Consider the following 112,809-nt stretch of genomic DNA (forward strand, 5'->3'; position numbering starts at 1 on the left):
GTAGGCGACGTGCGGCTCGACGGTGATGGCCCAGAGCCCGAGGCCGACGGCGTTCAGGGCCATGCCCGCGGTGACGACGGGTGCGCCGCCGATGCGGTCGGACAGTGCCCCGGCCAGCGGTCCGGCGATCATGGGCATGGCGGTCCAGGGCAGCATCCGTACGCCCGCTTGCATCGGTGAGTAGCCGCCGACGGTCTGCAGGTACTGGCTGAGCAGGAAGATCGACCCGAACATGCCCAGCAACATCAGCATGCTGGCGGCGTTGATGGCGCTGAAGGAACGGTGGCGGAACAGTCGCATCGGCAGCATCGGGTGCTCGGCGCGCAGTTCGTAGAGGACGAAGCCGACGAGCAGGGCGGTGCCGGCGAAGAAGCCGGTGAGTACCGGGGAGCTGGTCCAGCCGTCGGCGTTGCCGCGCACGAGGGCGTAGACGATGCCGAACAGACCGCCGCTGGCAAGGGCCGTGCCGACGAGGTCGAGGGTCGGGTTCGGGCCGTGACTCTCGTCCAGCCGCAGCAGGGCGAGCGGGATCAGGGCCAGGCCGAGGGGGACGTTCACCCAGAAGATCCACTGCCAGGAGAGGTTCTCGGTGAGTGTCCCGCCGATGAGGGGCCCGGTGGCGACGGCGATGCCGCTGGCCGCGCCCCAGACACCCAGGGCCGCGCCGCGTCCTGCTCACGTAGTCGCGGACGCTGCTGTAGCCGTCCGGGTAGCCCTGTTCGCTGATCTCCTCCCACAGTTTCCAGGCATTGGTGCAGCCCTCCTGCCAGCGCTGGTCGAGGCAGGGCTTGAAGGCATCGAGCTTGGTCGCACGGCTCTGCCACTGGCCGGTGAACAACTCCTCCGGAGTGGTGGCGGGAGAAGCGCAGGATGGTGTTGAGGCCCATGCCGAGCTGCCGGGCCACGGACCGCTTGCTGTGCCCGGAAGCCAGGAGTGCGTGGATGGTCGCGTGCTGGGCGCGGGTGCGTTCGGCGAGCCGGTGGCCCGTCGGCCAGGGCGATAACGCAGCTGGCTCCGCTTCCTCCTGCGGTGCCGGAATGGGGCGCAGGCAGCCACGGTGCCGGTAGACGCACCTCTCGGCAGCTTCGCCCAGGTTGTGCCAGAGGTGCCACCGGTCGGCGACCTGGAGTGCCTGCGGTGCCCCGCGGGTGGCGCCTTCAGCGAAAAAAGGAACACGATCGCGGCAGACGACCTCGATGCCGGGATGCTTGGCGAGCCGCGCCGCCGACGTGTCCGCCTCCCGGTCAGGCAGGAGGTCCACCGGGCGACGTGTCTCGACGTCGACGAGCACAGTTCCGTAGATCCGGCCCTTGCGGTGGGCGTATTCATCCACGCCGACCACGCGGGGTGTCGCAACCAGAGGATCCGGTAGCGAGGTGATCAGCCTCAGCAAGGTGTTCCGGCTGACTGGTGCCCCGAAGGCGTCCGTCATCCGCGCGCCGGCACGGCCCGCAAGCGCGAGACCGACCGAAACCAGAGTCGATCGCAGCCGCTCGGTCCGCCGGCCGAACCGGCGGGTAAGCCCAGGAACTTGCCCGGCAGAGGTCTTCCGCAGGCAGGACGCCTCCGCACAGACGAACCGACGCACCCGCAACGACACCACGACGAATTGCCGACCGCCGGCAGATCACGGGGGAACCGCAGGTAGGAGCCGTGTACTCGGCTCGACCAGCACCCGCATCCCGGGCAGGCCGCCCGGCCGGCAGTGGTCCGGGCCTCCACCCGGACGTCGGTGTCGGTCACCTCGACCAATTCCACGGACACGCCGTCCACTGAGGAAAACAGCAGGTCATCCAGCTGCGGTCGGACATCGTTCACGGCGCAGCACTGTCGACCACACCACGATCCGGCCGAGCGATTTTCGCGCCCTCCTCCGCCACCGCACGAAGATCGGCAGTTACGCTGCGTACGCGACCACAAGAAGTGGACCAGAGCGGATGAGCCCCGTCGCCGGTCGGCCGGGGCGGCTCTCATCGACCACTGCAACTCGAGAAATCATAGTTAACGGTTCTCTTTCTCATAGCCTTCCGTTCGATTTCTGCGATGCTGGAGTCGGAGCGAGTCCACTAGGACAGTTCGCGCTTGAGGATCTTCCCGGTGGCGGTCATGGGCAGGGTGTCGACGAACTCGACGATGCGCGGGTATTTGTAGCCGGCGAATTGCGTTTTTCCCCAGGCTGCCAGCTCGGCCTCAGTCGTACTGTCGTCGGCCTTCTTCACGACGACGGCCTTGATCTCTTCCCCGTGACTTGGGTGCGGAACTCCGATGACGGCGACCAGAGAGACTGCGGGGTGTGCCATGAGCACCTCCTCGAGCTCGCGCGGGTAGACGTTGAACCCGCCGCGAATGATCATGTCCTTGGACCGGTCGACGACGAAGTAGAAGCCGTCCGCGTCCTTGCGAGCCAGATCTCCGGTGCGGAACCATCCCTGGTTGTGGCCTCCGAGGTGGCCTCGGGGCGCTTGTAGTAGCCCTTCATGATGTTGTAGCCCTTGATCGCGATCTCCCCGACCGCGCCGGGGTCGTCCTCCACATCCGACCAGTCGTCGTTGATGAGCTTCATCTGGACCCCGGCGATGGGCCGGCCGATCGATCCGACTCGGGGCTCCTCGCCGTACGTGGCGAATGACGCGATGGCCACCGTCTCCGAGAGCCCGTAGCCCTCGAGGATCGTCACACCGAAGCGATTCTTGAACTCTTGGTGGATCTTCGCGGGAAGCGCGGAACCACCGGACACGGCGATGCGCAGGTTGGCGGCCAGCCGGGCGGCGTCGACGCTGTCGTCGAGTGCCTCGAGCAGGCCCCAGTACATGGTCGGGACGCCGCCGAAGAACGTCACGGCATGGTCGAGCATGAGCTCCAGCGCCTCATGGGCGGAGAACCTTGCCTGCAGGACGAGTGTGCCGCCGAACCCGACGGCGCCGTTCTGGATGACCATCTGGCCGAAGGCATGGAAGAGCGGAAGAACGCACAGGTAGACGTCGGGTGTTGCGGGGTCCGACTCGAAGAGCTGGGCACCGGCTCGGGCGATGTCGTACACGTTCCGGTGTCTGAGTTCTGCGCCCTTGGGCTGCCCGGTGGTACCGGATGTGTAGAGGATGACCGCGGTGTCGTCGTCGGCACGCTCGACCGTCTCGAACGTCTCTGGCCGCCCGGCGACAGCGGCGGCGAAGATCTGGTCCGGGGTGACGCCGTCCACAGACGCGCCGCTGCCGATGAGGAAGAAGTGCGCGGCCCGGTCGGCGGCCTGAAAGGCCGACCATGCCTCGCGCCCGATCGGGAGTTCTGGACTGCCTTCGAAGGCGAAGTACGCCGTCGCGTCCGAGTCGTTGAGGTGGTAGGCGATCTCCCGCGCCTTGAGGAGTACGTTCAACGGCACGACGACCGCGCCGGCCTTGAGGATCCCGAAGTAGATCGTCGTGAACTGCGGGATGTTCGCGCAGGACAGGGCAACCTTCTCGCCAGGGCGAATGCCGCGCTCGGTCAGCAGGTTCGCCACCCGGTTCGACGCCGCGTCGAGTTCCGCGTAGGAGATCCGATCGCCACCGAAGACGATCGCCGTGCGCGCCGGGTATTCCGACGCGGTGCGGGTCAGTAGACCGGACACGTTCCGGGTCGAACTCGTCATCAATGGCTCCTGGTCTGTGCGTAGTCGGGGCACCGCGTCGTTGCTGACATCAGGTGGTGAGAAAGTCCTCGCCCTCACGCCCGTCGAGGCGTCCGAGGATGCTCTGGACGGTGCGATCCCGCGCCAGGCCGGAGTCCAGGGCGGGTGCGATGGTGCCGCGGACCCTCGAGACCACTGTCCATCTGCGCGGACGGAAGACCCGCACATCGCGGCGGCACAGGCCCTCGACGATGGCTTGCGCCGCTTGCCCGGGGCTGATGCGCTTGCGCAGGAACCTCGGTTGGGTGTCGAGCAGCGCCTGGGCTGCTGGATCCTCGTCGACGCTCTGCCGGATCATGTCCGTGTTGATCATCGCGAAGTACGCGGTCGTGACGCTGACGCCATGGGCGGCGAGCTCGACCCTCAGTCCACGGCCAAGCTGCTCGACCGCTGCCTTGCTCATCGCGTACGGGATCGTGCCGGCCCCGTTGACGAAGGCGAACACCGACGAGATCAGGACGAGCCGGCCACGGTTCTCGATGAGGCCCGGAAGGGCGGCACGGACCGTGTTGAGCACACCCCCGACGTTCACGTCGAAGAGTCGGTCGACCACCGGAGGCGATGACGCCCGGAGGGTCACGCCCCGCGCAACCACACCTGCGTTCGCGATCACGATGTCCAGGCGGCCGGCGTCCCTGACGACGGTCTCGACCGCTCGGGTCATGTCGCCGAGGTCGGTCACATCACCGACCAGGTAGGTGACCCGCTCGTCGATGGCCTCGCCTGCGGCCGGACGGTGCAGATCGAGCACGAAGACTCGGGCACCGGCGGCGGTCAGGGACCGCGCGGTCGCCGCGCCCAGGCCCCGGCCGCCGCCAGTGACGAGGGCGACCTTTCCGGCGATCGACCGGTCGGATCTGTCAGCCATTGAGGAACTCCAGCGCCTCGGGGACGAACTCCCGGTGGTACTGGAAGACGCCGCCGTGCCCGGAGTTCGGATAGATCTTCAGCCGGGCGTTCGGGATCCGGCGGGCCATGTCGGCCGAGTTGCTGCTGGCCACCATGAGGTCGTGATCACCGTTGGCGACGAAGACCGGCTGGGTGATCACCGAGAGGTCGTCGGGGGCGTGCAGTCCGGCCGCGCGGATGGCCTTCAACTGCGCGCGTCGAGCCTGCAGGGAGATTTTCTCGTCGCGATTCTGGGTGCGTTCCTTGAGTCGGGCGAGGTAGTCCTTCGCGGCCCGCTTGCCCTCGGCGTCGCGCGGGAAGAACAGGAATGTCCTGGCGTCTTTCAGGGTGAGCGCGGACTTGACGTACGCCTTGACCGCGACCTTGTTGATCTCCTTGATGCCGCCGCCTCCGCGGGGACCGGTCCCGGCCAGGATGATCCGGCGCACGAGCTCGGGTGCCTGCAGGGCCACCATCTGTGCGACTCCGCCGCCGAGCGAGAACCCGAAGATGTCGACCTTCTCGAGTCCCATCGCACGGATGAAGGCGACGGCGTCGCGGCCCATCTCCTCGACGTCGGGCGGCACGGATCCGCCGGACCCGCCGACCCCGCGGTTGTCGAACGTGATCACCCGGTGGCGGGCAGCGATGCCGTCGATGATCCTCGGGTCCCAGTCGTCAAGGACAGCCATCAGGTGGTGCAGGAACACCACCGGAACACCACCGGTCGGACCGAGCTCGCGGTAGGCGAACGGCACCCCGCCGACATCGATCGTGCGCGTGGGCACGTCGATCCACTTCATGCTCTTTGTCGTCTTCATCTTGCCTCCCCGGATGCGGCGCGAGGACCGCGGCTCCGTGCAGTTGTATTACGATCGTTCTTCTTACGGTTGTAATAGATACACGCCGGAACGGGGCGACGGCAAGGGCTCTGCACCCACTGAGCCCGGATCCACCGGCTTGATTCAGGAGCGATCGTTCCGGGGTCGTTCGGGTGTCTGGCGGTTGATCTGTGGTTTGGGCAGGCAGTGTCCGCTGGTCTGCCCAGCTCTTCCACGTGTCCACACGTCTCGGGCCCCTTCGGGCGGGTTGGGCAGAGCGCGTCAGGCGGTCGGTGGCGCGGGTGAGGTTGTGGGCCAGGGCGGCGAGGGTGAGCCAGGCGGCATTCGCCTGAAGTGCCCGGACGGCGCGTGTGCGTTCGTGCTGTTCTTGATGTCCGCGATCACTTGTTCCACCACGGCGTGCCGCCGGTGATCAGGCTCGGCGTCCCTCGAAGCGTTCCGTGTCCGCGATCCTTACCAACGCCCGGAAGGCCTCCGTCCGTTGCCCCCAGGTGTCCTTCTCCAGTGCCAGGTCGCCGCTGTCGCCAACGGCCAACGACAGTTGTGCGAAGGTGTTGTCGACGGAGAACTTGCGGTCGATGAGGACGTCGTACCAGGGCGCCCGTTCGGGATCGCGCGCTGCGGCGACCACAGCGTCGAACCCCGCCAGTTCCGCCCAGGTCGTCAGTGCGGCGCAGGCCAGGAACCGCTCGCGGGCCATGGCCGAGTCATCGTTCAAGAGGCCCGCCAAACCCAAATCCGGACGTGAAGCCGACGGGGAGCAGCGCGGGTGGGCTGTGGGGGGTTCTTCCTCGCCGCCCAGGGCACCCCGGCACCACCGTGGAACACGGCCCGACCGCCACTGTGTTCTCCACTCCCTCCGACCCCCGCACGACGGACTACGTGGGGGGCCGCTTCGGCTGACGGGTTCGGCGAACCGGAAGCCGAGCAACACATGTCGTGGCAGGACCTGGCCGAGAAGCGCTCCGAGCGCGCACGTCTCGTTCTCCTGGAACCCTTGAGACGGCCGCCTGCCGAGCACCTCGTTCGACGGCGTAGGAGCCGTAGCTCGGAACACTCCGGGTGACCGAGGTGTCACCCTCCTGGCCGGCGCCGTCTGGCCAGTCGTAGACCGCCTCAGCCGCATCCTTGCCGCCTGGGCCGGGCACACCAATGCGGCGTTCACCAAGTGGAGGTATGTGCCGTCGACGTCGAGGACATGAGGGCCGCAGCGACCGCGTGGGACACCTTCCACGGAGGCGACATACCGAGCGGTGGGGAGGAAGATGTGAGAAACGATCTCTCCTGCACTCCAGTAATAAGCCTATGAGCTGCATTGATGTGGAAGCTCGTAGGATCTGCCACGGACTCTACTGGCGATTCCTGCAGGCCGGCGTCGCGGGCCCGCTCGTGCGAAGCTACGAGAGCCACATCACGGCTGGGGGAGGTCGGCGAGTTCCGCCAGCACGTCCGCGTGGCACGGCTCCGGCGTGCACCAGCAGGCCAGGATCTTCCCGCGCAGCCCGGCCACCAGCTCCAGCAGCTCGGGCCGCTCCAGCAGGTACGCCCGGTACATCGCCATCACCTCGGCCCGGGTGCCGTCCCGCTTCTTCTTCGGGGTGTCGTAGGCGAAGGGGTTGTACAGGGGATGGCGGGGCAGGTCCCAGCCGCCCATCGTCCAGCGGCGGCCCACGTAGACGACGTCCGCGGGCGCGTGTTCCAGCCGGGGGCCGAACTCGTGGATCCGGCCCCTGACACTGATCACCCGGGTGGGCACGGGAGCGGCCTCACGCCTCGTACGGCAGCAGCTCCGGCCGCTTCGGCGCGCGGCCGTCGCCCGAGGAGCGGCCGGTGAGGCGGCGGCCTATCCACGGCAGCAGGTGCTGCCGGGTGAAGCGGGCGTCCGCGACCCGGCGCGCGACCCAGCCGGGCGGCGCCGTGGCCGGGATCGGCGTGCGCCACTCGGTGTCCTCGGCGTCGTAGCCGAGGGTCTGCCAGACCGCCTCGGCGACCCGGCGGTGCCCCTCGGCCGTCAGGTGCAGCCGGTCCACGTCCCACATCCGGGGGTCGGCCAGCGACGGCGCGCCGTACAGGTCGACGACCAGGGCACCGTGCCGTCCGGCCAGCCCGTCGACGATGTCGAACAGCTCCTCCATACGCGGCCGGAACCGCTCCAGGACCGGGCCCTGGCGGCCGGGGCTGCGCATCAGCACCAGCTGCTCGCAGGCCGGCGCCAGCCGCTCCACCGCCTCGGTGAGCAGGTCCCGCACCCGGACCATGTCGCACTTGGGGCGCAGCGTGTCGTTGAGGCCGCCGACCAGCGTGATCACGTCGGGCCGCATCGCGACCGCCCGGTCGACCTGCTCCTCGACGATCTGCCCGATCAGCTTGCCGCGCACCGCCAGGTTGGCGTACCGGAAACCGGGGGTGCGGGCGGCCATCCGGGCGGCGAGGACGTCCGCCCAGCCCCGGTAGGAGCCGTCGGGGCGCAGGTCCGACATGCCCTCGGTGAAGGAGTCGCCGATCGCGACCAGGCTGGAGTGTGCGGGAAGCACCGGGTTCTTCTGCATGGCGACAGAGATGGTATCCCGGGGCGCATACCCGGCGGTCGGTCACTTCCTCCGGTGGCGACTCCGCCTCCGTGCGGCCTACACGTGCTGGCCGAACAGCTGCCGCAGCACGTCCTCCATGGTCACCAGCCCGGCCATCCGGCCGTCGTCGCCGAGGACGCCCGCCAGGTGGGTGCGGCTGCCGCGCATCGCGGTGAGCACGTCGTCCAGCGGTGTGCTCTCCCGCACCCGCGCGATGGGCCGCATGTCCCGCAGCCGGAACGCCTCGTCGTGCGGCGAGGCGTCCAGCGCGTCCTTGACGTGCAGATAGCCGACGATCCGCCGCCCCTCGTCCACCACCGGGAACCGGGAGAAGCCCGACTCCGCGGACAGCCGCTCCAGCTCCTCCGGGGTGACGCCCACGCGCGCGTAGACGACGCGTTCCAGCGGCACCACCACGTCCCGCACCGGCCTGCGGCCGAGCTCCAGGGCGTCGTGCAGCCGCTCCTGGGCCCGGTCGTCGATCAGGCCGGCCTCACTGGCGTCCTTGACGATCTCGGCGAGCTCGGTGTCCGTGAAGGTCGCCGAGACCTCGTCCCTGGTCTCCACCCGGAGCAGCTTGAGCAGGCCGTTCGCGAACGCGTTGATCGTGAAGATCACCGGGCGCAGCGCCCGGGACAGGGTGACCAGGGGCGGACCGAGGAGCAGGGCGCTGCGCACCGGCTCGGCCAGCGCCACGTTCTTCGGCACCATCTCGCCCAGCAGCATGTGCAGGTAGGTCGCGAGGGACAGCGCGATCACGAAGGACACGGCATGGCCCGCGCTCGTGGGCACGCCGACCGCGTGGAACACCGGCTCCAGGAGATGCGCGATCGCGGGCTCCGCGACCACGCCCAGCACCAGCGTGCACAGCGTGATGCCGAGCTGGGCGGCGGCCAGCAGTGCGGACACGTGCTCCAGGCCCCACAGCACGCTCTTGGCCCGCCGGTCGCCCGCCTCCGCGTGCGGCTCGATCTGGGAGCGGCGCACGGAGATCAACGCGAACTCGGCGCCCACGAAGAAGGCGTTCACGACCAGCGTTGCGAAACCGATCAGCAGTTGTACGGCGGTCACCGGTGCCCCTCCTGCTCCGTCTCGTCGTCGAGCGGCGCGTGCAGCAGCACCCGGGCCGCCCGCCGCCCCGACGCGTCCACCACGTCGAGCCGCCACCCGGCGACCTCGACCCCGTCCCCGGTCTCCGGTATGCGGCCCAGCTCGGCCGCGACCAGCCCGGCCAGCGTCTCGTACGGCCCCTCGGGCGCCCGGAGTCCCACGCGTGCGAGCTGGTCCATGCGGGCCGAGCCGTCCGCCGAGTAGAGCGCGCGGCCCGACGCGTCGGCGCCGGCCGGGGCGAGGTCCGGCGTCTCGTGCGGGTCGTGTTCGTCGCGGACCTCGCCGACGACCTCCTCGACGATGTCCTCCAGGGTGGCGACCCCGGCCGTCCCGCCGTACTCGTCGATGACGACGGCCATGGTGCGCCGGCCGCCGAGGCGGTCCAGGAGGCGGTCGACGGTGAGGGACTCGGGGACCAGTAGCGGCTCGCGCATCATCTGGGCGACCCGGACCCGGGCCCGCTCCTCGGCGGGCATGGCCAGGACGTCCTTGATGTGGGCGGTGCCGACCACCGAGTCCAGGCTGTCCCGGTAGACCGGGAAGCGGGACAGGCCGGTCGCCCGGGTCGCGTTCGCCACGTCCTCGCAGGTCGCCCGGGCCTCCAGGGCGACGACCTGGACGCGCGGTGTCATCACGTTCTCGGCGGTGAGATCGGCCAGGTTGAGCGTGCGCACGAACAGCTCCGCGGTGTCCGGCTCCAGCGCGCCCTGCTTGGCGGAGTGCCGGGCCAGCGCGGCCAGCTCCTGGGGCCCGCGTGCGGAGGCCAGCTCCTCGGCGGGTTCGATGCCGAGGCGCCGTACCAGCCGGTTCGCGGTGTTGTTCAGATGGGTGATGAAGGGCCGGAAGGCCGCGCTGAACCAGCGCTGGGCGTTGCCCACCCGCTTGGCCACGGCCAGCGGCGAGGAGATCGCCCAGTTCTTGGGCACCAGCTCGCCGACGACCATCAGGAACACCGTGGACAGCGCGGTGCCGATCACCAGCGCCAGCGAGCTCGCCGCCGGCGCCCCGATGCCCACCGCCTCCAGCGGGCCGGCCAGCAGCTTGGCGACCGAGGGCTCGGCGAGCATGCCGACCACGAGGTTGGTGACCGTGATGCCGAGCTGGGCCCCCGAGAGCTGGAACGTCAGGTTCCGTGCGGCCTTGAGGGCGCCGGCCGCCCCACGCTCGCCGCGCTGCACGGCACGCTCCAGCTCACCGCGCTCGACCGTGGTCAGCGAGAACTCGGCCGCGACGAAGGCACCGCAGGCGACCGACAGCAGGATCGCCACCAGCAGGAGGAGCACTTCGGTCATCGGGTCACCTCCGTCCCAGGATCGGACAGGGCTGACGGGATCGCGCGGTGCCGGCGGCGGACGGGACTGGGAGGCTCGCCCATGGGTGGACGCTCACACACCTTTCCTGGAGTTACGGGACTGCGGACGACTCCCCCAATGGTAAAGGATCGGCAAAGCGTGTACGCGGTGCCCTCCGTCGATGGCCTCGCCCGCCGCCTTCCCTGCGCCAGGTACCCAGCGGCCCGTCGGGCATGGCGCCGCTCTTAGGCGTGCTGTTGCCGCCCGGGCCTAGCTAGAGGGGCTTCACCCAGCGTCGCCAGTGGTCCTCGCGGAGGTAGCCGCGTGCGGCCCACGTGTGGTGGGCCCGTTCGTTGGCTTCCAGGACCATGGCGTCGACGCGTCGCCCGCCCAGGGCGGCGAAGCGTTGTTCCGCGGCCCGCAGCAGGGCGGTGGCGATGCCTTGGCGACGGTGGTCGGGGTGGACGGCCAGCCGGTAGGCGGAGCATCGCCATCCGTCGAAGCCGGCTATGACGGTTCCCGCGAGGAGGTCGTCGCGCATGGCGAGGAGCAGGGCTTCCGGGTCTCGCGCGATGAGCCGGGCCACTCCGTCGTGGTCGTCGCTGATGCTCGTTCCTTCTGCGGCGGCACGCCAGAACCGCAGCACGGTGTCGATGTCCGAGAAGGTGGCGTGGCGGATGCGGAGATCGTTCATGGGGTGAGCCAAGCAGAGCGCACGTTCGTCCGGCGAACGGGTTTGCCGGGGTGTGGACCGCCGACGGCGGGGACGTTGTCAGCGGTCAGCAGCGGTCGGCCACCGCGGCGATGGCCGCGCTCGCCGGCACGCCAGGGACGGCCGCATCCCCCTCCCCGGCCCTGCCCTCGCGGGGCCCGCGCCGGCCTCCAGGCCGTCGTGCCGCTGAGCCCCGATCTGGGCGAGCGGCTCGCACCCGCGCTGCAACGGGTGCGGGCCGCGGCCGAGACGGTGCCCGGCACCCGGGTGCAGTTGGGCGGACCGGCGGCCACCCGGGCCGACCTGGCGGACGCCTTCTCCGGCATCGACGGGGTACTGCTCGCGGTCGCCCTGGCCGCCGTCCTGGTCATCCTGCTGCTGGTGTACCGCTCCTTGCTGCTGCCGCTCGTCGTCATCACCGGCGCGGTGTTCGCCCTCGGGCCGGCGTGTGCCGTCGTCCACGCCCTGGCCGACCACGGTCTGGTGCGGGTCGACGGGCAGGTGCAGGGCATCCTGTCCATCCTCGTCATCGGTGCCGCCACGGACTACGCGCTGCTGGTCACCGCCCGCTGCCGGGAGGAACTGGCCGCAGGGCGCGCCGCGGCCGGGGCGGCTCGGCGGGGGGCCGCCGGGGTGACTCGATGCAGACTCGATGCGAGTTGCTCGGGCTGGCGTGCCGGACGGACTGTGGCGGTGAGGCAGGGAGCCATTCCGCACAAGGAGCAACCGGATGACCGCATTCGCTGTGACCGAAGCCCCGCCCAGGCCCACGGCGGACCCGGACGACGATCTGGCCCTGCGTTTCGCGGCCGGGGACGAGAGCGGGCTGGAGGCGGTCTACCGTCGCTGGGCGCCCCTCGTCCTGTCCCTGGCGCGGCAGTCGCTGGGCGACGGCGCGGAGGCCGAGGACGTCACCCAGACGGTGTTCCTCGCCGCCTGGCGCGGCCGCCACGGCTACCGTCCGGGCCGTGGGCCGCTGCCCGCCTGGCTCGTGGGCATCGCCCGGCGCAAGATCGCCGATGCGCTGTCCGCCCGCTCCCGGCGCACGGACGTCGCCGCGGCGGCGGCGCGCGAGCCGGCCCGCTCGCCGGATCCGTCGTACACGCAGGACGCGGTCCTGAACCGGGTGGACGTCACCCGGGAGCTGCGCAGGCTTCCCGAGCCCCAGCGGCGGGTACTGTGCCTGGCGTTCTACGGTGATCTGACGCAGACGCAGATCGCCCACGTCACCGGCTGGCCGCTGGGTACGGTCAAGAGCCACGCCCGGCGCGGTCTGCTGCGCCTGGGCCGGAGCCTGGACGCCGGGGCCACGGAGCGAGCACGCTGACCGGACGGTTCGCGCGCCGGCCGGCCGGGTGGGTGTACCCCGCCCGGTGCGCCGGAACCAGGCCGGGGAGAGAGATGACCAGCGTGAACGCCACTGAGCAGCCTTCGTCCGAGCCGCCCGCCGTACCGGGCGGCGCCGGTCTGACCACCGGTGTGCTGGCCCGCCGTCTCGGCGTGTCGCCGATGACCCTGCGCTCGTGGGATCGCCGCTACGGCATCGGACCGACCGCGCGCACCGAGGGCGGGCACCGCCGCTGGACGGCGGCGGACGTGGCCACGATCGAGGAGATGTGCCGGCTGACGGCGACCGGTGTCCCGCCGGCCGACGCGGCCCGCGCCGCCCGTACGGCCGCCGCCGGCCCGGACCCCACGGAAGCCGCCGTTCCGACGTCCCCGCCGCCGAAGGCACGGTCGCGGGCGGCCGGCGCGCTGCCTCTCGGTGACGTCCGTCAGGAATGCCGCGGCCTGGCCCGCGCCGCCGTACGACTGGACGCCCCCGCGCTCGAGAAGCAGCTCACCGCCGCTGTCGAGCGCTACGGCGTCGTGGTCGCCTGGCAGGAGGTGATGGTTCCCACCCTGCACGCCGTAGGACGCCGCTGGGCGTCCTCCGAGGACCAGTACGTGGAAGTGGAGCACCTGCTCGCCTGGCACGTCTCCACCGTGCTGCGGCGCAGCGCGGCGCCCGCCGTCCCCGTGGTCCCGCCCGCGGCCGGCTGCGTCCTGCTGGCCTGCGTGCCCGGGGAACAGCACTCCCTGCCCCTGGAGGCGCTGCACGCGGCGCTCGGCCGCGAGGGTCTGCCGGTGCGCATGCTGGGAGCCGCGGTGCCCGTCGAGGCGCTGGACGCGGCGGTGCGCCGGCTCGGCCCGGTCGCGGTCGTGCTGTGGGCCCAGGAGAGCGCGCGGGCGGCTCCGGCCCTGGTCCGGCACATCGCCGGGCAGCGCTGGGGCATGAAGGGGACGCGGCGCGGTCCGGCGGTGCTGCTGGGCGGCCCCGGCTGGAGCCGGTCCCAGCCCGCCGGCCTGCTCAAGCCGGCCGGACTGGCACAGGCGGTGGAGGCGCTGCGCGCCTTGTGCACGGCAGGGTGAGCCCACGGACACGTCCCCGTCCCCTCACCGCGGGCTGCCGTGCCCTGCCGCGATCCCCGAGCCGTCGGGTGCCTGCCCGGTGACGGCGCCTCGACCGTGCGTCGCCGCTCCTGCGCAGCACCTCGCCGGGGTCGCCGAGCCGGTCCAGGCCCCGCACCGCGCGTCGCATGCGGGCGTTTCGGCACCGCGGTTCCGGTACCGGAAGTCCCGTACCCGGCGGTGCAGGGGCTGGGTGTGGCCTGCACGCGCGAGGGGTGGCGGACGTCCTCCGGGCCGGCCCTCAGGCGCGCCCCCGGGCCCGCTTGAAGCGGTCCAGGCCCTCCGCCAGGGACACCACCGGCTCGGGGTAGCCGGTGCTCGCGCGCTCCTGCGCCGGAAGCTTCCACGGCTCGTGCACGCAGGCCGCCTTCACCTCCGCCAGCTCCGGCACCCAGCGCCGCACGTACGCTCCGTCCGGGTCGTACCGCTTGCCCTGGGTGACGGGGTTGAGCACCCGGTTGGGCCGGGTGTCGGTGCCCGTACCGGCCATCCACTGCCAGTTGAGCTGGTTGTTCGCCATGTCGCCGTCGACCAGCAGGTCCAGGAAGTGCCGGGCGCCCACCCGCCAGTCGAGGTACAGCGTCTTGGTGAGGAAGCTCGCGGCCAGCAGCCGGCCCCGGTTGTGCATCCAGCCCTCGTGGCTCAGCTGGCGCATCGCCGCGTCCACGATCGGATAGCCGGTGCGTCCCTCCCGCCACGCCTGCGCGTCCGCCTCCGCGTCCCTCCCGCCGCGCCACCGGTCGCGGTGGGTGCGGTAGTCGCGTGCGGCGGCGTCGGGGCGTGCGGCGAGCACCTGGCGGTTGAAGTCGCGCCAGGCGACCTGCCGTACGAACGCCTCCGCGCCCGCGCCGCCGGCCCTGCGGGCCCGGTGCACCACCTCGACCGGTGACAGGGTGCCGAAGTGCAGGTGGGGGGAGAGCCGGGAGGTGGCGTCGCCCGCCAGGTCGTCGTGGCGTTCCTCGTAAGCGGTCACGCCGGAGCGCAGCCACGCGCTGAGCCTGCGCCGTCCCTCCGTCTCACCGCCCGCGCACAGCCCGGGCGACACCCCGTCCACGTCGCCGCGCTTCGGCAGCGGGGCGGATCCCACCTTCTCCGGCACGGCGACCGCGCCCGGCGCGTCCAGCGCGTCCCGCAGACCCTGCGCGGACCAGTGCCGGTAGTACGGCGTGAACACCGCGAAATGGTCGGACGAGGCAGGGGTCACCGCGCCCGGCGCCACGGCCGTACAGACCGTGTCGTGCACGTACAGGCGCCGCCCGTCGGCCTCCAGCGCCCGGCGCAGCCGTCGTTCGCGGGTGTGCGCGAACGCGCTCACGTCGCCCGCCATGTGCACCTCGTCGGCGTCCGCCTCGGCGGCCACCCGGCACACCTCCGTGACGGTGTCGCCCTCGCGCAGCACCAGCCGGCCGCCCCGCTCCCGCAGCCGGGCGTCCAGGTCCCGCAGGCAGTCGGAGAGGAACGCGAGCCGGTTCGGCGCGGCGAAGCCCGCTCCGTCCACGGCCGGGTCACGCACGAACAGCGGTACCACCTGGCCTCCGCCGTGCAGGGCCGCGCGCAGCGGAGGGTGGTCCGACAGGCGCAGATCGCAGGTGAACACGACGACCGAGGTCTGCATGGGGGCTCGCTTCCGCTTCCGGTGGGGGAACTCTCCGATGGCTTCGCCCCGTCGGCCGGTGCCGGATGCGGCGAGCCGCCGGAAGTCCCCCGTTCGGCTGCCGGCGCAGCCGCTGCGGTGGCCGGGTATCCGCATGTCTGCCCTCCTCCTTGCCAAGCCCGCCGCCCCGTCGCCGCTCAGCCCGGGAAGCGGCCCGTCGACCGCAGCTGCCAGCGGCGCTCGGCGTAGGCCAGGTCGTCCCGCCACAGCCGCCCGGCCGCGGCGCGCACCAGGGGACGCAGCAGCGGTGCGGCCCGGCGGGCGGCCGCGAAGCCCGGACGGTGCGAGGCGGCGAGCACCGCTTCGACGACGGCGGTGCGCGGCCGGCCCGTCCCGTCCGCGCCGAGCGGCGTGGCATGCGTCTCCACGACGGAGCCCGCGCCCTCGCCCTCGGTGATGTGCATGACGACCGTGCGGGGTTCGGGCGCGGTGAAGACGGCGCGCACCGGCACCACCAGCCGGCCCGCGACCTTGAAGGACACGTCGACGGTCAGCGCGTCCGGGCCGTCGCCCACCGCACCGGCCGGGCCGTCGGGTGTGTCCACCACGGTCAGGTCGACGAACGAGTAGGGGTGGTACCACGCCCCGTGCCACGGATCGAGCCGGTTGGCCACCACGTCCTCGGGCTCGCAGACACCCACTGTGGTGTACACGGCCGCCAGGGTGCGCGCGGGCTCGGGCCGCCGCGGCAGGACCGGTGCGTCCAGCGGCTCCTCGCCGCCCACCGCGTCCAGCCGCGTCCACACCAGTACCCCGTCGTCGTGCACCGGCAGCGGCGTCCAGCCCGCGTACGGACCGCCGTCCAGGGACAGCCCGTGCCAGTGGCAGACCAGCGTGCCGCAGCGCACCGGGCTGTCCCGTAGCGGTGCTCCCAGGTGCGGGCAGATCCCCGGTCCGCCGACGAGGCGCCCGTCGGGCCCCCGCCACACCACGACCTCCTGCCCCGCCACGGTCCGCGCCAGCGTGCCGTCGCCCCGCAGGGCGCGGGAGTCCCCGACGACGTACCAGTTCCCCGACGGGCGGGCCTGCGCCCGTTTCAGCGCCCCGGCGATCAGCCCGGGCCGCGCCTCGCGCCAGGTGGGCCGCTGACGCTCCCAGGACACGGCGTGCCGGCGCAGCGACAGCGGCAGGCGGCGGCGGTTCACGCGACCTCCTCGGCGGAGCGGACGCGCGCCGTCGGCGGGTGCACGGCCGCGGGCAGGGCACGGGCGGAAGGAGGCGGACGGTGTCCGGGAACCGTCCGCGCGCGCAGCCGGGCCGCCGCCACCCGGACCAGCCCGTCGGCCGCGACCACCGCCCTGCGCCGCCGCGGCACCACCGACCGCCGGTGCAGCACCGCGTAGCCGTCGCGGGCGACGGCGTCCAGGATGCCGCCGTACAGGACGGCCGCGATGCGGATGCAGGGCCGCGCCACCGGATCGAGCAGTTCGACACCGGGCATCGCCGCCCGGTACACGCCGCGGGTCAGCGCCTCGAACTCCCTGAGCGCGGCGGTGATCCGGCCGTCCGGACGGCCCGTCGCGCGGCTCCAGGCCAGCAGCTCCCGGTCCACGCCGTGACCGGCGAGCAGGTCGGCGGGCAGGTAGACGCGCCCGCGGTCCAGGTCCTCGCCGACGTCCCGCAGGAAGTTGCTCAGCTGGAAGGCGACACCGAGCGCCGCGGCGTACGGCGCGGCCTCCTCCCGCGGCACCACCGTGCCCAGTACGGGCAGCATTTCGAGCCCGATCACCGCGGCCGAGCCGTGCATGTACGCGCGCAGGTCGGCGTAGGTGGGATAGGCCGTCACGACCAGGTCGGAGCGCATCGCCACCATGAAGTCCCGGAAGTGGGCGTGGTCGATGGCGTAGCGGCGGGCGGTGTCGGCGAGCGCGCGCACCACCGGCCGTCCGCCGCCCTGCCGCAGCCCTTCCGCGAGTTCCCCCTGGAGCCGGGCCAGCGCCCGCACCCGCACCTCGGGTCCGGCGCCGGGGTCGAGGGAGTCGACGATGTCGTCGGCCCAGCGGGCGAAGCCGTACAGGGCGTGCACGGCGGGCCGCCGCTCGACGGGCAGCAGCCGGGTGGCGAGGAAGTAGGTCCTGCCGTGCCGGGCGTTGAGGGCGCGGCAGTGGCGGTAGGCCGCGCGCAGCGCCGCATCGCTGATCCCCGCCGCGTCCAGCTCTCGGTCGGTCATCGTGTCCTGCCTTCGGTCGCGGGGGCCGTCGGGTCGGCCGGAGGGCTTTCCGGCAGCGGAGGCTGCTGTACGGCGGCCGGGGAGCCGGCCGGGAGGTCCGGCGGCGAGGCCGGCGACTCCAGCGGTGCGGCGAGGCGGTCGCGAGGGGCCTCAGGCGCTGGGCGGACAGCCGCCGACCGCCGCCCGTCGGCCCGGAACACGGAGGGGGCCGGGGAGCCCGTGGGGGCCGGGGCGCCGGTCCGGCCGGTGGCGGCGGTCGCGGCGGGGCGCGCGCGGCTGCTTCGGCGGCCGGGTACGCCCGTGACCCGGGCCGCGGCCAGCTTCCCCGACAGCAGTACGGTCGGCACCCCCACGCCGGGCGTGGTCCCGCAGCCGGCCAGGACCGCGTTCTCGGTGCCGCGCACCAGGTTGCGCGGCCGGAACGGCCCGGTCTGCGCGAAGGTGTGGGCGGCCGAGAAGGGGGTCCCGGCGGCGTGCCCCTGGGCGTGCCAGTCGGCCGGGGTGATCAGGCACTCCTCCTCGATGGCGGCTTCGATGCCGTCCAGTCCGCGCCGCTCCAGCTCCCGCAACAGCGTGTCCCGGTAGCGCGGGCCGAGGTCGGACCAGGCCGCCGCGTCCGGGCCGATGTCGGTGTTGGGGCACGGGGCGAGGACGTAGTGCAGGTGGTGGCCTGGCGGCGCGAGGCCGGGATCGGTGGTGGTGGGGCGGGTGACGAGCAGCGACGGATCGCTCATCGGCCGTCCGGTGCGGGTGAGTTCGTCGAACGTGGTGCGCCACGCCGCGCCGAACGAGATCGTGTGGTGGGCGAGGTGGGGCCAGGTGCGGTCCGTGCCGGCGTGCAGCACGACCGCGGAGGGGGAGTGGCGCAGTCCGAGCGGTCTGCGCGGCCGGCGGCCGAGCAGCCGGTAGGTGACCGGCAGGTCCGGGGTGAGGACGACCGCGTCGCACGGGATGCGGCCGGTGTCGCTGACGACGGCCGTGATGCGCTCGCCCGTCCGCTCCAGGAGGGTCACCCGCTCCCCGAACCGCAGATCCGCGCCTGCCGCGGCCGCCGCCATCGCCCGCGGCAGGGCGTGCATGCCGCCCCGGGGGAAGTACACGCCGGCGACGGTGTCCATGTAGGCGATGACCGCGTAGGCGGCCAGCGCCCGCTCCGGAGGCACGCCCGCGTACAGGGCCTGGAAGGAGAACACCCGGCGCAGCCGCTCGTCGGTCAGGAAACGGCCGATCCGGGCGTCCAGGCGGCCGAAGCCGCCCAGCGCCGCCAGCCGGGCGAGGTCGCCGTTGAGCAGGCCGAGCGGTGAGTCGAAGTTGGCGTCGATGAACCGGCGCATCTGGGCCCGGTACAGGTGCTGAAGCCAGTCGCGCAGCCGGCGGTAGCCCGCCGCCTCCGCCGCTCCGGCGAACCGTTCCACCTCCGCGGCCATCGCGTCCGCTCCGGTGTGCACGTCGAGGCTGCTGCCGTCCGCGAAGCAGGCCCGGTAGGCCGGGTGCAGGGGGATCAGCTCGACCCGCTCGTACAGACTGTCGCCGACGGCGGCGAACGCCTCGTCGGCCAGCTCCGGCATGGTCAGCACGGTGGGTCCGGTGTCGATCCGGTAGCCGCCCAGGTCGAGGCGTCCGGCCCGGCCGCCGGGCAGCTCCTCGCGCTCGACGACGGTGACCCGGCGTCCGGCACCCAGCAGGTGCAACGCCGCCGACAGCCCGGCGAGTCCGGCACCGACGACCACCACGTGGTCCGTGCGCCCGGGCAGGACGCGGGTCACCGGCCACTCCCCGCACCGCCACGAGAACCGGACGCGCACGGACCGTGCGCCGACCGCAGACCCACGACGGCATCCCCACCCGACTGAGCCCGGCCCGGCCCGACCGCATCCGCCCGTCCCTCAGCACGTCCAGCTCCATCCGGCCGCGCCTCAGCCTGTCCGGCTCCATTCGCCCGCGCCTCAGCCTGTCCGGCTCCATTCGCCCGCGCCTCAGCCTGTCCGGCTCCATCCGGCTGCGCCTCAGCCTGTCTGGCTCCATTCGCCCGCGCCTCAGCCTGTCCGGCTCCATCCGGCTGCGCCTCAGCCTGTCCGGCTCCATCCGGCCGCGCCTCAACCTGTCTGGCTCCATGCGCCCGCGCCTGGCCCGGCCTGACTTCACCCCGCTGCTGACTTGGTCTGGCACCTTCTGGCCGTGTCTGGTCCGGCGTGGTTCCTCCTGGGCGTGCGCCACCCGGTCCGGTGCCTTCCGGCCGTGTCTGGTCCGGCCCGGCTCCTCCCGTCCGCGCTCCATCCGGCCCCGCTCCACCCGCCCGTGCCCCCGCCGCCGCGACGAGCAGACCGCGCAGCGGCTCGGCGCCTTCCGGGTCGAGCAGGGTGCTGTCGAAGTGCCGCAGCCCCTGCGCGGTGAGCCGGTCGATCTTGCTTTCCACGGTGGCGCGCGCCCCTGTGGCGACCAGCACGTCCCGTACCTGGTCCAGACCTCGCCCGGTGAGTCCCGCGTCACCGAGCCATCGGTCCAGGACGTCCTGTGCGGTGCCGTCGCCGGCCGCCTCGGCCCGCGCGCGGGCGACCGCGACCAGATAGGTGGGTTTGCCCTCCCGGATGTCGCCGCCGCAGTCCTTGCCGGTCTCCAGCGGGTCGCCGAAGACGTCGTCCAGGTCGTCGCGCAGCTGGAACGCCATGCCCACGCAGCGTCCGGCGTCGCACAGCCGACGCAGCGTCAGATCGTCCGCGCCCGCCGCGGTGGCCCCCAGGGCGAGGGGCCGCTCCACCGAGTACAGGGCGCTCTTCAGACGGGCGGCGCGCAGCGCGCGGGGCAGGGACCGCGCCGCGGTGATCTGGCCCTGCACGTCCAGGTACTGGCCCGCCACCATCTCCGTGCGCATGTCGCTCCACAGCCGCCGCACCACCACCCCGGTCCAGGGCGCCAGCGGCGTCTCCGCCACCAGGTCGTCGGCCCAGGCCAGCGCCAGGTCCCCGGCGAGGACCGCCGCCGACTGCCCGAACCGCCCGGCCCGCTCGGGCCCCACCAGGCCGGCGTACCTGTCGGTCAGGTCCGTGTGCAGCGCGGGACGGCCCCGCCGCAGCGCGGCCCGGTCCATCACGTCGTCGTGGACGAGCGCGCACGTCTGGAGCAGTTCCACGGCGGCGGCGAGGTGCAGGGCCGCCGCCGCGGCCGCCGGGTCCCGGCCGGCGCAGGCCCGCGAGGCCCACCACACCAACTGCGCGCGCGTGCGCTTGCCACCCTGCAGAGTGAAGCGCGCCACTCGTTCGGCCAGTTCCGCGGCGAACAGGGAATCCGCCAGCCGGGCGCGGCGCAGGCGCTCCGCCAGCACATGGTCGAGCATCCGGCCGACAGCGCCGGTCACGTCGGCGTCGATTCCGCGCACCTCGGCGGACCCGGCGGGAAGCGGTCCGCTCGCCACCGGGCAGGCCTCGGCCCCTTCCCTCCCGTCGGCCACCGGCCTGCGCGGAAGTGACGCCACGGGCGCGGCCGCGATCGGCCGCGGCGGCGCGCCCGCAGGGTGGTCCTTCGCGTGCGTGGGACGCATCCCGGTTCCCTCCGTCGTGTCTGTGTCCGTCGTTCCCGTCACCCGTCTGCTTCGGCGCGGGCGGCGCGGACGGATGCGCGCACGTGCCACGCGATCGTGGCGGCCACCGGGGCCGCCCCCTCCACCGTGCCGTCTCCGGCGTTCGGCCGCTCGCCGTCGGGGAGGTGCCTGCATCCGCCGGGGTACACAATCCGGAAGACCAGGCCGGGGCATCCGGAAGGGCGCCGTGTCCCCCCGCCCGTTCGGAGCGCAGCACCGCCGCAGGACCCGCCGCCGCGACACGCGCGGGCCGGGCCGGAGCGCCGAGGAAGCCGAGGAAGGGAGAGGCCGTGCCGGAGACGGACGTGGCCGTCGTGGGTGCGGGCGCCGCCGGGCTGTCGCTGGCCCACCGGCTCGCCGGGAGCGTGCCGGGCCTGCGGACACCGTCCGTGGTGCTGGTCGACGCGCCGCCCGGACCGCTGCGGCCGCCGCCGCGGACCTGGTGCTACTGGGCGGCGGGACCCGGACGGTTCGACGCCGCGGTGCGGGCCGAGTGGCAGCGGCTGCGGGTGCGCCCGCGCACCGGCGCCCCGGTCGAAGGGGGGATCGCCCCGCTGCGGTACCGGATGATCCGCTCCGGCGACTTCGAGCGCTTCGTCTCCCGGGAGCTGGCCCGCAGCCGGAACGTCCGGTGCCTGGAAGCGACCGTCGAAGCGGTGGAGGACGTGCCCGGCGGCGCGCACCTCCACCTGAGGGACGCCGACGGCCGGGCGCGGCTGCTCACTGCCCGCTGGGTCCTCGACTCCCGCCCCCCGGGCAGCCTGCCGGCCGCGCGCACCACGTTGCTGCAGCACTTCCACGGCTGGTTCGTGCGCACCGCCCGGCCCGTCTTCGACCCGGCCGTCGTGGAGCTGATGGACTTCCGTACCCCGCAGCCCGACCACGGCCTGTCCTTCGGCTACGTCCTGCCGACCGGGCCGTGCGAGGCACTGGTGGAGTACACCGAATTCTCCCGGCACGTCCTCACGCCGGAGCGCTACGAGGCGGCCGTACGGCACTACGCCGACGAGGTGCTGCTACTCGGGGAACGGCAGGTCCTGGCCACCGAGACCGGCGTCATCCCGATGACCGACGCGCCGATCCCGCGGCAGAGCGGAGCCTCGGTCTTCCGCATCGGCGCGGCCGGCGGAGCCACCCGCCCCGCCACCGGCTACACCTTCGCCGGACTGCAGCGCCAGACGAGTGCCGTCGCCGAGGCCCTGCGCCGCGGGCGCCGCCCGGTGCCGCCCGCCGCCCACTCGGCGCGCTCCCGCGCCATGGACGCCGTCCTGCTGCGCGCCCTGGACAGCGGCCGGGCCGACGGCCCGGAACTGTTCGGCCGGCTGTTCGCCCGCGTGCCCATGGCACGGCTGCTGCGCTTCCTCGACGGAGGCACCCGCCTGCACGAGGACCTGTGCATCGGCCTGCACGCGCCCGTCGGCCCGATGCTGCGCTCCGCCCTGGAGCTGCCCCGCCTGCCCCGCCGCCCCTTCGACCCACCCGCGCCGCCGCATCCGCCGCCCGCCTGACCGCATCCGCCGGCACAGCCCGCCTCCCCCCGCCGCTTCCCGCGCCGGACCCGCCCGCCCCGCACCTCCCCCCGACGGAGACCGTATGACGCTCCCGCACCTCCCGCCGACGGAGACCGCATGACGCTGTTGCGCGACGAACACCTCGCCGCCGCCTTCGACCACGCCTCCCGCAGCTACGACACGCTCGTGGCCGTCAACCCCGGCTACCACGCCCACCTGCGCCGCTCGGTGCGCCGGCTCGGCCTGCCCGGACGGGGGCAGGGGCTGCGCCTGCTCGACCTCGGGTGCGGAACCGGCGCCTCCACCGCCGCGCTGCGCTCGGTCCTGCCCGCCGCCGACGTCACGGCCGTGGACGCCTCGGCCGTGACGTCGGCGGCGGGCCGCGGCCAAACCGTGGGCGGACGGGGTGACCTTCGTACACGCCCCCGCCGAGCGGCTGTCGGAGGCCGGGGTGCGCGGCCCCTTCGACGCGGTGTTCGCGGCCTATCTCCTGCGCAACGTCACCGATCCGGACGCCGTCCTCGCCGCCGTCCACGGGCTGCTGCGGCCGGGCGGGCGGCTCGCCGTGCACGAGTACACCCTCCGCGGGCGGCGCGCCGACCGAGCGGTGTGGACACTGGTGTGCCGGGGTGTCGTGCAGCCCGTGGCGACCCTGCTGGGGGACGGACCGCTGTACCGGCACCTGTGGCGCAGCGTGGTGGAGTTCGACACCGCCGGGCGCTTCGCGCGGCGGCTCGGCGCGGCCGGCTTCGACCAGGTGCGCGCCCTGCCGTTGCCGGGCTGGCAGACCGGCGTCACCCACACCTTCGTCGCGCGCCGGGCGCCCGGCCACCGGGAGGACGCATGAGGACCGCACACCAGGGCGCCGCGCGCCGGGGACGCGACCGCCGGGCCCGGATCCTGCGGGCCCGGCCCGGCGCCTCCCGGGTGCAGGGCAGCCCGCCGTCGGTGGCGGTGGTCGGCGCGGGCATCGCCGGCCTGGCCGCCGCCACCGCGCTCGCCGAGCGCGGGGTGGCCGTCATCGTGTACGAGAAGCTGCCGTACCTCGGCGGGCGGGTCGGAGGCTGGCCGACCGAGCTGCGCGACGGCACCACGGTGACCATGAGCCGCGGCTTCCACGCGTTCTTCCGCCAGTACTACAACCTGCGCGGACTGCTGCGCCGGACCGACCCCGGCCTGGAGTGCTTCACCGGCCTTCCGGACTACCCGCTGCTGCACGCCGGCGGCCTGCGCGACAGTTTCCGGCACGTCCCGCGCACCCCGCCGCTCAGCGCGCTCGGCTTCGCGGCGCTCAGCCCTTCCTTCCGGCTCGCGGACCTGCGCGCCATGGACGCGCGCGCGGCCCTGCCCCTGCTCGACGTGCGTGTGCCGGACGTGTACGACCAGCTGGACGGCACCAGCGCCCACGACTTCCTGGACGTCGTGGGCTTCCCCGCAGACGCCCGGCACCTGGCCTTCGAGGTGTTCTCCCGGAGCTTCTTCGCCGATCCGCGTGAGCTGTCGGCCGCCGAGATGGCGCTGATGTTCCACATCTACTTCCTCGGCTCCGCCGAGGGGCTGCTGTTCGACGTGCCCCGCGCCCCCTTTCCGGCCGCCCTGTGGGACCCGCTCGCCGGCTATCTGGCCCGGCACCGCGCGCAGGTGCGCACCGGCACGGCCGTCGAGCACATCGAACCCACCCCGGACGGCGGTTTCGTGGTCGCCTCCGAACGGGACGAGCGCCGCCACGACGGGGTCGTCCTCGCCCTGGACGGCGCGGGGTTGCGCTCGCTGGTCGAGCGCTGCCGGCACCTCGGCGACGCGCCATGGCGCGAGCGGATCGGACGGCTGCGTACCGCCCCGTCCTTCCTGGTGAGCCGCGTGTGGCTGGACCGGCCCGTCGCACCCGACCGGCCCGGCTTCCTCGGCACCAGCGGCTTCGGCACCCTCGACAACATCAGCGTGCTGGAACGCTACGAGGACGAGGCGGCACGCTGGAGCGCGCGCACCGGAGGTTCCGTCGTCGAACTGCACGCCTACGCCGTACCGTCCGGCGCCGCCCGGGACGTCGAACAGAAGCGCCTCCTCGGCCAACTGCACCGTGTCCACCCGGAGACCGCCAGGGCCACGGTGGTCGACGTCCGCCACGAGTGGCGCGAGGACTGCCCCCTGTTCCCGGTGGGCGGCTACGGCGACCGCCCCACCGTCCGCACCCCGCACCCCCGACTGGCCGTGGCCGGCGACCTGGTCCGCACCGGCCTGCCCGTGGCGCTCATGGAACGGGCGGCTACGAGCGGCTTCCTCGCGGCCAACGCCCTGCTGGAGCAGTGGGGGGTGCGGGGCCAGACGCTGTGGACGGTGCCCGACCGCGGGCGGAGCGCGCTTCTCAGGGCCCTGGCCACACGGGAGCGGAGGCCCGCCGGCGGCGGACGGCCGCACTGAACGGCCCCGTGGGACCGGGCCGGACCCGTCGGTCCGGCTCAGAGCGAATCGGCCCCGGCGGGCGGCAGCGGCTCCACCGCGTGTCGTACCCGAGTTCCGCGGCGTGCCGGCGTGCCGGCGCGCCGCGCGCCACCAGCCGGTCGGCACCGGAGCGGAACGGACGGCGGCTCACTCGTGTCTCACTCGTGCGCGATGGCGGCCAGCACATTCATCCGCGATGCGCGCAGCGCCGGCAGCAGCGCGGCCACGACCCCGACGACCGCCGAGCCGATCACCACCGCGACGATCGTGCCCCACGGGATGGCCAGCGCCTTCATGCCCTGCAGCGCCAGCACCTGCTGTGTGCACACGCCCCACACGAGCCCGAGCGCGAGGCCCAGCACCGCGCCGAACACCGCGATCACCACCGACTCCAGCCGGATCATCCGGCGCAACTGCCGCCGGGCCAGTCCGATCGCGCGCAGCAGCCCGATCTCCCGGGTGCGTTCCACGACCGACAGGGCGAGGGTGTTGACCACGCCGAGCACCGCGATGACGATCGCCAGCCCGAGCAGCGCGTACACCAGGTAGAGCAGGACCGCGATCTGGTCGTGGACCAGCTTCTTGTAGTCGGCCTGGTCACGCACCTGTACCTGCGGATACGGCGTCAGCGTCCGCTCCAGCCGGGAGCGCAGTTGATCGGCGCTGGTGCCCGGGGCCCGGTTGACGTACAACGCCGAGTCCTGGCCGCCGGGGACGTACTTCTCCACGGTGGCGATGCCGAAGAACAACCCGCCCTGGGTGCCGAATCCGCCACTGCTGCCCTGGTTGGTGAGGGCGCCCACCTTCAGCTCGGCGGTCCTGCCGCCCTGGAACTCGACCGGCAGCACGGTGCCGAGGCGGACCTTGTGGTCCTCCGCGAAGTTGACGTCCATCCCGAGGCTGCCGTCGGCCAGCGCGGCCGCGGTGTCGCCGCCCCGGTAGACGACGTGGGCGACCTCGTCGACCTGCGGGTCGTACCCCGCGGCGGTCGTGGTGACCCGCTTGCCGTCCGGCAGCCGTACCGCCACCGGCGCGAACCGCTGTCGTACGACCAGCCCCACGCCCTCGGTGCCGCGGACCTTGTCGGTGATCTCCTGGGTGAACGGCAGGAAGTTGCCGTTCTGGACGACGAAGTCGGCGCCGAGCGTCCTGTCGATCTGCTGGTCGAAGGACTTGGACATGGAGGCGCTGGCCACCGACATCCCGCCGACCAGGGCGAGCCCGACCATGAGCGCGGCGGCGGTGGCGCCGGTACGGCGCGGGTTGCGCAGGGCGTTGCGCTGGCTCATCCGGCCGACCGAGCCGAACAGGGCGGGGAAGGCCGCGCCGAGGACCCGGATGACGGGCCGGACGAGCAGCGGGCCCGCGATGACGGTCGCGATCAGGGTCAGGATCACCCCGAGGCCCAGCAGCGAGGCCGCCGACGCCGTTCTGGCCGCGGTCGCGCACCCCACCAGGGCCGCGACCCCGAGCGCCCCGACGGCCGAGCCGATGATCGCCCGCACCCTGAGCGGCTTGCCCACACCGGCGATGTCGGCGTCCGCGAGCGCCGCGATCGGCGACACGGCGGCCGCGCGCCGGGCGGGCAGGTACGCGGCGACGAACGTGACGCCGACACCCACGAGGTACGCCGCGACCGGCGTTCCCCAGCCGATGACCATCTCGGCGGCCTTGAGGTGCATGCCGAAGGCGCTCATCAGCCCGATCAGCCCGAACGCCAGCCCGATCCCGGCGCCCAGGCCCAGCGTGGAGCCGACCAGCCCGAGCAGCACCGCCTCGGTGAGCACGGACCGCCGTATCTGCCGCCGGTCGGCACCCAACGCGCGCAGCAGGCCCAGTTCGCGGGTGCGCTGGGCGACGAGCATGGAGAAGGTGTTGACGATCAGGAAGATGCCGACCAGGGTCGCGATGCCCGCGAACCCCAGCATCACGTACTTGATGACGTCGAGGAAGCCGCCGAGGTCGGCGGCAGAGGACTTCGCCTGCTCGTCGGCGGTCTTCAGGTCGTACCTGCCGGTCCCGATCACCGCGCCGATCCGGCTCTTGACCCGGGCGTCCGGCACCCCCCGTGCCGCGTCCACCGAGATGCTGGTGGCCCGGCCGGGGGCGCCCAGCAGTTCCCTGGCGGCGACCGAAGGATCGAGGAAGACCAGGGCCGCGCCCGGGTTGGTGGTGGTGAAGGTGGCGATGCCGACGACCTCGACCTCGAAGGTGCCGGGCTGGGCCTGAACGGTGAGCGTGTCGCCGATGCGCACGTGCTTCCCGGCGGCGGTGTCCGCGTCGAGGAGGGCCTGGCCGGCGCCCCGCGGGGCGTGTCCCGAGGTCAGCTTCAGGGGGCTGCGGCGGGTGAGGTACCAGTCCGTGGCGATGGTCGGGGCGCCGGTGGTCGGGCCGACCGACTTGTTGTGGCTGTCGACCACCACGACGTTCTGGACGGACACGTCCGCATGGGTCGCCGCGACCCCGTCGACCTTGGCGATCTCGCCCGCCAGCGCGGCCGGCACGGTCTGGACGGCACCGGTCGGCACAGGCGACTTCAGGTCCGCCTTCGGTTCGACGGTCACATCGGCGGAGGTGGAGGCGAACAGCCGGTCGAACGTGCGGGTGACGGTGTCGGAGAAGATCAGGCTGCCCGCGACGAACGCCACGGACAGGACGATGGCCAGCGCGGACAGCAGCAGCCGTCCCTTGTGCGCGAGGAAGCTGCGCAGGGTCGCCTTGAGCACCGGGTCAGTCCTCCCCGGGCCCGGAGGACCCGCGTCCCACGTCGAACCTCTTCATCCGTTCGAGCACGGCGTCCGCCGTCGGCCCCTCCATCCGGTCCACGATCCGGCCGTCCGCGAGGAAGAGCACCAGGTCGGAGTGGGCGGCGGCGCCCGGGTCGTGGGTGACCATGACGACCGTCTGTCCGAGCTGGTCCACCGCCTGCCGCAGAAAGCCCAGCACCTCGAGACCCGCCCGGGAGTCCAGGTTCCCGGTCGGCTCGTCGGCGAAGATCAGTTCCGGTCGGGAGGCCAGCGCCCGCGCGCAGGCCACGCGCTGCTGCTGGCCGCCGGAGAGCTGGGCGGGCCGGTGCCTGAGCCGGTCCCGCAGCCCGAGCGTGTCGATCACCTCGTCCAGCCACTTCCCGTCGGGCTTCCTGCCCGCGATGTCCATGGGCAGAGTGATGTTCTCGGCCGCGCTGAGCGTCGGGATCAGGTTGAACGACTGGAACATGAACCCGATCCGGTCCCGGCGCAGCCGGGTCAGCTCGCGCTCCCTGAGGCCCGTTATCTCGGTGCCGCCGAGCCAGACCTGACCGGCCGACACCGTGTCCAGCCCCGCCAGGCAGTGCATCAGCGTGGACTTGCCGGAGCCCGACGGCCCCATGACCGCGGTGAAGCGGCCGCGCGCGATGTCCACGTCCACCGAGTCCAGTGCGAGCACCGCCGTCTCGCCCGCGCCGTACGCCTTGGTCAGTCCGCGGGCCCGGGCCGCGACCCCGTCGGCGGCGGGCGCCTCCGTAGCTGCTGTGGACAAGACTGCCTCCCCGTTTCGCACGACGGTCGTCCGACTTCTCTGTCCGGCCTCTTTGTCCGGGTCGAGCGTAGTGTGACCCGTCCCACAGCCGGTATCACTTTTCGATTCCGATGCGCGCTGGCATTGCTAGCGAATCCGCGCTAGCTTCGAAACATGGCGAAGACCCAGCTGAACGTGCGAGTGGACGAGGGTACCGCCAAGGCGGCCCGCGAACGCGCTCTCGCGCGCGGTGTGAGCGTCAACCGCTACATAGAGGAACTGGTCATGCAGGACACGGGTGAGGCCGGCCGTACGTTCGTCGAGGCCGCCGCCGATTTCATGAAGCAGTACGAGTCCGTCTTCGCCGAGGAGTTCGGCGAGCCGCAGGCTACCGACACGTCTGACAAGACCGAAGGCCGTCACTGATCCCTTGAGCGACCTGACGATCGACCTCGCCTGGCTCCTCATGCTCGCCGAACAGAAGACCCCCGGTGACCCGCAGGTCACCGACTGGGGCGCGCTGATCGCCGCCGTCGCCAGGCACCGGGCCGAGATATTCGACGTCCCCGTCTACGACACCCCGCAGGCCCGCGCCGCCGCCCTGCTCCAGCTGCTGATCCACGTCCCGGCCCTGGAGCGCTCGAACGCCCTGTTCGCGTCCTCGGTCGCCTACGCCTACCTGGTCGCCAGCGGCCTCAAGGTCGTCACCTCGCCCGAGCAGGTCCGCGACCTGGCCCGGCTGGTGAAGAACGGCGAGGCGAGCGTCGCCGACATCGCCCAGGAGCTGCGCCGCTGGAGCCTGTGAGCTCTCCCGCGGAGCCTGGGATCAGTCCTCCCGGGGTTTGCGGGCGACGCCCAGCGCGCAGTACGAGGACGGCAGCCGCGGGCCGCTCTCCGGCAGGAACACCCGGCGGTAGGGGCCGAGTTCGAACCCGGCCGCGCGCAGTTCGGCGACCGGCTCCCGGGACAGATGGCAGCCGCCGCTCAGCAGCGGCCACACCGTCCGGTCCAGCGCCCGCTGGGTGAGCCGCATCGCCGGGCCACCCCCCGCGCCGTGCTCGAAGAACCGCAGCTCACCGCCCGGCCGCAGCACCCGCCGTACCTCCGCGAGCGCCCGCCGCACATCCCGGACACTGCACAGCACCAGCGAGAACACCGCCGCGTCGAAGGCCTCGCTCTTCACCGGCAGCGCCTCCGCCACGCCCGGCACCACGTCCACCGGGACGTCGGCGCGCACGGCGGCCTCCGCCGCCAACTGCCGCAGGGTGCGCTCCGGTTCGATCGCCACGACCTCAGCGACCGAACCGGGGTACCGGGCGAAGTTGAGCCCGTTGCCCGCGCCGACCTCGATCACCCGCCCGGACAGTCCGAAGAGCAGCCGCTCCCGGATCGCGGCCACGCCGAGACCGGTCTCGGCGGTGACGCTGCAGCGGGCGTAGAAACGCGCGAACAGCGGGTGGTGGACGGGATCCCGCACCGGTGTCCCGGCGCCGGCGGACATCAGCCGCATGACGGACCTCCCGACGGAAGCAGGTCTACGGTGATTGTCCCCCGTCGCGGCCCGTCGCACCCCCGCTGCCGCGGACGGCTCAGCCGATGAAGTCGCGCACCTGCTCGTAGACGCCGTGGTCGTTGTTCATGTCGGTGTGCGAGATGCAGCCGACGTCGACGTTGGTCGCCCCGCTCAGCTCCGCCGAGGTGTCCGGGTCGATCGCCGCGTCGCAGTCCGACCAGTACGCCGCGTACGAGACGCTGCCGGGCGTCTCGTCACCGGAGTTCAGGGCGGTCAGGAACGAGCTGCCCGTCGTCATCTCCTTGCAGGAGGTGTACAGCCACCCGCACAGCGAGGCGACGCTGGTTCCGTGGTTCACCCCGGCGACCGACACGAAGTGGTCCACGTACGAGGTACCGCCGAGGTTCTTCAGGTAGTAGCGGCTGTTGAGCGCACCCATGGAGTGCACCACCAGGTCGACCTTCGAGGCACCGGTCTTGGAGAGGACGGACTGGATGTACGTCGACAGCGTCGAAGCCGTGGTGACGTTCGACTTCGTCCAGTCGTACGAGATCGCGTACAGCTCGGAGGACGAGTAGCCGTCCGCCTCGAAGTCCGCGATCCAGTCGTTCCAGCTGCTGGAGTCGCTGCTGAGACCGTGCACGAACACGATCGGGTCGTGGCTCGCCGCCTGCGCGGTGCCGGTGGTCAGGGGGAGGGACAGAAGGAGCGAACCGGCTATCGCCGACAGAGCGGTTGCGATGCGACGCTTGGCGCGTTGCATGATGCCTCCTGAAACGGGTGGGGTTGTTCAGGAGTGTCAGGACGGGTCTACGCGCGCCGCATCGGTGAAGTCGCCAGTCTTTACGAATCAACTAACTCGCCAGTAACGTCTTTGGTGTGGTGATACCGGTGAACCCCCCACACCTTGACCGCACTTCGCCACCGCAGCCGACCGACGCGGGGCCATGCCCGGCTTCGGCGCTCCCCGAGGGCGTCCGCGTCCGGGTGACACGAGTCGTATACGAGGACCAGCGCGCCGTGGCCGAACTCGTGCCGCGCCTCACCGAACGGCAGGCCGCCGGCGCCGACCCGCTGCCGGTCGAACCGGCCGAACTGGCACCGGGGTTGCTCCACACCCTGCGCCGGGAGATCCGCGCCCTGCCCGACGAGACCCGGCTGCTGTTGCTGCTCGCCGCCGCCGACCAGTACCCGGTCGCCACCCACGCCTTCCTGCGCGCGGTCACCGCCGGCCGCCTCGACACCCGCCCGCTGGAGACCGCGGAGGCGGCCGGGGTCGCCCATGCCGGTGTCGGCGGGGTGTTCTTCCGTGATCCCTGGACCCGGATCGCCGCCTACGAGACCGGCTCACCGGCCGACCGTCGCGCGGCCCACCTGCTGCTCGCCCGGGTGCTCGGCGGCAAGGGCGAGACGACCCGCCGCTCCTGGCACCGGGGCGCCGCCGCCCTCGGCCCGAGCGCCCGGCTCGCGGCGGAACTGCGCACGGCCGCCGACCGGGCCCGCTCCGAAGGGCGGCCCGCCCTGGCCCGTGCCCTCGCCGAACGCGCCGCCGACCTCTGCCCCGACCCGACCGAGGAGGCCCGGCTGCTCGCGCTGGCCGCCGCCGACGCCTGGCGTTGCGGAGAGCCCGACCGGGCGAGACGGCTCGCCGCCCGCACGGACGACTCCGCCCTCAACGGCCTGCTCGCCCTCAGGGCCGGCAACGCCGCCGAGGCCTTCGACGCCCTGCTCACCGCCGCCGTCCGGCAGGAACGTTCCGCCGATGCCGTGGAACTCCTCGCCCTCGCCACCGAGGCCGCCGTCTACACCGGCGACCTCAGACGCTGCCGCGAGGCACATGTCCTCGCCCAGTGGCTGGGCCTGCCGCCATCCGGCGTCCTCGCCGCCCTCGCCTGCGCCGTCGAAGGCCGCTACGCCGACGCCCGCGCCCTGCTCAAGGGCACCGCCGGCCGCTGCGGGCCGGGCGACGACCCCGGCCTGCTGATCCACTCCGGCATCGCCGCCCTGATGCTCGGCGACCACACCCGCACCGTCACCGCCACCCTCCGGGCCGCCGCCTCCGCCCGGGCCCGCGGCATCCCGGGAACGGCCGCCCAGGCCATGGAGTTCCGTGCCTACGCCGACTTCTGGACCGGCCGCCCCCGGGCCGCCGAGGCCGCCGCCCAGGAGGCCCTGCGCCAGGCCCAGGCCACCGGGCACGACAACGGGGCCTGCCACCTCCAGGCCGCGCTCGCGATGTTCGCCGCCGTCACCGGTGACGAGGCGGCCTGCCGGGAGCGTGCGGCGGCCGCCCGCGCGCACGCCCTGGCCCAGGGACTGGGCCTGCCCGCGGCCCTCGCCCAGTGGGCGCTCGCCTTCCTCGACCTGGCGGGCGGCCGCTTCCCGGCGGCGGCCGCCAGGCTGCGCGCCCTCGCCGCTTTCGGGCCCGGGCACGGCCACCGGGCCATCCGGCACCTGGCCACCCCGCACTACGTCGAGGCCGCCGTCCGCACCGGCGACACCCGGGTCGCCCGCGCCGCGCACGTCGACTACGACCGCTGGGCCACCGCCGTCCGCAGCCCCGACGACCTCGCGCTCAGCGCCCGCTGCCGGGCCCTGCTCGCGCCCGGCGCCGAGGCGGTCCAGCACTACCGGGCAGCACTGGACCTGCACGCCCGGGGCACCCGGGACTTCGAACGCGCCCGCACCGAGCTGCTGTTCGGCGGTGCGCTGCGCCGGCTGCGGCAGCGCACCGAGGCCCGGGACCGGCTGCACAGCGCCCTGGAGGCCTTCGAGTCCTTCGGCGCCCCGCACTGCGCCGCCCAGGCCCGCGCCGAACTCCGCGCCCTGGGAACCCCGTTGACCGCGCACTCCGGGGCCGACCCGGCCGCGGTGCTCACGGCCCAGCAGCTGATGGTCGCCCGGATGGCCGCCGAGGGCGCCACCAACCGCGAGATAGCCGACCGGCTCAACCTCAGCCCCCGCACCATCGACCACCATCTGCGGGGCGTCTTCAGCCGGTTGGGCATCCGGTCGCGGATCGAACTGGTACGGCTGCTCGGCGAGTCGCCCTAGGAGTGCAGGGCGTCGGTCGGGTGCGGCGCCATCGTGTTTGGTCGCGCAGTTCCCCGCGCCCCTGAAAAGAAGGGGGTGGCGACGCGCCCCTTCAGGGGCGCGGGGAACTGCGCGACCAGCCCCCACGCAGCCGCACCCGACCGACGCCCTGCACTCCTAGGACGCCTCCCGCACCCGGAACGCCTCCGCGTCCCAGGTGCCGTCCAGCCGGGCCGAGAGCCAGTTCGGCGCCGCCGCACGGAAGTCGGCGGGCGCCAGCGCCCCGGCGCCGGCGGGCAGCGCGCCCAGCAGGGGTGCCCCGGCCACCTCCGGCAGGTCGGCCACATTGCACCGCGAGGCCAGATCGGGGGAGTCCGGCCAGCTGCCGATCACCACACCCAGCAACTGAAGCTCCCGCGCCCGTAGTTCACGGGCCGTCAGCTCGGTGGTGTTCAGCGTGCCCAGCCCGGCCGACGCCACCACCAGCACCGGCGCGTTCAGCAGCCGGGCCGCGTCCGCGAGCGTGCCGCCCGTCGCGTCGAACCGGACGAGCAGGCCGCCCGCGCCCTCGACCAGCACCAGTTCGTGGTCGGTGGCCAGCTTGGCCGCGGCCTCGGCCACGTCGTGTGGCCGCACCGGGGGCAGCCCCGCCCGGCGGGCCGCCGTGCCCGGCGCCAACGGCTCGGGGAACCTGGCCACTTCGGCCGCCGCCACGGCACCCGCGAGCCGCGCGACCTCGTCGGCGTCCCCGCGCTCGTCGGGTCGTACCCCGGTCTGCGCGGCCTTCAGGACCGCCACCGAGCGGCCGGCCGCCAGCGCCGCGGCGGCGACCGCGGCCGTGGTGACCGTCTTGCCGATCTCCGTGCCCGTCCCCGTGATCACCAGGATCGGCATGCTCATCCCTCCCGCGCGGCGGCGCACACCGCGCGCGCGATCCGTGCCACGTCCGCGTCACCCGTGACGTACGGCGGCATCGTGTACACCAGGTCGCGGAACGGCCGCAGCCAGACGCCCTCGCGCACGGCGGCGGCCGTGGCGGCCGCCATGTCGACGTCGTGGTCGAGTTGTACGACCCCGATGGCCCCGAGCACCCGGACGTCCTGGACCCCGGGGATCTCCCGGGCCGGTGCCAGGCCCTCCCGCAGTCCCGCCTCGATGCGCTTGACCTCCGCGAGCCAGTCCTGGCCGAGGAGCAGCCCGAGCGAGGCGCAGGCGACCGAGGCCGCGAGCGGGTTGCCCATGAACGTCGGCCCGTGGGCCAGCACAGGCACCTCGCCCCGCGAGATCCCCTCGGCTACCCCGGGCGTGCACAGCGTCGCCGCCATCGTCAGGTAACCGCCGGTCAGCGCCTTGCCGACGCACATCACGTCCGGGGTGACGGCCGCGTGGTCGGCGGCGAAGAGCGCGCCGGTGCGCCCGAAGCCGGTCGCGATCTCGTCGAACACCAGCAGCACGTCGTGCGCGTCGCAGGCCTCGCGCAGCACCCGTAGGTAGGCGGGGGAGTGGAAGCGCATCCCGCCGGCGCCCTGCACCACCGGCTCCACGATCACCGCGGCCAGCTCGTGCGCGTGCCGCTCGATCGCGGACCGCAGGTGCCCGGCGTACGCCTCGTCGTACTCCACGGGCGGCGCGTCGGCGAACACCTGTCGGGGCAGTACCCCGGACCAGAGCTCGTGCATGCCGCCCTCGGGGTCGCACACCGACATCGGCTGCCAGGTGTCGCCGTGGTAGCCGCCGCGCCAGGTCAGCAGGCGCCGCTTCGCCGGGCGGCCGAGGGAGCGCCAGTACTGCAGGCACATCTTCACCGCGACCTCGACCGACACCGACCCCGAGTCGGCGAGGAAGACGTGCTCCAGCCCGGCCGGCGAGATGTCGACCAGGAGCTTCGCCAGGCGGACGGCGGGCTCGTGGGTGAGCCCGCCGAACATCACATGGCTCATCCGGCCGAGCTGGTCGCGCGCCGCCTCGTTGAGCACCGGGTGGTTGTAGCCGTGGATCGCCGACCACCAGGACGACATGCCGTCGACCAACTCGCCCGAGCCGTCCGCGAGCCGCAGCCGGACCCCGCTCGCCGACTCCACGACGAGCGGTTCGGCCCGGCCGGGCATCGGACCGTACGGATGCCAGACGTGCCGACGGTCGAGCTCCAGCAGCTCGGGGACGGGCAGGACGGGGTCAGGCATTGGGCGCGAGGTCCGTTCCGGCACCCCGGCGGCGGACGGCGACCAGGTCGGTGCGCGGTTCGCTGGCCGGGACGGTCACAGCGTCGGCCGCCTCTTCGTGGGAGCCGCACACCGACCCGCAGCCGGCGCCCTCGCCCTGGTGCGACCCGCAGCCCGCGCCCTCGGCCGCGTGTGACCCGCAGCCGCCGCGGACCTCGGCCCGGTGCTGGGGCAGCGTCACCTCGTCCGCGCCCTCCACCACGAACCCGGCGTCCGCGATCATCTCCAGGTCGGCCTGGCCGGCCTGGCCCTCGGTGGTCAGGTAGTCGCCGAGGAAGATCGAGTTGGCAAGGTGCAGCGCGAGCGGCTGCATGGTGCGCAGGTGGACCTCGCGGCCGCCCGCGATCCGCACCTCCACGTCGGGGCAGACGAACCGCACCATCGCCAGGATGCGCAGGCAGCGCTGCGGGGTGAGGTTCCACTCCTTGGCCAGCGGGGTGCCCTCCACCGGGATCAGGAAGTTCACCGGAACGGAGTCCGGGTCCAGCTCGCGCAGCGAGAAGACGACGTCGACCAGGTCCTCGTCGCTCTCGCCCATGCCGGCGATCAGACCGGAGCAGGCCGACAGGCCCGCCGCGTGCGCCTTGTTGACCGTGTCCACCCGGTCGGCGTACGTGTGCGTGGTCGTGATGTCCCCGTACGTCCCCTCGGACGTGTTGAGGTTGTGGTTGTAGGCGTCCGCGCCCGCCTCGCGCAGCCGCTCCGCCTGGCCGTCGGAGAGCAGCCCGAGGCAGGCGCACACCTCGACGCCCTCGTTCTGCTCCTTGATGGCCTTGATGGTGCCCGCGACCCGGTCGACGTCCCGGTCGGTCGGACCGCGCCCGCTCGCCACCAGACAGACCCGCTTGGCGCCCCCGGCCAGGCCCGCGGCGGCCGCCTTCGAGGCCTCGTCGGGTTTCAGCCAGCTGTACTTGAGGATCCCGGTGGAGGAGCCCAGCCGCTGCGAGCAGTAGGAGCAGTCCTCCGGGCACAGGCCCGACTTGAGGTTGACCAGGTAGTTGAGTTTCACGCGCCGGCCGAACCAGTGGCGGCGCACCTTGCCGGCCGCGGCCACCACATCGAGCACGTCGTCGTCGGAGGTCGCCAGCACGGCGAGCGCTTCCTGGCGGGTCGGCAGCTCGCGCCGAAGCCCCTTGTCCACCAGCGTGTTCAGCAGGTCCATGAAAGCCGATCCTGTACTACGAGGCTGCTCCGGGCCAAGGAGAGTTTGCACAACCCTGTCAGTTCGACGTGTGGGGTATGTAACATGGCCACCCCGGTACGTAGGGTCCACAGAGAGCACGAAAGACCAGGTCAGAGGCCCCAAGTCCGCTTCCCGCCGCCGATTTGGTGAGAGTCATGGGTGAGACGAAAGGGCCAGTGGGTCAGTATGGCGGGTTCCTACAACACCCCCGAAGAGGCTGCTCCCTCAAGCGCCGCGCGTGACGTGGTGCGGGCTGTTCTGGAAGCTCTCGACATCCCCCACACGGCGACCGCAGGGGACCGCGAGGCGCACGACCGGATCTTGAGCGAACGGGCCACGCACGCGGCACTCGCGCTCCGCAGCACGCTGGACGGGTGCCCCCTCGAAATCGAATACCACCGTCAACAGGCTGGACGCGCCGCGGACCCCAGGCAAGAACAACAGGCGAACCTGGTTCAACGCCGCCGCCCGTGCCAACGCGCTCAACCTGCGCGCATACCGCGAACGGTGCAAGGCCGCGACCCTCGGTGAAGACCCGTCGACGCTCACTCTGTTCCCACGGGACGCGCTAAGCGGGGTGCGGTGACGATGTCGTGCCCGGCGCGGGACAACCCACGGCTCCGTTCAGGTGCAGCCGGTTAGGGCTGGTCACCCACGAGAGTGATGGCGCGCTTCTCGGGAACTCCCAGCATCAGCAGGCTCGTGATCGTCGCTGCTCGGGCGCCGAGGGCCCCGTCCGACTGGTCGCTGTCCGCGATGGTGAACACGACGCCGTAGGCGATCTGGCTCAGAGTGCCCGCGGGCAGATGCTGTGCGAACACGTTTCTGTCCTGGCCCCGTTTCACGAGGTCGGCGAGGAGCTCGTCGAATGGCCCGAGCAGGGCGTGGATCGCCTCGCCGTACTCGCCTCGGCGCAGCGCCAGCAGCACTCGGTACCGGTGCGCGACCGGCCAGAGCCGGGCGATGAATTCGACCCATGCCGCGTCCGCTGCTGCGTCGGAGGCGTTGACTTCGGTGAGCACGGCCGTCATCTCGGCGACGGCCCGTTCCGTGAGTGTCCGGACCAGGTCGAGGCGCGAGGGGAAATGGTCATAGACCGTGCGACGGACGACGCCGGCGGTGGAGGCGATCTCGCCCATTCCGGCGTCGGGGTTCTCTCCGAGCAGATCGAGGGCGACGTCGAGGATGCGTTCGCGTGTCTCGTGCATCGAGCGTACGCGGGAGGACTCGGTGGACACGACGCCAGTATTGCACACGAGTGTACAGTGAGATTCACTGTACACCCGTGTGCAGCGGAGAGCCGCGCTGTGCTTCGAAGCTCAGGAGGAGAGAAGAAGGCAATGACCGCACCGACGCCACCTACCTCGACCCTCGTCCGCCCGTTCACCGTCTCGATCCCGGAATCGGAGATCGACGACGTCAAGCAGCGACTGGCCAGAATTTGATGGCCGGATCCGGAAACGGTGGGCGACCGGCCCGAAGGTCACGCTTCCGGTCGCGGTGACCGTCTTCCCGAGGGACATCCCACGCGTGCCGCGCAGCTGGATCGAAGACACCTACAGCAATCTGATCCACTACGGCGAGGCCGACAAGGACGGGCACTTCGCCGCCTTGGAACAGCCCGAGATCCTTGTCAGCGAAATCCGCACCGGCCTGCGCACCCTTCGTTCCTGACGCCAACGCGCTCGAGCTCAGCGGGCAATAAACGAGTCTTCTAAGGTTTTGCCCGTCGGCCTGGCGGATCGTAGGCGGGGGCGGAACGCGGGCGCAGCAGAACCCGGCAGGCGGCCGGCACCGGACCTGCCCGATGATCTACGCCATGGTCATCCGCCGCCGACCGGCGCGGGTAATCGAATCGTCATTCACACCAGACCCGCGACCTGCGACTTCACGATGCACACCGCCCATTGAGACTTTCCCGGTGAGCGCCCGTCGCTCGCTGTGATCGCGATGCTTGCACTGCCGCCCATGCGGGTCCTCAAGTCCGGGCAGGCGTAAGGCCCCTGATAGGAACGATCTTGCGACGGATTGTTCTGACCGAGGGGCCTCACGTGTCGACCAGTGTCACATACACCGCGGTGCTCGATGTGAAGCGGTCCACCGCCGAGCACCTGGCCCGGTTGCTGCGCGATCACCGCATCGCGGCCGGAACCCGCAAGGGCAGGCGTGCGCTGGGCTGCTTCCGCCAGGCGGTGCTCATCCTGCGCTGGTTCATCGACGGCACCCGTCTTTCCCAACTCGCGTGCGACAACGGTCTGTCGGCCTCCACCGCATACCGCTACCTCCACGAGGGGCTGACCGTTCTGGCGGCCGAGGCACCGGACCTCGCCACCGCACTGGAGCGCGCGAAGGCGGCCGGGCTGACACATCTGAACCTCGACGGCACCGTCATCCGCACCGACCGCGTCGCCGCTCCCGGCCCCAACGGCGCAGACCTCTGGTGGTCTGGAAAACACAAGCACCATGGCGGGAACGTGCAGGTCATCGCCACTCCGGACGGCTGGCCGATCTGGGTCTCACCGGTCCGCCCGGGCCGGGAGCACGACACCACCTGTGCCCGCCACCACGGCCTGATCGACGCCCTCAACCGGATCGCCGCCGAACTGAACATGCCGACCCTCGTCGACCTCGGCTACGTGAACGCCGGTGACGGCTTCCGCCCCCCTCACAAGAAGCCCGCCGGTCGCGAACTGACCGAGGCCCAGCAGACCTACAACAAGGTCATCTGCGGCATCCACGGGGTCTGCGAGCGTGCCAACTCCCTGCTCAAGACCACCTTCAAGGCCCTGCGCCGAGTCAGCCTCGACCCCAGCCGCATCACGAAGATCGCCGCCGCAGCCCTCGTCCTCCTCCAGCTCGAGTACGACCGCACCATCTGATCAATCACAGAACGTCATGATCCGCTACTGGCAAAGGCTCACTCATACTCTTTGACTGGCATTACAACGAGGCGAGCCCAGCGTGAGAGGAGGCTCGACGCTCAGTTCGGGATGCAGATTCGCTCGGCGCGGCGGTTGTGTAGGTAGCGATCGGCCTCCTGTGGGGTCAACTCCCTTCCTACTGCTCGGCAGATGGCGTTCACCGCCTGGTCCGGGGTAGGAAGGGCGATGTCGAAGAGCCGCACCGTACTGTCGTCGGCCGCGACTGCCAGCGTCCGGCCTGCACTGGCGAAGGCCAGGTATGTGACGCCGCCCCCCGGGACGGTGAGGGTCTTGCGAATCTGCCCGGTCGGTGCGTCCCACAGACGCACGCCGCCGTCCGAGCCGCCGATGGCGAGAACACGGCCATCCGGACTGAAGGCAAGCGACGATGCACCGCCGGGAACTCTGAACGCGATCGGTGTCTCGTCCAAGGTGTTCTTCCAGATCCGGACCGTGCCGTCGTCGCTGCCGACCGCCAGGGCGAGCCCCTTGGGTGCGAAGGCGATCCACAAGACACGGCCCGGACTGCCCAGCACCGACTTGACTTTCCCCGACTGGAGGTCCCAGATCCGCACCTTACGGCGGTCCGCAGTAACCGCTGCCAGGTACTTACCGTTCGGGCTGAAGGTGACGGGGATGGTGTCGTCGACATCCGGGGCCTCCTCCTCGTCCTTCCCGGTGATGTTCCGGGACGTGCCCGTCCGGACATCCCAGAGGGTCGAGCCGTCGATGGCCAGGGTTGTGCCGTCGGGGCTGTAGACCAAGGTCCTGCCGTTACCGAGAGTCGAAGGGGTGTGGCGTCTCTTGCCGGTGGTCGCGTCCCACAGCCGTGCGCTGTCGCCGTCGCTGCCAACGGCGAGCGTCTGTCCGTCCGGGCTGAAGGCCAGCGCGGTGGCATCGTCCGGTTGGGTGAACTCGACGCGCAGCTTGCCCCGGCCTACGTCGAACAACCGGACGTTGCCCACGTCTGTGAGCGTCTGCGTCGAGACGGCGAGGGTCCGGCCGTCCGTGCTGACCACCATGTCCTGCAGGGACCCGTTGAGTCGGGGCAGTGTCGTCCGTGCCACGCCATCGTCCGGATACCACACGCGCAGAGTTCGGTCGGTGCTGCCGCTGATGAGCGTGTGGTGGCGTGGGTCGAAGGCCAAGGTCGTGACTTCGGAGGTGTGACCGACCAAGGTGGCGCGAGCGGTGCCCTTGTCGACGTCCCACAGACGCACCGTGTGGTCCTCGCCGGCAGTGGCCAGAGTGTGGCCGTCCGGGCTGAAGGCGACAGAGGTCACGCCGGAGGTGTGTCCGCTGAGCCTGGCCAGGGTCTTGCCGGTGTGTGCGTCTCGTATCCGCACAATGCCGAAGATGTCCCCCGTCGCTAGGCGGCTGCCGTCGGGGCTGAATGCCACCGAAAGGCCGTTCGCGTGCCCTGTGAGGTGGTCGCCGGGTGCTGTCTGGAAGCCAGTTCGCTCCTTACCCGTGTGGATGTCCCACAGCCGCACGAAGCCGTCGTCACCTAACTTTGCCAAGGTACGGCCGTCGGGGCTGAAGGCCACGGCATCCGGCTCCGTGTCGTTGGATGCACTGAAGGCAGCCAGCCGTCGGCCCGTGGTCGAACTCCGCAGCTCCACGTCACTGCCTCCTCCGCCGGAGATGGCAACCGTCCGTCCGTCCGGGCTAAGGGCCAGCTGCTGGGCCTGCGTACTCGCCGAGGCGGTGCGGGCCTTGCCCGTCGTGGCATCCCATAGCCGGAGCGCGTTGTCGTAGCCCTGGCCGGGCCCGGAAAGGGTTGCCACCGTCTGCCCGTTCTGGCTGTAGGCCATCGCGAGCAGCGGGTGTGGGGCCATGATTGTCACCCGGAGCTGCCCGGTGGCGCCGTCTCGGATCTGTATGGTCCCGCCCTTCTCCGCCTCGGCGAAGCCGCGCCCGTCCTTGGTGTAGGCGAGGGAAACGACACCGCTGTGGGTGGCGATCCGCCGTCTCAGCGGCAGGTTGGCAGCAGCGTAGAGGCTGGCGACGGCCTGGTCAGAGGTGCTGCTGCGGTAGGCGTGAACGGCGAGGAGTGCGGCGAGGTCGGGATCGGTCTGCAACAGTGCGCCGGACCACGCCGCGATTTCCCGGGACTGCGCCTGCCGCTGCGCGGTGACGGCCTGCTGCTGCAGCCACACGGCGCCCCCAGCCGTGATCAGGGCGATGACGAGCACGCCCGCCAGCAAGGCGTTCAGGCGTCTCAGGCCGCGGACGTTGGCCTGCTGGTGCTGGTAGCTTCGCTCGATGAACGCGGCGATTGCGCCGGGGAGTCCACGCTCGGCCGACCACTCTCGGCCCAGAGCCAGGTCCGTCCCGTGCAGCAGATCGTTGTTGCTCGGAGGCGCGGCACGCAGGAACCAGCGGGCCCATCGGGGCAGTTCACGTACTCGGCGCAGCTGGTCCTGGACATCGGGGTCCCGGGCCTCGAAGTCGCGCCGTTCCGCCCAGCGGGAGTGCTGCTCGCGCACGCGCCGGAGCCAGTCATGGAAGCTGCGGTCGCGGGCTACCCAGTCGCGTAGTTGCGCCCAGTCCTTGATGAGGGCGTCGTGGATCAGTTCGGCAACGGGTTCTCCCGGCTCGTCGGCGGCACCGACAAGGTGCTGGGTGCGAGTGATGACGATCCGGTGGCGGGTCAGCCTGGTCAGGACTTCGTCGAAGGCTTGCCCGGCGGCCGTGTCGGCAGCGCCACCAGCCAGGTCACGCAGAGTGCTCAACGGCATCTGCTGGCGGACGGCGGGGATGCGTCCTGATTCATCCGCGGGCCGTACGAGGGCGGTGAGAATCCGTTCGACGACCGGTCGATGCTCTGCGATCACATCGGCGACCGCAGTGTTACACCAGGTAGTCAGGGCGCCGGTGACCTCGCCGATCGCCTGGTAGGCGCGGTGCGTGAGGGCGCCGTTCTCGCGCCGTCGCCACAGCTGGCTGAGGGTCAGTTCCAGCAGTGGCAGCAGGACCGCTGGAGCCCGACCGGTCGTGGCGCCGACCGAGTCGGCCGCCAGCACATCAGTGACGATGCGTTCCGCCAGACCGTCCTCGAATCGGGCGCCCATCGCATGCGCGGGGCTGGTGATGATGGTTTGCAGGTCCTGCCTGCTCAGGGTCGCCGGGATGTTGACCAGACCGGGCGCGACGGCCTCCAGCAGAGCCGGGGCGGTTGCGGCCATGTGCGGGTAGAAGTCGTCCCGTATGACCAGAACCAGGCTGGCAGCGGTCGGCAATGCCGTCAGCCGCGTCAGCTCGTCGGTGACCGCCTCCACGGTTCCGGGTGATTGAGTGAAGAGCTCTTCGAACTGGTCCACGACCAAGAGAAGATGGTCCCGGCCAGCTTCCGCCTCAAGCCTGAGCTCGGCGGCTGATGGCAACCCGGCCTCGCCCGTACCGGGCAGTCCTGCACGTTCCAGCTCAGCCAGCAGGTCCTGCCCGGGCCGGGCGAGGACCGGGAGCCATCTGTCGCTGTCCGGCAGGCGCCCGTCAGCAAGAGCTGGTAACAAACCGGCTTGGACCACGGAGGACTTGCCCGCCCCGGAGGGGCCGGTCAACAGCACCGCCTTCCGGTGCCCGGCCAAGGCCACGAGCATCTTCTCCACGGCGTCGTCGCGGCCGTGGAACCACCGGGCCTGCTCGGCGGTGAACGCGTCCAGTCCAACGTAGGGGCAAATGTCGCGGAGGGCCAGGTCAGGCAGTGAGCCCGCAAGGGCGTCGGCCGGGGTGGCGTAGGCGATGCCCAACCCCTTGAGGTGATCGTCGGGCGCGGCGATGGCGGTCACCATACCGACCACGAGGCCTGTCAGCTCGTCGACGAGCGGCGCACCGCTGAAGCCCGTGGTCAGGTCGTTCGCGGCGGTCAGCTGGAGTAGTGCGTCGCCGTCGGAGGTCGCGGGCAGGAGGCCGCCTGCCTCGGCCCGGCCGAAGTGTCCGGTGGCCGGCGCCTGGGTGGGGAAGCCGAACGAGAGCACGCGGTGGCCCCTGCTGCTCGCCGCCGAGCCCAGCGGCAGCGGAGAGACGTCCGCAGGTGCCCGGTCGAGCCGCACCACGGCGATGTCCTGACCGTCGGGAGGACTCCACGTCTCGGCCGTGACACGGCCGTGGGCCTCAAGCCTTCCGGCGGCGGCGGGGAACGACAGCCGCACCCGGCCACCTGGCCCGCTGCCCGCGGCGACGACCACGTGCGCGCAGGTCAGGACAGTGTCCTCGGCTGCTAAGAAACCGGCCCCGACCACCCGCCCGTCATCGCCGAGAACCTGGGCGACGCTCGCCGAGAAACCATCGGGTCCTCCGCGGCCGACGCCTGAGTCAAGGGTATCCGTCGAAGTCACGGCGACGTCCTTCAGGAGGGCTGCGCGCCGGGCGCATCCTGCTGCCACAGCACCCGGACCTTCAGGTGGAAGCCCGCCTCGCTCTTGGTAATGACGGCACCGGCCTGCGCCGACAAGTCGACGCCGAACTCGACCTCGATCTCCCCCGGTCCCGCGTGTCTCAGCTGCTCCACAACGGCGCGCGCAGTCTCACGCACCGGGCCCAGAGCCGTCTGAAGGCTCGTCGGCAGGTCGCGGATGGCATCCCCAAGGCGCCCGGCCTGCAGCGGCCCCTCCACCGTGGTGGGCGCCGCCTCGACCAGAACCGTACCGCCACCGTCCAGCGGAATCCGCGCAAGGCTTCGCATCCGGCCATCCCCCGTATCCCTGTGTGCCCTGTGCACTCCGAAACCTGGGCCCGGAGCCAACGGACAGCCACGGTAGCGAAACGCCCGACGGCTCACCACAAGGAACTCAGCCACGGCCGGATCATGACCGGTGCGGCGCCACTGTCCGCTCCATTTCGACGTGCAGTTGCTCGGCCAGCCGGCGCGCGACCCGGTCGGCGACAGTGAGTTCCTTGGCCTGATCGACGCCCTCAGCCACCTCGCCGCCACCTTGGATGTCCCGACCCTGACCGACCTGGGTTACGAGAACGCCGGCCCTGGTTTCCGCCACCCGGTCAAAAGGCCCGGGGCGGCGAACTTGCCGAGCACCAGCAGGCGTTCAACAGGGTCATCCGGGGCGTGCACGGCATCGCCGAACGTGCCGCGGCCCTGCTCAAGGTCACCTTCAAGGCTTTGTCGCAGGGTCAGCCTCGACCCCGCAGCCATCACCCGGATCGCCCGCGCTGCTCTCGTCCTGCTCCAGCCCGAACACGGGTGTACCACCTGATGAAGATCACGATCCGTCACGAGAAGTTACCGAGAAGACCTCATTGTGCCTTGCCGCTGGGCGAGTGCGGTTTGCCCTTGCCGCTCGTGGACACGTGGCTGCCGCAGTTCCGGCAGCGCCGGATCCGCTGCCCGTGGGCGTCTGTGTCGGGTGCGCCGGCGTGGCGGGCGACGTGGCCGGCGACCTGGTGAGCTTCGCCGCTCACCTGCGGCAGCTCGCCCACACCGTCAACCACGCCGCTCCGTGGAGCGTGCGGCATGCGTCAAAGCCCCCTTTCAACCTCATGGCGACGACCCTCGACCCCGGAGCGGTCCTGGCGGGGCTGGGGGCCTCGGCGTGCCGGTGCTGCGTTCGCTGATGAGTTGACGCCGGCGCCTGCGCTGTCGCGCGCTGGCGTGCACAGCCACCCGCAGGAGGACCAAGAGCTGGAGGAGCTCAGCACCGAAGGCCTGCTGAACGGGCTCTCCACGAGTAGTAGTCAGTACCTGTGGGTCGCTTGCTTCGCGAAGCGCGGATCCTGTCCCCAGGGGGCTCGGATCCCAGGTACTTCAGGGGCGGTGGCGCTCGCGTTGCAGGGCGGTGCGTTGCTGCGCTTCCAGGATGCGTTGACCACGAGCCCGGAGTGCGGAGCCGTGTCCCCGCGGTTGCCACCATCGATGCACCCGGGCGGGCGTTCGATCCAGTGCGTTGGTGTACTCGGTGATGAGTTCACGATCTCCTGCAGCCTTGAAGGCTGCGAGCAGAAGGTGTTCGCCGGACAAGTAGGGATGCCGACGGCATCGAGCCTCGTGCTCAGCGTTGCTGAGCAAATCCTTGAGGGACGTGCTCGCGGGCAGCCTCTCGGCGACGGATCTGTATCCGAGTTTGTCCAAGACGTCGGGAAGTTGGGAGTTGTCGGACAGCACTGCTCGGAGACGACGTGTCGCGCCCAGGGTCACGGTGCCAGGGTAAACGAGCGCCCGTTGCCCCGCACGGAACGGTCTCCAGTGTTCGGTTGAGGTGGTTCATGCAGCGGGGCTCTCAAAACGTTCGACGAGCTGGCCGCGTTCAAAGCGGGCACCTGCCCGGACGAGGGTGACGAGATGGGGTGCGTTCACGGCCCGCCACCGCTGCTGGGCGGACTCCACGAGCTTGAAGACCATGGCCAGGGCGGCCGTGCGTGAGAAACTTCGCGCCGTAGAGCTGGGCGAGCGTCTTGATCGCCGCCTGCGCGTGCTGTTTGCCCTCGGCGTTGTAGATGCCCTGGATCGCTTTCTTCGCGCCCGGCTGCGCGGACTTCGGCATGGCGTCGAGCACATTTGCTGTCGCTGGCGAGATGAACCTTTGTACTCAGGCCGCCGCGGGAGCGTCCGAGCCCGTGATCGTCTGGTTCCGCGCGGTACGAAGCCCCCTTTTTCTCGCCCCAGCGGCATGCTGATGGGCCCGGCAGACAGTGGAGTCCACCGACACGGTCCAGCCGATGTCGTCACTCTCATCGGTCGCTGCCAGAACTGCGGCGAGGATCCGTTCCCAGGTGCTGTCGATGGCCCACCTGACCAATCGCTTGTGAACGGTCTGGAACGATCCGAGCTCGTCCGGCAGGTCGCGCCAAGGCGAGCAGGTTCGATACTTCCACGCGACGGCCTCCAGGGTGCGGCGGTGATCAGCCCATCGCCGCCCGCGGACTGGATCGGCCGGCATCAGCGGCTCGATCCGGACCGACATCGCATCAGTGATCACTAATCGGACAGACACATCCGATCAACTGACCAGCCCATATAAGAGTCACGCCCTAACAGTCGTCGGGCAACATCACCGGTGTGTGCGCGGGAGGGGTATGACGCCCGACCGCATTCCTGTCTGACAACTGCCGTTCAGAGCGCGCGGCGCAGGGCGTGTGCCAGGTCCGCGGCCGTGGTGACGGTGAGACGGGGCGTGTCGACGAGGGTGTTGTCGATGAGGTCGGCGAGCCGGGGCGGGAGCGTGGCCAGCCGGTCGCGCACGGCCACGGGCGGCTCGCGCAGGACGACGGCGACGGGGTCGACGCCCGCCGGGAAGTCCCGCGGCGGCGATCCGGTGAGCATCCAGTACAGGCATGCGGTCACCGCCCACAGGTCGACCTCGGGCCGGGCGTACTTGAAGTCGATCACCTGTCCGCGCGGCATGAAGGCCAGGCTGCCGCCCATCGCGCCGGTCAGGGTGTGCCCGGACAGGCCGGCGCTGTCGAACGCCTTGGCCAGGCCGAAGTCCGCGATCTTCACGGTCGCGTCGTCCCGGGCCCCGGTGAGCAGGAGGTTCTGCGGTTTGATGTCGCGGTGGACCAGGCCGCGTCTGACGGTGAGGGTCCCGTCGAGCAGTCGTACGGGCACCTCGGCCGTGTGCGCGTAGTGCAGTCCGCGCAGCACCTGGAGGGTCACCCCCACCGCCTGGCCGAGGTCCAGTCTGCCGCCGGCCCGGGCCACCAGGTCGGCCACGCTTCCCAGCCGGCAGAACTCGCTCGTGAAATAGAAGGTGTTGCCGTGTGCGCCGCCGCTGCGAAAAGCCACGACATTGGGGTGCCGCAGCGCCCGGGTGCAGGCGAACTCCCGCAGGAAGCCGTCGCGGGCCGCGGGGTCGACGGCGCCGTGGGCCAACAGAGTTTTCAGGGCCAGGAGTTCGCCCGTGCTCTCGTCCCGGACGAGGTGGACCACGCCCTGCCCGCCACGGCCGAGTTCCTGTAGCACCCGGTGGCCGCGGATGGGGGCGAGGGCCGGCTCGCCGGTCTCCGCGGCGTCGAGGAGTGTGTGCGTCGCCTCGACCGGGTCCCGCGCGGCACCCTCCGCGAGCTCCGCCGTACCGTTCTCGGGCTCTGCTGTCCCGACCCGGATGCGTAACACCGTGTCGCCGACGCGGAGTTCGTCGCCTTCGGCCAGATCCCGCACGGCCGGCCCCGGGGGCAGCCGTCGGCCGTTGACGTAGGTGCCGTTGCTGCTGCCCAGGTCCTGCACCCGCACCCGCGGAGGATCGACGTCGAGCAGGCAGTGGTGCCGGGACACCTTCCGGTCGTCGCCGGCAGGCCGGATGCGGCATTCGCCCGCCCGGCCGACCAGGCAGGTGGTGCGCCGAGTGAAGATGTACGGTCCGGCGGCGGATCCGTCGCCGGGGACCAGCGTTACCGAGTACGCCACGGCATCCGAGGCCTACGGCGCTTCGCGCGCGGTTGCGCTACGGCGCCGGGTTCCCAGGTGAATTCCCAGTCCAGTTCCCAGCCGCGCACAGTGGCGTCGTAGTCCCCGGACATCAGGGTGCGGCCGTCCTCGCTGAGGGCGAGGGCGTGCACGGTACCGCGGTGTCCGGTCAGTGTGCGCAGCAGTTCGCCGGTGTCCAGGTCCACCACGTCGATCCGCTGGGTGATGGTGCCGAGGACGGCGAACCGCCCGTCGGCGGTGAGCGCGAGCGCGGTGGGCAGGTGCTCGGTGGGGATCTTCCGCTGCACACGGCCGGTGGCGAGGTCGAACACGATGAGCGCCCCGGCGGTCGCCACGACCGCCCGGCCGCCGACGGGTGCGATCGCCAGCAGGCTGGCGTTGCTCGTGTCGGCCACCCCGTAGAGTCGTTTGCCTGTGAGGGTACGGACGGCCGTCACCCCGAAGGGGCCGTACTCCAGCAGCGTCCCGCCGTCCGGGGTGATCTCCAGGGCCGTCTGGGGCGGCACTCCGCTACGGGTCCACAGCCGCTCGCCCGACTCCAGGTCCCAACCGCAGACTTCGTCCCCGCGTATTGCGGAGGCCAGGTCCAGGCCGGCGTGTGTGTCCTCGCGTGACGCCGCGTACCGGCCGTCCGAGCTGAGCGCGACCGCGGCCACGGGGCCGCGGTGGGCCCGAAGGGCCTGCCAGGAGGCATGGAGGGTGCGCTGCTCCCCGTCGAACCCCAGGTCCCAGCTGCACAGAATCCCGGTGTCGTCGCCTGTGAGCAGCCGGTCCGCGGCTGACGCGTACACCAGGGTCTCGACGGTTCCGGCGTCGTCCGGACCTGTCAGGTCCCATGCCCTGTCGTCGACGAGGTCGAGCAGCGCCACCTGCCCGTTCCTGCCGTGGATGACGGTCGCCTGGTCGCCGCAGACCAGGGTGAGGGTGCGCGCCACCGGCAACGGCCAGTCGAGTTCCCGGTCGAGACGGCCGCTCGCCGCGTTCCACAGGTCGATCTCCCCCGTCCACCGGCCGGTGACGAGAAAATCTCCGTCCCTGCTGACGGCCAGGGCCGGCGGCTGGGTGAAGTGCCGGTGTCCGTCGAGATCGAACAGTTGATAGCCGCTGCGCAGTCCCGACCGGCGCCCATGCCGGCCCACCGCCGCCCAGGCCTCGCGCAGGTCGGGATGGCGTCCGAAGCCGGGTACGGCCTCCGCAGCCCGTAGTCGGGCGGCGCTCTCCTCGTACCGGCCCTCGTCGAAGAGGTGCAGCGCCTGCTCCATGGCGGTGTCGAACGCCCGCGTGCCGTCGGACAGTTCGTCGGCGCCCTTGGGCCGGGCGTAGAGCCAGGGGGCACGGTAGCCGGGTGCGGGCAGCGGCAGCACGCTGATCACCTTCTGCGAGCCCGCGACGGCGAACCTCCCGTCCGCGCTGATGGCGACGGTGTGGGAGTAACGGGTGTCCGCGTCGGCATTGCCGTGGACGCCCTGCGGCCCGTCCCCGCCCTCGGGCCCGTTGTCGTATGTGCGCAGGCACCGGCCCGTAGCCGGTTCGAGTACGCGCAGCGGCTGCGAACTTCCCACCACTGCCAGGGAGCCGCCCGGTGCGAGGGCGATGGCATGGTGAATGACGCGCAGGGAGTGTGGCGACCGTGCTACGACGCGGTCCCTTCGGGCGTCCCAGAGCACCATGTTCCCGCTGTCCCAGACCTGGAGTGCATAGCGTGCGTCGGCCGAGAGCGCACACCAGTTGACGTGCACGCCCCATGCTCCGTAGCCCTGTTCGTCCAGCGGCGGGGTCAGTGCCGCATGGCGTCGTCCGTCGGTGACGTTCCAGGCGCAGACCCGCTGGTCGCTGGGGCTGTGGGCCGGGGTGGACAGCGCGAAGGCACCGTCGGCGGTCATGGTCACCGCCGCAACCGGGGCGCTGTGGGCCGCCACGCGGTGCAGCGGCGCTCCGGTTCGAACGTCCCAGAACCGGAGCGTGCCGTCCGCATGGCCGGTGGCGCCCGTGGATCCGTCGCCGCTGAGGGCGACCGCCGTGGGGGCATCGGTGCCGCTGCCGTCGGCGCCGATTTCCGGCGGCAGAGGTATCGGGGTCCCATGGGTGAGGTCCCATGCTTCCAGCGGCGCCTGTTTGCGGAGGATCAGCCCGGTGCGGCCCGCGGCGCAGACGGCGGTGGCGACGACCTCGGCACCGGCCGCGGTCAGTTCGCGCAGACAGCGGCCCCTTTCCGTATCCCACACGCGGACGCCGCCGTCACTGTCACCGGACAGCACCAGAGCGCCGTCCGCGGTCACCGCCACGGCGGTGACGTAGGCGCCGTGGCCGGTCAGCCGCGCCGTGGTCGGCGCGGGCCGTTCCGCCAGTACGGCCAGTGCCTCGACGGTGTCGGCCGCCACGGGTGCTTCGTGCTCGTCGTGTTCCTCGGACGGGCGGCCCTCTCGGCGCGTGGTCCTGTGCAGTGACTCGGCGGCCCGCTTCCGGTCGTCCTGTTCCAGGTGGATGAATCCCCGCAACCGGTCGGCGAGTTGCGGGGCCCCGCCGAAGACACGCCCGCCCTCGATGTCCGAGAGCACCTCCAGGTCGGTTCTGCGACCCGAACGCCACAGGTGCAGGCCGTAGTTGTAGCGTGCGGCCAGATGGTGCGGATCGACGTCGGCCGCCTGCCGCCACAGGTCCTCGGCCGCTTCCGTACGCCCCAGGTCGAGCAGGGACAGCGCCTGGTTGGACAGTCCGTCGGCGAGCAGCGCGACGCCTCGCGGTGCACGGCGCGGAAACGGCGTGCCGGTCACGTCGGCGTACACCTCGGCCAGGACCTGGGCGGCTTCGTCGAGTTCGGCCGGCCGTGCCTCGGCGTTGGGCATGAAGCACTGGCGCAGCAGTCCCGCGACCGCCGGGGGTACGGCGGGCACGCGGGGGTCGGCCGGGCCGGCCTCCAGCAGTACTTCGAGGGCTTCCGCGGCGGCCTGGCCGTGCTGGGTCGGGCGGCGACCGGTGAACATCTCCAGCACGGTCAGCGCCCAGGACCACACATCGGTCGCGTGCGTCAGCCGGACCTCCCGGCCGGCGGCGGCGAGCGCCTGCTCCGGGGAGCAGTAGGCGGGGGTCATACCGCCGAAGGTGACGCCGGTGTCCGTGGCGTCGGCCGGGTCCGCGGGGCGCGCTCCGGCCAGCCCGAAGTCGGTGACTTTGGCGGTGCCGTCCGGTTCGAGCATGACATTGGCGGGCTTGACGTCCTGGTGGACGAGGCCGCTGTCGTGCGCGTGCTGCAGGCCCCACGCGGTCTGCACGGCGATGTCCAGCACCCGGCCGACCGCGGTGTGCGGGCCGCCCTCGTAGAGCCGGCCGCCGGCAACGGCCTCGGCCAGGCTGCCGCCGTCGACCCATTCGGCGAACACCCTCGGCCGGCCGTCGATCGTGCGTACATAGGCGCAGTTGACGGTGTGCGGGTGGAGGCCGAGTCCCACCCAGGTGCCCGCCTCGGCCTCGAACCGGCTTCTGCCTTCCGGCGAGGCGACCAGTTCCGGGCGGGGCGTCTTGACCGCAAGGTCCACGTTCCAGCCCTTGTGGCGTACTCGGTGGACCAGGCCCATGCCTCCGCTGTGAACGACGTCGAGCACCTCGTACAGATCGAGGACGATGTCGCCGGGCTGCCAGACCTCCGGTGTCATCGACGCGCCGTCAGTCGGCGAGGGCTACGTACAGGGGGCTGCCGAGCAGCAGCCGCATATCGGGCCTGGGGTCGAGTTCGGGGTAGGGGCTGGGGCCGGCCAGCAGACGCCGGGCGACGAACTCCACGGGCTGCCGGGGACCGCGCAGCAGCCGTCCGGCGGTGTGTACCCAGGCCAGGGACGGCTGTTCGGCCGGTATCTCGACGCCGTCGGCGGCGAACGCCGTGGCGAGACCGGTCAGGAGCGTCGGTACCGAGGACGGTGCGAACTCCTGGGCCTGCGGTGCGCTCGCGCCGATCACATGGCTGCCGGCGCCGCCGAGTCCGAGGACCGTCCGGTCGGTCCGGCCGCCGAAGTACACCAGTGGCCCGCCGTTCCCGCCGGGCAGGGACCCCCACTGCATGGGGAGGGTGCCACGGAAGTACGGTCCCGGTTCGTCCACCGATCCGGTCTGCCCGGACTCCTCCAGGTGGCGCAGGACCCGCTCCAGCTTGGCCGCACGGTCGGGCGCAGGGGCCTCGACGCTGCGCTTGATGCTGAACAGTTTGACGCTCAGGCCTGCTTCGGTGGTACTCCGGCGACCGAACGCGGGGTCGATCTGGGAGAGCAGCATGTCGACTTTGGCGTCGCTGATGTACAGGTAGTACCGCACCGTCACGGTTCGACGATATCGCGCCGCCACCTCACGAGTCCCATGGTGGGCCGAACTCGCGTCAGCCTTTGTCCGTACCGCTCAGTGCGTCTGTGATCATGCGGGTGGGCCGACGCCGCCGGCAGCTCACGAACGGAGTACGCCGCCAGCCTGAGCAAAAGCCGCCGCACCGACAGCGAGCCGAACAGACCTCGGCCCTCCGACTGACGCCGGCAGTGCGCCGGGCGGCGTGGGGCGCCCGGCACGGCGCGAACGGCGGAGCAGGGCACGCGCGGGGCTACTCGGTGAAGGCGCTCATTGCGCGGTCAAGCAGCACGGCCATGGGGACAGTTCGCAGACACCCAGCCCGCCGTAGCGGCATCCGCGCAGGCGAGGGCGGCAGCGACCAGGGCGGTCGGCCTGGGTTCCTCCGGCCGGTCGGGGCCGGCCCCCAGTCGCCGTGCGAGCTCCGGGACCAACATCTCCTGCCGGCCCAGCTGCTTCTCGAAGTGCCGGGCGCGCAGTGACGGCGTATCCACCACTCTGGAGATGCCCTGCTTTCCTGTGCTGATTCGTGTCCTGAGAACAACAGTCATCGCGGGTAGCAGGGCATCTCCAGGGTGGATCTAGGCTTAGTGGGCCATCACGGGCTCGCCCTCGGACGGCTCCAGAGCCCGGTTCGGGATCAGGAACGCGGCGATCACCGCGCCGGCCACGAAGAACCCGGAGCCCCACGCCAGGGTGGCCGTGTAGCCCTCGACCCCGGCCTGCGCCGCGGCCAGCGCGCTGGGCTTGTGCGAAGCCAGGTAGTCGGTCGCGGCCGACGAGGCAACGGTGGTCAGCAGCGCCGTACTGATCGAGCCGCCCACCTGCTGACCGGTGTTGATCAGCGCCGAGGCGACACCCGAGTCCTCGTGGTGCAGGCCTGAGGTCGCCCCCTGGAACGCGGTGGTCATCACCGCGCCGATGCCGAGACCCATCAGGATCATGCCGGGCATGATGTGGGCGGCGTAGGTGCTGTCCAACTCGATCTGGGTCAGCATGGCCATACCGACTGCGGCGACCAGGAAGCCGGCGGTGATCACGATCTTCGGGCCGACCCTGGGCAGCACCAGCACAGGCATGGTGGTCGACGAGGCGACGACGGCCGCGACCATCGGCAGGTACACCAGACCGGTCTTGATCGGCGAGTAGCCGAGGCTGGCCGCGAAGTAGTAGGTCAGGAACAGGAAGATCGAGAACATCCCCATGCCGATGACGAACACCGCCATGAACGAACCACCGCGGGTCCGGTCCAGCACGACGCGCAGCGGCAGCAGCGGATGCGCCACCCTGGTCTCCAGCCAGACGAACACCACGAGCAGCACCGCGCCGACGATCATGGAGCCGAGGGCGACCGGGTCGGTCCAGCTGGTGGACTCGACGTGCGCGAACCCGTAGACGACGGCGAACAGCGCGGCACTCACCACGAGGATGCCAGGAATGTCGAGTTTGGGCTTCTTGGTGATCGCGGGCTTGGCCAGCAGCAGCAAGGCACCGATCAGGGCGGGGACCGCGAAGACGACGTTCACGTACATCACCCAGCGCCACGACGCCCATTCGGTGAGCATGCCGCCGACCAGCAGCCCGACCGCGCCGCCCGCCCCGCCCAACGACGGACGCGGCCCCGAAACCTGCCAGGCCGATCACGAAGAGGGTACGTCGGCCCAACAGGTCACCCAGTCGGCCGCCGAGCAGCAGCAGGCTGCCGAACGCCAGCGCGTAACCCGTGATGACCCACTGCCGGCTGCCGTCGCTGAAGCCGAGATCCTGCTGCGCCTCGGGCAGCGCGATGTTCACGACGGTCGCGTCGAGCATGACCATGAGCTGTGCCATGCCTATGACGACCAGCACCCACCAGCGCACGGCATGTGAGCCGCGAAGGCCCGAGTCTTTCTTCCCGGAGGCGGGCGCCTCGCGGTCGATGCTGGTACTCATTTTCTTCCCTTGCTTGGTGGGCATGACTGAAAGCCGTCTGGAATCTGATTGGTTTCCTCGCCGGTGAAGGTGAGGGTGGTGGGTGGGGATTTCAGCCCTGGAGGGCCGCGTCGGTGTCCGCGATGGCCAGCTTCTTGTTGATGTCAATGCCGGCCAGTGCGCCGGCCGCTGCGGAGGCCCCGACCTGGGCGACCGGATCGGTGACGTTGCCGGCCACCCACACACCCGGCACCTCGGTGGTGCCGTCCGGGCCGGAGGCGAAAGTGCGGCCCACATTCGGCAGGTCCCGCACCGGCAGGCCCAGTCCGTCCAGGCCCTGTGTTCGGGCCTGCATCTGCGGGACGACCGCAAGGACGCGGCGGGCCACGACCTGGCCGTCGGCCAGGCGCACCCCGGCGAGGGCACCGTCGGTGTCGTTGACGACCTCGGTGACCGGGGTGTCGATGACGCGGATGCCGCGGGCGGCGAAGCGGGCGCGGCTGTCCTCGTCCAGGTCGGTGCCGTGGGTGAAGTAGGTCAGGTCCTCAGTCAGCTGCCGGAACAACAACGCGGGGCCGATGGAGGCCGGGCCGGTGGCGAGGATACCGATGGGCTCGTCGCGCACCTCCCAGCCGTGGCAGTACGGGCAGTGCACCACACTGTGCCCCCAGTGCTCGGCGAGCCCGGGCACCTCCGGCAGCACATCCGTGAGGCCGGTGGCCACCAGGATGCGGCGGGCGGTGATGCTGCGGCCGTCGGCCAGGGTGACGGTGAACCGAAGGTCCCCGTCCGCCGACGGGGCGGCGGACTCGGCCGAGACCACCTCTCCGAACACGACGCGTCCGCCGTACTGGCGCACCTGCTCCCGGCCCCGTCGAAGGATCTCGGGCGGCGGGGTGCCGTCCAGGGCGATGAGGCCGTGCACGGCCTCCGCGGGCGCGTTGCGCGGGGAGCCGCTGTCGATCACGACGACCGAGCGGCGGGAGCGAGCGAGGATCAGTGCACCGTTCAGCCCCGCGGCGCCCCCGCCGATCACCACCGCGTCGACGGTCCCCTCGGCCAGTGCGTCGCTCGCGTACGCAGGAGTGGTCACAGCCATGGCCTCCTGCTTTTCCTTGTCAGTCATGGTTCGGTCGGCCCTTCGAGTTCTGGGTGGTTGCAGATGGGCAGCTGTTCAGGAGGCCCAGGAAGTGGTCGGCGACCGTCGTGGGCTGTTGTGGAGAGTCCGGCCCCGGTTTGCTTGGGACGTTCGTGATGTAGAGATCCGGTACGGCGATGAAACCCGCCGCCGCCAGGATCGCGAGGATCAGACCGTGCCTTGCCGGCCCTTGAAGGCGTCGCAAGGCCGGGCGGCGTGGAGGAGTTCAAAGGCATGGGTTGCCGTCAATCGCGCCAGGCGTGCACGCAGCCTGTCCGTGGGCTCAGGACCGTTGTGTACTGGACTGTCAGAAACCTAGATGGTTCTGTACTGAGTTGTCAAGTGCGACAGGTCGGCCCTCGCTCACCGCGATGATGCCCGGAATGTCGAGTTTGGACTTCTAGGTGATCACGGGCTTTGCCAGCAGCAAGGCACCGATCAGGGCGGGGTCGCGAAGGCGGCGTTCACGTGCCGTCACTCACCGCCACGACGCCCATTCGGTGAGCGTGCCGCCGAGCAGCAGCCCAAACCGCTCGATGGATTCGGGTCCGTAGATGCCGGCGAAGTCTTCGCCGAGGCGAACAGCAGAAGACCGCAGTGCCACGCTCTGATCGAGACTCAGCGTGGACCAGGTAGGGGCCGGCTTGATGCGGCATCTCTCTGAGTTGGAAGGTTGCATGTCATGCCGAAGGAGGTGGATCCCGAGCTGAGGGCCCGAGTCGTCCGGCCGGTGCTGTAGCACCGTGCCGAGTACCCGACCGAAGACCGCGGCGGTGCTGACGGTGCCAATGTGGCGGTCCTACCCGAGCAGGCGGCGCCGGCGGCGATGCCCCTCATCGGAGGGGGGCGGTCCGGCAAGACCGCCGCTGATGGGCCACCAGCCCACTTCACTCCCGACGATGCCTCTGACCAGGTCGGACACGGTGCTGGAGTGGCAAGGGTCAGGTCGTGATCAGCTCCGGTGGTACCGGCAGTGTCATGAGGCGGAGCAGTTCAGCGACTTTGGTGTCGAGTTGTGCTCCGACCTCGGCGATGCGGGGATCGCCGAAGCTGGCGAATTTGCTCGACGGCTGGTCGATGCTGATCTGTACGGGGCCGGAGGCGGTCTCGTAGATCGCGGTGCGCAGTGGGGCGTACAGGATGGTGCCGGGGTCGTGTCGGAACATGGTTTCCGCGATGACGTTGTTGCCCATCATGTAGGTGACGGCGCGGTGTTGATGTCCCGACAGTCGCATCACCGGCATGGGGTCCAGCGTCCAGTAGATGGCAAACGAATGAGGTGTGTGTGCGGCGATGTAGGCCTGCAACGCCGCGAGGTCGCCTGTGCCGGCCACCTCGGCGAGTTCGGCGAAGTCGATGGCGGGTACCAGCGATTCGTAGCGCCGGCGGACGTTGTCGAAGGTGTCCTCGGTGTCGATGACAAGGAGGTTGACGAGGTGGGGGACGGCCTGAGTCATGGGGTTTCCTCATCTCTGGACGGGGATGGGCGGGGGGTGCCGGTCGTTTTGCTCAGGCGGCGTCGAGCAGGATGCGTGCCATGTCGTCGGGGCGCTCCAGTGCGGAGAAGTGGCCTGTGCGGGGCACGGTGATGCGGTGGACGTCGGTCAGCGCGTTGGCCACGCGGTCTCGCTCGGCGGGCCGGGACCAGTCGTTTTCGCTGTAGACGAGGGTGACGGGTGCCGACACGCGCGGGTAGCGCTCGCGGGCCCGGTCGAATCCCCTGAGGCTGCGGAAGATCCCTCGGGACACCTTGGCGTAGCCCTTGCGGCGGCCGCTTCTCAGTAGCTCGGTGATGAAGTCCTCGGGCAGCTTGGTCTTGTCGACGTAGCCGCCCTGCAGAATGGCCCGGAAGATGGGCCGCGGCTCGAGGGGGGCGAAGAGGGGGCCCAGCACGGGCATCCGCACGCTGGAGATGATGACGCGGGAGAGCCAGTTTCCCCGCTCCCCGCCCTGGGGGTAGTCGTAGCTGTTGAACGCCACGACCCGGCTGACGCGGTCCTTCAGGTCGATCGATGCCGACAGGGACAGGGCGCCCCCGAGCGATTCGCCCGACAGGGTGACGTCGTGGAGGTCCAGTCCGCGGACGAATTCGACGACCGCGGCCCGCAGTTGCGGCTCCTCGTACTGTGCGCCGGGGACGATGTCGGACCATCCCATCCCGGGCAGATCCAGCGCGTAGACCGTGTAGTGGTCCCACAGCAGCGGGATCACGCGCTGGAAGTAGTCGAGCTGGCCGCGCACGGTGTGCATCAGCACGAGGGCGGGGCCGGTGCCCACGGTGTAGTAGCGCAGCCGCGAGCCGTCGGCCCTGGTGAGGAACCGCACCTCGCCCCGGCCGTTGCTCCAGGTTCTCGCGTATGCCGCGTCGGGAGACTCGTTGCGTTCCATGCTTCTGTCCTTTCAGGCGAGGAGAATGCCGCAATACGGGCATTCTCCATATTTCGTTGGCCTGTGAAGTTGATCAGAGTTTGGACACTCGGTATGAAGAACCGCGCATTCTTGAACTAGGAGTCAAAACCAGGGTGCAAAGAGGTGCGGTCGCCCGAAGTGTCCTGTCTCAGAGGCCCGCGAGGGCCGTGTCGGTGATTCCGTGGAGCGTCGGCCGGTCGCACGGCTTGGCCATGACCCGCAGCCCGGCGCGGGTGTTCTGCAAGAGCAGCGCCTGCGCTCTGGAGTCGACGTCCTAGCCGACGTCACCGTCCCGCTGCCCCTGCCGGATGCGGGCGGCGAAGAACTCGATCATGCGAGACGGGTCAGCTCGTCGTCGCGGCCGATGAGTGAAGTGCCGAACAGGTTCTGCGGCACAGATGGATCCTGACATCCACCACTGACAGCCCTGGTCGGCCGAGCTCAGCGCAGCGTGTCCGCCAGTTCGCCGGCACGCGCCCCGCCGGTCCCGGCGTGGGCTGGTCGGCAGGGTGGGCGTCCGGGGGAGCCAGGGCCGGACCGGACTCGTACAGCTCGGACGTCTCGAAGTTCCAGAACCAGGTCTCGCCCGGCTCGTAACTGCGGATCACCGGGTGGCCGGTGTCCCGGAAGTGGGCGGTGGCGTGCTTGGCGGGTGAGTCGTCGCAGCAGCCGATGTGGCCGCACTGGGCGCAGCGCCGCAGATGGAACCACCAGCCGCCGTCGGCGTCGCATTCGACGCAGCCGGCCCCGCTGGGCGGGACGCTGGGGTCGATGCCGGTGTCCTTGGTCATGACGGCTCCTGGGCCGGGTCGGGGACGGTATCGGGCTCGGTGTCGGGGTCGGTGGCGGTGAGGGGGAGCAGCACCTGGAAGCGGGTGTCGCCGGGTACGGACTCGACTTTCAGGTCGCCGTGGTGCTTGTTGACGACGATCCGCCAGGAAATGTCGAGCCCCAGCCCCGTGCCCTCGCCCACCGGCTTGGTGGTGAAGAACGGGTCGAAGATCCGGCCGCGGATCTCGGCCGGTACTCCCGGGCCCGTGTCGCGGAACTCCACCAGCAGCCGGTCGTGCACCACAGCGGTGCGTACGGTCAACGTCCCTTCGCCGCCGGCGCTCTTGATGGCGAAGACGGCGTTGTCGATCAGGTTGGTCCACACCTGGTTCAGTTCGGCCGGGTAGGCCGGAATCCTCGGCACCGAACGGTCGTATTCCTGCACGACCTTGACCTGGGGACCGATCTTGCCCGACAGCATCAGCAGCGTGCTGTCGAGGAGTTCGTGGACATCGGCGACCTGGTAGGGCGCGCGGTCCAGCTGCGAGTACTGCTTGGCGGCGTCGACGAGGTGCGAGATGCGGGTGGTGGAGTCCTCGATCTCGGACATCAACAGCTCGGTCTCGACCGTGTAGGTGAGGCACTCGATGGCGCTCTGCAGGATTTCCTGCTCGTCGACGGCCGCCGCGATCTGCTCCAGCCACTCGACGTCGAGACCGCCTTGCACGAAGGTCGGCGCGATCTGCCAGCCGTTCTGGACGCCGTGGTCGTCGAGCCAGTCGGCGAGTTCGTCCTCCCGGTCGGACGCTTCGAGCGGGCGCAGTGCCGGCGCCTTGGAGACCCGCTCGGCCGTGCGCTCCTGGAGGTCGACCAGGGCCTTCAGGGCGTCGCCGTGGTAAGGGCCCGAGGCGATGGCGCTGAGTTTGTTGCGCATGTGCGCGGCCCGGTCCCTGAGCGACGAGGTGGCCCGTACGGCGGCCGCGGCCGGGTTGTTGAGCTCATGGGTGAGACCCGCGGACAACGAGCCCAGCGCCAGGAGCCGTTCGCGCTGCCCGACGGCCCGCTGAAAGGTCTGCGCACCGAGGAAGAGCCCCTCCAGGAGATGGACCGCCATCGGAAACCACTCGTGCATGAAGTTCGCGAACGAATCGGCGGGCAGCACGAAGAACCGCGTCGGCTCCGACACCCGCACCGAGTTCATGTACCGCTGCGGTTTCCCGTCCCCGACGTACGCCATCACGGCCCCCGCGTACACCCCTGGCTGGGACGTGCGGCTCACCTCGATGTCGTCGCTGCCCACCCGGCGTGACATGACGACCGTGCCATCGATCATCACGTAGAAGCAGGCCGCCGGGTCACCTTCGGTGAACACCGGCCCCGGATCGAACAGTTCGACCCGTCCCTCGCTGCACAGCCTGCCGATCTGCTCGGCGCTGAGCTTCTCGAACAGGAACAGCGAACTGATCTCCGCCGCGTTGCACGGCATCAACTGCCCGCTCATGACTGCTCCAGGTACCGGTGGACGAGCATCACGGCCATGGCTCCCTCTCCGACGGCGGACGCGACCCGCTTGGCGGACTCCGCGCGCGCGTCCCCGGCGACGAACACGCCGGGGATGTTGGTCTCCAGGTGGTACGGCGGCCGGTCCAGCTCCCAGTCCGCCGGTGGCCGCCCGTCGGCGGTCAGATCGGGCCCGGCGAGGATGAATCCGCGCTCGTCCCGCAACACGGTGCCCTCCAGCCAGTCGGTCAGCGGGGCCGCGCCGATGAACACGAACAGCCACTGCGCGTCGACGAGTTCGGTCTGACCGCTCGTCGTGTCGCGCAACGTCAGCTGTTCCAGGTGGCCGTCGCCGTGCGCGGCCCCGACGACCGTGTGGGCCCGCACCGAGATGTTCGGCGACTGGGCGATCTGCTGGATCAGATAGTGCGACATCGACGCGGTGAGGTCCGCTCCGCGCATCAGCAGCGTGACCGACTTGGCGCCCCTGGACAGGTACATCGCCGCCTGCCCGGCCGAGTTGGCGCCGCCGGCGATGTACACGTCGTGGCCCTGGCAGGCGGCGGCCTCGGTGAGCGCGGACCCGTAGAACACCCCGCGGCCCGACAACTCGTCGGCACCCGGCGCCTCCAGCTGCCGGTACGATACACCGGTCGCCAGGATCACGCTGTGCGCCGCGATCTGCGACCCGTCCGAGAAGCGCACGGTGCGGGCCGCCCCGTTGATCTCCAGACCCGACACCTCACGCGCGGTGAGGATCTCGGCCCCGAACTTCGCCGCCTGCCGCCGGGCCCGGTCGGTGAGCTGGGCGCCGGACACCCCGTCCGGGAAGCCCAGATAGTTCTCGATCCGCGAACTCTGCCCGGCCTGCCCGCCGGTCGCCGACCGCTCCACGAGCACCGTACGCAGCCCCTCCGAGGCCCCGTACACGGCCGCGCCCAGCCCGGCCGGCCCGCCGCCGATGACGACCAGGTCGTAGAAGTCGGCCGTGGGTGTCGTCGCCAGCCCCACGTGCGCGGCCAGCTCGGGCACCTCCGGCTCGACGAGCGCCGTACCGTCCGCCGTGATCACCACCGGCAGCCGCTGCCCGTCCTGGCCCGCGGCCGCGAGCAGCCGCTGCCCCTCGGGTTCCTCGGTGGAGTACCAGCGGTACGGCACCTGGTTGCGGGCCAGGAACTCCCGTACGTCCGAGGAGCGCGCCGACCACCGGTGACCGACGACCTTGGTGCTCGGCACCGGCCGGAAGTCACTGCACCGCCACGCCTCCAGCAGGTCGTCGAGCACCGGGTAGAGCTTCTCCTCCGGCGGGTCCCACGGCTTGAGGAGGTAGTGGTCGAGGTCGACGACGTTGATCGCGTCGATCGCCGCGTTCGAGTCCGCGTACGCGGTCAGCAGCACGCGCCGGGCACCCGGATACACGTCCAGGGCCTGTTCGAGGAACTCGATGCCGTTCATCTGCGGCATCCGGTAGTCGGCCAGGATCACCGCGACCAGATCACCGCGCAGCTTCAGCTCCCGCAGCGCCTCCAGCGCGGACTCGCCGGACTCCGCGCGCACGATCCGGTAGGACTTGCCGTAGCGCCGCCGCAGGTCACGGGCGACGGCCCGGGAGACCCCCGGGTCGTCGTCCACGGTCATGATGACGGTCCGCGGAGCGTCCGCTGCCTGTGCCATAGGTACCCCACCCCGAGTGATCGGATCACCGGTCGACGCCGGCTCGGTGCCGCGCCGCCCTTCAGTCATGTTCGATCGCCCTGCTTCGCTCCGGTCTGCCAACTCCGTCGCGAGCAGAGCACGCAGAACTCGTTGCCCTCTGGGTCCACCAGTGTGGTCCAGGACTGCTCTCCCCGGCCGATGTCCGCGTGCCGCGCCCACCGGCAGCCGGTCGGCCGCGCGCCGCCCATCCCGGTGGTCTCGCCGCGAGGGTCGAGTGATCCGCTACTCGGCCCACGCCGCGATCCGTTCCGCGATCGCCTCGGGGGCCTCGATGTGCAGGAAGTGACCGACGTCGGGGACGACCTCCATCGCGTGCGGGGCGGCGAACCGATGTCGGTCGTCGACCTTCGGGGGGAGGATGCAGTCGTCGTCGGCACCGTGGAGGTGCAGCAGGGGTACCTCGATCGGCTGAGACAGGCGGCGCGCCGCCCTGAGCATGCCGGGTCGCATCATCTCCCGGTAGTACTTGATGGGCGCGGGCATGCTCGCCCGCAGGTGCTCGTGCAGCTCCGCCTGGACAGCTGCATCGAGCGAGAGGCCGGGCGACCACTGGCGCCAGAGGCGGTCGATGAGGGCAAGATCGCGGGCGGTGGCCATCCAGCCGCTTCCCGGCAGTTGAAAGAGCCCCATGTACCAGCTCCGGCGTAGCTGAGCGGGGCGCGGCCGGCTTATGAACGTGAGTGGGTGAGGGATTGCGAGCGCGACTGCGCGTTCGATCCGTTCCGGCGCAGTGACGCAGGCGTCGTATGTGATCATGGCGCCCCAGTCGTGGCCGACCAACTCCACGGCTCGCCCGGGAGACCAGCGGTCGATCAGCGCGAGCACGTCGCTGGTGAGGGATGCGAAGTCGAACGGCCCCGCAGTCGGGGACGGCGCGTAACCGCGAAGCCAGGGTGCGACGACGTGACGGCCGCGTCTTCCGAGCTCGGCGAGGAAGGGTTTCGCGGTCGGCGGATGGTCCGGGAAGCCGTGCAGGACGAGCGTCGGTCGACCATCGGGATCACCACCCTGCAGCGCGTGAAAGGTGCCGTGTGACAGGTCGAAGGTGACGTGTTCGAACTTCATGTGTGTCAGCCTTCTCCAAGAGCGGTCGCACGACAGATGCCGATGCTGGCTTCGGTGTCTGTGGTGGTGGACATGTGCGTCTCCTCGCGCGCCGGGTGTACTGCGGGGTCAGCCGGCCAGTCGGTTGAGCTTGCGGAGTTCTTTGTCGAAGGTGCGCGAGGGCACGAACCGGCGCAGGAGGCTGACGCGTCTGGCCATCGGGCCGGCGGGGTACCGGAGCTTGGGCTGGGAGTCGGTGGCGGCCTTGACGATCACCTTCGCGACAACGGCCGGGTCGTCGGCGGTGCGCAGGGCCGTGGCCAGCACGTCTCGGGAGACCTCCCGTTGCGCGGCGTAGACCGGCAGGGGCGAGTCGGGCCCCATGCTGCTCGCCTCGAAACTCGTGCTGGTGTAGGCCGGCTCGACCAGCAGAATCCGGACGCCGTGCTCGCGAAGCTCGTGGTCGACGGACTCGGAGTAGCCCTCGACCGCATGCTTGGTAGCGGCGTAGACGGCCATGAAGGGCGCTGGGACCCGACCCATCATCGAGGAGACGTTGACCACGCGGCCACTGCCCTGGGCGCGCATGTGGGGCAACACCGCGTTTGTCATCCGGATCACGCCGAAGACGTTGATGTCGAAGACGTCCTTGGCCTGGTTGATCGAGCTTTCCTCGCCGGCGCCCACCGCGCCCACGCCTGCGTTGTTGACCAGGACGTCGATCCGGCCGAACCGCTCGATCACCTCCTCGGCCAGGGAGCGGACCGACTCGTCGCCGGCCACGTCGAGATCGAGGAACGTCACTCCGGCGAGCGGCTCGGCGTTCGCCGCGTTGCGGCTCGTGCCGACCACCGCGAAGCCGGCGCCCACCAGGGCGAGCGCCGCCGCCCGCCCGATCCCGGAGGAGGCGCCCGTCACGAGGGCCACTCGGGGAGCTGTCTGCATGCTGGCTCCTTTGGTTGTGGGCATGACTTCGTCGGGCGCTGTGCGGGGTCGGGTGTGCTGAGGTAGACACGGTCCGCACCGGTCCTGCATGCCCGGACCAAGCCTGTCCGGTGAGCTCAGGACGGTTGTGTACTGAATAGTCGGAAACCTAGATAGTTCTGTACTGAGTTGTCAAGCGCGGCGGGTCGGCTTTACCTTCGGTGTATGGCGAGACCACGAAGCTTCGACCGCGACCACGTCCTCCATGCCGCCGAGCGGCAGTTCCGCGCCTCGGGCTACAACGGCACGAGCGTCGACGACATCAGCGCCGCCACCGGCATGGGCCGCGGCAGCCTCTATGCCGCGTTCGACGGCAAGCACGGCGTGCTGCTGGAGGCGATGGCCGGCTACTTCGCCCGGCTGGGGCAGGGTCCGCGGAAGATGCTCGACGGACCGGACGAGGGTGCCCTGGAACGACTGCACGCGTACTTGCTCCGCGCCGTCCACGGGGTGCCGCTCGCCGCCGACGTACCCCCCGCCTCTGACCGGGCGGGGGCGGCCTGCTTCGCCGCCAAGATGGCCCTGGAGATCGGCGCCTCCGACCCCGAGGTGAAACGCCTGGCCAACGAGTGCTTCTCCGTGGTCGCGACGGCGGTGGCCGAGTGTGTGCGAGCGGCGCAGCGCAACGGCGACATCGACCCCGACGCGGATCCCGACGACCTCGCGTACCTGCTGCTGACCATCATCCGCGGGAGCGATGTCGTGGGCGCGTACGGCCACAGCCCCGACCGCCTGACCTCGGTTGCGGAGAGTGCGTTCGCCCTGCTGCCTCGCCCGCGTCGCACCTGAGAAGGGCACGGCCGGCCGCGTTGCACAGGCATCCGATGCGGTCGGCCCACCTCGACGCCGCGGAGACATGGCCCGCAGGTTTACGCGCCGCCGGGCGGTCGTCCGGGCGGTTGGCGAAGAACTGCGCCCGCATCCAGCCGAGTTGCTCCACCGCATGCGCGGTGCCGCCGGGCTTGAACTGCACGGTCAGTCGCCGAACGCCTCGCCACCAGCAGACGGTGGTACTTCGGCCGCAGCCTGGAGGCACGTGGCAGCTACAGAAACTCCGACCAATCGATCACGGACTCCTGCCGGTGTCACACCCCGACTGGCCTTGACCGCGGTCGGGTCCGCTCGGCAGCCTCACCGAACGCTCAACCATTCCGCAGGTTCGCATAGCCGCGTTCGCCAGTACTCGACCAGCCGGTTCAGCTCCTCGTGAGCTGTGGGTTGACATCACGGCTGATGATCACCTCAACCAGGTGGTCGAGGAGGATGAGAGCGAGCCGGTCGTGCGCTTGGTCGCCTGCATCGGCGCATCGTCGGATCTCGGCGATTCGACCGCAAGCCAGTTCCACTCGTGGGCTGCGCAGTGTCGGGCTCCCACCGGTCCAGGCGAGGTCAGCGGCGACGGACCACCGTGCAGCGGGCCACCTGCACACCCCTGCGCTTGGGCGCGCGGGTGATCCGGCGGACGCCGTAGGTGTCGCCGGACTGCGCATGGACCTGATCGATCAGCGGCATGAGCTGCTCGTCGCGCAGCCGGCGGGCCGACTTCGGTCGCTTCTCGCGCGCGTAGTACTCCGACTCGGACAGCCCCGGCACCCGGCAGGCCAACCCGGTCCCGAGGTCCTTGTCCCTGAGGTGCTCGATCACCTGGTCGGCCCCGTCCGGGGACGGTCGAGTTCCGCCGCAAAAAACGCGCTCGTGGCCTTCAGGATCTCGTTCGCCCGCCTCAACTACGCGTTTACCCGGCGAAGTTGCCTCAGTTCTTCCTGTTCGGGGCTGGTCAGCCGGTCGTCGCGTTCACCGGTGTCCGCCTCGGCTTGGCGGGCCCAGCCGCGCAGGGCCTCCTTGTGGATGCCCAGGTCCTTCGCGACGTGCCCGATCGGACGACCGGTGGTGCGGACCTCGCGGACGGTTCGCTCGCGGAGCTCGTCCTGCTTCATGGACTTCACGAAACGGGGTGCAGCTCACCGCAGGTGGGTTATCGGGGGCCGACACCGGGGGAGCCGGGTTGGTGTGCCAAGCGGTGTGATCAGTGCGCGTGGTTGGGGGTCAGCGGAGGGTTGGCGTTGCTGGCGAGGGTGTGGGCGAAGTCCGGCCACCAGGCACCGGCGGGCGGATCCTCGACGCCGCCGTACTCGGGGTCTCCCGGTCCGGCCGTGCCGCGGTGGCAGGTGCCGTCGGACTGGCCGATGGTCTTCACGTACAGGTACGCGTCGGCCAAGGGGACGCCGGTTTGCGTCGTGGGGCGGTTGCCGACTCCGCGGCCCGGGGCGTTGCACCAGGGTTCGTCGTCGGTGTACTTGCCGGGCGGGGCGGTCCATGCACCCCGTCCGTTTCGGCTGGTGTCCAGGACGTAGTGGGTGAGCAGGTCGGTACGAGGTGTGCCGACGTTGCTGTCGTACCAGGCGTCGGTCCAGTGCCAGGTCGAAGGGTCGTCGAACTCGACCGCGTCCCCCGGGAGCCCGTCGTTGGGGGCAGCCGAGGAGTAGTACTGGCTGGCACACTGGTCGGCCCGCCCAGCGGGGTCAAGGGATTCCGTGGCGTACCAGACGCATGTGGACACCCATGTGCCATAGCGGTTGAGCTGGTCGGTCGGCTGGTAGTTCGAGATGTTGAGGGCGAATCCCTGCGCCTGTCGCAGGCCCGCGTCGATCAGTCGGCCGGTGATCTCACCGACGGGCTGCCATTTGCTGTTGCCGGCGTCAAGGTAGACGGAGGTCGCCGGGTCGGCTTCCAGGGTGCCGACGGCCGATCTGACCTCGGCGATACGGGCGGTGGTGAGCGAACCTGTCGGGTCGGTGTCCGGGCCGCAGTCCTTGGGGAGCAGCGCGAGTGAGTCCGGTTCGACGATGACGACGGCCTTGTAGGTGCCGATGGCTCTGGCGACAGCCTTCACCCAGGCGTCGTAGGCGGCCGAGTCGGCCGCGCCGCCGGCCGAATAGGAGCCGCAGTCGCGACCAGGAACGTCGTACAGGACCAGCAGTGGGACGGAGCGGGTCGCCTTCGCGGCCCGGACTATGCCTCGGACGCGATCGCCGACTTGTTGGGGGGTTCCGTCGGTCAGCCAGACCGCCTCGGGCCAGCTGGCGAGTTCGGCCATGTTGCGCGCGTCGGCCAGATGGCCGGCCCGCAGGTCGGAGAGGGCCTGGTGAGCGGCTTCGCTGTGTGGATCGACGTAGAAGCGTGTGCCGCTGCCCAGGGTTCGGCTCGGTGCTGGTCCGGGGGTGGCTTGGGCGCCGGGGGTGAGGCCCGTCACCACGAGAGCCGCCGCACAGGCCGCAAGGGCCAGTCGGCGGAGCGCTCTGCCATTGATCATGGGGTGGAGTCTCCCTTTCAGTACGTAGGTGTGGGTGTGCCGGGCGACTGCACCGACGGAGCCTCGAATCTCACGGCTCTCCGCCATCGGTGCACGGTTGGGAGCGCTTCCAGGTTGGTGATGATTGAGTGCACGAGAGCCCGTGTCAAGACTGAAGTGGATGATGTATACGGCTGCATGAGGAACGAAGGCGTGCGGTCGCGTCGTCTCACCTTTGCATTCACGCGCTGAACTCGGTGACCGGCAACGTCCGGCTCGGCACTGCCTTCAGTTCAATCGAGCTCACTCATCGAAGCGATCGGCCCGTCCTTGTTCAACAGTTGAAGTCGGCGCTATTGACAGGAAGTTACGGCGCTGTCATGTTCACCGTCATCGGAGCGAAGTGCCACCTTTGCTGGAAGCGCTTCCAAAATGCATTCACGGCCGAGCAACGGAGCTCACCATGCCAGCTGGTCTCTTCACGTCGGTCCGCAGCGCGGTCACGTTGGTGACGGCGTGCCTGCTGCTGCCCTTCTCCGCTCACCCGGCGCATGCCAGTTCCTGGGGGAGTCCCCAGACCGTCAACTCGTGGAATGTCATCAACGGGAGGTGGACCGCCAACAACGAGCTGGAGACGTACACGCCGAACTGCGTCTGGTACGACGGCGGCACCCTGATGATCAAGACATACAAGGCCGCCGACGGGACGTACTACTCGGGTCGCGTGGAGTCGAAGGCGCTCTACGGCTACGGCACCTACAGCTTCACCGCGAACATGCCCGACGGACGCGGGCTGCTCCCGGCGGTGTGGGCGGCCTACCTGAACCCGTGGCTGCCCGAGTTCGACGCCGCCGAGATCGTCGGTCAGAACAACCACACCGTGTACCAGACACTTCACGACCAGAACAACGGGCAGACCCAGTACTCGAAGAACAACTCCTCGGGGTGGACGAACGCGTTCCACACGTATTCGTTCACGTGGTGGCCCGACCACGTCGACTTCGCGGTGGACGGCACCATCACGGGCTCGAAGCCCTACACCACGCCGGCCGGCACCGGCATGCACTTCATCGTCGACACGGCGGTGGGAGGCGACTGGCCGGGCAATCCGGACAACTCGACCTGGGCAACGGCGGACGGCGCCCGCTACCTGAAGGTCTCCTCGATCACGTACACGCCGTACTACCCGTGACCTGACCGGCGGCCATCCTCCGGGATGGCCGCCGCCCGTGCGGGATCCCGCGAGGGTGGTCCGCACGGTCAGGCGCTGGAACGCACCACCAGATGAGACGGCAGCAGCAGGGGAGTGGGGTCTGCGCCCTCGATGACACCGACCAGCATGCGGGCCATCTCCCGTCCCAGGGCACGGACCGGCTGGTGAACGGTGGTCAGCGGCGGGTGTGCGATCTGCGCCACAGGGAGATCGTCGAAGCCCACGACGGCGACGTCGTGCGGAACCGAGCGGCCGCCTGCGCGCAGTGCACGCAGGGCCCCCGCCGCCATGTTGTCGTTCGCTGCGAACACTGCGTCCACGGCGGGATGTTTCTCGAGCAGCCTGGCCATGGCCACGGCCCCGCTGGGCTCGTTGAAGTCCCCGGCCTCGGGGGCGTGCGGCCTCCTCCCGGCGAGCAGCAGCGCTTCCCGGTACCCCTGGTAGCGTGCACGGCCCACCTCCGTGTCCAGAGGCCCGCAGATGGTGGCGATGTCGGTGCGTCCGCCGGCGAGCAGATGCTCGGTAGCGCGCCGTGCGCCGGCGACGTTGTCTATGTCCACGTACCAGCGCGGGTCGGCGCCTCCGGGGCGTCCGCCGAAGACGACCGGCAGCTCCGTCTCCGCTGCCAGGTGTGCCAGGGGGTCGTCGGCGTGCAGCGCCATCATCATCACGCCGTCCACGCCTCGGGACCGCAGCAGGTCCCCGACCCGCTTTCGGGCCCGGTCGGAGGCGGCCAGGCAGAGCATGAGATGCAGGTCGGCCTCTTCGAGGACACTGGAGACTCCGGCGATGACCTGTCCGAAGAAGGGGTCCGCGAGCACTGAGGGATCGTGCTGCGAGATGACGAGAGCCGCTGCTCCCGCCTGGCGCGTGGCCAGCGCCCTGGCCTTGGGGTTCGGCACGTATCCAAGTTCCCGTACGGCCCGCTCTACCGCCTCGCGTTTGGCGCGGCTGACATGCGGAGCGTTGTTGAGTGCCCGGGACGCGACGGAGCGGGAGACCTCGGCGAGCGCGGCCACCTCGTCGAGCGTCGGCCGTCCCGACCGCGAGACCTCATTCATCACTTGCCCCTTCATGTCACCGCGTACGTGGAAGCCCTTCCATTCTGGTCTGCTCCGTCCTCCCACGCTTCTCTGCCATGCCTCCCGACTTCCCCTGCATGCACTGTCTCTACGCTACGAGGGGGTGCGCCACGAGGCGTTGTGATCCGCGTGCGGGTGACTGAGCGGCCTGAGACAAGACCGCATCCTCAACGAAGCAGCCGAACGCGCCGACCCGCTCAGGCTGATGCGTCTCTCTGGCATCACCGAGCAGACCGCCATGCGCTACGTCACCGCCGTCCACCCCGAACGAACCGCCAAGCTGCCCAGGTAGCCTGCCTGGTTCAGCCCTGGAGGGTGGCGAGCCAGTCGGTCAGCAGGCGGTTGACCTCGTCAGGGCGCTCCTGCTGGATCCAGTGGCCGCAGGTGTCCAAGAGGTGGGAGGCCGACAGGCCGGGGAGGGTGGTGGGGTAGGCGTCGATGGCGTCGGACATCCAGGTGGTGGAGGCGTCCAGGGCGCCGCCCATGAACAGGGACGGCTGCTTGATCGGGGCTCCGCGGTGCGGGGCGAGGTCTTCCCAGTCGCGGTCCATATTGCGGTAACGGTTGAGGGCGCCGGTCAGGCCGGTGCGCTCGAACTCCCCAGCGTAGACGTCGAGGTCGTCCTTGCTCAGCCAGGCCGGGAGGACCCCTACGGGGAAGCGGTCGCGCAGCCGGCCGCCGGCGCGGGCGACGAAGTGGGGGTCGGGCTCGCCCTGGGCGGGCATGGTGTCGGCGGACAAGGCCGCGTAGAAGCCCGCGAGCCAGCCCCGGACGTCGGGCTCGATCTCCGCCTCGGCCCGGCCGGGCTTCTGAAAGTAGGAGACGTAGAACTCCTGCTCGGGGCTGCCGATCTGGCCGAAGATGTCGGTCGGGCGCGGGCCGCCGGGCGGCGCGTAGGGGACGCTCAGCAGGCCGACGGCACGGAAGACCTCGGGGCGGAGCAGGGCCGAGGCGGAGGCAATGTTGGCGCCCCAGTCATGGCCGACCACCACCGCGCTGTCCTCGCTGAGGGCACGCACGACGGCGACGTTGTCCTCCACCAAGTCGAGCATCCGGTAGGCGTCGGTCGCCTCCGGCTTGGAGGAACGGCCGTAGCCGCGCACATCGATCGCCACCGCCCGGTAGCCGGCCGCGGCGAGGGCCGGGAGCTGGCGGCGCCAGGAGTACCAGGACTCGGGGAAACCGTGGACGAGTAGGACCAGCGGGCCGGCGCCCTGCTCGACCAGGTGCAGGCGCCCGGCCGGGGCCTCGACGGTGCGGTGGCGGAGCTCGGCGGTCGGCTCGGGCTGCATGGGCTTCTCCTCGATTCACGGGCGGACGCGGCTACCCATCGATCATGCGGCGCGGCACCCGTCCGACGCGATCAGCCTTGCCCTTCTGGCAAACTCGCAGGACAGAGCAGTGGAGCGGCACGGCAAGAAGGAGCGGGAGAGGTGGCAGTCGACGACGTGGACGGCACGCTGGCAGCGATGGGGCCCCGGTTGCGGGCCGCGCGCGAGCACCACAGCGCGACACTCGCCGGTGTCAGCTGCGCGACCGGCATCTCGACCAGCACGCTGTCCCGGATCGAGACCGGCCGGCGCAAGCCCACCCTGGAGGTGCTGCTGCAGCTGTCGAAGGAGTACGGCGTCTCCCTGGACGAACTGGCCGGCACCGCGCCCGCCCCCGCGGCCGAGCCGCACGCTACGGCGCCGCTGAGCTTCGGGGATGACAAGGCGGTGCTGCCGTTGACCCGGTACGTCGGCGGCCTGCACGCCCACAAGCACGTCCTGCCCGCTGTCGAGGGTCCGCCCGCGCGGCCGCGGCAGGTCTCCCACGAGGGCTACGAGTGGCTGTGCGTCCTGTACGGGCGGCTGTCGCTCGCGCTCGGAGACCAACACCTCGTCCTGACTGCCGGGGACGTTGCCGAGTTCGACACCCGCACCCCGCATGGGGTGGTGAACGCCGGCTCCGGCGGGCCTGTTGAGTACCTGATTATGTTCGGGCCCCAGGGCGAGCGCCTACGGCTGCGCACCTCTCCGTCAGTTGGCCGCGGGAACCGCCAACCGAATCGCGCCCAGGCCGGCCGCGAAGCGCAGCCGTAGGATCCGGAACCCATTCCGACAAGACAGCGAAACCGCGACTTGCGTGCAGGTTCGCCGCCAAGGGCCGCCCAGATTCCTGGAACTCGCGCGCTACTCGTTGTTGCATGCCCAAGTCGGCCATCCCGCGGTCTGCGGCGGCAGACTTGTTTGAGGCGATGGCGGTGGGGGTCTCGCCGCGGGTTCGCACCACGAGCGCGGTTGTGGTGAAGCCCAGGGCCGTGAAGGCGGCGGTGGTCAGGAAGGCGGCGGTGGTCAGGAAGGCGGCGGGGGCACCGGGGACGAATTGGCCCGGCACGGCCCCGATGGAGTAGACGGACACGATGACGGCCAGGCCGATCGCGCCGCCGAGTTGCTGGGTGGTCTGGAGCAGACCGGAGGCTGACCCGGCGTGCTCGGGCTCGAAGCCGCCGACGACCAGGGAGGCGGCGGGTATGAAGGTCAGCCCGGTTGCGACGCCGTTGAGCAGGAGCGGAGCCGAGGACCAACTCCGCTCGCTGCTGTGCGAGTACTACCCCGCCGCCCTGGACGCCTTCGCCGGATGGGCCAACGGCCTGTGCCGCCCCGAAGCACGCGAACTGCTCAAGCTCGCCCCCACCCCGAGCCAGGCCGCCCGGCTCACCCGCGCCCGGCTCCGGTCGGCCCTCGAACGCGCCGGCCGCAGCCGCGGCATCGAAGCCGAGGCCGACCGGCTCCGCGAGTTCTTCCGCGGCGACTACGCGAGCCAGCCGCGGCTGATCGAGGACGCGCTCGGCAAGCAGGCCTTCGCTCTCCTACGCCAGTTGGAAGCCGCGTGCCTTGCTGCTGACGAACTCGCCGAGGCGGTCGAGGAGTCCTCTGTCCAACACCTCGGCGACCCGGCCGCGGTCACTGCGGTGGTGGACGCCCTCGGTACTGCGATACACCATGACCAGCACGGCATCACGCGATCAGCGCTGAAGGCGCTGGCGGCGTTCGGCCGGGCAGCGGCCGGCGCACGGGACACGATCCGGTCGCTGACCACCGCCGGCGACGCACACTCACGCCCCGCCGCCGTCACCGCCCTGTGGGCCGTGGGCGGTGACCTGGCCGAGGTCATGCCGCTTCTGCTGGGCCTCCTCGACGACCGCATCACCTTCCGCATCGACGACGCGGCGGATCTGCTCGGCGAGATAGGCCCGCCCGCATCCGCCGCCCTGCCGCGCCTGCGCAACCTCCTGACGCACGACATGGGTGCGGGTGCACTGCGCGGCGGCGCTCTGGGAGATCGGCGGCGAGGCGGAGGCACCGTCCGTCTTGAACGCCCTGCTGCAGTCCATGGCCAAGAACCCCGCGACGGCCAACCACGTCGTCGGCTGCCTGGACCGCATGGGCCCTCTCGCAGCACCGGCACTGCCCCTGCTCCGCGAGCAGCTGGCCCTGCCCCGGCGCGGCGGCAGGTTCCAGAGCACCGACCACGACGAGGCACTCCAGCGGGTCGGCCGTACCCTCATCGCCCGCCTCGCCACTCCCGACGAGTTCGCCACCCCCGTCGCCGGCTGACTCATCTCACACCGCCGTAAGGAGAGACATGTCCTTTCCCGAGTTTCCGCAGCCGGCGCCCGGTGAGGTGCTGTTCGTCTGCACGTGCTACGAGGACGGCAGGGCCCTGTGGGGCGGGCTCCTCGACGAGATCGCAGCCCGCCGGGAAGACGACGGGCTCGTCCTCGAGGGCAGCGGCGTGCGGCTGCGCATGGTCGAGGACAGCGCGTGGGACCACCTGCACGGGGGAAACATCCCGGCGCTTGTTCCCGGCAGCAGTCCCGTGCCGCCGGTCGCCGTTATGGCGGACATCCCGGTGGTGTACGGCGGGGACGGCCCACTGCTGGTGGACCTGGCGGCGATACCCGGCCGCGGCGTCCGGATCCCGTCGACCCGGCTCGGCGAGATCCTCGCCGACCTGCTGGGCGGCGCACTCGCCTTCGACGACCTGGTGCGCGACATGGACCGGTACGGCATGTACCAGGGCGACGGCGGCCGGCCGGCTTTCCCCACGCCCGCGTCGGCACCGCCGCGCCGGTCCTTCCCGCCTCTTCCCTCCACCGGCGCGGCCCTGCTGGTGCGCACTTGCTTCGACGACGAGGCCGGCTGGCAGGCCCTGCTCGGCGAACTGGGCGGGACGGACCCAGACGGCTGGGTCGGCGCGGATCTGGACTTGGACGAGATCGACGTGGAGCACTTCCCGTTGACGGCGCTGGTCGTCGACAACTCTGCCTTCGAAGGCCTCCAGCCGGGCCAGGTCCCGGTGCTCGTCCCGCCCGACGAGCACACCACGCTGGTCGCGCTCGCCGACGCCCGGACCTTTACCGAGCCTGAACTACCTCTGACTGTCGTCGACCTGTACGACAGCCCAGGACGGCAGGCCGTCCTTCCCTGCCGCGAGGTCGGATCCATGGCGTGCAACCTGGAGATCGCCAACATGGACTTCTACGAGTTCGTCGCCGAGGACCAAAGGTCCTGCCAACATAGTGCGGTTCACTACGGAGACGAAGGCTGGCAGGCTCTACAGCCGCATCCCCGACCGCCGCGAGCCTACGGGCCGGCCGATCCACCCCGGAGGTAGACCGCGATAACGCCCGAACCCGAACCTGCCGAGAACGGCCCCGCCGCGGCCTCCACGGGCCACCCCGCGTCCCTGACGCGCGCGGCGCTGGCCGAGCGTGGCTTCGTCGGTTTCGTGCCCTTCGCCGACCTCCCGCACAGCACCGTCCCTGCCGGGGAGGGCATCTACGCGTAGGAGGGGCGGCCGAGGCTTGGAGGAGTTCGTCAGCGAGGCCTCCGGCACCACTGCGTAGCTTCTGGCACTACGAGTACCTCGGTTACCAGTTCAACGTGAACTGCACACGCACACAAGGACCAAGGGTTTCCAGTGCCCTCCGCCGCCCCGCTCCGTGGGATGTTGAGCACGTGCAAGGACTGCTCCTTGTACGCCACCAGCGGGGAGAGTCGTACTCAGACCGTGGCCGAGCGGACTTCGAACCGCTGTTGCTGACGGCCCCAGTTCCCAGCGGGACTGGGCGGTGCGAGGCAGGGAGGGTCTCGGCGAGCACCGTGCCTGGCGGATCCAGTGGCGACGAGGTACGACAAGCTCGCCGTCCGCTACGAAGCGACCGTGCTGATCGCGGATCCCGAGCGGTACGGCCCATGGGAGACGGTGTACAGCCGTGCTGCGCGCCCGCCGGGTCAGCGCGGTTCTGGAAGGGGCCTCGGCAGGCGCGTCGAACACTTCGAATATGGCCCAGGACCACCTGGAACTGTGGGGAGTCACCGAGCTGTCCGGCGGGTCAGCCCGCCCCGGGAGTGTCCGAGCCCGTGGCCGTCGGGCTCGACGAAGACGCCACCGGGCGGCTCGACCCAAGAGCGGGAGCTGTGTGGGCCTACCGATGTCTCTTGCTGTTCTCGACCACGGATGGCGGGAACTCGCGCATCAGCGACTGGAGGAACACGGCCTCTTCCTTGACTGCGGGACCGGTTCGAGGCGGCCCGCGGGCTGCCTGGTGCGCTGTTCGCCCCGGACTCCGAGCCGGTTCCCCAGGTGACGGCGGAGAGTCTGCCGTTCGTGCGGGTCGAGCTTGCCCCGGCTCGGGCCGGGCCGTCCGCGCACCTCGAGGGGCTGATCATCTGGGACCTCTCGGTGGACTCGCCCATCGCGCCCACCAGCATGGGGCGGGAACGAGACATGCGGGGGCCGGTTCCGCCGCTCGCCGGGTGATCTGCGCACTGTGTGATACAGCCTCTGACCTGCGTTGATCCTGTGCTCGATAAATCTACGTGTGGGTATTGCCACACAGTGGGCGCCTGGGGATCCCGCTAGGGTCTGTCCACTGCCTACAAATTCACCGGAGGGGCCATGGCGTTCGGCTGGATCGACGAACAGGCGGAGCAGCGCCGCCGCGCCGGACTCGTACGGACCCTGCGCCCCCGCCCCGCCGACTCGCCGCTGCTGGACCTCGCGAGCAACGACTACCTGGGCCTCGCCCACCACCCGGAGGTCGCCGAGGGCGCGGCCGAGGCGGCCCGGACCTGGGGCGGCGGCTCCACCGGCTCCCGGCTGGTGACCGGTACGACGGAGCTCCACACCGAGCTGGAGCGGGAACTGGCCGATTTCTGCGGGTTCGAAGCCGCCCTGGTCTTCTCCTCCGGCTATGCCGCCAACCTCGCCGCCGTCACCACGCTCGGCCCGCACGGCTCCCTGATCGTCTCCGACGCCCTCAACCACGCCTCCCTGATCGACGGCTGCCGGCTGGCCCGGGGCGCCGCCCAGGTCGTCGGGCACGCCGATCCGGACGCCGTGCGCAAGGCCCTCGGGACGCACGAGGGGCCCGCCGTGGTCGTCTCCGACACGGTGTTCTCCGTCGACGGTGACGCGGCGCCGCTGGCCGCGCTGGCAAAGGCGTGCCGTGAGCACGGCGCCGGGCTGCTCGTCGACGACGCCCACGGGCTCGGGGTCCTCGGGGACGGCGGGCGAGGCGCGCCGTACGCGGCCGGGCTCTCCGGCGCCGACGACGTGGTGGTCACGGCGACCCTGTCGAAGTCGCTGGGCAGTCAGGGCGGGGTCGTGCTGGGCCCGGCCCGGGTGATCGACCACCTGGTCAACGCGGCCCGGACCTTCATCTTCGACACCGGTCTGGCCCCCGCCGCGGCAGGGGCGGCGCTGGCGGCCCTGCGGCTGCTGCGCCGCGAGCCCGGGCGGGCGGCGCGGGCCCGCGAGGTGGCCGCGGAACTGCACGCACGGCTGACCGCCGCGGGTCTGGAAGCGGTACGTCCGGACGCCGCGGTGGTCTCCGTGCGGGCCCCGTCCCCGGAGCAGGCCGTGCAGTGGGCGGCCGACTGCCGGACGGCAGGCCTGGCCGTGGGCTGTTTCCGTCCGCCGTCGGTGCCGGACGGCATCTCACGGCTCAGGCTGACCGCCCGTGCGGACCTCTCCGGGGCCGAGATCGAACGCGCTGTACGTGTGATCGGCAAGACACGACCATGAGTCGGCGTGACACGGTCGGGCCTGGCTCGCGAGCGGATACGGAGTCGGGAACGGATGGTGTGCGAGTCTGATCGGTTTCATTCACATCTGATCAGACTCTTCGGGGCTGATCAGTCGGCGAGTGCCGCCATGAACCCTGCCCAGCTCTCGGGGGAGAAGAGCAGCGCGGGTCCGGCCGGAGCCTTGGAGTCGCGCACGGCGAGCAGTCCGGCCCAGGGGCCGGAGCGCGGCCGTGCCGTCTCCACGCAGTTGTTGGCTCCGGTGCTGTAGCTGCTGCGCAGCCACCGCAGTCCGTGCAGATCAGCACTTGAAGGTACGTTCCGAGGCAGTGCAGTCATGGTGCCTCCTTACGCGCCGTCAGCTATTGCGGCGATGTAATCCAACGAGTCCTCGGGGGAAAGGGCGTGGATCCGGAGCGTGTTGAAGGCCTCCGTGTAGGCCTGGAGGTCTTCTTTCCGCTCCAGGTAGAGGCTACTCGTCAACTGGTCGATAACAACCACGTCCAGATCAGAAGTGCTCGGAAATGAGAAGATTACGAAAGGTCCGGTGATGCCGATATGCGCCCCCGCTGCGAACGGCAGTACCTGGAGCCGTACTTGGGGCAGCCGGGCCGCCTCCATCAGCCGCTCCAGCTGCCGCGCCATCACACCGGGACCCCCCACCTCCCGGCGCAGCACCGCCTCGTCCAGGACCGCGCTCAGCTTCAGCGGCGGATCGTTGCGCAGCACGTCCTGCCTGGCCAGGCGCACCTCCACCAGGGTGTCCAGGGAGTCGTCGGCGCGCCCGTCCATGGCCGCCCGGGTCACCGCACGCGCGTATTCGGGGGTCTGCAGCAGTCCCGGCACGACCAGGGTCTCCAGCGTGCGCATCGTGCCTGCCTGTGACTCCAGACTGATGAAATCGCGGTAGGCGGGCGGCAGGACCCCACGATAGGCGTGCCACCAGTGGTGCCGTCCCGCAGTGTCCTCCGACCCCGCCAACACCAGCAGCAACTCGCGCAGTTGCCCCTCGGCCACGCCGTAGGCGTCCAGGAGTAACCGCACATCGGCCGGTTTCACACCGCTGGCGCCGGTCTCGATCCGGCTCACTTTCGACTGATGCCAGCCCACCAGACGGGCGGCCTCGCCGCTCGTGAGGCCGGCGCCGGTGCGCAGTGTGCGCAGTTCGGCGCCCAGTTTCCGGCGGCGCACCGCGGGACCGTTCTGCATGGGCTACTCCTTACTCCTTCCGAGCCGCCCAAATACGGTCTGAGGTCGCAGAGTTCACCGCTTCGAGCGACAGATATATGCATATCTTGGTGGATCGCTCCCCGTGACCGGCCCGGTAATGGCAGTCTGGCGAAGAAGCACCAGTCCGGGACCGTACTCGAACCATCCGCCCCGTGTCGGACTCCGGTCCCGAGGAAAGGGACGACGTCGCCATGGCAGACCATCTGGAAGCATCCGTCACTCTGCCGAGCGATCCCGCCTCGGTCTGCGCCGCGCGCTCCTATGTGCTGGACACCCTCGCGGAGTGGGGGCTGCCGCCGGAGACGGAGACCGCGGACACCGTCCGCCTCATCGTCTCCGAGCTCGCCACCAACGCCGTGCAGCACACCTTCGGGCAGTCACCCACCTTCACGGTGGACCTCGTGCTCGACCGTGACGAGCAGCTGCGCATCGGCGTCACGGACAGTCATCCGCGCTTCCCCAAGAGACTCCCCGCCGCGGTCCAGCAGGACAACGGGCGCGGCATGGTCATCATCCGCTGGCTGACCGCCGAGTGCGGCGGCAAGCTTCGGGTACGCCCCACCCGGGAGGGCGGCAAGACCGTCTCCATCGAACTTCCCTGGACGGTCCCGGCCGGCACCGTCACCGCGGCCGGCCAGCAGGAGCCGTAGCCCTGAGCCCCTGCCGGCCCGCTCGCGGTGGGGTCAGCTGACCCGGCCGTACCAGACGCTGCGCGTCCAGATCTTCTGGAGCCTCACCACGTCCCCGGTCTTCGGGGCGTGCCAGATCTTTCCCTTCCCGGCGTAGATGCCGACGTGGTACACGCTGGAACCCGAGTGGAAGAAGACCAGGTCCCCGGCCTTGCGGTTGCCGGCCGAGATGTGACGGGTCTTGTTGTACTGCTGGGCCGCTGTTCGCGGCAGGGTCTTGCCCGCCTTCTTGAACGAGTACAGCGTGAGCCCGGAGCAGTCGAACCTGTTCGGCCCGGTGGCACCCCACCGGTAGGGCGCGCCCTTCTTCGAGGCAGCGACCTGGAGTGCCTTCGTCGCTATCGTGGCGGCCGAGGCGTCGGAGGCGACACCCGGGATCACGATCGAGCCGCCCACGGCGGCGATGGTCAGCGCCGAGGCCGTACCGGCCCGGGCCATCAGCGACGGAACACGATTGAGCGCAGTCATGCGCAACCCTTCGTCAGCCGCCTGTGAAGGATGACCTGTCGGATTCGGGCTGGCGAAGTTGCCCGGCCGTGTCGCCACGGCTTCACCCCAAGGGCTGCTCGGCGCGGTCATGGAGCGACCGTGCCGGCGACCCGACGTGCTTGGGTCCTCCACTCCTGCCGATGCACTTCTGTCGACGGGTCAATCCGGGCGGCGGCAGGACTCGGCGTCCGCCCAGACCGCCCCGCCGCTGTGGCGGGGGCTTGTCGTCAGACAGGGATCTTCACTCACGCGTGTCCGAAAATCCCAACGGAACCGGGGATTTGTGGGGTTACTCACCACCCACCCGTTCGGGTGGACAGCACTGTGTTCGATTCTCCGTCAACTGCCCTGCGTAGCCCCGGACCTGCGCGGAAGCCGCTCGCGGGCACCCCCGCACGGGCAACCTGAGCGGTCCTCGCGGTCAGGTAAAACCACGCCACACTCCGCCGGACGGCGGTAACCCCTTTGGATCGTTTCGAATCCGGCCCGCTCGTACCGTCGACGCGCGGGACCGGAGTCCGGCGGGTGTCACCGTACGCAGTCGGGCGGGAGTGCGACGCGAGCGGTCCGGCGCTCGCCGTCGAGCACCCGCAACGCCCGTGCCAGCGTGTCCCCGTGAAGCTCCGTCTCGCCCCGCTGATGCATCAGGGCCAGCGCGTCACGCAGCTCGGCCGCCGCGCGCACCAGCGCCTGCGCGGCACGCAGCCCGCGGTAGGTGTCCTCGTTCTGCGCCGGATTGATCCGGCCCAGTAAATCCACCACGTCCAGGTAACGGTCGATCAGCTCGCCCTCGGCGCGGGTCAGCGCGGGCAGCGGCGGAAGCTCCGGCGGCAGCATCGGCGCCTCACCCCGCGTCCGGCAGGCCGAGGGAGGGGCGGCGAGCGGGCATCACCCGGTCCACCAGCCCGTAGGCCAGCGCTTCCGGGGCGTCCAGGACCAGGTCCCGTTCCAGATCCCGGTGCACCTGTTCCGCCGTGCGCCCGGTGTGCCGGACCAGCATCCCTTCGAGCATCGCGCGCACCCGGTCCAACTCCGCCGCCTGGATGGCCAGATCACTCGGCTGGCCCTGTACCGGTTCCGGCAGTGACGGCTGCTGGAGCACAATGCGGGCGCCGGGCAGCACGGACCGTTTGCCCGGTGTGCCGGCCGCGAGCAGGACCGCCGCCGACGACCCGGCCTGCCCGAGGCAGACCGTCTCCACGTCGCAGCTCACGTACTGGACCGTGTCGTAGATGGCGGTCATCGCGCTGTAGGACCCGCCCGGGGAGTTGATGTACAGCGAGATGTCCCGCTCCGGAGCCGCGTACTCCAGATACATGAGCTGCGCCATCACGTCGTTGGCCGAGACCTCGTCGACGGGCGTGCCGAGGAAGACGATCCGCTCCTCCAGGAGCTTGCCGTACGGATCCAGGGTGCGCTGCCCCGCGGTCGTGCGTTCCGTGAACTCGGGCAGGACGTAGCGGGCGGACGGTCGGGTCATGGCGTACCCCTCCTCGCGACTGAGGCGGCCCGGTGCCGGGCCCTCTGTTGAAAATGTACAGGACGTACAGATCATTGACAGGGGATTCCGCTGTGGCCGAACAAGATGTGATGTCCGGGGTGCCCCGTAAGCTGGGTTCATGGCCTACGAGATTCCGGTGACCCAAGCCAGGGCTGAGCTCGCCGAACTGATCAACAGGGTGGTGTACGGCGGTGAGCGCGTCGTCGTGACGCGCCACGGCAAGCCGCTGGTCGCCCTCGTCTCCGCCGCCGACCTCGAACGCCTCGAAGAGCTCCCGGAACCCGCCGAGGAGCACGTGGACCACGTGGTCAGCTCGGTCTCCACGGTCCGCGAGACCGCCGCCGTACGCCCGGAACGGGGCCGCTTCGGCATCGCGGCGGAGCACAGGGGGGCCGCGGGCTCCTGAACGAGCGCCCCCGAAGGGGCGCTGGGGGTAGACCCGGTCGACGGCCGGGGGAGGAACTGTGCGGAACAAGCGCCCCGAAGGGGCGCGGGGAACTGCGCGACCAGCCACGACGGTGTCGCGGACGAACAACTGCGCATCGTGGCACTTTCGGGTCGGCGCCCGGCGCCCGGCGCGTGCCAGGAGCCGTGTCGCCGAGCTGATCCAGTGGCCCCCGGGTCCTCGCCACGACCGTCGGCCCTTCCCGGAGCATCCGGGTGAGGGCCGTTCGGGTGACACGGGACGGCGGTCGGCCTCCGGCGCGGTGAGATGCGCTCCCGTGCGCCGGTCGTGCGGCTCATGTGCCGGTCATGAAGCGATCAAGGTCCGGTTAACGTCACCGAAACTCCGGCAAACTAGCCTGCCCATCCACGCCACCTGGGGTTTTCCTGGCCGGACTGGGTCCGTGAGCCCAATCCGTCGCGGTGGCCGCGGCAACCGGACCCCGCACGGTCCGGAGCGAGGACTGTGAGGTGGGACGTGCAACTGACCCCGCACGAGCAAGAGAGGCTGCTGATCCACGTGGCGGCCGACGTGGCCGAGAAGCGCCGGGCCCGCGGGCTCCGGCTGAACCACCCCGAGGCGGTCGCCCTCATCACGTCGCACATCCTCGAGGGCGCCCGGGGCGGCCGTACCGTCGCCGAACTCATGGCCTCCGGGCGCAAGCTGCTCACCAGGGACGACGTCATGGAGGGCATCCCCGAGATGATCCACGACGTCCAGGTCGAGGCGACCTTCCCGGACGGCACCAAGCTCGTCACCGTCCACGACCCGATCGTCTGAGGAGGCGGCCGCCGATGATTCCCGGAGAGGTGCTCTTCGCCGACGGACCTGTCGTATTCAATGCGGGGCGTGACATCACCCGGCTGACCGTCCTCAACGCAGCCGACCGGCCCGTCCAGGTCGGCTCCCACTACCACTTCGCCGAGGCCAATCCCGGGCTGGAGTTCGACCGGGACGCGGCGCGTGGCAAGCGGCTGAACGTCGCCGCCGGCACCGCCGTCCGCTTCGAGCCCGGCATCCCCGTCGACGTCGAACTCGTCCCGCTCACCGGCGCCCGGGTGGTCCCCGGGCTGCGGGGCGAGACCGGAGGTGCCCTCGATGCCTGAGATCTCCCGCGCCGCCTACGCCGACCTGTTCGGACCGACCACCGGCGACCGGATCCGGCTCGCCGACACCGACCTGCTCGTCGAGATCGAGGAGGACCGCTCCGGCGGCCCCGGACTCGCCGGGGACGAGGCGGTTTTCGGCGGCGGCAAGGTCATCCGCGAGTCCATGGGCCAGTCGCGTGCTACGCGCGCAGACGGCACCCCCGACACGATCATCACGGGTGCCGTGATCATCGACCACTGGGGCGTCGTCAAGGCCGACATCGGCATCCGCGACGGCCGGATCACCGGCATCGGCAAGGCCGGCAACCCCGACACCATGGACGGCGTCCACCCCGACCTGGTGATCGGCCCCGAGACCGAGGTCATCGCCGGCAACGGGCGCATCCTCACCGCGGGCGGCGTGGACGCCCACGTCCACTTCATCTGCCCGCAGATCGCCGACGAGGCGCTGGCGGCGGGCATCACGACGCTGGTGGGCGGTGGCACCGGCCCCGCCGAGGGCTCGAAGGCGACCACCGTCACCCCCGGGCCGTGGCACCTCGCCCGGATGCTGGAGGCGATGGAGCAGTACCCGCTCAACATCGGCTTCCTCGGCAAGGGCAACACCGTCTCGCACGAGGCGATGCTCTCCCAGATCCGGGGCGGCGCACTGGGACTCAAGCTGCACGAGGACTGGGGGTCGACCCCGGCCGTCATCGACGCGGCCCTGACCGTCGCCGACCGGACGGGCATCCAGGTGGCCATCCACACGGACACGCTCAACGAAGCCGGATTCGTGGCGGACACGCTCGCCGCGATCGGCGGCCGCGGGATCCACGCCTACCACACCGAGGGCGCGGGCGGCGGGCACGCCCCCGACATCATGACCGTCGTCTCCGAACCGCACGTGCTGCCCAGCTCGACGAATCCGACCCGCCCGTACACGGTGAACACCGCCGAGGAACACCTCGACATGCTGATGGTGTGCCACCACCTCAACCCGGCGGTGCCGGAGGACCTGGCCTTCGCCGAGTCACGGATCCGGCCGTCGACGATCGGCGCGGAGGACATACTCCACGACCTCGGCGCGATCTCGATCATCTCGTCCGACGCGCAGGCCATGGGCCGTGTGGGTGAGGTGATCCTGCGGACCTGGCAGACCGCGCACGTGATGAAGCGACGGCGCGGCGCGCTGCCGGGCGACGGGCGGGCCGACAACCACCGGGTACGGCGGTACGTCGCCAAGTACACGATCAACCCGGCCCTCGCACAGGGGCTGGCGCGCGAGATCGGCTCGGTCGAGACCGGGAAGCTCGCCGACCTCGTGCTCTGGGAGCCCGCGTTCTTCGGGGTCAAGCCGCAGCTCGTGCTCAAGGGCGGCCAGATCGCCTACGCCCAGATGGGCGACGCCAACGCGTCGATCCCGACGCCCCAGCCGATCCTGCCGCGCCCGATGTACGGGGCGATCGGGCGGGCGCCGGCCGCCAACTCCTTCAACTTCGTCGCCCCGCTGGCGATCGAGGACGGCCTGCCGGAGCGGCTGCAGCTCGGGAAGCGGTTCGTCGGAATCGAGTCGACCCGGGGTGTGACCAAGGCGGACATGCGGGAGAACGACGCGCGCCCGCGGGTCCGGGTCGATCCGGACAGCTTCGCCGTGCACATCGACGGAGAGCTGGTCGAGGCGACACCGGCCGCCGAACTGCCCATGGCCCAGCGTTACTTCCTCTTCTGAGAACTGGAGGGCGTCATGTCACGGGCGGCGTTGCTGGTACTGGCCGACGGCCGCTTTCCCGCCGGAGGGCATGCGCACTCCGGCGGGGCGGAGGCGGCGGTCAAGGCGGGCCGGATCACCGGGGCCGCGAGCCTGGAGGAGTACTGCCGGGGGCGGCTGCACACTGCCGGGCTGGTGGCCGGGGCATTCGCCGCGGCCGCGGTACTCGGCGTGGACGTACGGGAGTTGGACGCGGCGGCGGATGCGCGGACGCCGTCGGCCGCGCTGCGGGGCGCGGCGCGCAGGCTCGGGCGGCAATTGCTGCGGGCCGCGCGGGTGGCCTGGCCCGCTGCTGAACTCGACGCCGTGGCACGGGAGTTCCCGAAGGGGGCGCACCAGCCGGTGGTGTTGGGGGTCGTGGCGAGAGCGGCGGGGCTTTCGGCGCAGGACGCGGCGTACTGCGCGGTGTACGAGTGTGTGAGTGGGCCGGCCACGGCGGTGGTGCGGTTGCTGAGTCTGGATCCGTTCGAGGCGACGGGGGTGCTGGCGCGGCTGGCGGGGGAGATGGACCTCGTGGTCGACCGGGGGGTGGAGGCGGCGCGGAGGGTGGTCGCGGGGGCGGGGGTCGAGGGGCTGCCTGCGGCTTCGGCGCCGTTGACGGAGATCGGGGCGGAGTGGCATGGGGGGTGGGCGGTGCGGTTGTTCGCGTCGTAGGGGGTCTCGCCCCCGCCGCCCCTACCCGTCCCGTCCTCCAGGGGGTGGGCCCCCTTCGACCGCCCGTTTCGGGGGCTGCCGCCCCCGGACCCCCGCTTCGGCCTGAACGGCCTCGTCCTCAGACGCCGGACGGGCTGGAGGGAAGGGGGTGCCGACCGGCTTTCGTCCTCGGATGCCGGAAGGGAGGGAGGGGGGCGGGTCGGTTTTCGTTCTCACAAGGAGTTGTCATGCATCTTGATCACGACCACCACCACGGCCCCGCCGCCCTCAGCGCCGATGCCCACCGGCCCGACGGGGCGCGAAGGGCGCTTCGGATCGGGCTCGGGGGGCCGGTGGGGTCCGGGAAGACCGCCACCGTTGCCGCTCTGTGCCGGGCGCTGCGGGACGAGCTGTCGCTGGCCGTCGTCACCAATGACATCTACACCCGGGAGGACGCCGAGTTCCTGCTCCGGGAGGCCGTGTTGCCGCCGGAGCGGATCACCGCCGTCGAGACGGGGGCCTGTCCGCACACCGCGATCCGGGACGACATCTCGGCCAATCTGGAAGCCGTGGAGGACCTGGAGGACGAGGTCGGGCCGCTGGACCTCATCCTCGTCGAGTCGGGTGGGGACAATCTGACCGCCACCTTCTCGAAGGGGCTCGTGGACGCGCAGATCTTCGTGATCGACGTGGCGGGAGGGGACGACATTCCGCGGAAGGGCGGGCCGGGGGTGACCACGGCCGACCTGCTCGTCGTCAACAAGACGGACCTCGCACCCTACGTCGGGTCGGATCTGGCGCGGATGGCCGCCGACGCCAAGGCGCAGCGCGCCGAACTGCCCGTCGTCTTCCAGTCGTTGCGCAGTGCGGCCGGTGTCGCGGACGTGGCCGCGTGGGTGCGGGAGCGGCTCGTGGCGTGGGCCGTATGACGGCGACGGGGGTACGCGCCGTCGCCCGGATCGTCGCACGGGACGACGGGCGGGGCGGTACCTCGCTTCCCGTGCTGGAGGGCGAGGGGCCGCTCGCGCTGCGGCGTACCCGGGGGAGCGGGGCCGAGGCCCGGGTGATGGTCGTCGGGGCGATGAGCGGGCCGCTCTGCGGGGACCGGTTCGGGATCGAGGCCCGGGCCGAGGAAGGGGCCCGGCTCTGGGTCGGGTCGGCTGCCGCGACCATCGCCCTGCCGGGGCAGGGGAAGGAGGAGGCCCGGTACGACGTACGACTCGATGTCGCCGACGGGAGTGAACTGCGGTGGCTGCCGGAGCAGTTGATCTCCGCCAAGGGGAGTGATCTGTGCGTGACGACTCGCGTCGAGGTCGGGGCGCGGGGTCGGCTCGTGCTGCGGGAGGAGCAGGTGCTCGGGCGGGTGGGGGAGGAGCCCGGGCGGCTCGGCAGTCGGCTCACTGTGCGGGTGGCCGGGAAGGCGGTGCTGGATCAGGAACTGGCCTTCGGGCCCGGGGCGCCGGGTGGCTGGGACGGGCCCGCCGTGCTGGCGGGACTGCGCGCGGTGGGGCAACTCGTCGTCGTGCGGCCGGAGTTCGCGGTGCGGCCGATGGGGGCACGGATGCTGGGGGAGGGGGCCGCGCTCACTCCGCTCGCCGGGCCGGCGGTGTTGGTGAGTGCGGTGGCGGGCGATGCGCTGCGACTGCGCCGGGTCCTGGACGAGGCATTGGCCCAGCTGGGCGGGTGATCCGCTCAGCGGGACGCGGGCGTCCGGTTATCGGATTGGTAAAGACGGCTGTTGGGACCTGTTCTCAGGGACCTCACAGCCGCAAGGATCTCCCCTGACCGTTCGTCACGAGGTAGGGGGAGGGGCCCACTTGAGGGACAACTTCAGATCGAGGAGCCGGATGCTGGCGCTCGGTTCGGCCGGAGCGTTCGTCACGGCCAGTCTGATCACCGGTGCCCTCGCGGCACCCGCCGCCGGTGCCGAGGCCCGGCACGGTGGCCAGGACCGCGCGCAGCAGGGCGCGGCGATCGCGGCCGCACGGGCCGCCAAGGCCGGGATCGACTGGGCCGACTGCCCGGCCGACTGGGCCCTGACCAAGCCCGTCCAGTGCGGCTGGGTCAGCGTGCCGCTCGACTACACCAAGCCCTACGGCAAGCAGATCAGGCTCGCCGTCGACCGAATAGGCAGCACGGGGACGCCGGCGGAGCGCCAGGGCGCGCTCGTCTACAACCCCGGCGGCCCCGGCGGCTCGGGCATGCGCTTCCCGCTCCGGGTCACCAACAAGAACCCCCTGTGGGTCAACGCCTCGAAGGCGTACGACTTCGTGGGCTTCGACCCGCGCGGTGTCGGCCACTCCGCGCCCATCTCCTGCGAGGACCCCCAGGAGTTCGTGAAGGCCCCCAAGGCCGACCCGGTGCCGGACACCGAGGCCGACAAGACCGCACAGCGCAAGCTCGCCAAGCAGTACGCGGACGGCTGCGCCGAGCGCACCGGCCGCGCGATGCTCCAGCAGATGACGACCGCGAACACCGCCCGTGACCTGGACGTCATCCGGGCCGCGCTCGGCGAGAAGAAGCTCAACTACCTCGGTGTCTCCTACGGCACCTACCTCGGCGCGGTCTACGGGACGCTGTTCCCGGACCACGTGCGCCGGATGATCGTCGACAGCGTCGTCAACCCGTCGCGCAAGAGCATCTGGTACCAGGCCAACCTGGACCAGGACGTCGCCTTCGAGGGCCGCTGGAAGGACTGGGAGGACTGGGTCGCCGCGCACGACTCCGCCTTCCACCTGGGGACCACGCGGGATGCCGTCCAGGCCAAGTGGCTCCAGCTGCGCGCCACCGCCAAGGCGAACCCGATCGGCGGGGTCGTCGGACCGGCCGAGCTGATCGGCTTCTTCCAGAACGCGCCGTACTACGACTCCTCGTGGGTCCCGGTCGCCACGGTGTTCAGCAAGTACTTCGCCGGTGACACCCAGGCACTGGTCGACGCGGCCGCCCCGGACCTGACCGACACCGCGGGCAACATCACCTCGGAGAACGGCAACGCCGTCTACACGGCCGTCGAGTGCACCGACGCCAAGTGGCCCACCGGCTGGCACAAGTGGGACCGCGACAACACCGAGCTCAACAAGCAGTACCCCTTCATGACCTGGGCCAACGCCTGGCTCAACCTGCCGTGTGCCACGTGGCCGGTCCAGCAGCAGACCCCGGTGGAGGTCAGGACCCACAAGGGGCTGCCGCCGGTGCTGATCGTGCAGTCCACGCGGGACGCCGCCACCCCGTACCCCGGCGCCGTCGAACTGCACAAGCGCTTCCAGGGCTCCCGCCTCATCACCGAGCAGGGCGCCGGCTCGCACGGCGTGACCGGCCTGGTCAACCCGTGCATCAACAGCCGGGTGGACACCTACCTGCTCACCGGCGCGCTGGACGGTGCGGACGTCACCTGCGGCCCGCACGCCACCCCGCAGCCGTAACCACCGCTCCCGTACGACGAGGAGGGGCGGCCGGAACACCCCGGCCGCCCCTCACTCCTGCGCCCACCACCTCAACTCAGCGGCGCCCGCGGGAACCTGCGCTCCTTCTCGCCCTTCGCCGCCGCCTGCTCCGCCTTGACGACGGCCGCGTACTCGTCGACGTACTCCTGCTCTGACAGGGTCAGGATGGCGTACATGATCTCGTCGGTGATGGCACGCAGGACGGCCTTCTCGTTCTCCATCCCGGCGTAGCGGGAGAACTCGAGGGGCTTGCCGAAGCGGATCACGACGGGGTGGACGTTCGGGATGACCTTGCCGGGCGGCTGCGCCTCGAAGGTGCCGATCATCGCGCAGGGGATCACCGGGACACCGGCCCGCAGCGCCATCACGGCGACCCCGACCTTGCCCTTGTACAGACGTCCGTCGTGCGAGCGCGTGCCCTCCGGATAGATGCCGAGCAGCTCGCCCTTGCCCAGCACCCCGAGCCCCTCCCGGATCGCGGCCTGGCCCGCCTCCTTGCCGGAGCGGTCCACCGGGATCTGCCCGGCGCTGCGGAAGAAGAAGGCGGTCAGCCGGCCCCGCACCCCCGGCCCCGTGAAGTACTCGGCCTTGGCGAGGAAGGTGATGCGCCGCCTGAGGACGGCCGGCATCAGGAAGTGGTCGGAGAAGGAGAGATGGTTGCCGGCGACGATCGCCGGTCCCGACGACGGCACATGCTCCAGCCCCTCGATGCGCGGCCGGAACACCACTCTCAGCAGCGGCCCCAGCAGTACGTACTTGAGCAGGTAGTAGAACACGGCTCTCTCCTCTGCCGAGGTGCCTGATGGATCATCAGGCAGCTTGCCCGCAAAGGCCGCACAAGCAGAACCCGGCAACTCGGTAACCTTGACCGCGACCAAGCGGTTCGAACATCGTCTCGTCGGATTTCACCACGCCTGACGCCGGCGAGCGACATCCCCCGCGCCGGCCGGTCCGCCCCATGTCCCGGACGAGGTCGCCGATTCCGTCCGAAGCCGACGCGCTCTGGTCATGAACCCGTTCGTCACGGCAGCGGCCGAGCGCTTCGGACCGCCGTCAGGCCGAGGGCGTGAGCCCTCCGACCGCCGCGGCGACGCGCCTGGCCACCGGCTGCCGGTCCAGTGCCGCGTCGAACAGCCCGCCCGGCAGCCGCAGCGCGCCCGCGCCGTGCGGCGTGAGACAGCAGCCGGGACGCCGGGCCGGTTCGGCGTGTGCGCAGGCCGCCGGCTCGGCGGACGCCTCGCCGCGCACCTGGACGAAGTCCGGGGCCCGCCGAGTAGCCGGGCGCCGGGCGTCCGAGACCCGGGAGGCGGTTTCGGCCGCGCGAGGCGCGGGCACCCGTGCCAGGCTCGGAACGGGGCATCGGAAAAGCAGGCACCCGGGGTGGCGGAGAACCGGCGGCAGAAGGTGAGCGCGGCGTGGCGGTGTCCGAAGCGCAGGGGGCGCCCCGGCCGGCCGGGCGCGGGGAGCGGCTGCCGGACGCGCTCGCGCTGTACGGCCTGCTGATCCTGACCGTGACCGGCGTCCGGCCGACGTTCTTCCTCGACCCGCCGCCGGTACTTCGGCACGCCGGTGGACCTGCCGGTCACCGAGTGGGAGCGCCGTCGCGTGGAACTCGTACCGGCGTCCCCCGGAGCGGCCGAGGCGGACCGGGGGAGGACAAGTGGAGCGAGGAGGTCGAGCCATGACCGACAGCGGCACCGACGCGACCCGCCGGGCGCGGCCGGATCCCGGGCACCAGAACCTGCTGTACGGTCTGCAGCCGGACGTGGCGGGAGCGGCCGGGTACCCGGACAGCCCGCCGCGTATGGGCTTCTTCACCGACACCACCGTGTGCATCGGCTGCAAGGCGTGCGAGGTGGCCTGCAAGGAGTGGAACGCGGTCCCGGAGGACGGCCTGGAACTGACCGGCATGTCCTACGACAACACCCAGGGGCTCGGCGCCGACACCTGGCGCCATGTCGCCTTCATCGAGCAGCGCAAACCGCTGGGCGTCCAGGAACCGGGGGTCTCGCACGAGGATGTGGACGTGTTCGCCGCCGCCCGGACCCTCGGCGCCTCCCCCGCCTCGCCCGGGCCGGGCGCCACGGCACCGGCCGCCGACACCGCACCGGCGGGTGCGCCGGCCGGGGAGATCTCCCCGGTCCGACCCGACGGACGCACCGAACTGCGCTGGTTGATGGCCTCGGACGTGTGCAAGCACTGCACCCACGCTGCCTGCCTTGACGTGTGCCCCACCGGATCGCTGTTCCGCACCGAGTTCGGCACGGTCGTCGTCCAGGAGGACATCTGCAACGGCTGCGGCTACTGCGTGCCCGCCTGCCCCTACGGCGTGATCGACCAGCGCAAGGACGACGGCCGGGTCTGGAAGTGCACGCTCTGCTACGACCGCCTCGGCACCGGTATGGAACCGGCCTGCGCCAAGGCCTGCCCCACCGACTCCATCCAGTTCGGCCCGCTGGACGAGCTGCGCGAGCGGGCGGCCGGCCGGGTGGCCCGACTGCACGCGGCCGGTGTACCCGACGCCCGGCTGTACGGCGAGGACCCCGGCGACGGGGTGGGCGGCGACGGCGCGTTCTTCCTGCTGCTGGACGAGCCGGAGGTGTACGGCCTGCCCCCGGACCCGGTCGTCACCACCCGGGACCTCCCGGACATGTGGCGGCACGCGGCGCTGGCGGCGGCCTCGCTCGCCGCGCTCGCCGTGACCAGTTTCGTGGGCGCCGGCCGAAGGAGGCGGTGATGAGCGGTTCCGATGTGTCACGTGAAGGCGTCCGAGGCACCAGGCCCGGGCGGGACGCGCCGACCGGTAAGCACGGCAGGCGCCGCCGGGACCGGGGCGAGCGGAGCATGGTGCCCGACGCCGAGTTCTCCTCGTACTACGGCAGGCCGATCCTCAACAAGCCCACCTGGAAGCCGCTCGACATCGCCGGCTACCTCTACCTGGGCGGGCTCGCGGGCGGCTCCTCGCTGCTGGCCGCCGGGGCGCAGTTCACCGGCCGCCCGGCGCTGGCCCGGGCCGCGAAGCTGGGCGCGACCGGCGCCATCTCCCTTTCGCTGGCGGCGCTCGTCCACGACCTGGGCCGCCCGGGCCGCTTCCTGAACATGCTGCGCGTCCTCAAGCCGACCTCTCCGATGAGCGTGGGCTCGTGGCTGCTGGCCGGATACGCCCCGCTGACCATGGCGGCGGCGGCCACCGACGTGGCCGGGCGCCACCGGCTCGTCGGTACGGCCGCCACCGCGTCGGCCGCCGTCCTCGGCCCCGCGGTCGTCACCTACACCGCTGTGCTGATCTCGGACACCGCCGTGCCGTCCTGGCACGAGGGGTACCGCGAGCTGCCGTTCGTCTTCGCCGGGTCCGGCGCCACCGCGGCGGCCGGGCTGGCGCTGCTGGCCACCCCGCCGGCCCAGACCGTCCCCGCGCGGCGGCTGGCGGCCCTCGGCGCCGCCCTCGAGCTGGGCGCCTTCCGGCTCATGAAGCATCGGATGGGCGGCCTGCTGTCCGAGCCCTACGGACAGGGCCGGGCACACACCCTGCTGCGCACCTCGGAACTCCTCACGGCGGGCGGCGCGGCCGTGGCGGCCCTCGGCGGCCTCGACACCCGACGGCCCGCCCGGGTGCTCGCGGCGGTGGCGGGCGCGGCCCTGCTGACCGGCTCGGCGGCGCTGCGGTTCGGCGTCTTCCACGCCGGGGTCGCCTCTGCCGAGGACCCGAAGTACACGGTCGTTCCGCAACGGGAGCGGCTGGACGCGAGGAAAGGAGACGGGACGGCGACCCGGCCGTGACGTCGGCGGGCGCAGCGCGGCCGGACACGGCACCGGTGCGCGGCCCAGCCAGGCGAACGGACAGACAGTGGCCGACGTCGCCGAGCCGGTGCCGGGCGCGGTCGGCGGCAGCGCCGGTTTCGGCCGGTGCGGCGCGGGTACTCCGGCGCAGCGAGACGAACCGTACGCGGAGGGGAGGCGGCGCCGATGCCCACCCGGAGTCAGGTGCTGCGCCTGCTCGCGTATTGGCCGACCAGTTGTGCCGGCACATGGCCTTCGAGGATGCCGTGTTCGCCCGGCTGCGCGAGAATCTTTCCCAGGAGGAACGCGAACGGCTCGGTGAGTAGGTCGTCCGCGCCTGGCGGCCCGCACCGAGCCCGCCCGCAACCGCACGCCCCGCGGCGCCCGCCGGCGGCCGTCGCCACCGCCGGGACCGCGGTGGCGCAGATGGACCGAGTCCGGGACGCGGCCGGCGGACGCCCCGCCGACCGCCGGGGAACGGAACGGGAGGACTGACCCATGGGCGTACGCACCTGGATCGACTCCTGGCCGGTCTACCGCCAGCTCACCGGCACCGACCCGCTGGGCCGCGGCGCCGCCGCGAAGAGCGCGCGCAGCGGCCGGCTGACCCCCCGCGTGGCGAGCGCGGACCGCGTGGTGAAGTCGGTCTGCCCCTACTGCGCGGTCGGCTGCGGCCAGAACGTCTACGTCGAGAACGGCAAGGTCACCCAGATCGAGGGCGACCCCGACTCGCCGGTCTCCCGCGGCAGGCTCTGCCCGAAGGGCTCGGCCAGCCTCCAGCTCACCACCGGCGACGCCCGCGAGCACCAGGTCCTCTACCGGCGCCCGCACGGCACCGCCTGGGAGCACCTGGACCTCGACACCGCGATGGACATGATCGCCGACCGGGTGATCGAGTCCCGCCGGGCGGGCTGGGAGTGGGAGGTCGACGAGACCCGCACCCGGCGCACCCTCGGCATCGCGAGCCTGGGCGGGGCCACCCTCGACAACGAGGAGAACTACCTGCTGAAGAAGTTGTACACGGCGCTCGGCGCGATCCAGATCGAGAACCAGGCGCGTGTTTGACACTCCTCCACCGTTCCCAGTCTGGGAACCTCGTTCGGACGCGGCGGCGCGACCACCTTCCAGCAGGACCTGCAGCACTCGGACTGCATCGTCGTCCAGGGCTCGAACATGGCCGAGTGCCACCCGGTCGGGTTCCAGTGGGTCATGGAGGCGAAGGCCCGCGGCGCGAAGCTGATCCACGTCGACCCGCGGTTCACCCGCACCAGCGCGCTGGCCGACCTGCACGTACCGCTGCGCGCGGGCACGGACATCGCCTTCCTCGGCGGGATCATCCACTACGTCCTGGAGCAGGAGAAGTACTTCCGGGACTACGTCGTCGCGTACACCAACGCACCCGTGGTCCTCAGCGAGGACTTCCGGGACACCGAGGACCTCGACGGCGTCTTCTCCGGCCTCGACCGCGACAGCCGCTCCTACGACAACAACAGCTGGCAGTACGAGGGCATGGAGGTGCAGGCGGCCTCGGGCCAGCGCGACGAAGAGTACGACAAGCGCACCGACGGCGGCGGCTCGGTCTCCGAGGCCGCGCGCGGCGAGGCGCACGGCTCCGGCGGCGCCGACATCGGCGAGGGCGAACCCGAGCGGGACGAGACGCTCACCCACCCGCGCTGCGTCCTCCAGGTCCTCAGACGGCACTTCGCCCGCTACACACCGGAGACGGTCGAGCAGATCTGCGGGGTCCCGCAGGACGTCTTCCGCCAGGTGTGCGAACTGGTCACCGACAACTCCGGGCGCGACCGCACGACGGCCTTCGCCTACGCGGTCGGCTGGACCCAGCACACGGTCGGCGTGCAGTACATCCGCGCCGCGGCCATCCTGCAGACCCTGCTCGGCAACATCGGCCGGCCCGGCGGCGGCATCCTCGCGCTGCGCGGCCACGCCTCCATCCAGGGCTCCACCGACATCCCCACCCTGTTCAACCTGCTGCCCGGCTACATCCCCATGCCGCACGCCCACCAGAACCAGGACCTGGACGCCTTCGTCGAGGCGGAGGCCGCCCGCAAGGGCTACTGGGGCAACATGCGCGCCTACCTGGTCAGCCTGCTCAAGGCGTACTGGGGCGAGGCGGCCACCCCGGAGAACGACTTCTGCTTCGACTACCTGCCACGCCTGACCGGCTCCCACTCCACCTACGAGACGACCATGGCCCAGCTGGACGGAGTCTGCAGGGGCTACTTCCTGGTCGGCGAGAACCCGGCCGTCGGCAACGCCAACTCCAAGCTGATGCGTCTCGGCATGGCCAACCTGGACTGGCTCGTGGTCCGCGACTTCTCCCTGATCGAGTCGGCCACCTGGTGGCAGGACGGCCCCGAGATCGAGACGGGTGAACTGCGCACCGAGGACATCCGCACCGAGGTCTTCTTCCTGCCGGCCGCGGCGCACACCGAGAAGGACGGCAGCTTCACCAACACCCAGCGCCTGCTCCAGTGGCACCACCAGGCCGTCGAACCGCCCGGGGACTGCCGCAGCGACCTGTGGTTCGCCTTCCACCTCGGCCGCATCATCCGCGAGAAGCTGGCCGGCTCCACCGACCCCATGGACCAGCCGGTGCTCGACCTCGCCTGGGACTACCCCACCAGGGGTGCCCAGGCCGAACCCGACGCGGAGGCGGTCCTGGCCGAGATCAACGGCTACGACGCCGAGGGCAACCCGCTCGCCTCCTACGAGCAGCTCAACGCCGACGGCTCCACCGCCTGCGGGTGCTGGATCTACTGCGGGGTCTACGCCGACGGCGTCAACCAGGCCGCCCGCCGCAAACCCGGCAAGGAACAGAACTGGGTCGCGAACGAATGGGCCTGGGCCTGGCCCGCCAACCGGCGCATCCTCTACAACCGGGCCTCCGCCGACCCGGACGGCAAGCCGTGGAGCGAGCGCAAGGCCCTGGTGTGGTGGGACGAGGAACAGGCGAAGTGGGTCGGCCACGACGTCCCCGACTTCACCGCGGACAAGTCGCCGCAGCACCGCCCGCCGCCCGGCGCGACGGCCGCCGACGCCCTCTCCGGTACCGACCCGTTCATCATGCAGGCCGACGGCAAGGCCTGGCTGTACGTGCCCTCCGGCCTCACCGACGGCCCGCTGCCCACCCACTACGAGCCACAGGACTCGCCGTTCCCGAACCTGCTCTACTGCCAGCAGCGCAACCCGGTACGGCAGCTGCTGCCCTCGAAGCCCGACAACCGCTACCAGCCCAGCGGCACCGAGCCCGGCTCCGAGGTCTTCCCGTACGTGGCCACCACCTACCGGCTCACCGAGCACCACACCGCGGGCGGCATGTCCCGCTGGCAGCCCTATCTGGCCGAACTGCAACCGGAGTTCTTCTGCGAGGTGTCACCCGAACTGGCCGCCGAGCGCGGCCTGGAGCACACCGGCTGGGCGACGATCGTCAGCGCCCGCGGCGTGGTCGAGGCCCGGGTGCTGGTCACCGACCGGATGGCCCCGCTGACCGTGCAGGGCCGCCGCCTCCACCAGGTCGGCCTGCCCTACCACTGGGGCCCGAACGGCTACAGCACCGGCGACGCGGCCAACGAACTGCTGCACCTGTCCCTCGACCCCAACACCCACATCCAGGAGACCAAGGCGTTCGCCGTCGACATCCGCCCCGGCCGGCGTCCGCGCGGCCCCGCCTCGGTGGAGCTGGTGCGCGCCTACCAGGCGCGGGCCGGCATCGACGACCACACGGGCACGGAGCCCTGATCACCTGAGGACGAGCGAGTGGTCCCCGCGGGGCACCAGCTCCCCGATCACCGGCGCCCCCGGGACCTCTCCGGCCACCAGCAGCCCTCCGGAGGTCTGCGCGTCCGCCAGCAGCAGCCGGGTGTCGGTGTCCGTGTCCCCGAAGTCGGTGTACGGCGCCACCCACTCCAGGTTGCGCCGGGTGCCGCCGCTGACGTACCCGTCCCGCACCGCCTCCCGGGCACCCGCCAGGTAGGGCACGGCGGCGGTGTCGAGCACGGCGGTCACGCCCGAGGCGCGGGCCAGCTTGTGCAGATGGCCGAGCAGCCCGAAGCCGGTGACGTCGGTGGCGCAGCTCGCCCCGGCGGCCAGGGCGGCGGCGGACGCGTCCCGGTTCAGAGCCGTCATCGTCGCGATCGCCTGCTCGAACCGCTCGCCGGTCGCCTTGTGCCGGTTGTTCAGCACGCCCACACCGAGCGGCTTGGTCAGCGACAGCGGCAGACCCGGGCGCCCGGTGTCGTTGCGCAGCAGCCGCGCCGGGTCGGCGACACCGGTGACCGCCATGCCGTACTTGGGCTCGGGATCGTCCACGCTGTGCCCGCCGCCGACATGGCACCCGGCCTCGGTGGCCACGTCCAGCCCGCCCCGCAGCACCTCACGGGCGAGCTCGAACGGCAGCCGGTCGCGGGGCCAGCCGAGGAGGTTGACGGCGAGCAGCGGCCGGCCGCCCATCGCGTACACGTCCGAGAGCGCGTTGGCGGCGGCGATGCGCCCCCAGTCGTAGGGGTCGTCGACGACCGGGGTGAAGAAGTCGGCGGTGCACACCACGGCCGTCCCCGCCCGCCCGGGAAGGCCGACCACGGCCGCGTCGTCCCCGGTGGCGAGGCCGACCAGCAGGGGGCTGTCGCCACCGGTGAGCGAGGGCGCGGTCAGTCCGCTGACCACCTCCTCCAGCTCACCGGGCGGAATCTTGCAGGCGCAGCCGCCGCCGTGGGCGAACTGCGTGAGCCGTACGGACGCCTGGCGGGTCGCTGGTGTCATACCGGTCTCCTGGGGAACTAGCGTGACGGTCGGTGGAGGCGTGTGGGTGCCTGGTGGCCCTCCCGGTCTTCAAAACCGAGGTGCCCGAGGATCTCGGGCAGGCGGGTTCGATTCCCGTCCGCCTCCGTCCTCCCGCTCGTGCCCGTGCCGGTCGCGGTCGGACACGGGCCGGACGCTTCCGCCCCCGGCCCCTGCCTGCGGCCGGCTGCACCGGCGCGTGTCGTCCACGCGCTCCGTGTACCCGCGGGCGTCCAGGTACTCCAGCAGCGGTACGGCCACCCGGCGGGTGGTGTCCAGGGCCCGCCGGGCCTCGCTCAGCGTGAACGGCTGCGGGAGCCGTTCGAGTACGGCGGCCGCTCGTGCGTCCGCGCCGGGCGACAGCACGATCCCGTCGGCGATCCGCAGCAGCGCCCCGGCCGCCTCCGCGGCGGCCACCGCCTTGCGGGTGAGACCCAGCTCGGCGAGCCGGCCCGCGTCCGGGGCGCGGAAGGGGGCCTCGGCAAGGTCCCCGCGGACGGCGTCGACGGCCGCCCGGACGGCCGGCGGGAGCGCCGGACGGAGAGCGCCGGGACCGTGCAACCGGCCTTGGCGAAGAGCGAGCCGGGGAGCGGTGGCGGCGAGCGCGTCGACCAGTGAGCGGTCGGGCAGGCCCAGCAGACGGCGGGCGGCCTCCGTCGGCAGGCCGGGGTCCAGGAAGTGCTCCGCTGCGTGCCGTGCCACCGCGTCGGCCAGTTGCTCGCCCAGCCGGGCCCAGTGGCCGGGGTCGGCGACCCAGTCCCCGGCGACGGCCGGCCCGGACGCCGGCACACCCATCGCGAGCAGTTCCGAACGCCGGACCAGCCCGCGCCGGCGCAGCTCCGCCGCCGCGTCCGGAGCGCCGGTCATGGTCGCGAGCTCGGCCGCCCGGGCCCGTCCGGCCCCCCGCCGGGACAGGCGCGGCGGACGGACGTCCAGCACGGTCACGGCACAGGGCACGCGTCGGCCACCCGGTTCGCGCAGCACCGCACGGTCGCCGACGCGCAACGGCAGCTCCCGGCTCAGGGCGAGCCGGGCGGTGTCCTCGCCCAGTGGCCGCACGGTCACCGGGACGGCGGCGGTGCCGATGTGCACGGTGACCGTGCGGGGCAGGTCGGCGACCGGCTCCCCGACGACCCGGACGTCCACGACGCCGGTGCGCAGCCAGCGCTCCGGCGTCAGCAGCACCTCACCCCGCCGCAGCCTGTCCGCCCCGCTCCCGTGCACGTTGACGGCCACCCGCGCCACCCCGGCGACGGCGGAGCGGTCCTCGTGCAGGGACTGCAGCCCACGGATCCGCAGGGACGCCGTGCCGTCGCCCGTCACCAGCCGGTCCCCGACCCGCAGCGTGCCGGCCCCGAGCGTGCCGGTGACCACCGTGCCGTGACCGCGCACGGTGAACGCCCGGTCCAGCCAGAGCCGTACGTCCGCGTCGTCCGGCGGCACGGGCAGGGCGGCCGCCAGCCTCCGCAGCTCGGCGCGGAGTTCGCCGAGCCCGGCGCCGGTCACCGAGCTGACCGCGACGGCGGGGACCGCGCCGAGCGAGGTGGCGGCCATGCGCTCGGCCGCGTCGGCCAGTACCGGTTCCGGGTCGCCCAGGTCGCTGCGGGTCACCGCGAGGACGGCGTGCCGTACGCCGAGGGCGTCCAGGATCGCCAGGTGCTCCTCGGACTGGGGCTGCCAGCCCTGGTCGGCGGCCACCACGAACAGCACCGCGGGGACGGGCCCCACCCCGGCCAGCATGGTCGGCACGAACCTCTCGTGGCCGGGCACGTCCACGAACGCCAGCGGTTCCCCGTCAGGGTCGAGCCGGGTCCACACGAACCCCAGGTCGAGGGTGAGGCCCCGGCGCCGCTCCTCCTCGAAACGGTCCGGTTCCATTCCGGTCAGCGCGCGGACCAGGGCGGACTTGCCGTGGTCGACATGCCCCGCCGTGGCCAGCACCCGCATGTCGCCCGCCCTATCCGCCGGCCGCGGCACGCACCGCTTCGGCCAGACGCACGTCGTCCTGCGCGGGAACCGCCCGCAGGTCCAGCAGACAGCGACCGCCCTCCAGCCGCCCGACGACCGGGATCCGTCCCGTCCGCAGGGCGGCCGCGAACGGCTCCGGCAGGGACAGGGCCGCGCTGGGCAGCGTCACCCCGGGCGCGCCGCCCCCGCCGACCGTCGCTGCGCTCTCGACGGCCCGCACATCGACACCGTCCGCGCCGAGGGAGGCGGCGAGCCGGTCGACGCGGGTGCGCAGCGCGGCGGGGTCGGCGGTCAACGCCTCGGCGGTCGGGGTGGGCGGTCCGGTGAGCGTCGCCTCCAGGGCGGCCAGGGTCAGCTTGTCGACGCGCAGGGCGCGGGCGAGGGGATGCCGGGCGAGGGTGCGGACCAGGCCGGCCTCGCCGAGCAGCAGCCCGCACTGCGGTCCGCCGAGCAGTTTGTCGCCGCTGGCCGTCACCAAGGAGGCACCGGCGCGCAGCTGGGTGGCGGCGTCCGGCTCCCCGGGCAGCAGCGGATGAGGCGCCGGCAGACCGGAGCCGATGTCGACGACGACCGGCACGCCCAGACCCGCGAGCTGGTCCACCCCCGCGGCACGGGTGAAGCCGGTGATACGGAAGTTGGACGGATGCACCTTCAGCACGAAACCCGTGTCCGGCCCGATGGCGGCCGCGTAGTCCTCGGCGGTGGTGCGGTTGGTGGTGCCGACCTCGCGCAGCCGGGCCCCCGTGGCGGCCAGCAGGTCGGGCAGCCGGAAGCCGTCGCCGATCTCCACCATCTCGCCCCGGCTGATCACGATCTCGCGGCCGGCGGCGAGCGCGGTGGCCGCCAGCACCAATGCGGCGGCACCGTTGTTGACGACGTGCACGGCCCCGGCGTCGGGCACCCGGTCCTGCAGCGCCCGCAGTGCCGTGCGCCCGCGCCGGGCCCGCACCCCGGTGGCCAGGTCCAGTTCCACGTCGGTCGGCCCGGCGGCCTCGGCCACCGCGCGCCGGGCCGCCGCCGACAGCGGCGCCCGGCCCAGGTTGGTGTGGAGCAGCACCCCGGTGGCGTTGATCACGGCGCGCAGTCCGCAGGCGGTGTCCGGCAGCAGGGCCAGCGCCTCGTCGGCCACGGCTTCGGGTTCAGGCGGGATCCGCCCCGTCCGCGCCCCCTCCTGCGCCCGGCGGACGGCGGCCTTGACGGCGGACGCGCCCAGCCGCGCGGCCGCCTCGGCCAGCCGTGGATCACGCAGCAGCACATCGGTGCGCGGCACCCGGCGCCGTGCGTCGGTGTCCGGTCCGGCCGGACCGGACACCGACTGCCGGGAACGGTGCGTACGCGTCTGCCGCGCTGTGCCCCTCGCGTCCATGCGGTCCCTGTCTCTCCCGCCCGCCCAGGCCTGTTCGAGCGGGCCCATCGTGTTCCAGTGCCCCCGAACCGGAGAGCCGACACGCCTGGTCGGACGGGTGAACCGAGAAGACCGTGCCGGTACCCCGATCACGCCGAGATGTGACCTTTATCACCCAATTTGCCCGGATTGTCGGGTACCCGGAACGCGTCCTCGGAACAGCCCGAGGAACCCGTCTCGCTTTCGAGGTGAAAGAAAATGACCACATCTCCGAGGCCGTCCATGGAGACGCATCCGGACATCGTGGAGATGCGCATGCGTCATGAGATGGCCGAGCGTGCGACGAGCACCGCTCAGGGGCAGGCCGTCGGAACGCTGGCGTTCCTCACCGGCATCTACCTGGCGGCCTCCCCGTGGATCACCGGCTTCAGCGGCCTGTCCACCCTCGCCGTCACCAACCTGATCGTCGGCATCGCCTACGCCCTGGCGATGAGCGGGGGGTTCGGCCGGGCCTACGAGCGGACCCACAGCATGGCGTGGTGCGCCTGTCTGCTGGGCGTGTGGACGATCATCTCGCCGTGGGCGGTCGCCGGCCCCGTGAACACGACCAAGACCATCGTCAACAACGTCGTCACCGGCGTGGTGGCGCTCGTCCTGGCCCTTGCGGCCAGCGCGACCGCCCGCGCGGCGGAGGCCTCGACCCTCAGGCGGGGCATGGCGGCTCGGTAGACCGCCGTCCGCGGGCACCGGACCGGGTGATGGACCGCTCCCGGACGTCCCACCGGGAACGAGGCATGACCCGACCGGTGTCCGGTACTCCGGGAAGGGCACCCGCCCGTGATCGGAAGGAGGCCCGGACATGACCGACGAGAACATGGCTGACGACGCCTATCAGCCCGTCGGCGGCAACGAGGAGCAGGAGGACGCCGCGCCCCTGGACCTTCAGGACGCGCTCGACGAGCGCACCTACGACGACATGCTCGACGAGGGCTACTCGCCTCCGGAGAAACCGCTGGGCGTGACCCGGACCGGGACGACCGCCCACGAACAGCGCGCGGGCGAGTCCCTCGACGAGCGGCTCGGCCAGGAGGTCCCGGACGTGGCGGCGCCCGAGGGCGACGGTGTCGGAGACCTGCCCGGGGGCGAGGGCGAGCCGTACGACGCCGAGACCGGCGACCGCCGCGCCGGCCGCCTGGTGGCGCCGGACGAAGGCGTACGCTCCGACACCACCAAGGAAGCGGTCGCCGAGGACGCGGGAGTGGACGGCGGCGCGGCGGGCGCGGAGGAGGCCGCGGTCCACGTCCTCCCGGACGAGACCCTCCCGCCCGGCGACGACGGTGACGGCGACGCCGGCGGCAGGTGACCGGCGCCGGACCGTCGGCGGAACCGGCGACGCCGGCCCCTCCCCGGCCTCCGACCCCACGTCATTCCCTTGCCGGTACCGGTTCGCTCTCAGGCGCCCCATAGGATGGCCCCGATGCGCCACCCCACCGAGCAGCCCGCCCCGCGACCGCCGCACCGGCGGTGGCGCGCCCTGCTCGTGCTAGGCCTGCTGGCCGGGCTGTTCGGCATGCACGCGCTGGCACCCGGCGGTCTCATGGGCGTGCACGGCGGGCCCGAGCAGCCCGTCTCCCGCGCGGCGGTCACGGCCACCGCGTACGACGGCTGCTCCGGCGGCGGCCACTGCGGCGGCGGCCACGCGCACCACGCCGACGCGACCTGCGCCTCCGGTGCGGTGAGCGGCGGACGGGCGCTGCCCACGCCGGTCCCCGACCCGGTCCCCGTCCGCCCGGCCGCCTGCCAGGCGGCGTCCCGCCCCGCCACGGCCCCGGACGGTGCGCGAGCACCCCCCGACCTGGCCGAACTCCAGCTCCTGCGGATCTAGAGGCACCCGAGCCGGCCGTGCGCGTCCAGCGCAGCGGCCGTGCTCCCGCGTGCCCGGCTCACACCATTCGCAGGAGTTCCAGCATGACCGTTACGCGTACCCGTGCCGTCCTCGTCGCGCTCACCGCGACCGCCACCCTCGCCCTCACCGCGTGCGGCGGCGACGACGGCGCCGACACCGCACACGCGTCCCACTCGGCGGCGGCCTCCGCCACCGCCTCCGCCGGTGCGCACAACGCGCAGGACGTGGCCTTCGCGCAGACCATGATCCCGCACCACCAGCAGGCCCTGGAGATGGCCTCCCTCGCCGCCGACCGCGCCTCCTCCGCCCAGGTGAAGGACCTCGCCGCCCGGATCGAGAAGGCCCAGGACCCGGAGATCAACACCATGACCGGCTGGCTGAAGGCCTGGGGCGAGGACGTGCCCATGGCCGGCATGGACCACAGCGGCCACGCCGGCATGGCCGGGATGATGTCCGACAAGGACATGACCATGCTGAAGCAGGCCAAGGGGAAGGACTTCGACACGATGTTCCTGACCATGATGGTCCAGCACCACCAAGGCGCCGTGGAGATGGCCGGAACCGAGAAGGCCAAGGGCGACTACGGCCCGGCCACCAGCATGGCCGACTCCGTCGTCACCGCGCAGAACGCCGAGATCAAGGAGATGAACAAGCTCCTCGGCAAGGGCTGAGCACAGACGGCGGCGGCCGCGCCCACCGGCGCGGCCGCCGTCCGCTCAGGCCGCCAGCACCTTCTCCAACGCCCCCAGCGCCGACCGCAGTTCCTCCGCCGTGACGGTCAGCGGCGGCGCCAGCCGGATCGTGGAGCCGTGGGTGTCCTTGACCAGGACGCCCTCGCGCATCAGGCGCTCGCCGATCTCCCGCCCGGTACCGATCGCCGGGTCCACGTCGACGCCCGCCCACAGCCCGCGCGAGCGGAAGCCGACCACGCCGTTGCCGACGAGCTCCGTCAGGCCGTCCCGCAGGACCACGCCCAGCTCGGCGGCCCGGCGCTGGAAGTCGCCGCTCTCCAGCAACTCGACCACCGCCGCGCCGACCGCCGCCGCGAGCGGATTGCCGCCGAACGTCGAGCCGTGCTCGCCGGGGTGCAGCACCCCGAGCACCTCCCGCCGGGCGACCACCGCCGACACCGGCACGATCCCGCCGCCCAGCGCCTTGCCGAGCAGCAGCACGTCCGGCACCACGTCCTCGTGGTCGACGGCGAGGGTGCGGCCGGTGCGGCCGAGGCCGGACTGGATCTCGTCGGCGACGAACAGGCAGCCCTTGCGGCGGGTCAGCTCCCGGACCCCGGTCAGGTAGCCGTCGTCGGGGATGAGTACCCCCGCCTCGCCCTGGATGGGCTCGATCAGCACGGCCGCCGTGGTCTCGTCGACCGCGGCCTCCAGCGCGGCCAGGTCGTTGTACGGCACGATCCGGAAACCCGGCGTGAACGGGCCGAAGCCCGCGCGGGCCGTCTCGTCCGTGGAGAAGCTCACGATCGTCGTCGTACGGCCGTGGAAGTTGTCCGCGGCGACGACGATCGTGGCCCGGTCGGCCGGGACGCCCTTCACGTCGTACGCCCATTTGCGGGCCACCTTGATGCCGGACTCGACCGCCTCGGCGCCGGTGTTCATCGGCAGCACCATGTCCAGGCCGGTCAACTCGGCCAGCCGCTCGGCGAATTCGGCGAGCCGGTCGTTGTGGAAGGCGCGCGAGGTGAGGGTGAGACGGTCCAGCTGGCGGTGCGCGGCCTCGATCAGCGCCGGGTGGCGGTGGCCGAAGTTGAGAGCCGAGTAGCCGGCCAGCATGTCGAGGTACCGGCGGCCCTCGACGTCCTCCACCCAGGTGCCCTCGGCGCGGGCGACGACGACGGGCAGCGGGTGGTAGTTGTGCGCGAGGACCGGGCCCTCCGCCTCGATCAGCTCGGCGGAGGTGCGTGCGCGTGCGGGTGCGGTCATCAGGGGGATCTCCTGGTCCTCGGCGGATGTCAGCGGATTTCCTGGGTGCAGCACTTGATGCCGCCGCCTGCCTTGTGGAACTCCGACAGGTCGACGGGGACGGGCTCGTAGCCCTGGTCGGCGAGCCGGGCGGCGAGCGCCTCGGCCTGCGGCGCGATGAAGACGTGGCGGCCGTCGGACACCGAGTTCAGGCCCCACGCGAGCGCGTCGTCGCGGGTGGCCAGGACCGCCTCCGGGAACAGCCGGTGGAGCACCTCGCGGCTGCCGGGGGAGAAGGCCTCGGGGTAGTAGACGATGTTGTCCTCGTCGAGGACGAACAGCGCGGTGTCCAGGTGGTAGAAGTAAGGGTCCACCAGGGTCAGGCTGATCACCGGGTGCCCGAAGAACTCCTGGGCCTCGCGATGCGCCTCGCGGGTGGTGCGGAACCCGGTGCCGGCGAGCAGGTAGCGGCCCGTCCAGACCAGGTCGCCCTCGCCCTCGACCACCGAGCCAGGGCGGTACACGTCGTAGCCGGCGGTCTTGAACCAGAGGTCGTAGTGGGAGGACTCGGGGCGCCGCTCGGGCGCGTGGAAGAGCGAGCCGAAGACGCGGCCGCCGACGACGACCGCCGAGTTCGCGGCGAACACCATGTCGGGCAGGCCGGGGACCGGCTCCAGCCGGTCGATGCTGTGGCCATGGGTGCGGTAGGCGCTGATCAGCGCGGTCCACTGCTCCTGGGCCAGGTCGACGTCGACCCTGGTGTCGGGGTTCATCCAGGGATTGATCGCGTACTGCACGGCGAAATGTCTGGGTTCGCAGACAAGGAAGCGCCTGAGGCGCGGCACACGGCTCTCGGACACAGAGGGGTTCCTCCGCTTTCCCGCGGTGTCGACTGGGGGTTGACACCAAGGTAGAAAGCGTCGGATACGGACGACAAGCAACAGATGTTGCGCGCCTGCGCAGGAACGCTGCGTCTCCGGTCATACAAACGCAGCATCGGTGCGTTTACTCCGGAACGGGGTGCGTGGCCCCGGCCTCCGGGCTCTCCGGCAGCAGATGCGACAGCACCATCACACTGATCGTCTTCCGGATGAACGGCTCGACCCGGATCCGTTCCAGTACCTCCTCGAAGTGGTCCACGTCCCGGGCCCGCACGTGCAGCAGCGCGTCCGCGCCGCCGGTCACCGTCATGGCCGCGGTGATCTCCGGATGGTTGCGCACCACCTCCGCGAGCCGCCGGGGCGGGGCCGCGCCCTCGCAGTACACCTCGACGTACGCCTCCGTGCGCCAGCCGAGGGTCGCCGGGGTGACGGTGGCCGTGAACCCGGTGATCACGCCGGTCTCGCGCAGCCGGTCGACCCGGCGCTTCACGGCCGTCGCGGAGAGCCCGACGGCCGCGCCGATCTCGGCGAAACTGGTCCGCGCGTTCGCCATCAGCGCGGTGGTGATCTTCCGGTCGAGATCGTCGAAGGGGGCGGTGCCGCTGTTCATGCCCGCACTGTAACCACGGGCGAAGACACTTCGGGGACACCACGTCATCCGGCGCGGACGTCCACGTCCGGTACATGTCCAGCGCCGCGTTCCGCCGCCTACACTCCGTTCATGCTGCGCGCCCTCGCCGTCGACGACGAACTCCCCTCGCTGGAGGAGCTGCTCTACTTGCTCAACGCCGATCCGCGCATCGGCAGCGTCGAGGGCGCCGGGGACGCCACCGAGGCGCTGCGCCGCATCACCCGCGCCCTGGAGTCCGGCCCCGAGGGCCCCGAGGCCATCGACGTCGTCTTCCTCGACGTCCAGATGCCCGGCCTGGACGGCCTGGACCTGGCCCGGCTGCTCACCGGCTTCGCCCGGCCCCCGCTGGTCGTCTTCGTCACCGCCCACGAGGACTTCGCGGTAAGGGCCTTCGACCTCAAGGCGGTCGACTACGTCCTGAAGCCGGTACGCAAGGAACGCCTCGCGGAGGCGGTACGCCGGGCCGCCGAACTGCGCGGCGCCGCACCCCGGATACCCGTGCACGAACCCGACCCCGACCACATACCCGTCGAACTCGGCGGCGTGACACGGTTCGTGGCGGTCGACGACATCACACACGTCGAGGCCCAGGGCGACTACGCCCGCCTGCACACCGAGCGCGGCAGCCACCTGGTCCGCATCCCGCTGTCCACCCTGGAGGACCGCTGGCGCTCCCGCGGCTTCGTCCGCATCCACCGCCGCCACCTCGTCGCCCTCCGCCACGTCGGCGAACTCCGCCTGGACGCGGGCACGGTGAGCGTCCTGGTCGGCACCGAGGAGCTCCAGGTCAGCCGGCGGCACGCCCGCGAGCTGCGGGACCTGCTGATGAGGAGGGCCTGACGATGCCCGCCGACCCCGCCGAGCGCCGGGTCACCGTCACCGGCCCGCCCCGCCGCAGCCGCCGTACCTCCGGCTACTACCGGCCGCGCACCGAGATCGACGAGCAGACCACTCTCGGCCACACCTACGTGCGCTCCCTCATGCGCAGCCAACTGCGCGTCGCACTCGTCGTGTTCGCGGTCCTGGCGCTGCTCGTCGGCCCGCTGCCGCTGGTCTTCGCCGCCGCCCCCGAGGTGCGCCGCCTGGAGTGGCTGGTGCTCGGCTTCTGCCTCTACGCCCCGCTGATCCTGCTCGCCCGCTGGTACGTGCGCCGCGCCGAACGCAACGAGGAGGACTTCGTCCGTCTCGTCGAGGACCGATGGGACCGATGAACTCCAGCCCCGGCCGGACCGGATGAACTCCAGCTACGCCGTCCCGGCCGTCGCCCTCGTGGTCGTCGCGACCGTGCTCGTCGGCGCCTTCGGCCTGCGCATCTCCCGGACCACCTCCGACTTCTACGTCGCCTCACGCACCGTCGGCCCCCGCCTCAACGCGGCGGCGATCAGCGGCGAGTACCTCTCCGCCGCCTCCTTCCTGGGCATCGCGGGCCTGGTCCTCGTCCAGGGCCCCGACATGCTCTGGTACCCGGTCGGCTACACCGCCGGCTACCTCGTCCTCCTCCTGTTCGTCGCCGCCCCGCTGCGCCGCTCCGGCGCCTACACCCTCCCCGACTTCGCCGAGGCCCGGCTCGCCTCGCGGACCGTACGGCGGCTGGCCGGGGCGTTCGTCGTGGGCGTCGGCTGGCTCTACCTGCTGCCCCAGCTCCAGGGCGCCGGACTGACGCTGGCGGTCCTCACCGGGGCCCCCGACGCCCTCGGCGGACTCATCGTCGCCGTCGTCGTGGTGGCCACGGTGGCCGCCGGCGGCATGCGCAGCATCACCTTCGTCCAGGCCTTCCAGTACTGGCTCAAGCTCACCGCCCTGCTCGTCCCCGCCCTCTTCCTCGTCCTCGCCTGGCAGCGCGCCGGCGCCCCCGTCCACGCCTTCGACGAACCGGCCGCCTTCCGCACCCAGCGCGTCGTGGACGTCCAGGACGGCCTCTCCCTGCGGATCGACCGCCCCCTCACGGTCACCGTCTCCGGCACGGTCGACGGCCACCCGCTCCGGGACACCCGGGTCACCCTCCGCGAAGGCACCCACCGCATCACCGCCGGCACCCGCCTGACCTTCGCCCAGGGCACCCGCGTCCCCGCCACCGGCCGGGGCACCAACGGCGGCATGTCCACCTCGCTCGCCGAGAGCCGCGAGGAACGCCCGCTGTACGCCACGTACGGCCTGATCCTCGCCACCTTCCTCGGCACCATGGGCCTGCCGCACGTCGTCGTCCGCTTCTACACCAGCCCGCACGGCGTCGCCGCCCGCCGCACCACGGTCGCCGTGCTGGCCCTGATCGGCCTCTTCTACCTCCTGCCGCCCGTCTACGGCGCCCTCGGCCGCCTCTACACCCCCGAGCTCACCCTCACCGGGGAGACGGACGCCGCCGTCCTGCTGCTGCCCGACCGGGTCGTCGGCGGCCTCGGCGGCGACCTGCTCGGCGCGCTGGTGGCGGGCGGCGCCTTCGCCGCGTTCCTCTCCACCGCCTCCGGCCTCACCATGGCCGTCGCCGGAGTCCTCACCCAGGACGTCCTCCCCTCCCGGGGAGTACGGCACTTCCGGCTCGGGACCGTCCTCGCCATGGCCGTACCGCTCGCCGCCGGCGTGCTGGTCGGCGGTCTGCCCGTCGCCGACGCCGTCGGACTGGCCTTCGCCGTGTCCGCCTCCTCCTTCTGCCCGCTGCTGGTCCTCGGCATCTGGTGGCGCCGGCTCACCCCGCCCGGTGCCGCCGCCGGGATGCTGGCCGGGGGCGGCTCGGCCTTCTGCGCGGTGGCCGCGACGATGGCCGACCTCCCCGGCACCGGGGGCCTGCACGCCCTGCTGGCATGGCCCGCCCTCTGGTCGGTCCCGCTGGGCTTCCTCACCATGATCCTGGTCTCCCTGGCGACCCCGGGCCGGATACCGCCCGGCACGGCCGCGATCCTGGCCCGCTTCCACCTGCCCGAAGAGCTGCGCGCGGAGGTCAAGGCGTGACCGGGTTCCTGGCGGGCCTCCTCGTGGCGGTCCTCCCGCTCCTCGCCGCCGGCTTCTGGCTCGGCCGCCGCACCGCACGCCCCGAGAGCCTCGGCGGCCTCGGCACCCCCGTCGAGCACGCCACCTTCGAGACCCTGCACACCGCCTCCCTGGCCGCGCCCCCGCTGCGCGCGGGCCTGACCGAGGAGACCGCCCGCCGCTCGGCCCGCCGGCTGCGCACCCTGCTCGGCACCGACGCGCTCTGCCTCACCGACCACGAGAACCTGCTGGTCTGGGACGGCGTCGGCGACCATCACCGCCCCGAGATCATGGAACGGCTCGCCGGGCCGCTCGAGTCGGGCCGCGGCGAGGCCTTCCCGCTGCACTGCGAGATCCCCGACTGCCCGGTCCGCTGGGCCGTGGTCACCCCGCTCACCGTCGACGACCGCGTCCACGGCACCCTGGTCGCCTGCGCCCCCCGCGAGTCCGCCGTCCTGGTCCGGGCGGCCGGCGAGGTCGCCCGCTGGGTCAGCGTCCAGCTGGAGCTGGCCGACCTCGACCGCTCCCGCACCCGCCTCATCGAGGCCGAGATCCGCGCCCTGCGCGCCCAGATCTCCCCGCACTTCATCTTCAACTCGCTCGCGGTGATCGCCTCGTTCGTCCGCACCGACCCCGAGCGCGCCCGGGAGCTCCTCCTGGAGTTCGCCGACTTCACCCGCTACTCGTTCCGCAGGCACGGCGACTTCACCACCCTCGCCGACGAACTGCACGCCATCGACCACTACCTGGCGCTGGTCCGGGCCCGCTTCGGTGACCGCCTCACGGTCACGCTCCAGATCGCCCCCGAGGTGCTCCCGGTCACCCTGCCCTTCCTCTGCCTCCAGCCGCTCGTGGAGAACGCCGTCAAACACGGCCTGGAGGGCAAGACCGGCACCTGCCACATCCAGATCACCGCGCAGGACGCGGGCGCCGAGGCCCTGGTCGTCATCGAGGACGACGGCGCCGGCATGGACCCGGTCCTGTTGCGCAGCATCCTCGCGGGCGAGACGAGCCCCTCCGGGGGGATCGGGCTCTCCAACGTCGACGACCGGCTCCGCCAGGTGTACGGGGACGACCACGGGCTGGTCATCGAGACGGCGCCCGGGGCGGGGATGAAGATCACCGCGCGGTTGCCGAAGTACCAGCCCGGGGTGCACTAGCGGTGCGTGGTGCGCCGTTGTCGGCTGCGGCGGTGTGGCGGCCGGTCGCAGTTCCTCCCCCAGCCTTCGGCCGGGGGTACCCCAGCGCCCCTATGGGGCGCGCCGTACGGGGCCGGGGTGTTCAGTTGCTCTGGGTGACCACCATCGCCAGGGTCAGCAGGCCCAGGACCACCCAGCCGAACCAGAGCCAGCCGTTGCTGCCGAGGGCCACCGTGTAGGCCGTCACCACGACGAGGCCGCCGACGGTGAGCACCCCCATCGCCTTGGTGGCACCGTTCGAGCCGTTCGCAGAACCGGGCATCGCGACACCCTCCTCATGGTCCGACTGCCTCCATGGTGCCCCGGTTCTGCTTCTTGTGGGGAGCCCGTCAGCCCTTGCGTGCGTTCAGCGAGGCCAGATAGGCGTTGTACGCCTCCAGCTCCTTGTCGCCGTCCCGGTCGGCGGCGCGGTCCAGGCGCCGGGCCTGACGCTGCTCGGAGTTGTACCACTGGAACAGCAGGGCGATCAGCACCAGTACGGACGGGATCTCACTGAACGCCCAGGCGATCCCGCCGGCCGCGTTCTGGTCGGAGAGCGCGTCGATGCCGAGCGAGGCGGGCGGATGCTTGAAGGTCTCGACCATCGGCTCCGACGCCATCATCAACGCGATGCCGAAGAACGCGTGGAACGGCATGCCCGCGAACAGTTCCAGCATGCGCATGAGATACCCCGGCCGGTGCGGGCCCGGGTCCACGCCGATGATCGGCCAGAAGAAGACGACACCGACGGCGAGGAAGTGCACCATCATCGCGACGTGCCCGGCCTTCGAGCCCATCAGGAAGTCGAACAGCGGGGTGAAGTAGAGCGCGTACAGGCTCGCGATGAACAGCGGGATCGTGAAGGCGGGGTGGGTGATGATCCGCATGTACCGGCTGTGCAGCAGGGCCAGCAGCAGCTCACGCGGCCCCTTCCGCCCCTTCCCGGCAACGGGCAGCGCGCGCAGCGCGAGCGTCATCGGCGCGCCCAGCAGGACGAAGATCGGCGACAGCATGCTGATGACCATGTGCTGCACCATGTGCACGCTGAACATGACCATCCCGTAGTCGTTCAGCTTGGTGCACATGACGAGCATGATCGTCAGCACACCGACGACGAACGACACCGTGCGCCCCACGGACCACGCGTCCCCGCGCCGCCGCAGCCGCACCACACCCCACCCGTACAGCGCGAGCCCCGCGAGGCACGCGACGAGAAAGAAGGGATCCGCCGACCACTCCAGCCCGCGCCCCAGCGTGAACGGCGGCAGATCCATCGTCATGCCGTGCCCGCTGTGATCCATCCGGCGGCTCCTGATTCGTGGGGGGTTGTGCACTTCTTGCCGACCCCAGAGTAGAACCGCCCCCGACCGCACTTGCGACCGGGGCGAGTGTCCCTACCTCCAGGGGCGCGAGCAACCACGCACGGTCCGCACCCGGCGACGAATCAGTACCTCCTGCGGCGCTGCCCCTAAAGCACCGTCTCCGCCTCGTCGTACCGCCCGGAGGGAACCGTCTTCAACGTCTCCACGGCCTCCGCCAGCGGCACCATCACGATGTCCGTCCCCCGCAGCGCGGTCATGTGACCGAACTCTCCGCGGTGCACGGCCTCCACCGCGTGCCACCCGAACCGCGTCGCCAGGACACGGTCGTACGCCGTCGGCGTGCCACCCCGCTGCACGTGCCCGAGGATGACCGGCCGCGCCTCCTTGCCGAGCCGCTGCTCCAGCTCGATGGAGAGCTGCCGGGCGATCCCGGCGAACCGCTCGTGGCCGTAGATGTCCTTGCCGCCCTCGTCGAAGGCCATCGTCCCCGCCTTCGGCTTGGCCCCCTCCGCCGCGACGACGATCGCGAACCGCTTGCCCGCCTCGAACCGCTCGCCGACCCGGCGGGCCAACTCCTCGATGTCGAAGGGGCGTTCCGGTACGACGATGGCGTGGGCGCCGGCCGCCATGCCGGAGTGCAGGGCGATCCAGCCGGTGTGCCGGCCCATGACCTCCACGACCAGCACCCGCTGGTGGGACTCCGCGGTGGTCTTCAGCCGGTCGAGGGCCTCGGTGGCGACCCCCACGGCCGTGTCGAAGCCGAAGGTCACGTCGGTGACGGCGATGTCGTTGTCGATGGTCTTCGGGACGCCGACGATCGGCAGACCGGCGTCGGACATCAGCCGGGCCGCCTTCAGCGTGCCCTCACCGCCGATCGGGATGATCGCGTCGAGGCCGAGCTCGGCGACATGGCCCCTGGCGCGCTCCACGCCGTCCCGCAGGTGCGAGGGCTGGACCCGGGACGATCCGAGGATGGTGCCGCCGCGGGCCAGGATGCCGGCCACGGCGTCGAGGTCGAGCTTGAGGTAGTCGCACTCCAGGAGGCCCTTCCAGCCGTCCCGGAAACCGATGACCTCGTCGCCGTGGTCGGCGACGGCACGGTGCACGACGGACCGGATGACGGCGTTCAGGCCGGGGCAGTCGCAACCTTCTCCACGTGGGCCTGGGACCGGACCACGCTGTCCGGCTGACATCGCCGTCACCCTACCCGCGCAAGGGGGTCGTTCCGTACCCGGCGTCCGCCTGCTGGACGTGCCCGCACATGTGAGCGGACACCCTGTCAGGCGGGCCCGGAATCGTCCGTTCCGACGCAGCTCAGGCGGGCTGCTGGGCGGCCGCGATGCGCTCGCTGCGGAGCGCCTCGTACCAGCGGTCGTCGATCGGCGGCAGCGCGTTCACGTCGAGCGCCAGCTTCAGCAGCAGGTCCGCGATGAGCGGGTTGCGGGCGAGGACCGGCCCGTGCATGTAGGTGCCGAAGACGGTGTCGTTGTACGCGCCCTCCGTACCGTCCCCGGTGCCGTTGCCCTTGCCCAGCTGGACCCGGGCGAAGGGGCGGGCGGTGGGGCCGAGCTGGGTGACGCCCTGGTGGTTCTCGAAACCGGTGAGCGGGGGCAGCCCGAGGCGCGGGTCGATGTCGGCGAGGACGTCGCCGACGCAGCGCTCGCCGGTGCCGCGCACGGTCGTCACGTCGAGCAGGCCGAGGCCGGGCTCGCGCTGTCCGAGGTCGTTGATGAACTCGTGCCCGAGGATCTGGTAGCCGGCGCAGACGGAGAACACGATCGCGCCGTTCTCCACCGCCCGGTACAGGTGCCCGTCGCGGCGCAGCCGCTCGGCGGCGAGCCGCTGCGGACGGTCCTCGCCGCCGCCGATCAGGTAGATGTCCCCGGAGGTCGGGATCGGCTGGTCGCTGCGCACGTCGAGCCGGGCCACGTCGAGACCGCGCTGCCGGGCCCGGCGCTCCACGACGAGCGCGTTGCCCTGGTCGCCGTAGGTGCTGAGCAGGTCGGGGTAGATCCACACCAGCCGCAGTTGGTTGTCGCTCATGAACTGTTCGTCCTTCGTGGTCAGTTGCCGACGCGGCGGCGCAGGTCCTGGAACGCCGTGTAGTTCGCGATGACCTCGATCCGGCCCGGCGGGCACATCTGGACGGCCTGGTCGAGGGAGTCGCAGACCTGGAAGTGCTGGTTCGCGACCTCCAGCCGCACCGCGAGGTCCAGCTTGCGGTCGCCGAGCACGAAGATCGGGTGGCCGGTCAGGCGCGTGTAGTCCACGTCCCACAGCCAGGACGTGTCGGTGCCGTCGGCGCCGCGGGCGTTGACCGAGAGGATCACCGGCGCCGGCGGCGGGTCGATCAGCGAGAACGTCTCCAGCCAGCCGGCCGGGTTCTTGGCGAGCAGCAGACGCAGGTCGCGCCCCTGGAACTGCACGACGTCGTAGCGTCCCGCGACGGCCTGTACCTGGTACATCCGCTCCAGGGCGACCTGCGGCGGCACCCCGAAGACGGCGGCGACGGCGGCCGACGAGGCGGCGTTCGCCTTGTTGGCACGTCCCGGCAGTTGCAGGTGGATCGGCCAGGCGGACCCGTGCGGGTCGAGCACGTGGTCCCCGGAGAGCACCCAGCTCGGCGTCGGCCGCCGGAACCCGCACTCACCGCAGAACCAGTCGTCGCCGGGCCGCTGCATCACGCCGCCGCAGGACGGGCAGGACCAGGCGTCGTCCTTCCACATCTGC

General features: G+C 71.6%; 102 protein-coding genes, 1 tRNA gene, 11 pseudogenes and 1 riboswitch (1 of these 115 only partly in view). Of the genes and pseudogenes, 42 read left to right on the plus strand and 72 right to left on the minus strand.

Annotation, left to right across the window (positions count from 1 at the left end; translation table 11 throughout):
• From JF597_RS19055 to JF597_RS19115, 13 genes and pseudogenes are all read right to left on the minus strand, one after another.
• A pseudogene (locus tag JF597_RS19055) lies at positions 1 to 669 on the minus strand (MFS transporter); the annotation flags it as partial.
• Entirely contained in the window at positions 555 to 1,433 is an 879-nt protein-coding gene (locus JF597_RS19060) for a transposase (RefSeq protein ID WP_293996171.1), read from the minus strand. The gene JF597_RS19060 and the pseudogene JF597_RS19055, both read right to left, overlap by 115 nt.
• A 634-nt stretch (positions 1,434 to 2,067) precedes the next feature.
• Positions 2,068 to 2,355 (minus strand): hypothetical protein, encoded by a 288-nt coding sequence (locus JF597_RS19065; RefSeq protein WP_293996514.1) that lies wholly within the window; start codon positions 2,353 to 2,355, stop codon positions 2,068 to 2,070.
• Positions 2,352 to 3,629: an AMP-binding protein gene (locus JF597_RS19070; protein WP_366916422.1), complete on the minus strand. Its 1,278-nt coding sequence runs from the start codon at positions 3,627 to 3,629 to the stop codon at positions 2,352 to 2,354. The genes JF597_RS19065 and JF597_RS19070 overlap by 4 nt, the downstream gene beginning before the upstream one ends.
• A gap of 49 nt (positions 3,630 to 3,678) precedes the next feature.
• Entirely contained in the window at positions 3,679 to 4,536 is an 858-nt protein-coding gene (locus JF597_RS19075; protein WP_293996173.1) for an SDR family NAD(P)-dependent oxidoreductase, read from the minus strand.
• The gene (locus tag JF597_RS19080; RefSeq protein ID WP_293996175.1) at positions 4,529 to 5,377 is read right to left on the minus strand and encodes an alpha/beta hydrolase; all 849 of its coding nucleotides are present in this window, start codon (positions 5,375 to 5,377) and stop codon (positions 4,529 to 4,531) included. The genes JF597_RS19075 and JF597_RS19080 overlap by 8 nt, the downstream gene beginning before the upstream one ends.
• 295 nt (positions 5,378 to 5,672) lie before the next feature.
• Positions 5,673 to 5,821: pseudogene (locus JF597_RS19085) on the minus strand (IS1380 family transposase); the annotation flags it as partial.
• Complete coding sequence (locus JF597_RS19090; RefSeq protein WP_293996177.1) at positions 5,811 to 6,116, minus strand: hypothetical protein; 306 nt, start codon at positions 6,114 to 6,116, stop codon at positions 5,811 to 5,813. The gene JF597_RS19090 and the pseudogene JF597_RS19085, both read right to left, overlap by 11 nt.
• A 693-nt stretch (positions 6,117 to 6,809) precedes the next feature.
• Positions 6,810 to 7,154, minus strand: a complete 345-nt coding sequence (locus JF597_RS19095; RefSeq protein ID WP_293996179.1) for a DUF4326 domain-containing protein — start codon at positions 7,152 to 7,154, stop codon at positions 6,810 to 6,812.
• A gap of 10 nt (positions 7,155 to 7,164) precedes the next feature.
• Positions 7,165 to 7,947: an SGNH/GDSL hydrolase family protein gene (locus tag JF597_RS19100; RefSeq protein ID WP_293996181.1), complete on the minus strand. Its 783-nt coding sequence runs from the start codon at positions 7,945 to 7,947 to the stop codon at positions 7,165 to 7,167.
• Positions 7,948 to 8,025: 78 nt separating this feature from the next.
• On the minus strand, positions 8,026 to 9,039 hold the full coding sequence (locus JF597_RS19105; protein WP_293996183.1) for a hemolysin family protein: 1,014 nt from the start codon (positions 9,037 to 9,039) through the stop codon (positions 8,026 to 8,028).
• A complete protein-coding gene (locus JF597_RS19110) occupies positions 9,036 to 10,370 on the minus strand; it encodes a hemolysin family protein (RefSeq protein ID WP_293996185.1) in 1,335 nt (444 codons plus the stop codon). The genes JF597_RS19105 and JF597_RS19110 overlap by 4 nt, the downstream gene beginning before the upstream one ends.
• A 274-nt stretch (positions 10,371 to 10,644) precedes the next feature.
• Complete coding sequence (locus JF597_RS19115) at positions 10,645 to 11,064, minus strand: GNAT family N-acetyltransferase (RefSeq protein ID WP_293996187.1); 420 nt, start codon at positions 11,062 to 11,064, stop codon at positions 10,645 to 10,647.
• Positions 11,065 to 11,114: 50 nt separating this feature from the next.
• Between JF597_RS19115 and JF597_RS19120 the strand changes: the two are divergent.
• From JF597_RS19120 to JF597_RS19130, 3 genes and pseudogenes are all read left to right on the plus strand, one after another.
• Positions 11,115 to 11,670 (plus strand): annotated as a pseudogene (locus JF597_RS19120) (MMPL family transporter); the annotation flags it as partial.
• Positions 11,671 to 11,812: 142 nt separating this feature from the next.
• Positions 11,813 to 12,409: a sigma-70 family RNA polymerase sigma factor gene (locus JF597_RS19125; RefSeq protein WP_293996189.1), complete on the plus strand. Its 597-nt coding sequence runs from the start codon at positions 11,813 to 11,815 to the stop codon at positions 12,407 to 12,409.
• Positions 12,410 to 12,483: 74 nt separating this feature from the next.
• Positions 12,484 to 13,494, plus strand: a complete 1,011-nt coding sequence (locus JF597_RS19130) for a cobalamin B12-binding domain-containing protein (protein ID WP_293996191.1) — start codon at positions 12,484 to 12,486, stop codon at positions 13,492 to 13,494.
• 280 nt (positions 13,495 to 13,774) lie between these two features.
• Here JF597_RS19130 and JF597_RS19135 read toward each other — a convergent pair whose 3' ends face one another.
• From JF597_RS19135 to JF597_RS19155, 5 genes are all read right to left on the minus strand, one after another.
• Positions 13,775 to 15,148, minus strand: a complete 1,374-nt coding sequence (locus JF597_RS19135) for a deoxyribodipyrimidine photo-lyase (RefSeq protein WP_293996193.1) — start codon at positions 15,146 to 15,148, stop codon at positions 13,775 to 13,777.
• A 176-nt stretch (positions 15,149 to 15,324) separates the two neighbouring features.
• On the minus strand, positions 15,325 to 16,332 hold the full coding sequence (locus tag JF597_RS19140) for a DUF5914 domain-containing protein (RefSeq protein ID WP_293996195.1): 1,008 nt from the start codon (positions 16,330 to 16,332) through the stop codon (positions 15,325 to 15,327).
• On the minus strand, positions 16,329 to 17,357 hold the full coding sequence (locus tag JF597_RS19145) for a phytoene/squalene synthase family protein (protein WP_293996196.1): 1,029 nt from the start codon (positions 17,355 to 17,357) through the stop codon (positions 16,329 to 16,331). The genes JF597_RS19140 and JF597_RS19145 overlap by 4 nt, the downstream gene beginning before the upstream one ends.
• Entirely contained in the window at positions 17,354 to 19,123 is a 1,770-nt protein-coding gene (gene crtI, locus JF597_RS19150; RefSeq protein ID WP_293996198.1) for a phytoene desaturase family protein, read from the minus strand. The genes JF597_RS19145 and crtI overlap by 4 nt, the downstream gene beginning before the upstream one ends.
• Entirely contained in the window at positions 19,120 to 20,895 is a 1,776-nt protein-coding gene (locus tag JF597_RS19155; RefSeq protein WP_293996200.1) for a polyprenyl synthetase family protein, read from the minus strand. The genes crtI and JF597_RS19155 overlap by 4 nt, the downstream gene beginning before the upstream one ends.
• Before the next feature lie 329 nt (positions 20,896 to 21,224).
• Between JF597_RS19155 and JF597_RS19160 the strand changes: the two genes are divergently transcribed.
• The 3 genes and pseudogenes from JF597_RS19160 to JF597_RS19170 all read left to right on the plus strand — a co-directional run bounded on the left by JF597_RS19160 (position 21,225) and on the right by JF597_RS19170 (position 24,866).
• Entirely contained in the window at positions 21,225 to 22,442 is a 1,218-nt protein-coding gene (locus tag JF597_RS19160; protein ID WP_293996202.1) for a lycopene cyclase family protein, read from the plus strand.
• 120 nt (positions 22,443 to 22,562) lie between these two features.
• Positions 22,563 to 23,292, plus strand: a pseudogene (locus JF597_RS19165) (class I SAM-dependent methyltransferase).
• Positions 23,289 to 24,866 carry an FAD-dependent oxidoreductase gene (locus JF597_RS19170; RefSeq protein ID WP_293996204.1) on the plus strand — a complete coding sequence of 526 codons (1,578 nt, stop codon included), beginning with the start codon at positions 23,289 to 23,291 and terminating at the stop codon, positions 24,864 to 24,866. Before JF597_RS19165 ends, JF597_RS19170 begins: the two are co-directional and overlap by 4 nt.
• Positions 24,867 to 25,045: 179 nt before the next feature.
• Here the strand turns inward: JF597_RS19170 and JF597_RS19175 are convergent, their stop codons facing one another.
• Both JF597_RS19175 and JF597_RS19180 read right to left on the minus strand, forming a co-directional pair.
• Positions 25,046 to 27,613, minus strand: a complete 2,568-nt coding sequence (locus tag JF597_RS19175; RefSeq protein WP_293996206.1) for an ABC transporter permease — start codon at positions 27,611 to 27,613, stop codon at positions 25,046 to 25,048.
• 4 nt (positions 27,614 to 27,617) lie between these two features.
• Positions 27,618 to 28,406: an ABC transporter ATP-binding protein gene (locus JF597_RS19180; RefSeq protein WP_293996208.1), complete on the minus strand. Its 789-nt coding sequence runs from the start codon at positions 28,404 to 28,406 to the stop codon at positions 27,618 to 27,620.
• A 153-nt stretch (positions 28,407 to 28,559) separates the two neighbouring features.
• Between JF597_RS19180 and JF597_RS19185 the strand changes: the two genes are divergently transcribed.
• Together JF597_RS19185 and JF597_RS19190 are read left to right on the plus strand one after the other, a co-directional pair.
• Positions 28,560 to 28,811, plus strand: a complete 252-nt coding sequence (locus JF597_RS19185; protein ID WP_293996210.1) for a toxin-antitoxin system HicB family antitoxin — start codon at positions 28,560 to 28,562, stop codon at positions 28,809 to 28,811.
• Between the two features lie 4 nt (positions 28,812 to 28,815).
• A complete protein-coding gene (locus JF597_RS19190; RefSeq protein ID WP_293996212.1) occupies positions 28,816 to 29,190 on the plus strand; it encodes a fic family toxin-antitoxin system, toxin component in 375 nt (124 codons plus the stop codon).
• 21 nt (positions 29,191 to 29,211) lie between these two features.
• Here the strand turns inward: JF597_RS19190 and JF597_RS19195 are convergent, their stop codons facing one another.
• Both JF597_RS19195 and JF597_RS19200 read right to left on the minus strand, forming a co-directional pair.
• A complete protein-coding gene (locus JF597_RS19195) occupies positions 29,212 to 29,895 on the minus strand; it encodes a class I SAM-dependent methyltransferase (RefSeq protein WP_293996214.1) in 684 nt (227 codons plus the stop codon).
• 79 nt (positions 29,896 to 29,974) lie between these two features.
• On the minus strand, positions 29,975 to 30,661 hold the full coding sequence (locus tag JF597_RS19200) for a triacylglycerol lipase (RefSeq protein WP_293996216.1): 687 nt from the start codon (positions 30,659 to 30,661) through the stop codon (positions 29,975 to 29,977).
• A 116-nt stretch (positions 30,662 to 30,777) separates the two neighbouring features.
• Here JF597_RS19200 and JF597_RS19205 point away from each other — a divergent pair, with 116 nt between their 5' ends.
• The gene (locus JF597_RS19205) at positions 30,778 to 32,952 is read left to right on the plus strand and encodes a LuxR family transcriptional regulator (RefSeq protein WP_293996218.1); all 2,175 of its coding nucleotides are present in this window, start codon (positions 30,778 to 30,780) and stop codon (positions 32,950 to 32,952) included.
• Positions 32,953 to 33,108: 156 nt separating this feature from the next.
• Here the strand turns inward: JF597_RS19205 and bioD are convergent, their stop codons facing one another.
• The 4 genes from bioD to JF597_RS19225 all read right to left on the minus strand — a co-directional run bounded on the left by bioD (position 33,109) and on the right by JF597_RS19225 (position 37,574).
• Positions 33,109 to 33,825, minus strand: a complete 717-nt coding sequence (bioD, locus tag JF597_RS19210; protein ID WP_293996516.1) for a dethiobiotin synthase — start codon at positions 33,823 to 33,825, stop codon at positions 33,109 to 33,111.
• 2 nt (positions 33,826 to 33,827) lie between these two features.
• The gene (locus JF597_RS19215) at positions 33,828 to 35,114 is read right to left on the minus strand and encodes an adenosylmethionine--8-amino-7-oxononanoate transaminase (protein WP_293996220.1); all 1,287 of its coding nucleotides are present in this window, start codon (positions 35,112 to 35,114) and stop codon (positions 33,828 to 33,830) included.
• Positions 35,107 to 36,315: a biotin synthase BioB gene (bioB, locus tag JF597_RS19220; RefSeq protein ID WP_293996222.1), complete on the minus strand. Its 1,209-nt coding sequence runs from the start codon at positions 36,313 to 36,315 to the stop codon at positions 35,107 to 35,109. Before bioB ends, JF597_RS19215 begins: the two co-directional genes overlap by 8 nt.
• Before the next feature lie 659 nt (positions 36,316 to 36,974).
• Positions 36,975 to 37,574 (minus strand): TetR/AcrR family transcriptional regulator, encoded by a 600-nt coding sequence (locus JF597_RS19225; protein ID WP_293996224.1) that lies wholly within the window; start codon positions 37,572 to 37,574, stop codon positions 36,975 to 36,977.
• Between the two features lie 262 nt (positions 37,575 to 37,836).
• On the opposite strand from JF597_RS19225, the gene JF597_RS19230 reads away from it, so the two are divergent.
• Together JF597_RS19230 and JF597_RS19235 are read left to right on the plus strand one after the other, a co-directional pair.
• The gene (locus JF597_RS19230; RefSeq protein ID WP_293996226.1) at positions 37,837 to 38,010 is read left to right on the plus strand and encodes a hypothetical protein; all 174 of its coding nucleotides are present in this window, start codon (positions 37,837 to 37,839) and stop codon (positions 38,008 to 38,010) included.
• A 377-nt stretch (positions 38,011 to 38,387) separates the two neighbouring features.
• Positions 38,388 to 39,215 (plus strand): transposase family protein, encoded by an 828-nt coding sequence (locus tag JF597_RS19235; protein WP_293996228.1) that lies wholly within the window; start codon positions 38,388 to 38,390, stop codon positions 39,213 to 39,215.
• Between the two features lie 101 nt (positions 39,216 to 39,316).
• Here JF597_RS19235 and JF597_RS19240 read toward each other — a convergent pair whose 3' ends face one another.
• Positions 39,317 to 43,597 carry a trypsin-like peptidase domain-containing protein gene (locus JF597_RS19240; protein ID WP_293996230.1) on the minus strand — a complete coding sequence of 1,427 codons (4,281 nt, stop codon included), beginning with the start codon at positions 43,595 to 43,597 and terminating at the stop codon, positions 39,317 to 39,319.
• Between the two features lie 11 nt (positions 43,598 to 43,608).
• Positions 43,609 to 43,944 (minus strand): CU044_2847 family protein, encoded by a 336-nt coding sequence (locus JF597_RS19245; protein ID WP_293996232.1) that lies wholly within the window; start codon positions 43,942 to 43,944, stop codon positions 43,609 to 43,611.
• Positions 43,945 to 44,158: 214 nt separating this feature from the next.
• Between JF597_RS19245 and JF597_RS19250 the strand changes: the two are divergent.
• Positions 44,159 to 44,470 (plus strand): annotated as a pseudogene (locus tag JF597_RS19250) (transposase family protein); the annotation flags it as partial.
• Positions 44,471 to 44,510: 40 nt separating this feature from the next.
• Here the strand turns inward: JF597_RS19250 and JF597_RS19255 are convergent.
• From JF597_RS19255 to JF597_RS19340, 18 genes and pseudogenes are all read right to left on the minus strand, one after another.
• The gene (locus JF597_RS19255; protein WP_293996234.1) at positions 44,511 to 44,705 is read right to left on the minus strand and encodes a hypothetical protein; all 195 of its coding nucleotides are present in this window, start codon (positions 44,703 to 44,705) and stop codon (positions 44,511 to 44,513) included.
• 313 nt (positions 44,706 to 45,018) lie between these two features.
• The gene (locus tag JF597_RS19260; protein WP_293996236.1) at positions 45,019 to 45,408 is read right to left on the minus strand and encodes a Clp protease N-terminal domain-containing protein; all 390 of its coding nucleotides are present in this window, start codon (positions 45,406 to 45,408) and stop codon (positions 45,019 to 45,021) included.
• 66 nt (positions 45,409 to 45,474) lie between these two features.
• Positions 45,475 to 45,772, minus strand: a pseudogene (locus JF597_RS19265) (IS256 family transposase); the annotation flags it as partial.
• 1 nt (position 45,773) lies between these two features.
• Positions 45,774 to 46,204 (minus strand): annotated as a pseudogene (locus JF597_RS19270) (IS5 family transposase); the annotation flags it as partial.
• 119 nt (positions 46,205 to 46,323) lie between these two features.
• Entirely contained in the window at positions 46,324 to 47,616 is a 1,293-nt protein-coding gene (locus JF597_RS19275; protein ID WP_293996238.1) for an FHA domain-containing serine/threonine-protein kinase, read from the minus strand.
• Positions 47,601 to 51,290, minus strand: coding sequence for a serine/threonine-protein kinase (locus JF597_RS19280; protein ID WP_293996240.1), 3,690 nt, complete (start codon positions 51,288 to 51,290; stop codon positions 47,601 to 47,603). Before JF597_RS19280 ends, JF597_RS19275 begins: the two co-directional genes overlap by 16 nt.
• 10 nt (positions 51,291 to 51,300) lie before the next feature.
• Positions 51,301 to 51,948 (minus strand): SAVMC3_10250 family protein, encoded by a 648-nt coding sequence (locus tag JF597_RS19285; protein ID WP_293996242.1) that lies wholly within the window; start codon positions 51,946 to 51,948, stop codon positions 51,301 to 51,303.
• 605 nt (positions 51,949 to 52,553) lie between these two features.
• A complete protein-coding gene (locus tag JF597_RS19290; RefSeq protein WP_293996244.1) occupies positions 52,554 to 53,531 on the minus strand; it encodes an MFS transporter in 978 nt (325 codons plus the stop codon).
• Between the two features lie 109 nt (positions 53,532 to 53,640).
• Positions 53,641 to 53,922: pseudogene (locus JF597_RS55585) on the minus strand (MFS transporter); the annotation flags it as partial.
• A gap of 67 nt (positions 53,923 to 53,989) precedes the next feature.
• Positions 53,990 to 54,976 carry an NAD(P)/FAD-dependent oxidoreductase gene (locus JF597_RS19300; protein ID WP_293996518.1) on the minus strand — a complete coding sequence of 329 codons (987 nt, stop codon included), beginning with the start codon at positions 54,974 to 54,976 and terminating at the stop codon, positions 53,990 to 53,992.
• 517 nt (positions 54,977 to 55,493) lie between these two features.
• Complete coding sequence (locus JF597_RS19305) at positions 55,494 to 55,619, minus strand: hypothetical protein (protein WP_293996246.1); 126 nt, start codon at positions 55,617 to 55,619, stop codon at positions 55,494 to 55,496.
• Between the two features lie 337 nt (positions 55,620 to 55,956).
• Entirely contained in the window at positions 55,957 to 56,472 is a 516-nt protein-coding gene (locus JF597_RS19310) for a DUF302 domain-containing protein (protein ID WP_293996248.1), read from the minus strand.
• A gap of 52 nt (positions 56,473 to 56,524) precedes the next feature.
• Positions 56,525 to 57,403, minus strand: a complete 879-nt coding sequence (locus JF597_RS19315) for an alpha/beta hydrolase (RefSeq protein ID WP_293996250.1) — start codon at positions 57,401 to 57,403, stop codon at positions 56,525 to 56,527.
• A 479-nt stretch (positions 57,404 to 57,882) separates the two neighbouring features.
• Positions 57,883 to 58,215, minus strand: a pseudogene (locus JF597_RS19320) (UBP-type zinc finger domain-containing protein); the annotation flags it as partial.
• A complete protein-coding gene (locus tag JF597_RS19325; RefSeq protein ID WP_293996252.1) occupies positions 58,212 to 59,696 on the minus strand; it encodes an ATP-binding protein in 1,485 nt (494 codons plus the stop codon). The gene JF597_RS19325 and the pseudogene JF597_RS19320, both read right to left, overlap by 4 nt.
• Positions 59,693 to 61,369: an FAD-dependent oxidoreductase gene (locus tag JF597_RS19330; RefSeq protein ID WP_293996254.1), complete on the minus strand. Its 1,677-nt coding sequence runs from the start codon at positions 61,367 to 61,369 to the stop codon at positions 59,693 to 59,695. The genes JF597_RS19325 and JF597_RS19330 overlap by 4 nt, the downstream gene beginning before the upstream one ends.
• 264 nt (positions 61,370 to 61,633) lie before the next feature.
• Positions 61,634 to 62,476 carry an alpha/beta fold hydrolase gene (locus tag JF597_RS19335; RefSeq protein ID WP_293996256.1) on the minus strand — a complete coding sequence of 281 codons (843 nt, stop codon included), beginning with the start codon at positions 62,474 to 62,476 and terminating at the stop codon, positions 61,634 to 61,636.
• Between the two features lie 108 nt (positions 62,477 to 62,584).
• A complete protein-coding gene (locus tag JF597_RS19340; RefSeq protein WP_293996258.1) occupies positions 62,585 to 63,400 on the minus strand; it encodes an oxidoreductase in 816 nt (271 codons plus the stop codon).
• A 204-nt stretch (positions 63,401 to 63,604) separates the two neighbouring features.
• Here JF597_RS19340 and JF597_RS19345 point away from each other — a divergent pair, with 204 nt between their 5' ends.
• Positions 63,605 to 64,228 carry a TetR/AcrR family transcriptional regulator gene (locus tag JF597_RS19345; RefSeq protein ID WP_293996260.1) on the plus strand — a complete coding sequence of 208 codons (624 nt, stop codon included), beginning with the start codon at positions 63,605 to 63,607 and terminating at the stop codon, positions 64,226 to 64,228.
• 600 nt (positions 64,229 to 64,828) lie between these two features.
• On the opposite strand, the gene JF597_RS19350 is transcribed toward JF597_RS19345, so the two are convergent.
• From JF597_RS19350 to JF597_RS19360, 3 genes are all read right to left on the minus strand, one after another.
• Positions 64,829 to 65,083: an IS3 family transposase gene (locus tag JF597_RS19350; protein WP_293996262.1), complete on the minus strand. Its 255-nt coding sequence runs from the start codon at positions 65,081 to 65,083 to the stop codon at positions 64,829 to 64,831.
• 83 nt (positions 65,084 to 65,166) lie between these two features.
• Positions 65,167 to 65,376, minus strand: coding sequence for a transposase (locus JF597_RS19355; protein ID WP_293996264.1), 210 nt, complete (start codon positions 65,374 to 65,376; stop codon positions 65,167 to 65,169).
• A gap of 89 nt (positions 65,377 to 65,465) precedes the next feature.
• Positions 65,466 to 66,752, minus strand: coding sequence for a glycoside hydrolase family 6 protein (locus JF597_RS19360; protein ID WP_293996266.1), 1,287 nt, complete (start codon positions 66,750 to 66,752; stop codon positions 65,466 to 65,468).
• 442 nt (positions 66,753 to 67,194) lie between these two features.
• On the opposite strand from JF597_RS19360, the gene JF597_RS19365 reads away from it, so the two are divergent.
• Complete coding sequence (locus JF597_RS19365; protein ID WP_293996268.1) at positions 67,195 to 67,923, plus strand: glycoside hydrolase family 16 protein; 729 nt, start codon at positions 67,195 to 67,197, stop codon at positions 67,921 to 67,923.
• Positions 67,924 to 67,991: 68 nt separating this feature from the next.
• On the opposite strand, the gene JF597_RS19370 is transcribed toward JF597_RS19365, so the two are convergent.
• Positions 67,992 to 69,005: a LacI family DNA-binding transcriptional regulator gene (locus JF597_RS19370; RefSeq protein WP_293996270.1), complete on the minus strand. Its 1,014-nt coding sequence runs from the start codon at positions 69,003 to 69,005 to the stop codon at positions 67,992 to 67,994.
• A 323-nt stretch (positions 69,006 to 69,328) separates the two neighbouring features.
• Positions 69,329 to 70,318 carry an alpha/beta hydrolase gene (locus tag JF597_RS19375; RefSeq protein ID WP_293996272.1) on the minus strand — a complete coding sequence of 330 codons (990 nt, stop codon included), beginning with the start codon at positions 70,316 to 70,318 and terminating at the stop codon, positions 69,329 to 69,331.
• Positions 70,319 to 70,459: 141 nt separating this feature from the next.
• Between JF597_RS19375 and JF597_RS19380 the strand changes: the two genes are divergently transcribed.
• A complete protein-coding gene (locus JF597_RS19380) occupies positions 70,460 to 71,110 on the plus strand; it encodes a helix-turn-helix domain-containing protein (RefSeq protein ID WP_293996274.1) in 651 nt (216 codons plus the stop codon).
• A 770-nt stretch (positions 71,111 to 71,880) separates the two neighbouring features.
• Here the strand turns inward: JF597_RS19380 and JF597_RS19385 are convergent.
• Together JF597_RS19385 and JF597_RS19390 are read right to left on the minus strand one after the other, a co-directional pair.
• Positions 71,881 to 72,015 carry a hypothetical protein gene (locus tag JF597_RS19385; RefSeq protein ID WP_293996276.1) on the minus strand — a complete coding sequence of 45 codons (135 nt, stop codon included), beginning with the start codon at positions 72,013 to 72,015 and terminating at the stop codon, positions 71,881 to 71,883.
• Between the two features lie 111 nt (positions 72,016 to 72,126).
• The gene (locus tag JF597_RS19390; RefSeq protein ID WP_293996278.1) at positions 72,127 to 72,405 is read right to left on the minus strand and encodes a hypothetical protein; all 279 of its coding nucleotides are present in this window, start codon (positions 72,403 to 72,405) and stop codon (positions 72,127 to 72,129) included.
• Between JF597_RS19390 and JF597_RS19395 the strand changes: the two genes are divergently transcribed.
• From JF597_RS19395 to JF597_RS19410, 4 genes are all read left to right on the plus strand, one after another.
• Positions 72,404 to 72,628 (plus strand): hypothetical protein, encoded by a 225-nt coding sequence (locus JF597_RS19395; protein ID WP_293996280.1) that lies wholly within the window; start codon positions 72,404 to 72,406, stop codon positions 72,626 to 72,628. The genes JF597_RS19390 and JF597_RS19395 overlap by 2 nt on opposite strands.
• A 28-nt stretch (positions 72,629 to 72,656) precedes the next feature.
• Complete coding sequence (locus JF597_RS19400) at positions 72,657 to 73,688, plus strand: hypothetical protein (protein WP_293996282.1); 1,032 nt, start codon at positions 72,657 to 72,659, stop codon at positions 73,686 to 73,688.
• A 972-nt stretch (positions 73,689 to 74,660) separates the two neighbouring features.
• On the plus strand, positions 74,661 to 74,837 hold the full coding sequence (locus tag JF597_RS19405; protein WP_293996284.1) for a hypothetical protein: 177 nt from the start codon (positions 74,661 to 74,663) through the stop codon (positions 74,835 to 74,837).
• Between the two features lie 138 nt (positions 74,838 to 74,975).
• The gene (locus JF597_RS19410) at positions 74,976 to 76,103 is read left to right on the plus strand and encodes an 8-amino-7-oxononanoate synthase (RefSeq protein ID WP_293996286.1); all 1,128 of its coding nucleotides are present in this window, start codon (positions 74,976 to 74,978) and stop codon (positions 76,101 to 76,103) included.
• Positions 76,104 to 76,213: 110 nt separating this feature from the next.
• Here JF597_RS19410 and JF597_RS19415 read toward each other — a convergent pair whose 3' ends face one another.
• Both JF597_RS19415 and JF597_RS19420 read right to left on the minus strand, forming a co-directional pair.
• Positions 76,214 to 76,441, minus strand: a complete 228-nt coding sequence (locus JF597_RS19415) for a DUF397 domain-containing protein (protein ID WP_293996288.1) — start codon at positions 76,439 to 76,441, stop codon at positions 76,214 to 76,216.
• Positions 76,442 to 76,450: 9 nt separating this feature from the next.
• Positions 76,451 to 77,311, minus strand: a complete 861-nt coding sequence (locus JF597_RS19420; protein WP_293996290.1) for a helix-turn-helix transcriptional regulator — start codon at positions 77,309 to 77,311, stop codon at positions 76,451 to 76,453.
• Between the two features lie 212 nt (positions 77,312 to 77,523).
• Between JF597_RS19420 and JF597_RS19425 the strand changes: the two genes are divergently transcribed.
• Positions 77,524 to 77,982, plus strand: a complete 459-nt coding sequence (locus tag JF597_RS19425; protein ID WP_293996520.1) for an ATP-binding protein — start codon at positions 77,524 to 77,526, stop codon at positions 77,980 to 77,982.
• Between the two features lie 33 nt (positions 77,983 to 78,015).
• Here the strand turns inward: JF597_RS19425 and JF597_RS19430 are convergent, their stop codons facing one another.
• The 3 genes from JF597_RS19430 to JF597_RS19440 form a co-directional block, all read right to left on the minus strand.
• Positions 78,016 to 78,489 (minus strand): C40 family peptidase, encoded by a 474-nt coding sequence (locus JF597_RS19430; protein WP_293996292.1) that lies wholly within the window; start codon positions 78,487 to 78,489, stop codon positions 78,016 to 78,018.
• 3 nt (positions 78,490 to 78,492) lie between these two features.
• A riboswitch (cyclic di-AMP (ydaO/yuaA leader) is annotated at positions 78,493 to 78,677 on the minus strand.
• A gap of 361 nt (positions 78,678 to 79,038) precedes the next feature.
• Positions 79,039 to 79,347, minus strand: coding sequence for a hypothetical protein (locus JF597_RS19435; protein ID WP_293996294.1), 309 nt, complete (start codon positions 79,345 to 79,347; stop codon positions 79,039 to 79,041).
• A 7-nt stretch (positions 79,348 to 79,354) separates the two neighbouring features.
• Entirely contained in the window at positions 79,355 to 79,990 is a 636-nt protein-coding gene (locus JF597_RS19440; RefSeq protein ID WP_293996296.1) for an ATP-dependent Clp protease proteolytic subunit, read from the minus strand.
• Between the two features lie 139 nt (positions 79,991 to 80,129).
• On the opposite strand from JF597_RS19440, the gene JF597_RS19445 reads away from it, so the two are divergent.
• The 8 genes from JF597_RS19445 (at position 80,130) to JF597_RS19480 (ending at position 87,370) form a co-directional block, all read left to right on the plus strand.
• Positions 80,130 to 80,417: a type II toxin-antitoxin system Phd/YefM family antitoxin gene (locus tag JF597_RS19445; protein WP_293996298.1), complete on the plus strand. Its 288-nt coding sequence runs from the start codon at positions 80,130 to 80,132 to the stop codon at positions 80,415 to 80,417.
• A gap of 516 nt (positions 80,418 to 80,933) precedes the next feature.
• Positions 80,934 to 81,236: an urease subunit gamma gene (locus JF597_RS19450; RefSeq protein ID WP_293996300.1), complete on the plus strand. Its 303-nt coding sequence runs from the start codon at positions 80,934 to 80,936 to the stop codon at positions 81,234 to 81,236.
• A gap of 14 nt (positions 81,237 to 81,250) precedes the next feature.
• Positions 81,251 to 81,562: an urease subunit beta gene (locus tag JF597_RS19455; protein WP_293996302.1), complete on the plus strand. Its 312-nt coding sequence runs from the start codon at positions 81,251 to 81,253 to the stop codon at positions 81,560 to 81,562.
• Entirely contained in the window at positions 81,555 to 83,276 is a 1,722-nt protein-coding gene (locus JF597_RS19460; RefSeq protein WP_293996304.1) for an urease subunit alpha, read from the plus strand. Before JF597_RS19455 ends, JF597_RS19460 begins: the two co-directional genes overlap by 8 nt.
• Positions 83,277 to 83,291: 15 nt before the next feature.
• Positions 83,292 to 83,969, plus strand: a complete 678-nt coding sequence (locus tag JF597_RS19465; protein ID WP_293996306.1) for an urease accessory UreF family protein — start codon at positions 83,292 to 83,294, stop codon at positions 83,967 to 83,969.
• A 227-nt stretch (positions 83,970 to 84,196) separates the two neighbouring features.
• Entirely contained in the window at positions 84,197 to 84,877 is a 681-nt protein-coding gene (gene ureG / locus JF597_RS19470) for an urease accessory protein UreG (RefSeq protein ID WP_293996308.1), read from the plus strand.
• Positions 84,874 to 85,635: an urease accessory protein UreD gene (locus JF597_RS19475; RefSeq protein ID WP_293996310.1), complete on the plus strand. Its 762-nt coding sequence runs from the start codon at positions 84,874 to 84,876 to the stop codon at positions 85,633 to 85,635. Before ureG ends, JF597_RS19475 begins: the two co-directional genes overlap by 4 nt.
• Positions 85,636 to 85,795: 160 nt before the next feature.
• Positions 85,796 to 87,370 (plus strand): alpha/beta hydrolase, encoded by a 1,575-nt coding sequence (locus JF597_RS19480; protein WP_293996522.1) that lies wholly within the window; start codon positions 85,796 to 85,798, stop codon positions 87,368 to 87,370.
• A gap of 71 nt (positions 87,371 to 87,441) precedes the next feature.
• On the opposite strand, the gene JF597_RS19485 is transcribed toward JF597_RS19480, so the two are convergent.
• Positions 87,442 to 88,167, minus strand: coding sequence for a lysophospholipid acyltransferase family protein (locus JF597_RS19485; protein WP_293996312.1), 726 nt, complete (start codon positions 88,165 to 88,167; stop codon positions 87,442 to 87,444).
• Positions 88,168 to 88,444: 277 nt separating this feature from the next.
• Positions 88,445 to 88,726, minus strand: coding sequence for a thiamine pyrophosphate-binding protein (locus JF597_RS19490; RefSeq protein WP_293996314.1), 282 nt, complete (start codon positions 88,724 to 88,726; stop codon positions 88,445 to 88,447).
• Positions 88,727 to 88,806: 80 nt separating this feature from the next.
• Between JF597_RS19490 and JF597_RS19495 the strand changes: the two genes are divergently transcribed.
• From JF597_RS19495 to fdh, 4 genes are all read left to right on the plus strand, one after another.
• The gene (locus JF597_RS19495) at positions 88,807 to 89,076 is read left to right on the plus strand and encodes a hypothetical protein (RefSeq protein ID WP_293996316.1); all 270 of its coding nucleotides are present in this window, start codon (positions 88,807 to 88,809) and stop codon (positions 89,074 to 89,076) included.
• Positions 89,073 to 90,128 (plus strand): 4Fe-4S dicluster domain-containing protein, encoded by a 1,056-nt coding sequence (locus JF597_RS19500; RefSeq protein WP_293996318.1) that lies wholly within the window; start codon positions 89,073 to 89,075, stop codon positions 90,126 to 90,128. The genes JF597_RS19495 and JF597_RS19500 overlap by 4 nt, the downstream gene beginning before the upstream one ends.
• Positions 90,128 to 91,171: an NrfD/PsrC family molybdoenzyme membrane anchor subunit gene (nrfD, locus tag JF597_RS19505; RefSeq protein ID WP_293996320.1), complete on the plus strand. Its 1,044-nt coding sequence runs from the start codon at positions 90,128 to 90,130 to the stop codon at positions 91,169 to 91,171. The genes JF597_RS19500 and nrfD overlap by 1 nt, the downstream gene beginning before the upstream one ends.
• Positions 91,172 to 91,669: 498 nt before the next feature.
• The gene (gene fdh, locus JF597_RS19510) at positions 91,670 to 94,930 is read left to right on the plus strand and encodes a formate dehydrogenase (protein ID WP_293996322.1); all 3,261 of its coding nucleotides are present in this window, start codon (positions 91,670 to 91,672) and stop codon (positions 94,928 to 94,930) included.
• On the opposite strand, the gene selD is transcribed toward fdh, so the two are convergent.
• Positions 94,931 to 95,950 carry a selenide, water dikinase SelD gene (gene selD, locus JF597_RS19515; RefSeq protein WP_293996324.1) on the minus strand — a complete coding sequence of 340 codons (1,020 nt, stop codon included), beginning with the start codon at positions 95,948 to 95,950 and terminating at the stop codon, positions 94,931 to 94,933. It lies immediately after the preceding gene.
• Between the two features lie 34 nt (positions 95,951 to 95,984).
• Between selD and JF597_RS19520 the strand changes: the two genes are divergently transcribed.
• Positions 95,985 to 96,077 (plus strand) — tRNA-Sec (locus JF597_RS19520).
• A gap of 143 nt (positions 96,078 to 96,220) precedes the next feature.
• Here JF597_RS19520 and JF597_RS19525 read toward each other — a convergent pair.
• Positions 96,221 to 96,835 (minus strand): annotated as a pseudogene (locus JF597_RS19525) (selenocysteine-specific translation elongation factor); the annotation flags it as partial.
• Positions 96,836 to 97,004: 169 nt separating this feature from the next.
• On the opposite strand from JF597_RS19525, the gene JF597_RS19530 reads away from it, so the two are divergent.
• Entirely contained in the window at positions 97,005 to 97,352 is a 348-nt protein-coding gene (locus JF597_RS19530) for a hypothetical protein (protein WP_293996326.1), read from the plus strand.
• A gap of 95 nt (positions 97,353 to 97,447) precedes the next feature.
• Here JF597_RS19530 and JF597_RS19535 read toward each other — a convergent pair.
• Both JF597_RS19535 and selA read right to left on the minus strand, forming a co-directional pair.
• A pseudogene (locus JF597_RS19535) lies at positions 97,448 to 97,915 on the minus strand (GTP-binding protein); the annotation flags it as partial.
• Positions 97,916 to 97,925: 10 nt separating this feature from the next.
• Complete coding sequence (gene selA / locus JF597_RS19540) at positions 97,926 to 99,302, minus strand: L-seryl-tRNA(Sec) selenium transferase (RefSeq protein WP_293996328.1); 1,377 nt, start codon at positions 99,300 to 99,302, stop codon at positions 97,926 to 97,928.
• A 237-nt stretch (positions 99,303 to 99,539) separates the two neighbouring features.
• Here selA and JF597_RS19545 point away from each other — a divergent pair, with 237 nt between their 5' ends.
• From JF597_RS19545 to JF597_RS19560, 4 genes are all read left to right on the plus strand, one after another.
• Complete coding sequence (locus JF597_RS19545) at positions 99,540 to 100,010, plus strand: SPW repeat protein (RefSeq protein ID WP_293996330.1); 471 nt, start codon at positions 99,540 to 99,542, stop codon at positions 100,008 to 100,010.
• A gap of 130 nt (positions 100,011 to 100,140) precedes the next feature.
• Positions 100,141 to 100,644, plus strand: a complete 504-nt coding sequence (locus JF597_RS19550; protein ID WP_293996332.1) for a DUF5709 domain-containing protein — start codon at positions 100,141 to 100,143, stop codon at positions 100,642 to 100,644.
• A 114-nt stretch (positions 100,645 to 100,758) separates the two neighbouring features.
• On the plus strand, positions 100,759 to 101,166 hold the full coding sequence (locus JF597_RS19555) for a DUF6153 family protein (protein ID WP_293996334.1): 408 nt from the start codon (positions 100,759 to 100,761) through the stop codon (positions 101,164 to 101,166).
• Between the two features lie 83 nt (positions 101,167 to 101,249).
• Positions 101,250 to 101,858 carry a DUF305 domain-containing protein gene (locus JF597_RS19560; RefSeq protein WP_293996336.1) on the plus strand — a complete coding sequence of 203 codons (609 nt, stop codon included), beginning with the start codon at positions 101,250 to 101,252 and terminating at the stop codon, positions 101,856 to 101,858.
• A 45-nt stretch (positions 101,859 to 101,903) separates the two neighbouring features.
• On the opposite strand, the gene rocD is transcribed toward JF597_RS19560, so the two are convergent.
• From rocD to JF597_RS19575, 3 genes are all read right to left on the minus strand, one after another.
• Positions 101,904 to 103,124, minus strand: a complete 1,221-nt coding sequence (gene rocD / locus JF597_RS19565) for an ornithine--oxo-acid transaminase (protein WP_293996338.1) — start codon at positions 103,122 to 103,124, stop codon at positions 101,904 to 101,906.
• Positions 103,125 to 103,153: 29 nt separating this feature from the next.
• Positions 103,154 to 103,963, minus strand: a complete 810-nt coding sequence (gene ddaH, locus JF597_RS19570; RefSeq protein ID WP_293996340.1) for a dimethylargininase — start codon at positions 103,961 to 103,963, stop codon at positions 103,154 to 103,156.
• Positions 103,964 to 104,108: 145 nt separating this feature from the next.
• Positions 104,109 to 104,594 carry an Lrp/AsnC family transcriptional regulator gene (locus JF597_RS19575; RefSeq protein WP_293996342.1) on the minus strand — a complete coding sequence of 162 codons (486 nt, stop codon included), beginning with the start codon at positions 104,592 to 104,594 and terminating at the stop codon, positions 104,109 to 104,111.
• A gap of 111 nt (positions 104,595 to 104,705) precedes the next feature.
• Here JF597_RS19575 and JF597_RS19580 point away from each other — a divergent pair, with 111 nt between their 5' ends.
• Genes JF597_RS19580 through JF597_RS19595 form a run of 4 tightly spaced genes read left to right on the plus strand, consistent with a single transcriptional unit; the run spans position 104,706 to position 108,739 of the window.
• On the plus strand, positions 104,706 to 105,455 hold the full coding sequence (locus JF597_RS19580; RefSeq protein WP_293996344.1) for a LytTR family DNA-binding domain-containing protein: 750 nt from the start codon (positions 104,706 to 104,708) through the stop codon (positions 105,453 to 105,455).
• Positions 105,456 to 105,457: 2 nt separating this feature from the next.
• Positions 105,458 to 105,826 (plus strand): hypothetical protein, encoded by a 369-nt coding sequence (locus JF597_RS19585; RefSeq protein ID WP_293996346.1) that lies wholly within the window; start codon positions 105,458 to 105,460, stop codon positions 105,824 to 105,826.
• A 22-nt stretch (positions 105,827 to 105,848) separates the two neighbouring features.
• A complete protein-coding gene (locus JF597_RS19590) occupies positions 105,849 to 107,561 on the plus strand; it encodes a cation acetate symporter (protein ID WP_293996348.1) in 1,713 nt (570 codons plus the stop codon).
• Entirely contained in the window at positions 107,558 to 108,739 is a 1,182-nt protein-coding gene (locus JF597_RS19595; RefSeq protein WP_293996350.1) for a histidine kinase, read from the plus strand. The genes JF597_RS19590 and JF597_RS19595 overlap by 4 nt, the downstream gene beginning before the upstream one ends.
• A 121-nt stretch (positions 108,740 to 108,860) precedes the next feature.
• Here the strand turns inward: JF597_RS19595 and JF597_RS19600 are convergent, their stop codons facing one another.
• From JF597_RS19600 to JF597_RS19620, 5 genes are all read right to left on the minus strand, one after another.
• Entirely contained in the window at positions 108,861 to 109,040 is a 180-nt protein-coding gene (locus JF597_RS19600; RefSeq protein ID WP_293996352.1) for a hypothetical protein, read from the minus strand.
• Positions 109,041 to 109,107: 67 nt separating this feature from the next.
• On the minus strand, positions 109,108 to 110,058 hold the full coding sequence (locus JF597_RS19605) for a cytochrome c oxidase assembly protein (RefSeq protein WP_293996354.1): 951 nt from the start codon (positions 110,056 to 110,058) through the stop codon (positions 109,108 to 109,110).
• Between the two features lie 167 nt (positions 110,059 to 110,225).
• On the minus strand, positions 110,226 to 111,272 hold the full coding sequence (locus tag JF597_RS19610; protein WP_293996356.1) for a 6-phosphofructokinase: 1,047 nt from the start codon (positions 111,270 to 111,272) through the stop codon (positions 110,226 to 110,228).
• Between the two features lie 121 nt (positions 111,273 to 111,393).
• Positions 111,394 to 112,122 carry a glutamine amidotransferase gene (locus tag JF597_RS19615; protein WP_293996358.1) on the minus strand — a complete coding sequence of 243 codons (729 nt, stop codon included), beginning with the start codon at positions 112,120 to 112,122 and terminating at the stop codon, positions 111,394 to 111,396.
• Between the two features lie 20 nt (positions 112,123 to 112,142).
• Positions 112,143 to 112,809, minus strand: partial view of a MurT ligase domain-containing protein gene (locus JF597_RS19620; protein WP_046729966.1) — the 3' portion only. Its footprint extends 572 nt past the window's final position; the window shows 667 of its 1,239 coding nt (coding positions 573-1,239); its start codon lies off the right edge, out of view; it ends in the stop codon at positions 112,143 to 112,145.

The organism is Streptomyces sp., assembly GCF_019510245.1.
Taxonomy (GTDB): Bacteria; Actinomycetota; Actinomycetes; order Streptomycetales; family Streptomycetaceae; genus Streptomyces.

Coding starts and splice junctions, on each gene's coding strand:
- JF597_RS19060 (WP_293996171.1), bottom strand. CDS start 1,433: ATGACGGACGCCTTCGGGGCACCAGTCAGCCGGAACACCTTGCTGAGG.
- JF597_RS19065 (WP_293996514.1), bottom strand. CDS start 2,355: ATGATCATTCGCGGCGGGTTCAACGTCTACCCGCGCGAGCTCGAGGAG.
- JF597_RS19070 (WP_366916422.1), bottom strand. CDS start 3,629: ATGACGAGTTCGACCCGGAACGTGTCCGGTCTACTGACCCGCACCGCG.
- JF597_RS19075 (WP_293996173.1), bottom strand. CDS start 4,536: ATGGCTGACAGATCCGACCGGTCGATCGCCGGAAAGGTCGCCCTCGTC.
- JF597_RS19080 (WP_293996175.1), bottom strand. CDS start 5,377: ATGAAGACGACAAAGAGCATGAAGTGGATCGACGTGCCCACGCGCACG.
- JF597_RS19100 (WP_293996181.1), bottom strand. CDS start 7,947: ATGCAGAAGAACCCGGTGCTTCCCGCACACTCCAGCCTGGTCGCGATC.
- JF597_RS19110 (WP_293996185.1), bottom strand. CDS start 10,370: ATGACCGAAGTGCTCCTCCTGCTGGTGGCGATCCTGCTGTCGGTCGCC.
- JF597_RS19115 (WP_293996187.1), bottom strand. CDS start 11,064: ATGAACGATCTCCGCATCCGCCACGCCACCTTCTCGGACATCGACACC.
- JF597_RS19125 (WP_293996189.1), top strand. CDS start 11,813: ATGACCGCATTCGCTGTGACCGAAGCCCCGCCCAGGCCCACGGCGGAC.
- JF597_RS19130 (WP_293996191.1), top strand. CDS start 12,484: ATGACCAGCGTGAACGCCACTGAGCAGCCTTCGTCCGAGCCGCCCGCC.
- JF597_RS19135 (WP_293996193.1), bottom strand. CDS start 15,148: ATGCAGACCTCGGTCGTCGTGTTCACCTGCGATCTGCGCCTGTCGGAC.
- JF597_RS19145 (WP_293996196.1), bottom strand. CDS start 17,357: ATGACCGACCGAGAGCTGGACGCGGCGGGGATCAGCGATGCGGCGCTG.
- JF597_RS19155 (WP_293996200.1), bottom strand. CDS start 20,895: ATGCGTCCCACGCACGCGAAGGACCACCCTGCGGGCGCGCCGCCGCGG.
- JF597_RS19170 (WP_293996204.1), top strand. CDS start 23,289: ATGAGGACCGCACACCAGGGCGCCGCGCGCCGGGGACGCGACCGCCGG.
- JF597_RS19185 (WP_293996210.1), top strand. CDS start 28,560: ATGGCGAAGACCCAGCTGAACGTGCGAGTGGACGAGGGTACCGCCAAG.
- JF597_RS19195 (WP_293996214.1), bottom strand. CDS start 29,895: ATGCGGCTGATGTCCGCCGGCGCCGGGACACCGGTGCGGGATCCCGTC.
- JF597_RS19200 (WP_293996216.1), bottom strand. CDS start 30,661: ATGCAACGCGCCAAGCGTCGCATCGCAACCGCTCTGTCGGCGATAGCC.
- bioD (WP_293996516.1), bottom strand. CDS start 33,825: ATGCCGATCCTGGTGATCACGGGGACGGGCACGGAGATCGGCAAGACG.
- JF597_RS19215 (WP_293996220.1), bottom strand. CDS start 35,114: ATGCCTGACCCCGTCCTGCCCGTCCCCGAGCTGCTGGAGCTCGACCGT.
- bioB (WP_293996222.1), bottom strand. CDS start 36,315: ATGGACCTGCTGAACACGCTGGTGGACAAGGGGCTTCGGCGCGAGCTG.
- JF597_RS19245 (WP_293996232.1), bottom strand. CDS start 43,944: ATGCGAAGCCTTGCGCGGATTCCGCTGGACGGTGGCGGTACGGTTCTG.
- JF597_RS19280 (WP_293996240.1), bottom strand. CDS start 51,290: ATGACACCGGAGGTCTGGCAGCCCGGCGACATCGTCCTCGATCTGTAC.
- JF597_RS19290 (WP_293996244.1), bottom strand. CDS start 53,531: ATGCTCACCGAATGGGCGTCGTGGCGCTGGGTGATGTACGTGAACGTC.
- JF597_RS19300 (WP_293996518.1), bottom strand. CDS start 54,976: ATGGCTGTGACCACTCCTGCGTACGCGAGCGACGCACTGGCCGAGGGG.
- JF597_RS19310 (WP_293996248.1), bottom strand. CDS start 56,472: ATGACTCAGGCCGTCCCCCACCTCGTCAACCTCCTTGTCATCGACACC.
- JF597_RS19315 (WP_293996250.1), bottom strand. CDS start 57,403: ATGGAACGCAACGAGTCTCCCGACGCGGCATACGCGAGAACCTGGAGC.
- JF597_RS19325 (WP_293996252.1), bottom strand. CDS start 59,696: ATGAGCGGGCAGTTGATGCCGTGCAACGCGGCGGAGATCAGTTCGCTG.
- JF597_RS19330 (WP_293996254.1), bottom strand. CDS start 61,369: ATGGCACAGGCAGCGGACGCTCCGCGGACCGTCATCATGACCGTGGAC.
- JF597_RS19335 (WP_293996256.1), bottom strand. CDS start 62,476: ATGAAGTTCGAACACGTCACCTTCGACCTGTCACACGGCACCTTTCAC.
- JF597_RS19340 (WP_293996258.1), bottom strand. CDS start 63,400: ATGCAGACAGCTCCCCGAGTGGCCCTCGTGACGGGCGCCTCCTCCGGG.
- JF597_RS19345 (WP_293996260.1), top strand. CDS start 63,605: ATGGCGAGACCACGAAGCTTCGACCGCGACCACGTCCTCCATGCCGCC.
- JF597_RS19355 (WP_293996264.1), bottom strand. CDS start 65,376: ATGAAGCAGGACGAGCTCCGCGAGCGAACCGTCCGCGAGGTCCGCACC.
- JF597_RS19360 (WP_293996266.1), bottom strand. CDS start 66,752: ATGATCAATGGCAGAGCGCTCCGCCGACTGGCCCTTGCGGCCTGTGCG.
- JF597_RS19365 (WP_293996268.1), top strand. CDS start 67,195: ATGCCAGCTGGTCTCTTCACGTCGGTCCGCAGCGCGGTCACGTTGGTG.
- JF597_RS19370 (WP_293996270.1), bottom strand. CDS start 69,005: ATGAATGAGGTCTCGCGGTCGGGACGGCCGACGCTCGACGAGGTGGCC.
- JF597_RS19375 (WP_293996272.1), bottom strand. CDS start 70,318: ATGCAGCCCGAGCCGACCGCCGAGCTCCGCCACCGCACCGTCGAGGCC.
- JF597_RS19385 (WP_293996276.1), bottom strand. CDS start 72,015: ATGGTGTATCGCAGTACCGAGGGCGTCCACCACCGCAGTGACCGCGGC.
- JF597_RS19395 (WP_293996280.1), top strand. CDS start 72,404: ATGGCCAAGAACCCCGCGACGGCCAACCACGTCGTCGGCTGCCTGGAC.
- JF597_RS19390 (WP_293996278.1), bottom strand. CDS start 72,405: ATGGACTGCAGCAGGGCGTTCAAGACGGACGGTGCCTCCGCCTCGCCG.
- JF597_RS19400 (WP_293996282.1), top strand. CDS start 72,657: ATGTCCTTTCCCGAGTTTCCGCAGCCGGCGCCCGGTGAGGTGCTGTTC.
- JF597_RS19410 (WP_293996286.1), top strand. CDS start 74,976: ATGGCGTTCGGCTGGATCGACGAACAGGCGGAGCAGCGCCGCCGCGCC.
- JF597_RS19415 (WP_293996288.1), bottom strand. CDS start 76,441: ATGACTGCACTGCCTCGGAACGTACCTTCAAGTGCTGATCTGCACGGA.
- JF597_RS19420 (WP_293996290.1), bottom strand. CDS start 77,311: ATGCAGAACGGTCCCGCGGTGCGCCGCCGGAAACTGGGCGCCGAACTG.
- JF597_RS19425 (WP_293996520.1), top strand. CDS start 77,524: ATGGCAGACCATCTGGAAGCATCCGTCACTCTGCCGAGCGATCCCGCC.
- JF597_RS19430 (WP_293996292.1), bottom strand. CDS start 78,489: ATGACTGCGCTCAATCGTGTTCCGTCGCTGATGGCCCGGGCCGGTACG.
- JF597_RS19435 (WP_293996294.1), bottom strand. CDS start 79,347: ATGCTGCCGCCGGAGCTTCCGCCGCTGCCCGCGCTGACCCGCGCCGAG.
- JF597_RS19440 (WP_293996296.1), bottom strand. CDS start 79,990: ATGACCCGACCGTCCGCCCGCTACGTCCTGCCCGAGTTCACGGAACGC.
- JF597_RS19445 (WP_293996298.1), top strand. CDS start 80,130: ATGGCCTACGAGATTCCGGTGACCCAAGCCAGGGCTGAGCTCGCCGAA.
- JF597_RS19455 (WP_293996302.1), top strand. CDS start 81,251: ATGATTCCCGGAGAGGTGCTCTTCGCCGACGGACCTGTCGTATTCAAT.
- JF597_RS19460 (WP_293996304.1), top strand. CDS start 81,555: ATGCCTGAGATCTCCCGCGCCGCCTACGCCGACCTGTTCGGACCGACC.
- JF597_RS19465 (WP_293996306.1), top strand. CDS start 83,292: ATGTCACGGGCGGCGTTGCTGGTACTGGCCGACGGCCGCTTTCCCGCC.
- ureG (WP_293996308.1), top strand. CDS start 84,197: ATGCATCTTGATCACGACCACCACCACGGCCCCGCCGCCCTCAGCGCC.
- JF597_RS19475 (WP_293996310.1), top strand. CDS start 84,874: ATGACGGCGACGGGGGTACGCGCCGTCGCCCGGATCGTCGCACGGGAC.
- JF597_RS19480 (WP_293996522.1), top strand. CDS start 85,796: ATGCTGGCGCTCGGTTCGGCCGGAGCGTTCGTCACGGCCAGTCTGATC.
- JF597_RS19500 (WP_293996318.1), top strand. CDS start 89,073: ATGACCGACAGCGGCACCGACGCGACCCGCCGGGCGCGGCCGGATCCC.
- nrfD (WP_293996320.1), top strand. CDS start 90,128: ATGAGCGGTTCCGATGTGTCACGTGAAGGCGTCCGAGGCACCAGGCCC.
- selD (WP_293996324.1), bottom strand. CDS start 95,950: ATGACACCAGCGACCCGCCAGGCGTCCGTACGGCTCACGCAGTTCGCC.
- selA (WP_293996328.1), bottom strand. CDS start 99,302: ATGGACGCGAGGGGCACAGCGCGGCAGACGCGTACGCACCGTTCCCGG.
- JF597_RS19545 (WP_293996330.1), top strand. CDS start 99,540: ATGACCACATCTCCGAGGCCGTCCATGGAGACGCATCCGGACATCGTG.
- JF597_RS19550 (WP_293996332.1), top strand. CDS start 100,141: ATGACCGACGAGAACATGGCTGACGACGCCTATCAGCCCGTCGGCGGC.
- JF597_RS19555 (WP_293996334.1), top strand. CDS start 100,759: ATGCGCCACCCCACCGAGCAGCCCGCCCCGCGACCGCCGCACCGGCGG.
- JF597_RS19560 (WP_293996336.1), top strand. CDS start 101,250: ATGACCGTTACGCGTACCCGTGCCGTCCTCGTCGCGCTCACCGCGACC.
- rocD (WP_293996338.1), bottom strand. CDS start 103,124: ATGACCGCACCCGCACGCGCACGCACCTCCGCCGAGCTGATCGAGGCG.
- JF597_RS19575 (WP_293996342.1), bottom strand. CDS start 104,594: ATGAACAGCGGCACCGCCCCCTTCGACGATCTCGACCGGAAGATCACC.
- JF597_RS19580 (WP_293996344.1), top strand. CDS start 104,706: ATGCTGCGCGCCCTCGCCGTCGACGACGAACTCCCCTCGCTGGAGGAG.
- JF597_RS19585 (WP_293996346.1), top strand. CDS start 105,458: ATGCCCGCCGACCCCGCCGAGCGCCGGGTCACCGTCACCGGCCCGCCC.
- JF597_RS19590 (WP_293996348.1), top strand. CDS start 105,849: ATGAACTCCAGCTACGCCGTCCCGGCCGTCGCCCTCGTGGTCGTCGCG.
- JF597_RS19600 (WP_293996352.1), bottom strand. CDS start 109,040: ATGCCCGGTTCTGCGAACGGCTCGAACGGTGCCACCAAGGCGATGGGG.
- JF597_RS19605 (WP_293996354.1), bottom strand. CDS start 110,058: ATGGATCACAGCGGGCACGGCATGACGATGGATCTGCCGCCGTTCACG.
- JF597_RS19610 (WP_293996356.1), bottom strand. CDS start 111,272: ATGTCAGCCGGACAGCGTGGTCCGGTCCCAGGCCCACGTGGAGAAGGT.
- JF597_RS19615 (WP_293996358.1), bottom strand. CDS start 112,122: ATGAGCGACAACCAACTGCGGCTGGTGTGGATCTACCCCGACCTGCTC.